The organism is Nitrospirillum viridazoti CBAmc (assembly GCF_000730165.1).
In the GTDB taxonomy this organism is placed as follows: domain Bacteria; phylum Pseudomonadota; class Alphaproteobacteria; order Azospirillales; family Azospirillaceae; genus Nitrospirillum; species Nitrospirillum viridazoti.
This window is the reverse complement of the sequence record NZ_CP022111.1, coordinates 1,375,574-1,489,392: the sequence shown is the minus strand read 5'-3', so window position 1 is coordinate 1,489,392 and position 113,819 is coordinate 1,375,574. Positions and strand designations below refer to the sequence as shown.

The window sequence follows — 113,819 nt, the reverse complement described above, 5'->3', positions numbered from 1 at the left end:
CGTATGGCGGTCTTGCGGAAAGCGGTGCGAAGGCGCTGGCGCGCGCGCTTCAGCAGGGCCTCCGCCGCCACGACGGTGGTGTTCATGGCCGCCGCCACTTCGGCGGCGGACATCGATTGGTCGTAATATAGGGCCAGCGCCACCTGCTGACTAGCCGGAAGTCGTTGCCGTGCTGTGTGCAAAACTGTGGCCAATTCCTTTTCAAGGACGATTTCATCAAAACTTTGACTGTCGTCCATGATGTCTTCGGTCAGTTCCAGCGTGTTTTCCGCTGGTCGCCGCCGGTAGTCGATACAGCGGTTGATGACGATGCGATGGATCCAGGTGGTGAACTTGGCGCTGATGGGCTGCCAGGTCTCGCGATGGTTCCACACCTGCAGGAAGGCGTCCTGCACCACGTCCTCGGCGTCGCTGTCGTTGGGCAGGATGCGGCGGGCCACGGCGTACAGGCGGCGGAAGTATCGGCGGATCAGCAGGCGGTAGGCGTCGACGTTCCCCGTCTTCAACAGGGCCATCAGCGTCTCGTCCGTGGCGTTGCCCAGATCGCCGCCGTCCAGGATGGGCGTCAGCACGGTCAGGGCGCCCGCGTCCCGGCCCCGTGCGTCCAAGGCCCCGGGGTTCAGGACCGCGCCGGCGGGGCCGCCGCGTGAGTAAGAGGAGCTTGTCATCGTCACCGCCATCTCTTCTTTTTGGCCCGTCTTTTTGGCCCGCCCGGGGGCCGCTGCCGCCGTCCCTGGGTTTCCATTGCTCAACACGCTCTGCCCGAAGGCGGTCCCCGCTGCCCTCCAGGCCCCGTCCGATTGCCCCCCGCCCCCGCGCGGACCTTCGGATGGTGTACGTTAAACGGGGCGGAAGCCCGTCGGTTGTTCCCCAAAACGGCATACCCTGGCCGCATATTCCTCAATTCTTGGGCGGCTTCGCCCACAGCCGCCGGTGCAGCGCCAAGCGTTCCTGGATGCGGCGCACGCGGCCGGGCACGTCGCGGCCGCCGGCCGCCCGGCCCAGCGCCAGGATGAAGGCGCCATAGAGCTGGCTCAGCGCCTTGCCGCTGGGGCCGCCCACCTGGTTGGTCATGACCACCTGCAGGCCGGTGTAGATGCGGATCGCATGCACGATGTCGGCATGGAAGCGGTCGAACTGGCCGGCGGTGGCGTGGCGCTCGGCGGAGGTGCACAGCTGCAGCGCACGGTCCTGCAGCGCCTCTACCAGCTTGTGGGGGGGCAGGGTCTGCTTGGCCGATCCGTAGGCGCTGGAGGCGCGCTGGAACGCGGTGTGGTTCATGGCCGCTCTTTTCACTCTCTGGAGGGGAAGGGTGGGGTGCTGGGATTCCCTCCGGCCGGCGCCGGCGGGACCGCCGGCGCGTCAACTGCTGCTGTTGCTTGCGTCGGAATACGCCTTCAGGGTCTTCAGCAGTGTGGCCGCCGTCTGCGCCTGGGCTTCCAACTGGGCGTAGTAGGTGGCCAGCTGGGTGCCGTAGGCCTCCGCCTGGCTGCGGATGTCGTCGGCCTTGCTGGTCAGATCCGTGTCGTAGTCCGTCAGGGTGTCGATCTGGTTCTGTAGGGTGCCGCTGTCGGTGTCCCCCGCGTTGTCTGAAGTGGTGTAGATCAGGTCGGCCAGCCCGCTGCTGGTGCTGACGCTGATCGTCTGGCTCTGGGAGCCCAGGTAGACCAGCGTCATCCCTGCATATGCCGTGCCATCCTTGCCGATGATGCGGGAGCCGCTGATGGTGAACAGGGAGGTGTCGCCCCCGACGCCGGCCGACGCGATGCTGCCGTCGTCGTTCATGGTGATGTCCAGGTTGAAGTTCAGGCTGTCGGTGCTGTCGGGGGAACGCAGCATCGACAGCTCGGTCGAGGAGGTGGAGTAGTTGAAGCCCAGCAGGGTCTCGAGGTCGTCGAGGTTGTCGCTGAGCGCGCTGTCCAGCGTGGTGCTGTCGATGGCCAAGGTGTTGTCGCTGTTGAAGGAAAGCCCCAGGGACGAGATGGAATAGGTGCCGTCGGTCAGGTTCAGGGCGTTCTGCAACGCGGTGGAGATGGACCGCACCTGGCTGTCGGCGAACAGCACGGCGGAACTGGCCGGGCTGCCGTCGGTGGCCGTGGCCTGTTGGGTTGAGATGAAGTTGCGCACGGCGTTGTAGGCCGTGACGAAGGTGGAAATGCCGCTCTTGATGGCGCTGAGATTGGCCGTCAGCTCCATGGTGATGGTGGAGCCGGTGCCCGTGCTGCTGTCGTAGTCGCTGGAATAAAGGTCCAGCGTCACGCCCGAGAGCACGTCGCTGATGACGTTGCTGGTGCGCTGGATGTCGATGCCGTCGACCTCGATCTCCGATCCCTGCGCCGCCGTCAGCTCGTCGGCGTAGCTGCCGTCGCTGTTGGTGACGCCCAGCGAGGTCATGATGCCGCTGCTGTCGTTGGTGAACTCGATGGCCTTGCCGGTGTCGTTGGCCGTCAGCACCAGCTCATAGGCACCATCGGACACCTGGATGATGCTGGCGGAGACGTCGGTGCTGCTGGTCTGCTTGTTGATGGCGGCGGCGATGTCCTTGAGGCTGTCCGTGCTGGCCACGCTGATGGTGGCGGTGGATCCATCGGCCAGGCCCAGGGTGAAGGTGCCGGACAGGTTCAGCGCGCCCGTCTGGCTGGTCTGGGTGCTGCTGCCCAGTTTTTCCGCCGTTGCCAGTTGCTTGATGACGATGGTGTGGGTGCCGGTGGCGGTGCCGTCGTCCACCGACACGCCCAGCATGTCGTCGGCGGAGGTGGTGGAACTGCCGCCTGACAGATAGGCCGTGCGTTCGGAAAACAGGTTGGTGCTGGAACTGTCAACCGGGTTGGACAGGGCCTCCGCCGCGGTCGCCAGGGTGTTCAGCAGCGTCTGGAAATTCTCATAGGCCGAGATCTTGGACTCGTTGTCCGAGATCTCGCTATCGATGGTGTCGGCCCGGGTTTCCTTGGCGGCCACCGCCGCGGCCACCAGGGCCGAATAGTCCAGCCCGGTGACGGACGACGCGGATGAGGACGTGCTGGCCGTCGACGAACTCGACGTGCTGCTGCCGATGGTGGACACCGATGTCATGACTTGCCCCCTGGCCTTCCTATCACCCCTTGGGAAACGGGGGACGCCCGGCGAGGGGCGCCCCCGTTCAGTCCTTACTGCAGCAGCTTCAGCAGTTCGGACGGCAGCTGGTTGGCCTTGGCCAGCGCGTTGATGCCGGCCTGGACCAGGGTGTCCTCGTTGGACAGCTTGGTCTGTTCCGACGCCACGTCGACGTCCATGATGGCGGACTGGGCCGCCTCCTGGTTCTCGATCGAGGTGGAGATCATCTCGCCCTGGTATTCGAAGCGGGAGATCTGGGCGCCCACCTTGGCGCGGGCGGTCGACAGCGCGCTGATCGCCGACTTGATGGTGGTGATGGCCGAGGTGGCGCCGTCGGAGGTCGAGACGCTGGAGCCGGTCAGGCCCAGGGCGCTGCTGTCCACCGTGGTCAGGGTGATGGTGATCGTGTCCGTGGTCGCCGTGCCCACCAGGAAGGTGACGCCCGAGGACCAGGAGCCGGTGCCGTCCAGCAGGCTCTGGCTGTTGAAGCGGGTGCCCGTGGAGATGCTGTCCACTTCGTCCGTCAGCTGCTGGTATTCGGCGTCGATGTAGCCGCGCTCCGTATCCGTCACGGTGCCCGAGACGGATTCGGTGGCCAGCGATTCCATGCGCTGCAGGATGTCGGAGATGCGGGCCATGCCGCCGTCCGCCGCCTGCAGGATGGACTCGCCGTTCGAGGCATTGGTCGATGCCTGGTTCAGCATGGTGACGTCGGACTGGATCTTGGTGCCGACCGCCAGGCCGGCGGCGTCGTCCGACGCCTTGGTAATGCGGGAACCGGACGCGATCTTGGAAACCGAGGACGATTCCGCCTCGGAATTGGTGTTCAGGTAGCGCAGGGCGGAATTCGCCGCTGTGTTGGTGGTGACGACAGGCATCATGGACCTCCATGTGGTTGGCGAGAGGTTCGTGGGGCGGTCGCCTTTTGCGGCCGGGCCGTACTCCCCCTCACACGGTTCAACGGCAGGTCAGATGAAAGCGGGCGCACTTTTTTTCGCTATTTTGCGAAAAGTTTTGAGTCGTCACAGGTAGTTCGCGAGACTCATTTTCTGTGAGGCGGCAATAGCCTGCATCGTCGCCTCTAATGACGTCTGTAGTGTCGTCACCGTTGTTGACACTTCCGCCAGATCGACACTTTTCAAGTCGCTACTTTGTGTGGTGGCGAAGGAATTTATATCGGATAGATGGCTGGATGCCTTCTGTATTCTGGACGATGTGTCGGACAATGTTTGGCTGATGTCGCTCAAGCCGTCGGACGCATCGTTCACCAGGTCCAGGGCGGTGGTGAGCGTGGTGTCGTCCAGCGGGTTGGTGTTGCTGATCATGCTCATGGCCCGCATCAGCTTCTCGATGGACGGGTCGCCGGCGGTGACGCCATAGCTGACGCTTTGCGTGGACGACAGGCGCACGGTCGCCAGGGTGTCGTTGCCGCTGTAATAGCTGGTGTCGGCGCCGCTGGACGATGTCTGGGCGGGGTAGGTGGAACTGTCCACCGACACCGGGGCGTGGTTGGTGTCGCTGCCGCCGAACAGGTATTGGCCGCCATAGGTGTCGTTCAGGATGGACGCCACGTCGGTCAGCCAGCCCGACGCCTCCTCCTGATAGGTCGAGCGGCTGGTCTGGTCGGTGGACATGGCCTCGCTGATCGCGGTCTTCAGGCTGGTGGCGATGCTGGAGATGCTGGTGATGTCGGACGCGATGGCGTCGATCTTGGTGACGGCGTTGTCGGCGTTGGTGATCAGGGTGCTGGAATAGCTGACCTCGCTTTCCAGGTTGACCAGCAGCTTGACGTTGCCCCCGGCGGTGGACAGGCCGGCATAGGTGGTGGACTTGGCGCTGGTCGATTCCTGCACCTCCGCGCTGTTCAGCGCGGATTCGTTCTTCAGCATGTACTGGACCAGGGCGTTGTGCGCGCCGGCGGTCGATATCCGGTTCATCGGTGGGCCCCTCAGTTGACCATCTCGATGGTGGCGGTGAACATTTCCTGCAGCGTCGACATGATCTTGGCGGCCGCCTGGTAGGCCTGCTCCAGGGTCGAGACCATGGCCGTCTCCTCATCCAGGCTGACCCCAGACTGGGAACTCAGCGCCGTGGTGGCGTCGTCCAGGGTGGAACTGGCGGTGTCGGCCTTGGTGCTGGCCGTGGACGCGGCGGTGGCCGCACTGCTGATGATGGTGGAGGCGTAACCCGACAAGGTGGTGGTGGCCTTGGCCAGCCCACCGGCGCTGCTGAAGCTCTGCGTGCCGGTGAAGGCATCCTCCAGCGCCGTGACGGTACTGACGTCGCCCGAGGTGATGGCGCTGTCGCCCACCGCCAGGCTGCTGCTGTCCGACAGGGTGCCGGTGGGCAGCAGCGAGCTGTCGGCGGCCAGGCTGCTGTTCACGGCGATGTCGCTGGCGCCGGTGCCGGTCAGCACGTCGTTCAGCCCGAAATAAAGCGAGGCGCCCTCCTTGCCGGTGCCGACGCTGCTGTCCATCTCGTTCACGGCGATGCCGTCGCTGCTGTCGGCGGCGGCGATGGTCAGGTGGCCGTCGCTGGTGATGCTGGCGGTGAAGTTGCCGCTGGCGTTGATGGTGTCCAGCAGGTCCTGCACCGTGGACACGCCGCTGAGGTCGACGTCCAGCACGGCGGCCGCGTCGTCGCCGCTGTCCACCGCCACCAGGCGCAGCGTGCCGGTGCCTGACAGGCTGTCGCTGGCGCTCACCGTCGCCGTGCCGGTCAGCGAGGTCGCGGCCGGATAGCTGGTGCCCTGGTTGGACACGGTGTTGACCGTGCTGATGAGGGTGCTGGCCAGGTTGTCCAGGCGGGTTTGCTGGTCCACCAGCGTGTCGTCGCGCAGGGTGATCAGGGCGCCGATGGCGCCGGACTTGACGCTGCCGGTGATGTCGGTGCCGTCCACGCTCAGCGCGCTGAAGCCCGTGGGATAGGTCGTGCCGGCGTCGACGCTGGCGGCCGCGGTGTAGCTCAAGGCGTGGGCGGTGCTGCCCACCAGCACCTGGCCGGAGGATGTCGACACCTGCATGGCGCCGGTGTCATCCACCGAATAGCTGACGCCGAGGTAGCTGGACAAGGTCTTCAGCTGGGTGTCGCGCTCATCCTCCAAATCGGCGGTGGACTGGCCGGCGGCCTTGGCGGCGACGATCTGCTTGTTCAGGCTGGCGATGGTGGTGATGGCGGTGTTGGCCGAATCCACGTCGCTGGCGATGTCGCCGTCCGCCTCGGCGCGCAGGCCCTGTACCGTGCTGGACGCCTCGGAAATGGTGCTGGCCATGGTTTCCAGCGCGGTCACGGTGGACGCCTTGTCCGTGTCGGTGCCGTTGCCGGACGCCAGCGTGGACAGATCGCTGGTCACGCTGTCGATAACGTCGGCGATGGAGGTGCTGCCCGACACGGTGCCGTAGGCGCTGTCCACACTGGCCATATAGCTGCTGAGCGTGCTGGCCTGGCTGTTGGCCGAGGTGGAGGACACCACCTGGCGCAGCAGGTACTGGTCCACATCCCGCGTGACGCTGCTGACGCTGACGCCGGACGCCTGGCCGTTGACGGTGACGGCGGTCTGGTTGGCCGTCTTCTTGGTATAGCCGTCGGTGCTGACATTGGCGGTGTTGGCACTGGTGACGGTGATGGCCGTCTGCGTCGCGGTCAGGGCGGATTGGGCGATGGATCCAGCGGTGCGGAGCGACATGGGATGGCGTCCTTTCAGGCGGTGAACTGCACGCAGTGGCGCGCCTGGTAGGCGTCCACGCGCACCTGTCGGCCGCGCCCCGGGTAATAGCCGCGCACGTCCTGCGTCCGTTCGCGCGTCACGTGCAGCAGGCCCTGCAGGCGCGAGCGGCGGCCCTTCAGCTCCGCCGCCATGCCGGCCTGCAGCGCCGCCATTTCCGCCATCAGGCCCTGCAGCTGCGGCGCCCAGTGGCGGCCGGTGGCGGCGCGGCCCTGGCCGCCCTTCTGGGCCGCCACCTGGGACAGGGTCACGCGGGCCACGGCCTCCGCCTCGCGCAGGTGCTTCAGCGCGGTGTACATGGCGCGCCGCCGCTCCAGGCTGGCCTCCGGCTGGCTGGCGGCGGCCTGGAAAGCGGAGAAGGCCTCCACCAGCGCCACGGGGAATTGCGTGCCGCCGGGCGGCGGGGCGGGCAGGGCGGGGGCCATCTGCGGCACCGGTTCCGCGACGGTGATGACGGGCTCGGGCGCCGGCGTGGCGAACAGGCGGGAAAGGAAGCTGGTCATCGCGTACCCCGGCGGTAGGAGGGCAGGTAGGCGTTGTTGAGCGCGCGCGAATAGAGCGTCAGGGCCCGAGCCCGCTGCTGCTGCACCTCGATCAGGGGTCGCAGCTCGGCCAGGGCCCGCTCCAGCCGTTCCTGGTAGCGGATCAGGTCGTCGATCAGGGCCAGCTGGGCGGCGCGGCGGATATGGCCGCCCACCCGCACACCGGGCGTGAGGGCGGAGCGCACGGCCGCGTTCAGCCGCTTGCCCTCGCGCAGCAGGCGGTCCAGGCGTGTGGGGTCGAAGGCGGAAGAGCCGGCGGCGGGGCCGTCCGCCGCCGGCTGGTGGATCGACTGGGCGACGAGGGGGACGTACGGGTTCATGGCGCCTTCCCCTTACCGCTTGGCCTGGAGCAGGGTGTCCATCATGTCCTGGGCGGTGGAGACCACCTTGGCGGCGGCCGAGTAGGCCTGCTGCGCGTAGATCATGCGGCTCAGCTCATCCGACACGTCGACGTTGGAGCTTTCCAGCGACTTGGACTCGATGGTGCCGGCGCCGTCGCTGCCCGCTTCCTTCAGGGAGTAGGTGCCCGACGCTGTGGATTGGGCGTAGGTCTGGCCGGACACGGCCGTGAGGCCGTCGGCGTTGGCGAAGGTGGCCACCGGGATCTTGTAGACCGTCTTGGACTGGCCGTTGTCGAAGTTGGCGACGACGCTGCCGTCGGTGTTGATGTCCACGCTGCTTAGCGTGCCCTTGGCGTAGCCGTCCTGCTTGGGCGTGCCGGTGGTGGTGACGCTGGGGGTGGTCGACCCGCTGGCATACTGGGTGATGGACCCGCTGCCGCCGTTCTCGCCATAGTCCAGGGTGATGGTGCTGTCGGTGGCGCCGCTGCTCCACCCCGTGATGCCCAACTGGATGTCGGTGGTGGGCGAGGCCAGCGAGCCGTCGCTGTTGAACACCAGGCTGACGGGCGTGCCGCTGGTGGTGCCGGTGACCGTGGACCCGTCGGTGGCCGACACGGGGTTGGAGGCGTCCAGCTCCCAGGTGTTGGTGCCGGTCTTGGTCCAGGTCATGGTGACCGTGCTGCTGTTGCCCAGGCTGTCGTACACCTCGGTATCGGTGGTGTAGCTGCTGCCCACCGTGGCGTCGGAGGGCAGGTTCAGGCTGCTGGTCACCTTGGTCGTCGCCTTGGGCGAGCCGGAGATGTCGTCCAGGTTGATCTTTTCCAGGCTGGCCGTGTCGCTGCGGTTGGTGGCCAGGATGTTGCCGCTGTCGTCCGTGGCCCAGCCTTCCAGGTAAAAGCCCTCGGTGTTCACCAGGTAGCCGCTGTTGTTCTCGCTGAAGCTGCCGTCGCGGGTGTAGTAGGCCTGGGTGCTGCTGCCGTCGTTCACCACGAACATGCCGTCGCCATCCAGCGCCAGGTTGGTGGTGACGTCGGTGGAGGTGATGTCGCCCTGGCTGCTGACCGTCTGCGTCGTGCCTGCGATGACCCCGCCATAGTCGGCGGAGCTGGTCTGGCTGTCGGTCAGCAGGGCGGTGAACGAGGTGTCGGTCGCCTTGTAGCCCGTGCTGGACGAGTTGGAGATGTTGCTGGAGATGGAGGTGAACGCCTTGGACTGGGCGTACAGGGCCGAGGTGGCGGTGTTCAGGGCGCTGAAGATGCTCATTGCCGTGTTTCCTTGCGGGCGAGGCGGCGGTGCGGCCGGCAGCTGGGAAAGTCGTTATGGATCAAAGGATTGACGTCACGTCGTCCATGGCGATCTCGTAACTTCCCAGCGTCAGCTTGGCCGTGCCGGTGGAGGTGTCGACGCCCGTGACCTTGCCGACGCCGTAGGCGCTGACGCTGCTGGCGGCGTTGTCGGTGGTGGCGGTGATGGACAGGGTATAGGTGCCCGAGGTGGCGGTGCCGCCATCCGTCTCGGTGCCCTTCCAGGTGATGTAGTTGGTGCCGGCGCTGGTGCTGCCTGTGCCGGAGTAGACGACGTTGCCGCTGCTGTCGCTGACCGTGTAGCTGACGCTGTCGGCGTCGGACGGCAGGGTGTAGCTCCAGATGGCGGAGCCGTCCTGCATCGGCGCCTGGTCGCTGTCGGTCGACACCGTCTGGCCCAGGTAGCTATAGGCCGGATAGCTGCCGGTGAAGCTGCTGAGCGAGCTGCTGATGCCTTCCAGCAGGGTGTTGGACGCCTGCTGCGCCTCCAGGCTGGACATCTGCACCAGCTGGGTCGTGAAGGTGCTGGTGTCCATGGGGCTGGTCGGGTCCTGCGTCTGCAATTCCTTCAGCAGCAGGGTCAGCATGGTGGTGAAGTCGCCCAGCGAGCTGGTGGACGAGGAGGACGACGTGGTGCCCGTCGTGCTGGTGCTGCTGCTGGAACTGGTGCTGCTGACCGTCGTCATGATCCGACCTCTCCGTCCTCCGCCGCTTCCCCGGATCCTGGAATGGGACCTCGGGCCGGAATTGGCTTTCGATCGGTTCAACGCCGGCCTTCACAGAAGCGGGCGCACTTTTTTTGACGGTTCCAAAAAAAAGTTCCGGGTCATGAAGTCGTTGCTCGGCTTATATGCTTCCATCCCGTTTGGTTAATCTCGAATACGAAGACTTTGAGTATTTGAGTAGGCAGAATTTTACTGGTCATGTATTGCCGATCGGCAATTTTTTCCTAGTTGATCGGCAGTCTTCATGGGTAACGTTCGCAAAAATGGCGGAAATCCTGGGATTTTTGAATGGCCCCGTTTTTGGGCCGCCCGGCAGATTTTACCCACCCGAGGACGGGCCCCTCGCGTGCGACTGCTTGCCCGCCGCCGCGCGTGAGGAGTGGGGTCATCGATGATGAGGGGCGCGTACCCATGAACCTGACGCGACCGCGCGACACCGATCTGCTGACCGGGGCCGACCCGTCCCTGGCCGCGGCGGCGTCCCTGCTGGCGGCGGGGCGGGCGGACGCGGCCTGGGTGCTGTGCCGTCCGGCGTTGGCGGCAGGCGCGCGTACACCCGGCTGGCTGGCGCTGGCCGGCCGCGTGCTGCTGGCGCTGGACCGGCCGGCGGAGGCGGAGCCCGTGCTGGCCCTGGCCGCCGCCACCGCGCGTCCGGACGAGGCGGCGGACCTGGGCCTGTTCACCCTGTGGGGCGTGGCGCTGCGCCGCCTGGGCCGCGTGCCCCAGGCGGAGCCTGTGCTACGCATGGCCCTGCGCCTGTCGCCCCGGGACGCGGTGTGCCACAGCAACCTGGCGGCGGTGCTGCGCGCGCTGGACCGCCTGGCGGAGGCGGAGGATGCGGCCAGCGCCGCGCTGGCCCTGGACCCCGGCCTGGTCAACGGCCATGTCAACCTGGCATCCATTCTCATGGCCCAGGGCCGTCCCGGCCTGGCGCTGGCCGCCAGCCGCCGGGCCCTGGCGGCCGAGCCGGCGCAGGCGGAGGCGCTGTACACCCAGGCCGCCGCCTTGCAGGCGCTGGGCGACCTCAAGGGTGCCGCCGAGGCCTGGGCCGCCAGCCTGCGGATCCATCCCACCGATGCCCGCCTGGTGTTCGGCCGGGCCAACCTGGACCTGGCGCGGGGGGAACTGGCCGGCGGCTGGGCAGGCTACGGTGCCCGCCTGGCCGCCGAGCCGCAGCGCTTCCGTGCCGTTCCCGACCTGCCGGCCTGGCGGGGCCAGCGCCTGGACGGCCCGGTGCTGATCTGGCGGGAACAGGGCCTGGGGGATGAGCTGATGTTCGCGACCTGCTACGCCGCTGCGATCACGGCCGCCGGGTCGGCGGTGGTGCGCTGCGATCCCCGCCTGGTGGGCCTGTTCGGCCGGGCCTTTCCCGACGCCCAGGTGGTGGCGGAGGCGCGGGGCGAAGGGGCCCCGCCGGATCCGGAGGAAGGCCGGGCCGTGGCCCAGGCGGCGGCAGGCTCCTTGCCCGGCCTGCTGCGCGGCCACCTGGCCGATTTCATGGGGCCGGATTTCATGGGATCGGATTTCAGGGGGCCGGCGGGCTACCTGCGGGCGCGGGATGATCTGGTGGCCCGCTGGCGGCGGCGCCTGGCGGACCTGGATGGGGATGGGCCGCGCAGCCTGAAGGTGGGCCTGTGCTGGCGCAGCGGCCTGGCGGTCGAAAGCCGCGCCGGGCGGCAGTCGGATCTGGCGGACTGGACGCCCCTGCTGGCCCTGCCGGGGGTTACTGCCATCACGCTGATGTATGGCGACACGGAAGGGGAGCGGGCGGCCCTGGGTGCCTCGGCGCCACGCCATTTTCCGGACTTGGACCAGCGCGATGACCTGGACGGGCTGGCCGCCCTGCTCTCATGCCTCGACCTGGTGGTTACCGCGCCCACCGCCACGGGTGAGCTGGCCGGCGCCCTGGGCGTGCCGGTGTGGCGCCTGGCGGGTGAACTGGACGTCACCTGCCTGGGCACGGGCACGCGGCCCTGGTTTCCCAGCATGCGTGTTTTCCGCACCGGCGCGCGCGACCGCCGGGACACCATCCGTGACATGGCAAACCAGATTGCCAACGGCATGAGGCTTGGTCTCAGGCCGTAACTGACGGCAGCACAAAACACGCCCCGGCCATCGGCTGGGGCGTGTTTTGGCGGCGCGTGCTCAGGACGCGTGGCGCAGGGCGTGCGGTCGGTCGGCGTAGGGGCGCACATGCTCCGCCCGGCGGGACCGGTCGCGGATGATGCGCAGGGCCTCCAGCAGGGTGCGGCGCTGGTGGCTGTCCAGGTCGGCCAGCAGCAGGTCGTTCACCGACTGGCGCAGCGGCTGCAGCCGGCGCAGCACGGCCAAGCCTTCCGGCGTGGCGGACAAGAGCTTCCGGCGGCGGTCGCTGGGGTCATCCTCCTGCCGGATCAGGCCCTTGCGCAGCAGCTCCGTCACCGTGGCGCTGATGTGCGGACGGGACAGGCCGCGGGCAGCGGCGATCTCGGACGAGAAGATGCAGCCCGCACGGCCCAGGTCGGCGCCGGCGTAGGCGTCGGCATGCGGGTCGTTGGCCGGCTGGGTGGGGCCGTCGTTGAAGTTGCGGTCACCCGCCACGTTCATCAGCACGGTCCACTGCGGTGCCGTCAGTCCGGCCTCTTCCAGCAGGGGCTCGCTGTGGCGGACCAGGGCGTTGGCCACGTCGATGACGCACAGTGCGATGGCGTCTTCGGCGCGGAAATGGGCAAGGGCGTCGGGCATGGAATGGAACCCCCACATAACTGTTTTCACGCCCCCACCATGATCCGTCCGACCCACCCCGGCATTGACCAGGATCAATCACGCACCGCCTTATCCGAAGGGAGGGGTTCAAAACAAAACGGGCGGCCGTCCGGGGGCGGCCGCCCGTTCTCAAACTCAACCGTGACACGGGGGGCCCGAAGGTCCCCGCGGGGATCAGAGCGTGCGCAAGTTACCGGCGGCCGACTTGCCCTTGCGGGGGTCGTGCTGCAGGTCGAAGCTGACCTTCTGGCCTTCGTTCAGCGAGCGCAGGCCCGCCTGTTCGACGGCGCTGATGTGCACGAACACGTCGGCGGTGCCATCCTCCGGCTGGATGAAGCCGTAACCCTTGGTGCTGTTGAACCACTTAACGGTGCCGATAGACATGGTGTCTCCTTAGACGGGTAGTTCCCGGTCCAATGTCGCCCGGCCGCGGGTATGCGACGGCGGGCATCAAATCATGACGGGAGCGAACCGGTGGACCGGGCAGGGCTCCGCGACAAATTCGATGCCATAGTCATGGAATCCAACTCGCCCGAGGACAAGCAAGAAAATCTGAACAATACTTAAAGTGATTGGCGAGCTGTACTGATGGATGAGGGGAACCAGTGGCCATATATGACCTTTGGCCTTTCGGAGGAGGGGGGTAGGCCGCCATTCACCCGGCGGGCGGTCGGCGGATATTAAGATGCCATTCGCATCGGGATGCCGAAGACGCGCAGGGCCTCGCGCAGTTCGGGCAGGGCCCGTTCCACCACGGCCTTGCCCTCGGCGATGGCCTCCTCCGCCCGGTCGAATTCCAGGAGGCCGATGTGACCCAGGCGGGGCTTCAGGTGGATGTCCGGCGGCTCGCCCGCCAGGCGGGACCGGGTGATGCGGTCCAGCGCGATGCCCAGCGAGGTCGCCATGACGCCGAACATGCTGGGCCCCTCGTATTTGGGCGGCTGCGGCCGGGTGCGGCGGGATTGCAGGAAGGCGGACAGGAACTCGAAGTTATGCTTCTGCGGCACCTCGCCCCCCAGGTCGGCCGGTGCCTCCATGTCCTCGGTCGCCGGGGCGGCATCGGGCGGGGCGGCGGCGCCCGCTTCGCCATCGTGGCGGCCCCGGGTGCGGCCGATGATGTCGGCGTTCAGGTCGACCGCCACCACCATGGCGGCGCCCATGGCGCGGCAGGCGGCCACGGGCACGGGGTCGACCAGGGCGCCGTCCACCAGCCAGCGGCCGTCGACATGGGACGGCGGGAAGATGCCCGGCATGGCGTAGGAGGCGCGCATCGCCTCCACCACCGAGCCGCGGCGCAGCCACACCTCCTTGCCCGTCGCGAGGTCCGTGGCGACGGTGATGAAGGGGCGGGAGAGGTCGTCGAAGGTGGCATCTCCCAGGTGCTGGTTCAGTTCGGCCAGCAGCTTCTCGCCGCCGATCAGCCCGCCGCCGCTGCGCAGGCGCAGGTCCAGCAGGCCCAGGATGCGCATCTTGGTCAGGTTGCGCGCCCAGTGCTCCAGCGTTTCCAGATGGTTGCCGAGATAGACGCCGCCCACCAGCGCGCCGATGGAACAGCCCGCCACCACGTCGGGGTGAATGCCGTGTTGGGCCAGGGCCTGCAGCACGCCGATATGCGCCCACCCCCGGGCGACGCCACCGCCCAGCGCCAGGCCTAAGGTGGGGCGGGGGTGGTGGCGCTCAGGATGGCGGTCGGGCATGGCGATCTACTTTCTGCAGGCGGGGACGACACTGATCTAGGGGATGGGCCTGGCGGGAACAGCGTACCGGCTTCTGTTAAACGGTGAAAGTGGCACGGGATGGGCCGGCTTGGGGCGAAATGGGGCCGGGCTGGCGCGCGTGCGCCGCTCTGCTATGGTGGCGGCCCCTCGCCACCGCCCGGATAACCAGGCCATGACCAGCGCGCCCCGGCTTCTGTTCCCCGTTCCGCAGCCCATTGTGCCCGTGGCCGGGGACGATGCCGCCTTCCCCGTGCATCGTATCTATTGCATCGGACGCAACTACGCGGCGCACGCCCGCGAAATGGGTTCCGACCCCACGCGGGAGCCGCCGTTCTTCTTCCAGAAGCCGGCCGACGCCGTTCAGGTCGTGATGCCGGGCACGATCGCCGACCATCCCTATCCCACGTTGACCAGCAACTATCATTATGAGGTGGAACTGGTGGCCGCCATCGGCGTGGGCGGGCGAAACATCCCGGTCGACCAGGCGCTTACCCACGTCTTCGGCTATGCCGTGGGCCTGGACATGACCCGGCGCGACCTGCAGCGCGCCATGGGCGACATCAAGAAGCCGTGGGAAATCGGCAAGGCCTTTGACCACAGCGCCCCCATCGGCCCGCTGCACCCTGTGTCCCAGGTGGGGCACCTGGCCGCCGGTGCCATCACCCTGGCGGTGAATGGCGAGGTCAAGCAGTCCTCCACCCTGGATCAGATGACGTGGAAGCTGGCGGAGCAGATCGCCAACCTGTCCCAGGCCTTCGCCCTGCTGCCCGGCGACCTGATCTTCACCGGCACGCCGGAGAATGTGGGCCCGGTGGTGCCGGGCGACGTCATCACCGCCCACGTCGACGGTCTGCCCGACCTGTCGCTGCGCATCACCGACCGGGTGTGAGCACCGGCCGGTTCTGGCTGGCGGGGCCGCCTTCGTGCTAAGCATGGCCCCGTCTTTTCCCCTGCCGGGCGCCCCGAGCCCGCAGTCCGAGGTTCGCCGGTCCCTTGTCCAAGAAGCCTAAGTCCCAGCCGCGCCACACCGCCACCCTGCCGCTCGTGAGGCGCCTGGCCGGCAACTACCTGCGGCCCTATATCGGCATGGTGCTGCTGGCCAGCGTCCTCATCGCCATCAACGCCGGCAGCTCCGCCGTGCTGGCGCAGAAGCTGGTGCCCCTGATCGATGAGGTGCTGAGCGGCAAGAACCCCGGCTATCTGCGCACCTTCGCCGTCATCGTCTTCGCCACCTTCGTGGTGCGCGGCTTCTCGGGCTATTTCTCGGCCGTGCTGATGAACAATGTGGGCCAGCGGCTGGTGGCGGCGTTGCAGAAGCAGCTCTACAACCACCTGATCAAGGCGGATCTGGCCTACCTGCACTCCCTGCCGTCGGGCCAGCTGGTCTCCAGCCTGGTGAACGACGTGAACCAGGTGCGCCAGGGCACGGCGGAGGTGCTGACCAACTACGGCCAGAGCGTGCTGACGCTCATCTTCCTGGTGGGCGTGATGTTCCAGCAGGATTGGCTGCTGGCCGCCATCTCGCTGACCGTTGTGCCCTTCACCACCCTCATGCTCAGCCGCATGACCGGGCGCCTGCGCCGGGTGGCGGGGCGCACGCAGGCGGCCCTGGGCACCTTCGCCAGCATCCTGACCCAGACCTTCCAGGGGGCCCGCCATGTGAAGGCCTATGGCATGGAAGAGTATGAGATGCGGCGCGTGGCCGGCATCGCCGACGATTTGCGCAAGCTGACCAACAAGTCCTTCCGCGTCTCCTCCTCCCTCATCCCCATCAATGAGGTGCTGAGCGGCGTCATCTTCGTCGGCGTCATCATCTATGGCGGGCTGGAGGCGGCGGCGGGGCACAGCACCGCCGGCACGCTGACCAGCTTCACCGGCGCCTTCCTGCTGGCGTTCGAGCCGCTGAAGCGCCTGTCCAAGCTGCAGACCCAGCTGCAGGTCAGCCTGGCCTCGGCGGAGCGGGTGTTCGAACTGCTGGACACGCCGCCGCGCATCGTTGACCGGCCGGGTGCTGCCGAATTGGCGGTCGTCTCCCACGCCATCAGGTTCAATGACGTGCGCTTCGCCTACCAGGACGGCACGGTGGCCCTGGACGGCGTGTCGCTGGAGGTGCCGGCGGGCAAGACCGTGGCCTTGGTGGGGTCCAGCGGCTCGGGCAAGACCACCATCCTGAACCTGATCCCCCGCTTCTACGACGTCACCGGCGGGTCCGTGACCCTGGGCGGCCAGGACATCCGCGACGTCACTTTGGCCTCGCTGCGCAGCGCCATCGGCCTGGTCAGCCAGGAGACGGGGCTGTTCGACGACACCGTGCGCGGCAACATTGCCTATGGCCGCGTCGGCGCCACGCAGGAGGAGATCGAGGCGGCGGCCAAGGCGGCGGCGGCACACGACTTCATCCTGGGCCTGCCCCAGGGCTATGACACCCGGGTGGGCGAGAATGGCGTGAAGCTGTCCGGCGGCCAGCGCCAGCGCATCGCCATCGCCCGCGCCATGCTGAAGAACGCCCCCGTGCTGCTGCTGGACGAGGCGACCTCGGCGCTGGACAGCGAGTCCGAGCGCCTGGTGCAGGATGCCCTGCGCCGCTTGCAGCAGGGCCGCACCACCCTGGTCATCGCCCACCGCCTGTCCACCATCATCGACGCCGACCGCATCTATGTCATCGATGGCGGCCGGGTGGTGGAATCCGGCACGCATGACGAGCTGCTGGCCCTGGACGGCGCCTACGCTCGTTTCCACGCCCTGCAGGCCGGCGGTGGCCCCGGGGCGGTGGCGGAGCTGGGCGCGGCCCCGGTGACGGCGGCCGGCGCCCTGTCGGCGGCGGGCTGAGCCAATGGGCGCGGGGTGATCACGACCATGGTTGCCCTGTTTCTCCTGATCATCGTCGGCACGCTGGGCGCCGTGTTCGGCGGCTTGGTGCTGATGCTGGCGCGCCAGGGAGGTGCCGCCCTTTTTGTTCATCCGCGCCTGCCCGACCCAGGGGCTCCGCCCGATGGATCGGGTCTCCGGGCGATTGCCTATCCCACCGCGGATGGTGTCACGCTAACGGCCTGGCTGGCCCAGCCGGCGGGTGTCACCAAACCGGTGGTCCTGATCCTGGCGGGACCGGGGCAGCGCCGGGCGGACCTATCAGGACTGGCATCGACCTTGGTGGCCGCCGGCTATGGCGTCATGGTGACCTGTCGCCGCCCTCTGTCCCTGACGATGGGGGACTGGGGGGAAACGGCATTGCTGGCCGATGCCCGCGCCGCCTTGGATCATCTGACGGCGCAGGGCGTCTCCGGTTCCCGCCTGGTCATCCTGGGCGTGTCGGCGGCGGCGGCCTTGGCCCTGCAGATGGCCTGGGAACGGCGCCCGGCTGCCGTGGTGCTGGCGGCCCCGCCAACCTCGGGCGCCGATCTGCTGGTCGGCCGTTGGCATCTTTCGGCGCTGGCGGGCATGGCCAGCAACCCGCTGGCCGTGGTGGGCCGCTTGAAGATCGCCCCTCCCGCCTGCCCGCTGCTGGTGCTGCATGGCCAGGCCGACCGCGTGGTGCCGCCGGCCATGGGCCAGGCGGTGTTCAATGCGGCGCCGGAGCCCAAGCAGGCCGCCTGGATCAAGGGCGCCGGCCACGCCGACCTGTGGGACAAGGGCGGCGCCGACGCCCTGCTGGACTTCCTGGCCGGCCGCAAGGGCCCTGCGCCGACCCTGGATCAGGAGGCGCCGTGGCGGGCGCCGGGCCTGCCCGCGCTCAGGCCTTAACCCACATACCGCCGCAGCCGGAAGGCGTGGGAGCCGTCGGCGTAATAATCCTCCTCCACCGAGGTCTGGTGGAAACCCAGGCGGTGGTACAGCGCGCGGGCGGCGTCGTTCTGCGGATGCACCTCCAACGACAGCCATTGGTGGCCGGTGGCGCGGGCGTGGTCCAGGGCGGCCCGCATCATGGCCTTGGCCAGGCCCTGGCCGCGCCGGTCGGGGTGGGTCGCCAGGGAATAGACGCGCACGCCCCGGGTGCCCCGGCGGGACAGCAGCACGGCGCTGGCCGCCAGGCCACCGTCGGGGCCGTCGATCACTAGGATGTGGGCGGACGGCCGCTCCAGCAGGCGGCGGAAGCTGCGCCGGCCCATGCGGTTGAACTCGAAACAGATCTTCTCCAGCGCCAGCAGCGCCTCCAGGTCGGCCGGGGTGGCGGGGCGGGGCGGGGGAGCGGCGGTGGCGGGGGGCGTTGTCATGATGCCGTGAAGGTACGGGGCCGCGCGTCGGGGCGCCAAATCAAAAACCCTTTATCTTCCGGCCCCGGCATTGGCATGGAGATTTAATGCGTGCCGCCCGGACACTGGGGCACCACGGCGGACTTGGGTGCCGTGGGATCTCGTCCCGGAGGATAGCACCATGGCACGCATCATCGTCATCGAACGCGGCCCCGGCGGCCTGTGGGCCGCCCACGACAGCGCCGGCCTCATCGGCGGCGTTTTCACCGAGCGCCGCGCGGCCGTGACCTTCGCCACCTTCCAGCCCGACCACCCCACCGTGCTGCTGCGCGCCGGTGGGGCGGGCCCAGCAGGCGCGAAGGGCCGTGCGGCGGCCGCGCCCTTTCCCAGTACGCGTTTTTGAGGGGGGCCGCCATGCCGGACTGCGCCACAGCCGTCCCTTCCCCTTCGGTTCCCGTGCGCCCCTTGGCGCGGACCGTATCCGACTTGGTCGTGGTGGTGGAGCGGCGGCAGGATTTCCGCTGGCCCGATCCTGACGGCCGGGTCATGACCGCCGGTGCCTATGTCGCCGCCCGGCCGGCCCGCCCGCGCCGCGTCATCAATTTGTGCCGCCACGCCGACTATCTCTCCGCCGGCTATTATGCCTCCCTGCTGGCGGAGGCGCGCGGCGACCGGGTGACGCCGGCCCTGCGCACGCTGGCCGACCTGGTCGGGGCCGGGACGGGCCCCGGGGCGGGTCAGGCCGACTTGGCCGACAGCCTGGCCGACCTGAACCCCCGCCTGGTCCATCTGCCGCCCCCGCCGGCGGGGGTGGCCCGGCACGCCGCCAACATCTATTTCGGCCGCACGCCCGATGTCGGCCTGACCGATGTCGCCGCCCGCCTGTTCCAGCGCCTGGACTGCCCGCTGATGTGCCTGACCCTGGCGTATGGGGAAGGGGCGTGGCGCATTGCCAGCGTGGCGGCCATGGGCACCGACGCTGTGCCCCGGATGCACGACGTCTTTTTCCTGAACGCGCTGGAGGCCCACGCCCGCCGGCGCTGGCAACGGCCCCGGGGGCCGGCGGCGGCGTCCTTCACCCTGGCGGTGCTGCACGACCCGGCTGACCCCCTGCCGCCCAGCAAGGCCAGCACGCTGGCCCACCTGTCCAGGGTGGGGTTGGACCTGGGCGTGCGGGTGGAGGTCATCGGCCGCCGCGACTACCGCCACCTGGCGCAATTCGATGGCCTGTTCATCCGCGAGACGACGGCCGTGCCCCACCACACCTTCCGCTTCGCCCGCAAGGCCGAGGCGCTGGGCATTCCGGTGGTGGACGACGCAACCAGCATCCTGCGCTGCACCAACAAGGTCTTCCTGGCGGAAACGCTGGCCGGCCACGGCGTGGCCACCCCGCGCACCCGCCTGGTGACCCGCGCCACCGTGGCGGAGGTCGGGGCCGCGCTGACCTTCCCCGCCGTGCTGAAGGTGCCGGACGGCGCCTTCAGCCGGGGGGTGGAGCGCGTGATGGACATCGACGCCTTCCACCGTGTGGCGGCGGCCCTGCTGGCGCGGTCACAGATCATCCTGGCGCAGGACTACCTGCCCACCGCCTTCGACTGGCGGGTGGGCCTGCTGGGGGGTGAGGTGCTGTTCGTGGCGCAATATTACATGTGCCCCCGGCATTGGCAGATCGTGCGTCACGCCGCCGACGGCAGCCATGACGAGGGTGCCACCCGCGCCGTGGCTGTGGCCGACACCCCGCCCGCTGTCCTGGCCGCGGCGACGGCCGCCGCCCGTCTGATGGGCAACGGCCTTTACGGCGTGGATCTGAAGCAACTGCCCTCGGGCGAGGTCGTGGTGATCGAGGTGAATGACAATCCCAACCTGGATGTGGGGGCGGAGGATCGCGCCGCCGGCCCCCTGCTGTGGCGCCGCGTCATCGGCCATTTCCTGACGGCCGCCGGCCGCGCGCCCATGCCCGGCAGCACCGCCGTGTCCGCCGCTGATTTGCCGGCCGGCAGCCAGCCCGCCGCCGAACGCGCGGCCCTGGCGCGCGCCGCAGCGGTGCGGGCGGCGGTGGCGTGACCCGCCGGATGTGAGGATGCCAGGGACGGAATGGCTCCATCTGCCGATGGGGCCATTTCGCTTTTTTGGTTGGAAGCGTGCGGGGGTGCGGGTATTCAAGGCGCTTGGTTTAACCGGCCCGTGGTGGGTGTTCCGCCGGGCCGCCTGTTCCCTGCGGCGGACGTCCCCACATGAGGGGGGCCCCGTGCCAGGTTCCAAGGACGTCGTACCCTATGCTGCGCTTTTCACCGCTCAAGTCCGCGTTGATCGCCCTGGTCTGTTTCCTGGGCGTGGTCTTCTCCCTGCCCAGCCTGATATCCAAGGATTACCTGCCCGGCTGGATGGCCGACCGGCACGTCAACCTGGGCCTGGACCTGAAGGGTGGCTCCTACCTGCTGCTGCAGGTGGACAGCGACGCGGTGGCGAAGGAACGGGTGGAGAGCCTGGTCGATGAGGCGCGCACCGCCCTGCGTACCGCCAAAATCCAGACCAGCAGCGTCACCCCCGCCGGCCGGTCCGTGACCATCACCGTCGCCGACGGCGGCGACGTGGACGCGGCGCGCAAGGCCCTGGGCCCCATCGCCACGGCCACCACCGGCGGCGGCGTGCCCGAGGTGGACCTGCGCACCGACGGCCAGGCCATCGTGCTGACCCTGACCGATGCCGGCTTCAAGGACCGCATCGACAAGGCGATGGCGCAGTCCCAGGAGATCGTCCGCCGCCGCATCGATGAGACGGGCGTGAACGAGCCGGTGGTGGCCCGCCAGGGCGGCGACCGCATCCTGGTGCAGCTGCCCGGCGTGGAAGATCCCGGCCGTATCAAGCGCCTGATCGGCCAGACCGCCAAGATGACCTTCCGCCTGGTGGTGACGGACGAGGCGCCGCGCGCCGACGGCGCCGCCCCCCCCGGCACCCAGGTCCTGCCCGTCGTGGACGGCCGGGGCGACCGCAAGATCCTGGTGCGCAAGAAGGTGGAGGTCGACGGCGCCAACCTGACCGACGCCAGCCCCACCACCGACCAGAACGGCCGCTGGGTCGTGGCCTTCCGCTTCGACAGCATCGGCGCCCGCCGTTTCGCCGAGACGACCACGAACAACGTGGGCAAGCCCTTCGCCATCGTGCTGGACGACAAGGTCATCAGCGACCCGGTCATCCAGGAGCCCATCACCGGTGGCCGTGGCCAGATCAGCGGCAGCTACACCGCCCAGACGGCCAACGACCTGGCCGTGCTGCTGCGCGCCGGCGCCCTGCCGGTGCCGCTGACCGTGGTGGAAGAACGGACCATCGGGCCGGAACTGGGCGCCGACAGCATCCATGCCGGCCTGACTGCCGTGGCCGTGGGCTTCGTCCTGGTCGTGGCCTACATGCTGATCAGCTATGGCATCTTCGGCGTGTTCGCCAACATCGCCCTGCTGTGCAACCTGTTCCTGACCCTGGCCCTGCTGGGCATCCTGCAGGCCACGCTGACCCTGCCCGGCATCGCCGGCGCCCTGCTGACCCTGGGCATGGCCGTCGACGCCAACATCCTGATCAACGAGCGCATCCGCGAGGAACTGAGGAAGGGCGCCACGCCCTTGGCGGCGCTGGAGGCCGGCTTCTCCAAGGCCTACGCCACCATCACCGACAGCAACCTGACCACGCTGATCAAGATGGCCATCCTGTTCTCGGTCGGCACCGGGACCATCAAGGGCTTCGCCGTCACCATCAGCCTGGGCATCCTGACCTCGATGTTCACGGCCACCGTGGTGGCGCGCGCCATCACCGCCAGCTGGTTCCGCCGCTTCCGGCCCAAGACGCTGACCGTGGGTACCCGCCTGCGTCCGGCGCCCGACCACACGAACTTCCAGTTCATGCGCGGCCGGCACATGGGCATCGGCCTGTCGGTGTTCCTGTCGGTGGCCTCCGTCGTGCTGTTCTTCAAGCCCGGCCTGAACTACGGCGTGGACTTCGCCGGCGGTGTCGTCATCGAGATCCGCACCGACGGTCCGGCCGACTTCAGCAAGCTGCGTTCCAAAATGGAAACCCTGCACCTGGGGCCCGTCCAGCTGCAGCAGTTCGGCTCCCCCTCCGACGTGCTGATGCGGCTGGAGCAGCAGGCCGGCGGCGACGCCGCCCAGCAGGGTGCCGTGAAGGCGGTGCAGGAGGAACTGAACAAGGACTTCCCCGGCGCCGTCATCCGCCGCCAGGAAGCCGTGGGTGCCTCGGTCAGCGCCGAGCTGTTCCACGACGGCATGCTGGCCCTGGGCCTGGCGGCCATCGCCATGCTGGGCTATATCACCTTCCGTTTCGAATGGCAGTTCGGCATCGGTGCCGTGGTCACCATGCTGCTGGACGTGACGAAGACCGTGGGCTTCTTCGCCATCACCGGCATGCAGTTCAACCTGACCTCCATCGCCGCCATCCTCACCATCATGGGTTACTCGATCAACGACAAGGTCGTGGTCTATGACCGTGTGCGTGAGAACCTGCGCCTCTACCGCAAGATGCCCCTGCGCGAGCTGATCGACCGCAGCATCAATGAGACGCTGAGCCGGACCATCGGCACCTCGCTGGCCATCTTCCTGGTGACCGTGCCCCTGGCCTTGCTGGCGGGCGAGCAGTTGCGCGAGTTCGCCTGGGTGCTGCTGTTCGGTGTGGTGCTGGCGACGTCGTCGTCCATCTTCATCGCCGCCCCTATCCTGCTGTTCCTGGGCGAAAAGAGCCTGCGCCGGCCCGTGCCGGCCGACGGCTCCGCCGCCCCGCCCGCCCCGGCGGAGTAAAGCTGTACTGGCATGCCGGTCGCTCAGGGCGGCGCCCTTGGGCAACCGGCATGCCAGAATAAAAATATAATAAAAACAGATGGTTGCAAAATCGCACCGAACTATTTTGCAACTAATTGGGAATAAGATTCCTGGTGGCCGGCAGAAAATGCCGGTGCATTCCTGCCGATTTAATCGCAGGTTTGTTTGCCTATTCTGGCCGTTTCAATAGAAATCGAGGTTAATCAGGCGTTTGCCGGCTGGTCCCGGGCTTGCGACAGGCCGCCGGTGCGCGCGCCATTGCGCCACCCGTGGGCGCGGCTGGCCGGGGGGCAGCCCAAGGCCGGCTCCGCCCAGGGTTCATGGCCACCGGGGAGAACCCTTCCATGAGTTCCATATCCTCCGTGGGCTCGTCCCAGGCGTCTTACGGCGCCTGGAAGGCCCAGCAGGCGTCATCGGCCTCAAGCACCGATGACACATCATCCGCCGACTCCACCTCTTCCGCCGCCGCGCTGCTTGGCGGTGACGGCACCACCACCAACGGCACCAGCAATCCTTTCAGCTTCCAGCTGAGCGGCGACCTGCTGTCGGCCCTTCAGGGCGTCACGCCCGCGCAGGGGACGACGACGGCCGCGGCCGACAGCAGCACGACCGCTGATGCCAGCAGCACCGACCCGACCATCGATCCGGTCACGGGCCAGCCCATCGACCCGGCCACCGGCCTGCCGATCACGACGGCGTCGGCGGATGGTACTGGGACGGAGGGTACGGGGGCCACGGATGGCACCGACGCGTCCCAGGGCGCATCCCAGGGCGCGCCCAAGGCCCATCACGGCGGCCACCATGGCCACCACGGCGGTGGCGGGATGAAGGCGGATGACAGCCTGTTCGGCGATCCGGCGACGTCCAGCACCACGGCCACCAGCACCACCACGGCCAGCACCGACACCACCGGCACCAGCGCCGATGGCAGCGGCAACGGCACGTCCACCGGCACTACGGCCAGCAGCGATTTCATGAGCCTGCTGAACAGCACGACGCCGGTTGCCGGTTCGTCCACCGCCTTCATGGCCCAGTTGCAGGGTTCCCTGATGGCCGCCTGAGGCGGGCATGGGGCAGCGCCGCCGCCCAAAGGGGTGGGCGTTCCAGTTTGACGATGTCGCGCGGCGGCGCATGAAACCATGCGCGCCGGCGGGTCCCTTTCTCAAGATATGTCCTGGCCGGCCGACGCCGCCCCAAACCCGGACCGTAACCTCAGTCCAGGTTCACCAGCTTGACCTTGCGGTTCTCCATGGCCAGGGCCAGCTTGCCGTGCTTCAGCGCCAGGGCCTGGCGGCCGAACAGGTCGAAACGCCAGCCGGTCATGGCTTGCACCTTGGCGTTGTCATCTGCGGCGATGGCCTCCAGATCGGCAGCATTGGCCACCAGGCGGCTGGCCACGTCCTCGTCATCGCACACCAGCTTCAGCAGCACGCGCAGCAGTTCCACCGTGGGGGCGATGCCGGCGGGCAGTTCGGCGCGCGGCTCCATCCGGGGCAGGGCGCTGTCGGGCAGGCCGCGCGCCTTCTCGATGGCCGCCAGGATTTCGGTGCCGTAACGACCCGCGGCCATGCTGGGGCCCAGGCCACGCGTGCGACCCAGGTCATCCACCGTGCTGGGGGTATGGGCGGCGATTTCCATCAGGGTCTCGTCGCGCACCACGCGGTTGCGCGGGATGTCCTTGCGCTGGGCCTCGCGCTCGCGCCAGGCGCACAGCTCCTTCAGCACGGCGATGAAGCGCGGCTTGTCGGTGCGCGGCTTCAACCGGCGCCAGGACTCGTCCGGATCCTGCCGATAGGTGTCCGGGCTGGTCAGGATGGCCATCTCATCGGCCAGCCATTCCTCGCGGCCCGTCTTGTCCAGGCGGCGGCGGATCTTCTCATACGCCGGGCGCAGGTGGGTCACGTCCGACAGGGCGTAGGTCAGCTGCCGGTCGGTCAGCGGCCGGTTGGACCAGTCGGTGAAGCGGCTGGACTTGTCGATGCGGGCGTTGGTCAGCTTGGTGATCAGCGTCTCATAGCCCACGCTGTCGCCGAAGCCGCAGACCATGGCCGCGACCTGGGTGTCGAACAGGGGCGCGGGCACGGTGCCGGTCAGGTTGAAGAAAATCTCCAGATCCTGGCGGGCGGCGTGGAAGACCTTCAGCACGGCGGGATTGGCCAGCAGGGCGAACAGCGGCGACAGGTCGATGCCGTCGGCCAGCGGGTCGATGGCGGCGGCCTCGTCGGGGCCGGCCACCTGCACCAGGCAAAGCTGCGGGTAGTAGGTCTTCTCCCGCATGAATTCGGTATCGACGGTGACGTACGCGGCGGAGGCCAGGCGGTCACAGAAGGCGGAGAGGTCGGCGGTATTGGTGATCAGCGTCATGGGGTTCTTCACATACTATAGCTAAGCGCGCGTGCATAGGGCCTGCTGTCCCGCCGCCCGGGAATAGGACCGCCGCCCGTCGAGTCGGGCAGGACGGGAATGGAGTTTCCGCCGCCTCGCCTGGGGGCGGCGGGCCATCCCGAAGCATGACAGCCATTCGCATCCTGAAAATCGCAGTTTTGCCATCGATACGGCGTTACCCGCCGGCAAGGGTGGCCGGGGGCCGGGAGGGTTCGCTTGACAGAATGTCGCAGGCTTAATATGCGAGTGATTATCAAAAACATTCGCATAAGAACAAGGGGACCTCTGTGATGCGCGCCCGCCTGCTGCTTTCTGCCTGCCTGTTCACCGCCCTGCTGCCCCTCACGGCCTTCGCCGCCGGCCCCGATGAGGCCGATGCCGCCGCCGAGGGGGCCAAGTCCGGCGGCGCCCTGCCCGAGGTGGTGGTCAGCGCCGACCGCCAGGCGGCGATGGGCTACAACCCCAAGGACGCGGTCAGCGCCACGCGCATGGACATGGCGCTGCGCGATGTGCCGCAGACGGTGAACGTGGTGCCCCTGGCGGTGATGCGGGACCAGGGCGCCCTGTCGCTGCAGGACGTCATGCGCAACATCCCCGGCATCGGCCTGTCCACCGGCGACGGCCAGCGCGACCAGGTTTCCATCCGCGGCTTCTCCGCCATCGCCGACCAGTATGTCGACGGCCTGCGTGACGACGCCCTTTATTTCCGCGACCTGTCCAACCTGCAATCGGTCGAGGTGGTGAAGGGCCCGGCCTCCGTCCTCTACGGCCGCGGTTCCTCCGGCGGCCTGATCAACCGCATCACCAAGAAGCCGGGCATCGATTTGGCGGAAGCGAGCTTCCGCTATGGCGGTTGGGACGACCGGCGGGGGGAGGTGGACCTGGCCCATGTGCTGCCCGATACCGGAATCGCCCTGCGCCTGACCGGCGCCATCGAGGCGGCCGACAGCTATCGCCAACAGCAGTTCCTGGACCGCAAGGCCGTGGCGCCCTCGGTGGAATTCAACCTGGATGAAAAGACCAAGCTGCTGGTCCAGGCCGATTACCTGGAGGACAAGCGCGTCACCGATTTCGGCATCCCGGCCTATCACGGCCTGCCGGTGGACGTGGCGCCCGGCACCTATTACGGCGCCGCCAACGCCCGGGACGCGGACTACAGCCAGTCCCGCGTCCGCTCCACCACCGAGACGCTGACGCATGAGGTGAACGACAGCCTGTCGCTGCGCAACGCCTTTCGCTACTACCGCTACAACCTGGACCGCCGCAACACGCTGGTCGGCTCGGTCAACGAGGTGGCGCGGACGGCGGCCCTCACCCGCTCCATCGTCGGCCGGTATGAGCACGGCTGGTTCAACCAGAGCGAGGCGGTGCAGAAGTTCAGCCTGGCGGGCATCGACAACCAGTTCCTGCTGGGGCTGGAGGTGGGGCACCAGACCAAGGACGCCATCACCTATTCCCAGGGCACGGTGGCTACCGTCGCGCTGTTCAACCCGGTGCTGCCGACCCTTAACCCCGGCACCTTCGGCACCATCACCGCCAACAACCGCGGCCTGTTCGACACCACCGGCTTCTATGCCCAGGACATGGTGACCCTGCTGCCGCAGCTGAAGGCCCTGGTCGGCATGCGATTCGACCGGTTCGAGCAGCGCACGCTGCAGCATCTCGCCAACCTGGCCAACCTCAGCCGCACGGACAGGAACTGGAGCCCGCGCGCCGGCCTGGTGTGGCAGCCCACGGACGACAAGGCCGAGGTCGCCCAGTCCTACTACGTGTCGTGGAGCCGCTCCTTCCAGCCCTCGGGCGAGGCCTTCTCCGTCGCCGCCAACAACGCCGACATCGCGCCGGAAAGCACCCGCAATGTCGAGGTGGGCGCCAAGCTGGACTTCTGGCAGGGCCGGCTCAGCACCACGGCCTCGCTGTTCCGCCTGGAACGCAGCGGCATCAAGACCACCGACCCGGTGACGCAGAAGCTGCTGCCCATCGGCGTGCAGCGCACGGATGGCGTGGAGCTGACCGGGGCGCTGGACCTGTCGGACGGGTGGAAGGCCATCGCCGGCTATGCCTATCTGGATGCCCGCGTCACGGAATCCGTGGCCAAGGACGCCGGCCAGAATGTGCAGGGCAAGCGCGCCACCATCACGCCGCGCCACAGCACCAACCTGTGGCTGACCAAGGCCTTCGGCGACCGCTTCGGTCTGGGCGGCGGCATGAACTATGTCGGCGACCGGTACGCCAACCCGGGCAACACCGTGACCCTGCCGTCCTATGTCACGGTGGACGCCATGGCCTGGTACCGTCAGGGGCCGGTGACCCTGCAGGTCAACGTCTACAACATCACGGATGAGCGCTACATCGTCTCCGCCCACGGCTCCAACGCCAACCTGAACCTGCCGGGCAGCCCCAGGTCGGTCATGGGCAGCGTCAAGATCAGTTATTAAGGGGGACCAAGGCGGCCGGGGGCCGGGCAAATCGGCCCGGCCGTCTTGACAATCCGCCCCCGTCCGGCCCTAGTGTCCGCCGGTCCGTCAGTCCGCGTTTTCGCGGATCGGCGGCGCTATTGCCCAACCCGCACTCGTCAAGGCCCGGCCCCATGCATCCCTATCGTACCCACACCTGCGGCGCCCTGCGTCAGGAAGACGCCGGCCAGACCGTCCGCCTCTCCGGCTGGATCCACCGCAAGCGTGACCACGGCCAACTGCTGTTCGTCGACCTGCGCGACAATTACGGCCTGACCCAGTGCGTGATCGATATCGACAATCCCGGCTTCAAGGTGCTGGAATCCGCCCGCCTGGAATCGGTCATCACCGTGACCGGCCGCGTGGTGGCGCGCACCAATGACACCATCAACGACAAGCTGCCCACCGGCCATATCGAGGTGAAGGCGGATGAGATCGTGGTGCAGAGCCTGGCTGACCAGCTGCCCCTGCAGGTGAACTCCGACCAGGACGCGGGTGAGGACATCCGCCTGCGCTACCGCTTCCTGGACCTGCGGCGTACCAAGATGCACCGCAACATCCACCTGCGCTCCAACGTCATCGCCTCGGCCCGCCGCCGCATGATCGAGGCCGGGTTCACCGAGTTCCAGACCCCCATCCTGACCTCGTCCTCGCCCGAGGGGGCCCGCGACTTCCTGGTCCCGGCGCGCAACCACCCGGGCAAGTTCTACGCCCTGCCGCAGGCGCCGCAGCAGTTCAAGCAGCTGCTGATGGTGGCGGGCTTCGACCGCTATTTCCAGATCGCCCCCTGCTTCCGTGACGAGGACAGCCGCGCCGACCGTAGCCCGGGCGAGTTCTACCAGCTCGACTTCGAGATGAGCTACGTCACCCAGGATGACGTGTTCGCCGCCATCGAGCCCGTCATCCACGGCATCTTCACCGAGTTCCGCGACTTCACCGGTGTGGCCAAGACCGTCAGCCCCTATCCGTTCCCGCGCATCCCCTATGCCGAGAGCATGCTGAAGTACGGCAACGACAAGCCGGACCTGCGCAACCCGCTGGTGATCACCGACGTGTCGGCCGTGTTCCGTCGCGATGACGTGGAGTTCAAGGCCTTCCGCGGCGTGCTGGACAAGGGCGGCGTGGTCCGCTGCGTCAAGGCGCCGGCCGTGGGCGACAAGCCCCGCAGCTTCTTCGACAAGCTGAACGACTGGGCCCGCGGCCTGGGTGCGCCCGGCCTGGGCTACATCCTGTTCGAGAACGGCGCCGGCAAGGGCCCCATCGCCAAGTTCGTGCCCGAGGCCGCCCAGGCGGTGCTGCGCGAGCTGACCGGTGCCGTGGACGGCGACGCCGTGTTCTTCGTCTGCGACCTGGAAGGCCCCGCCGCCAAGCTGGCCGGCCAGGCCCGCACCCGCATCGGCGAGGAACTGGACCTGATCGAGAAGGACGCCTTCCGCTTCTGCTGGATCGTCGACTTCCCGATGTACGAGAAGGATGAGGAGACGGGGAAGATCGACTTCTCCCACAACCCCTTCTCCATGCCCCAGGGCGGCCTGGAGGCCCTGACCAGCATGAACCCGCTGGACATCAAGGCCTTCCAGTACGACATCGTCTGCAACGGCATCGAACTGTCCTCGGGCGCCATCCGCAACCACAAGCCCGAGATCATGTACAAGGCGTTCGAGATCGCCGGCTATTCGGCCGAAGACCTCGAAACCCGCTTCGGCGGCATGCTGTCGGCCTTCAAGCTGGGCGCCCCGCCGCACGGCGGTTCCGCCCCCGGCATCGACCGCATCGTCATGCTGCTGGCCGATGAGCCCAACATCCGCGAGGTCATCGTCTTCCCGCTGAACCAGCGCGCCGAAGACCTGCTGATGCAGGCCCCCAACGCCGTCGACACCGCGCGGCTGAAGGAACTGCACATCAAGCTCGACCTGCCCAAGCCCAAGGTCACCACCGAGGCCAAGGAAGGCTGAGGCGGGGTTCTTCGCTGAGGCGGAGTGTCAAGGCGGGCGGCGTCTGGAAGGGCGCCGCCCGTTTTGTCTTGAACGACCTACTGCCAGTCTTCCAGGTGCAGCCCCGGCACGCGCTGGAATTCCCGGGTGTTGTGCGTGACCAGGGTCAGGCCACGGGCCAGCGCCTGACCCGCGATCAGCACATCATAGGGACCGACGGGCGTGCCGGTGGCGGCCAGCTGCGCCCGGATAAGGCCGGCCTGCCGGGCGTCCTCCCGGTCGAGGTCCAGGACAGGGAAGCGCAGGGCCTCGACACGCGCCAGGTTTTCCGCCGCGCGCTGGCTCTTGGCCGCGCCGAAGTAGAGTTCATGCGCGACGATGGTGGGCAGGCCGAAATCCTCCGGCCTGTGCTGCCGCATCCGATCCAGAAAGACGGGATCGCCCTTCATCACCGCGATGACGGCGTTGGTATCCAGAAGAAACTTCACTCGAAGAAGTCCAGGGCCGGGCGCTCTTGATCGGTCGGCCGGTCTGTGGCGGCCTTGGCGAAGTCCTCATCCACCGGTCCGATGACATCCGCCAGCCACTCCCAGCCGTCGGCGATGGGTTCCAGGATCACGGCGTTGCCATGACGGCGGATGCGCACCTCCTCACCCTCGAACCGGAAGTCCTTGGGCAGGCGCACGGCCTGCGAGCGGCCGGACCAGAAGAGCTTGGCGGTATCCATGGCCATCTCCATTGATATCTATCAAAAATATATACCATGGAAGAATGCCGGGCAAGGGAGGCTAGTCCTTCGGCCCCAGGAATTGCCGGGCGATGCGGAAGCCCAGCCGGTCGGTGTCGGCCAGGTTGGTGTTGCCCAGGATGATGATGGTCAGATCGTCGTCCAGGAAACGCAGCAGCAGGGTGTTCGCACCCATGATGCGGCCGGGGCGCTGGGCGTAGTGGTGGGGACGGCCACGCGCCTGAAGGTCGGAAACCCAGAGGCCGAAGCCGTATTCCTCCAGCGCCGGGGTCAGCAGCTGCGCGCGCTGGGCGGGGGCCAGCAGGTCGCCACCGTACAGCGCGCGGGCGAAGGCGGCCAGGTCGGGGGCGGTGGAATAGAGGCCGCCGGCGGCGTACCAGTTCTGCATATAGACCGGCATGTCGTGGGCCAAGTCCCCGTCGCCGTCCTTGTAATAGGTCGCGGCCAGGTTGGGCAGGATCAGATCCTGGCGCAGCAGGCCGGTCTGCGCCAGGCCCAGCGGGTCCAGGACGTCCCGGCGCAAGGCCTGGTCATAGGGCTGGCCGGTCACCGCCTCGATGACCTTGCCCAGGATGACGTAGTCGGCGTTGTTGTAGTCGAACGCGCTGCCCGGCGCCTTCACCAGGGGGCCGCTGGCGTAGCGGTCCATCAGGTCGGTGCTGTCATGGGGCAGCTGGTAGGCCGGCATGCCGGTGCGCGCGGCGTCGGTGTAGCTGGTCAGCCCCTTGTCGAAATTCTCGATGCCTGAGGTGTGGGTCAGCAACTGGCGCAGGGTCACCCTGTCCGCCGCCGGCCCCTTGTACGCCGGCAGATAGGCGCGGATGACGGTGTCCAGGGACAGCCGGCCCCGGGCCACCAGGCGCATCACCAGGGTGGCGGTGAACAGCTTGGTGATGGAGGCGATGCGATAAAGGCCGTCCCGCCGGCAGGGCACCTGGAAGGACCGCTCGGCCAGGCCATACGCCTCATGCAGCACCACGGCACCCTGGTGCTCCACCAGCACCGTGCCGCTGAAGCCCGTCTCCGCCACCTGGGACGCGACATAGGCCGCCACGCCGCCGCCGGCTGCCGGCGCTCCGGCGGCGGGTGGTGGAGCATCGGCCCATGCCCCGAGGGGCGCACCCACCATGGCCCCGCCCAACACCGCGTTACTCAGGAATCGCCGCCTGTCCATGCCGCCGCCCCCGCGTTATGTCTCAGGTAGGCGCATACCATCGACCGGCCCGGGAGGGAGGGGCCGGACGCGGCTGTGCGCGGGGAGCCAGTTTGGATGGCCGGGGATTACCTAACAGGTCGCCCACCGGTACCAATTTTTGGTAAGATGCCAGCTGGAGGTGCCGATCATGGGCAAGAACACGTCGGTCAGCTTGGGTGAGCATTTCACCCAATTCGTGGAAACACAGGTCGCCCAAGGCCGTTACGGCAGCGCCAGCGAGGTCATGCGGGCAGGCCTTCGTCTGCTGGAAGAGCGTGAGGCCAAACTCGCCGCCCTCCGCGCGGCCCTGGACGAGGGGGAGGCCAGCGGCATCAGCAGCCAGAACGTCCTGGATATCTGGGCTGAGGTGAAGGCTGAGGCGGGCGAAGCCGGGAATGGGTGAGTACGCGCTTTCCGGCAAGGCGCGGAACGATCTGAAGCGCATCGCTCAGCAGTCGTTGACGCAGTGGGGCATGGCGCAGGCGGAGCGCTATGTAGTCGGGCTGCACGAATTGTTCGGGCGGCTGGTCACGTTCCCCGATTTGGGGCGTGATGCCGGGGAGATACGTCCGGGCTATCTGCGGATTGAGAGCGGAAGCCACGTTGTCTTCTATCGCCAGTCTTCCACGCGCATGTGAGGCACAGGGCTTTATCGAAAATTAATTTATCGCCGCCTACCGAACCGGATCGCTCAACTAGAACGTGATATTCAACGATTTTGCCATGCGTAAAAACCCAGGCCGCCGCGCCGATGCAAAGAGGCCGCGGATGTGCAGTCGTTTCCAGCTTATTTGCTACGTCCGCAGAGCTAATGGTGGTCTTTGAATGATTTGACGGCGCGATATAAGGTGCTTTGCTTAGTGTTTGAGGAGACGCGCTATTGGTTATTATGATATTTCTCGAGGCTCGATATTTTGTTGCGCGGGCTGGTTTTGGCCTGTGAGAGAAACTCCTTAAGATTGTAGTGGATTCATGCATAGACTCAGGAGTAAGTTTGTCATAATGGGAATGCATATTTTGAGGAACCTAGATGATCGTTTCACCCTTAATGTCCGTTCTTCACATTAGTGATTTTCATTTTGCGGGAAGAAAAAAAAGGGAGCAAGGGATCGCTGTTGACGCCCTTATCAAGGATCTTAAATCCTTGTGCATAGGGCATAGGAAGCCAGATCTCATTATATTTACGGGTGACTTGGTATATGCAGCCGGTGTAGACGGTCACGATGAGGCATATGATTTTCTAATTGATCCTATTTCGAAGACAACTGGATGTAGTGATGAAAGAATATTCATTGTTCCTGGAAATCATGATGCCGAAAGAGAGGGAATACAGGAATTCTTAGATGAATTTTCTGAAATAAGATCAGCAATTGGCACCAACAATGAAATGGAAATAATAAATGAAATGTATGATGGCGGAAAATTTGAATCATTAACTTCCAGAAAATTCCAAAAGTTCTATGAATTAGAAAAATATCTCAGAGGGCACGAAGGCGCAAAGAGTAGAATATATAGTTCTCCTTTTGCTACAGTTGATTATATACAAGCATTAAATATAGATATTGTCGTTCTAAATTCAGCGGTGTTATCATCTGGAGGTATTAAGGGAATTCCAAGTGATGAGAGGAAATTAATCATTCCGGAGTACGCTCTTATAGAAATATCAAGAAATTTAAATCCGGAATCTTTTAGGATATTTGCTACGCATCATCCTATTTCTATGCTATCTGAGCAATCTGCTAAAATTCTCGAGGCTTATTTAGGGAGAAATGCAAATATACATCTGTTTGGCCATATGCATGATCCGCAGCCGAAGCAGAGCTCCGGACTTACTGGGGACTTATTATCTAGTCAGGCGGGAGCCATATTCACCACGCGCTCCACATATAATGGTTACTCTCTAATAACAATTGATAGATCAACGGGTTTATCTGAAACGATGATTCGCTCCTTTTATAAGGATAGAGGGTGCTTCGATGAGGGGGTGGACATTGTCGAGAGCGGGCGCTGGTACCCTTCCCAGGCCGCCCGTCAGCATTTTAGAAAAATTGCAGCGCCGATAGATGACAAGAAATTTCGAGAGCATCTACGTACGGTGACACTTGAGCAATTGAGAGCCGAGGAGGCCGAGGCTGGTGGTGAGGCGGATCTTCATAACTGGTTCGTCCCACCGCCGCTGTGCCGAACTTTTATTCAAGAAATCACTGGCGACGAGGGGAAGGTTGAAGTGGAAGCCCCAATCAGCTTTTCTGATGTAGTTGGTGGGGACGCCAATTTAATTATATATGGAAGAGCTGAGTACGGTAGAACAACTCTTCTTAGAGAGATACGTTATAGACTATTGGATGATGCGGAGCAGGTTGGCTTCCCCAGATTTCCCGTATTAATTGATTTCAGTGTCATATCATCCAACTCTACCTCGCTTCTGCGAACTATTCGGGCTCGGGCTGAAGGGCGACCTGAAAGCAATGACATTGAATCTCTCCTGAAGCTTGGGCACGCGTGCATTATAATTGACGATGTACAGTTTGGCGATATTCGCCGAATGAAAATCATCAGGGAGTTCGTAGAGCGTTTTCCCAAAGCACGATATATATTCTCTAGCCTTCAGTCGTCTGTTACTCAGTATGGCGCTTTCATTGATCCAGAAATGCCGGTCCGATTTGAGTTCGTTGAAGTACGTGAGTTTCGGCGAAATGACATGCGCCAACTTCTTACAAAATATCAGCAGTGCACCGATGTTGAGGGATGGCTCGATCGGCTGCAGAATGAATTCAGAGAAATTAATTTACCTTTTACCGCCGCAAATGGGTCAATACTCATAGATATATTGGCGGAGAAGCATAACTTCATGCCGATAAATCGCGCTGTACTGATGGAGCAATTCGTCGATTCAACTCTACGAAAGGCTGCTATTGAACAAAGTCGACGGGAAATATTTGATTATACAAATAAAACAGATTTATTAGCTCATGTTGCGGCCTGGATGGCTAAGAATGATGAATATGTTCCTTCTAGAGAAGCAGTTAGATATGAAATGAAATCTTATATAGATCGACGTGGGCTTAATGCCTCATTAGACGATCTTATGCATGAGTTTTTACAATCTAGAATATTTGTGAATAAGGCCGATGGAAGAATAAGTTTTAGGTATAAGGGTGTTCTTGAATATTTTATCGCTTTAAAAATGATCTCTGATAATAATTTTAAAGAGTGGATACTCGAAGATGATAGGTATCTGCGCTACGTTAACGAGATACAATATTACGCAGGAAAGCATAGGAATGACGCAGAATTGGTTAATCTGGTCCGTTCTCGTTATGACGATATATTGAGGGAGGCTACAGCAGATTTAGGTGAAATTGATTTATCAAGTCTTGAAAATATAAATGTGCCACCTTCAGATGGCTTTGATTCATTTGATGAAACTATATCTGGTGTGTTCAGTTCCCCTCTTTCTCAAGATGAGAAAGATGCTGAATTAGAGGCCGACTTTCCTAAGGATGCCGAAGAAAGGCAGGAAGTCTTTCGTCCGTTAATTAAAGATATAAGTGATAAGATGCTTTTATCTCTAGTGTTGTATTCTGGACTCGTAAAAAATATGGAACTAATTTCCGACTCTGAGAAGAGGGCTCATCTAAGGAACATATGGAAGGGATGGTCTACCTTGTTAGTCGCGGCGCTTCGTGTATCGCCTCGACTTGCTAAGGAGCGCCGAATGAGAGTGAACGGCGCATTATATGAAATGCAAGCACCTCACGGAATGAAAGACGGGGACCTACTTCGCATGATGATGTTAAAGTTGCCGCATGTTCATATTAGGGCTCTTTCAAATGTTCTTGGTACTGAAAAATTAGAAAGGCAACTTATTGAGCCGACATTGGATGAAATGTCTGACCCGCTAATTTTCTCGTTATTACGGGGTGGATTAATTACGGAGCTTCGATTGTCTGGTACTCCAAGAGTAATAGATGATCTATTCCATAAATTTAGGGACAGTAAATATCTTTCGTGGTCGCTGATTGTCCACGTCGGGGAACTGCGCCGTTTGGGCCGTATAAGAGATGATCACTTTAGAGAATTAGATGAGCCTCTAGCGGTCGCCTATTCAAATTTGAAAGGCGGGTCTCCCAAAGAGCGCGCAGATGAGAAGCGGCGCCAACTGGCTAGGCTTTCGAAAGATAGACTAATTTTAACTTTAAAGCGTGATCGCGAAGTATAACATACAACATTAATAGCTGTGTTCAGCAAATTTCAAATCTCCAAAAAAAGAACTGGGATCGGTTGGTTAGGCAAAAACCCAACTGATTCCAGTTCTATTCGGCGGTAGGGCGAGTGCCCTAAACTAATGCGGCCAGAAGAGGGGCTCTCTAAACTATAATAGTCTTGAATGCCTCGTCGCTAAATGGAATGCATTCACCACCGATACGCCACGTTCGCCTTCACATCCCGCCCCGGGCCGTACCAGCACCAGATGCTGCTGTAGCAGGACGAGATATACCGGCGGTCCAGCAGGTTGGTGGCGTCGATGTTCAGGGTCAGGCCGTCCAGCTGCGGGGCCAGGTGCTTGAAGTCGTAGCTGCCCATCAGGTCGAACAGGGTGGCGCCGGGGATGGTCAGGCTGCCGCTGCCGGCCACGCCGTTGTAGCCGCGGCCGATGTAGCGCACGCCGCCGCCGAAGCCCAGGCCGGCCAGAGGGCCGTCCTGCAGGACGTAGTTGGCGTAGCCGTTGGCCGTGGTCTGCGGCACGGCGTAGGGGCGGGTGCCCTCCAGGCCCGAATTGTCCTTGGTCACCTGGTTGTCGATGTAGGTGTAGCTGGCGTGCACGGTCAGCCCGGTGATGGGGTGGGCGGAGCCCTCGAGCTCCACGCCGCGCGACCGCACCTCACCCGCCGCGATGGAGGCGGTGGGGAAGCTGGGGTCGGTGGTGGCGACGTTGGTCTCGCGCAGTTCATACAGGCTGGCGGTCAGCAGGGCGTTCCACACCTTGGGCTGGTACTTCACGCCCACCTCGACCTGCTTGCCCTCCGTCGGGGCCAGCACGTTGCCGTTCCGGTCCACCGTGGTCTGCGGCAGGAAGGAGGTGGCGTAGGAGACGTAGGGCGCCACCCCGTTGTCGAACAGGTAGAGCAGGCCGGCGCGGCCGGTGAACTTGCTCTCATCCTTCGACGTCGTGCCGTTGCTGAGATGGTCCAGCTGGCTGATGTCCAGCCAGTCGTTGCGGCCGCTCAGCACCAGGCGGAACCCGCCATACGAGATCTGATCCTGGGCATAGACGCCGGTCTGGCTCATGTGCAGGCGCACGTCGAAGCTGGTGGCCGGCAGGGTCAGGGCGGAGCCGTAGACCGGGTTGAAGATGTCTATGTCGGCGACGCTGCCGCCGAAGCCCGAGGCCTCCGTCTGCACCGTGTTCTGGAAATCGACGCCGAAGATCAGGTTGTGGGTCAGGGCGCCGGTGCGCACCACGCCGGTCACATTGTTGTCCAGCGTGACGTTGTTCAGCTCCTCCCGCGCCACGGCCAGGGCGCGGGCCAGCTTGGTCTCGTTGGCGTCGGTGAAGTAGCCGGCGTTGTAGACGCTGTTGTACAGCGTCGTCAGGTGCATGTAGCGGGTGTTCTGGTGCACCGCCCAGTCGTCGTCGAACTTGTGGGTGAACAGCGAGGTGACCATGTTTTCGGTGCGGTTGAACCGCTCGAAATCCGGCTCGCCATCATAGAAGTCGCGCGCGACCTGGCCATTGGGGTTGGGCAGCAGCGAGCCCTGGACGGGCACGGAGCCATAGGCGCCGCTCCGGGGGTCCTGCTGGTGCACGTACAGCACGGTCCAGCTGGTCTTGTCGTCGGGGCGGTAGGTGATGCTGGGGCTGATGCCGAAGCGTTCGGATTCGGTGTGGCTGATCTGGGTGTCGGAGCGGTCGTTGACCCCCACCAGGCGATAGCTCAGCACGCCGTTGGGGTCGAGCGTGCCGCCGATGTCCGCCGTCTCGCGCACGGTGCCAAAGCTGCCGGCGGTCACGCTGACCTCACCGAAGGTCTGGCCGGTGGGCAGCTTGCTGGTCAGGGCGGCGATGCCGCCGGGGTTGGCGTTGCCGTAGAGCACGGAGGCCGGGCCCTTCACCACCTCGATCCGCTCCAGGAACGACAGGTCGATCTGCGGCGTGGCGTAGCCGTTGACCGAGCTGATGAGGTGCAGGCCGTCCAGGTACTGGTCGGCGTTGAAGCCGCGCACGGTCATCAGGTCATAGCGGCCGGCGGTGTTGCCGCGCGTGTCGGTGGCAACACCGGCCGTGTAGTTCAGGGCATCGTTCAGGTTCTCCGCCACGCGCAGGTTCAGCTCATCCCGGCTGATGACGCTGACCGACTGCGGCGTTTCCACCAGCGGGGCCGCGGTCTTCAGGGCGCTGGCGGCATCGGTGGCGGAACGTTGGCCGATGATCACCACCTCGCTGGACGGGCTGGCGTCGGCCGCCGCGTCGTCCGCCGCCCAGGCGCCGCCGGCGCTCAGGGCGACCATGGAGACGGCCGAGGCCAAGGCCAGGGGATACACAGAGAGGAACTGCCGCAGGTTGGACATGGAAAGTCTCCAGCAACTAATAATTATTATCATTTCTAACGGGATGGTTATGCGGCGGGAATTGTGAATGCAAGTGACTTTCATTCGTGCATGGCAGCCTTCCGCCGTATGCCGGGCCCGCCTATCGCCCGCATGGGCGTGACAGTGGGCGGGGCCAGGGCTTGGGCGGGGGGCGCGAACGCGGTGGGGATCGTTTTGTTACAACGAATTAACCAAATGCCCCGCCTCAGCCGGGCGGTTTTGGGCTATGTAGGAACCAGGCCCATTCCCGGACGCCGCAGTCGCGCGGCCGGCAGCCCAAGAAGGAAGACGGCACCCATGATGCGCTTCACCCGCACGTTCACGGCCGCGGCCACGGCCCTGGCCCTGACCACGGCCCTCTGCTCCAGCCTGCCCGCGCTGGCAGGGGGGATGGGGGCGGCCGACACGCCCATCGTGCCGGGGGCGGAGGTGCCGGGGGGGAAGGTGTCGGTGCCGCCGCTGGCCATCACCGAGCGCACGCTGGCCAATGGCCTGAAGGTCATCGCCCTGCCGGATACCACCACGCCCACCGTGTCGGTGCAGGTGTGGTACAGCGTCGGCTCCAAGGACGATCCCAAGGGGCGCAGCGGCTTCGCCCACCTCTTCGAGCACATGATGTTCAAGAGCACGCGCGACATGGCGGCGGAGCAGTTCGACCGCCTGACGGAGGACGTGGGCGGCTACAACAACGCCTCCACCAACGCCGACTACACCGACTACTTCGAGACCGTGCCCGCCAACCACCTGGAGCGCATCCTGTGGGCGGAGGCGGAGCGCATGGGCTCCCTCGTCGTGGATGAGGAGAACTTCAAGTCCGAGCGCGACGTGGTGAAGGAGGAATTGCGGCAGCGCGTGCTGGCCCAGCCCTACGGCAAGCTGTTCTACCTCATGTTCCCGCAGGTCAGTTTCAAGGTGCATCCCTACGGCCGCCCCGGCATCGGCAGCATCGAGGATCTGGACGCCGCTACCCTGCAGGACGTGCAGGCCTTCCACGCCACCTATTACCGGCCGGACAACGCCACCCTGGTGGTGGTGGGCAACTTCAAGCCCGAGGAACTGAACGCCTGGGTGGACAAGTATTTCGGCCCCCTGACCCATCCGGCCACGCCCATCCCGCGGGTGACGGCGGTGGAGCCGGCGCGCACCGCCCCGCAGACCCTGACGGTGACGGAGGCCAACGCCCCCCTGCCGGCCGTGCTGCTGAGCTATCCCTTCCCCAAGGCGACGGACAAGGATCTGCCGGCCCTGCTGGTGCTGGACAGCATCCTGGGCCATGGCGACAGCAGCCGCCTGAACCAGTCCCTGGTCTATGAGAAGCAGGTGGCCAGCCAGGTGTTCACCTTCCAGGAGGTGAACCAGCAGCCGGGCGCCTACGCCATCGGCGCCATCCTGGCCGGCGGCGCCACGGCCGAGGCGGGGGAGAAGGCCCTGCTGGAGGAGCTGGACAAGGTGTCCAAGGACGGCGTGACGGAGGCCGAGCTGGCCGCCGCCCGCAACCAGCTGGTGACCGATGAACTGGAGGAGCGGGAGACGGCCAACGGCCGCGCCAGCCTGCTGGCCCGCGCCGCCGTCATCTTCGGCGATCCCAAGCGTGCCGACACCCTGCTGGCCGACGTGCAGGCGGTGACGGCCGACGATGTGAAGCGGGTGGCGGCCACCTGGCTGAAGCCCGAAACCAAGATTTCCGTGCGCTATGTTCCGGCGGATGGTCCGGAGAAGGGCACCGACACGGTGGCGACCTCCACCGCCATCGACGCCGCCCCGCTGGTGGTGCCGGCCGACCTGAAGGTGGTGCAGCCGGCTCCGGCCGACCAGCGCCAGGCCCCGCCCACCGCCGGCCCCGCCGTGGACGCGGCCCTGCCGCAGCCGGTGGAAAAGCGCCTGGCCAACGGCCTGCGCGTCATCGTGGCGCCCACCCACGGCGTGCCGCTGATCCAGGCCAGCCTGCGCATCGGCGGCGGCGGGGCGGTGGACCCAGGAGCCCTGCCGGGCACGGCGGCCATGACGGCCAACGTGCTGACCAAGGGCACGGCCAAGCGCTCCGCCCCTGAGATCGCGCGCGATGTCGAGGCGCTGGGCGGCACCCTGAACGCCGCCGCCGGCTGGGACGGGTCGGAACTGTCGCTGCTGGTGAAGGGCGACGTGTTGGCCCCGGCCATGGAGATCTTCGCCGACGTGGCCCGCAACCCGGCCTTTCAGAAGGAAGAGCTGGAGCGGGAGCGGCACCAGGCGCTGGACGGCCTGTCCGTCACCCTGAAGGACCCGGCCGGCCTGGCCAAGCTGGTGGGGCCGCGCGTGCTTTACGCCGACGCCGCCTACGGCCACCCGCTGACCGGCACGCCCAAATCGCTGGCGGCGCTGAAGCCCGCCGACCTCTCCGCCTACCACCACACCTGGTGGCGGCCGGATAACGCCACCCTGGTGCTGGCCGGCCCGCTGACGGCGGAGCAGGGCTTCGGCATCGCGGAAAAGCTGTTCGGTGATTGGGCCAAGCCGGCGACGCCCTTGCCGGCGCTGCCATCCTCGCCCGCGCAACCCGCCGGGCGCGCCGTGGTGGTGGACCTGCCCAAGGCCGGCCAGGCGGCGGTGCTGGTGGTGCGGCCGGGCCTGGCGCGGTCGGACAAGGACTACTACCCGGCCAGCGTGGCCAACGCCGTGCTGGGCGTGGGTTATTCCTCGCGCCTGAACGAGGAAATCCGCATCAAGCGGGGCCTGAGCTATGGCGCCGGCTCGGCCCTGGATTTCCGCCGCGTGCCGGGGCCCTTCGTCGCCAGCACCCAGACCAAGAACCCCTCCGCCCCCGAGGTCGCCGGCCTGATCATGACGGAGATGGGCAAGCTGGGCACCCAGGCGCCGGCGGAGACGGAACTGGCTGGCCGCAAGGCCGTGCTGATCGGCAATTTCGGCCGCACGGTGGAAACCACCCACGGCGTGGCCAGTCTGGTGGGCAGCCTGGCCCTGCAGGGCGTCGACCTGGGCGAAATCGGCCGCTACATCAGCAGCGTCCAGGCCGTAACCCCCGCCCAGGTGCAGGCCGCCGCCGCCCGCACCCTGTCGCCGGCCCAAAGCAGCCTGGTGGTGGTGGGCGACAGCGCCCAGTTCCTGCCCGCCCTGAAGCAGAAATATCCCAAGGTGCAGGTCATCCCCGCCGCCCAGCTGAACCTGGACAGCGGCAGCCTGAAGGCGGCGGCGTCCAAGAAGGAGGTGGGCAAGAAGGATGCGGGCAAGGCCGACGCCAAGGCCGGACAGCCGTAAGCCGGGGGCCGTAAGCCGAGGAGAAGGCCATGCATGAGGAGATGCGGCGGCTGACCGCCGCCTTCGCCGGCGACTGGGCGGGCACGGACGCCGTGCAGCCCAGCCCCTATGGCCCCGGTGGCCCTGGTAAGGCGCGCATGACCGTGCGTCCCGCCCTCAATGGCCACCACCTGGTGCTGGACTATGTCTTCGACCGGGGGGAGGCCGGGGCCTTCACTGCCCACGGCGTCCTGACCTGGGACCCCGACGTGGCCGTGCATCTGCTGTTCTGGTTCGACGACATGGGTTATGTGCCGGCCACCCCGGCACCCGGCCTGTGGGGTCCGGTGGAGGGGGCGGAGGAACCGGGTGCGGAAGGCTACACCTTCATCCGCACTTCCCCGCGCGGCCGTGCCCGCCACCGCTATTGGTGGCCGGTGCCCGACCATATGGAAACCGCCATCGACCGCTCCACCGACGGCGGCCTGACCTGGACGCCCTTCCTGAAGGGCACCTACCGGCGGCAGGGGTAAGGACGCGCGTCATTTGACGCATTCATCCCCGGTGCCTACATTGTGAAGACAGAATTAAGGAACCGCGCCATGGCCACGCTGCTGGAAAAAGCGTTCGAACGAGCGGCGAAGTTGCCGGCTGCTGAGCAGGACCAGATTGCCACGCTCATGCTCGATGAGATGGAGGATGAGCTGGAATGGCAGGCGAAATTCAGCCGGGACGCCGTGAAGCTGGATGAGATCGCAAGGGATGTGCGGGCGCAGATCCTGCACGGCGAAACATTGCCCCTCATACCGGACGAATTGCCGGAATAATGCAGTCGCGGGCGACCAAGGGCTTCTGGCGGCTATACCGTCAGTTGCCGCGAAACATCCGGAAGTCGGCCAAGCGTGCATACGTCATGTGGAAAATGGATCCGCAATACGCGGCGCTCCATTTCAAGCGGCTGAACACCAAAGAGCCGATGTATTCAATACGTGTGGGTCTGCACTACCGTGCGCTTGGCCTTTTTGAAGGCGATACGATCTATTGGTTCTGGATCGGCACGCACGCCGATTATGATACATTGATACGCTAGCAAGGGCCCGGATGGGCCCGCCCGCAGGGTAGGGCGGCGTCAAGCCGCTTTAGAAGCCGCTTTGGTCTGGTACATCAGCACGTCGGCGCGGTGCAGCACCTCGTCCTCGCGGTCGTCGGCGCCGTAGGCCTGGCAGCCGAAGCTGGCCTTCAGCGGCAGGCTGTGGGTCTGCCAGTCCAACGCCATCTGGTGCAGGGTGGCGGACAGGGCCTCGGCGCGCTGCATGCCCTGGTCGGGCGCCACGCGGGTCAGCAGCACGGCGAATTCGTCACCGCCCAGGCGGGCCACGATGTCCTGGGCGCGCACATGGTCGGCCAGGGTGCGGGCCACCATGCGCAGGTAGGCGTCGCCGGCCTGGTGGCTGTGCACGTCGTTGATGCGCTTGAAGCCGTCCAGGTCGACCATCACCAGCACGCCGCCCCGGCCGCCGCGCCGCGCCCCCGCCAGCTCGCGCCGGAAGGCGACCTGGAAGCCGCGCCGGTTCAGCAGGCCGGTCAGCTCATCCGTGGTGCTCAGCGTTTCCAGGTAGTCGATGCGGTCGCGCTGTTCGGTGATGATGCGTTCCGCGTCCGCCAGGCGCATGGCCAGTTCCTGCACCAGCAGCTGGTTCAGGCTGGCCGCCGCCTCGGGACCGCGCAGGCCCACCGGCATCTGGCCCCGGGGCAGGGTCAGGTTGATGGCGGGCATCAGGGGCAGGGCGGTGTCCGGCGGGGTCATGGGCGCTACTCCGTTTGGGGCGTCGGTGATGACGCGAACTGGAGATCGCAAGGGCCATGCCGCTACCTAGTGCATTGAAATGAAACGGTTTGCATTTTGCAGGGGTAGGCCGTGCCCCGCCTGCGGCAGTTTTTGCCGGCCCCCTTTCGGTAGATCCAACCGGCAATGTCTGCCCCCTATTCCAAAGGGTGGCGGACCGGAGGACGACGACAGGGGCCGGCGGGGCCGTATCATCCAAAGGTTTCCCAGGCGTCCGGTTGGCGGGCGGCCGGCGGGTGCGCCCTGTGACGACAAGAAGCTTGGCGTCGGCCCCCGGTACACGGCATGCTGAGGGTTCGGGCTTGGCCCGGGTTGAGGTAGCGAGAGTGACGATAAGAATGCGCGCACGTCTGGTGAGCATGGGTTTGGCGTCCCTGGCCGTTCTGGCCCTGCCGGTGGCGATGGCCGTCGGCGCCACGCCCCCATCGTCGGCAGCCCCCGCCCCTGCGGCGCCGTCTGCCGCCCCGCCCACGGTCGCCCCCACCTCCAACGGTGGCCCCATGGCCGGCACGGTCATGGCGGTGGGCGCGCAGATGTCCCCCCATCGCGCCGCCTATCGCCTGACCCTGGCCTCCTCGCGTGAGGGCAGCCGCGTCACCGGCGTGGTCGGCGCCATGAACTTCGCCTGGAATGACGTCTGCCGCGGCTGGACCACGGAACAGCGCTTCCAGATCCGCTTCCTTTATTCCGAGGCGGACGACCAGGAGATGACCACCAGCTATACGACGTGGGAGGCCAAGGACGGCAGCGTCTACCGCTTCAACGTCCGCAAGCAGGTCACCGGCCAGCCGGATGAGGAAATGAAGGGGGTGGCGACCCTGAACGGCGAGGATGGGGGCGTCGCCCATTTCGAGAAGCCCAAGCCCCAGGACATTGAACTGGCGCCCGGCACCGTCTTCCCCACCGCCCACACCCTGCTGCTGATCAACCAGGCCCGCCACGGCGACACGCCGGTCTATGTCCGTCCCGTGTTCGACGGGTCGGAGGCGGAGGAGGCGGGCCCCGTCTCCGCCGTCATCGGCAAGGCCAAGCCCCTGGCCAAGGACGCCATCGTCGTGGCCGCCCTGCATAAGGACAAGGCCTGGCCCGTGCACCTGGCCTTCTTCGCCAACGACGACCAGCAAGCGCTGCCCGACTACGACACCGCCATGATGCTGATGGACAACGGCATCGTGCAGTCCATGCTGATCGACTACGGCGACTTCAAGGTGCGGGCCGAACTGGTGGCGCTGGAGCCCCTGCCCAAGCCCGCCTGCTGAGGCGCAGTGGCGTACCAGCGGTGGCGTATCAGAAGCGCAGGAACAGGCTTTTCAGCCATACCGGGCTGGTCTTGGCCGCCTGGCGCCAGTCGGCGATGTCCTCCTCCGCCTCCCCGGCGGCGTAGCCCCAGGGGTTGAACACCTTCAGCCGGCCGGTACGGTAGGCGGCGACGTTGGGCGTGACCACCGTCAGGCCGTGCACCAGGGCGGTGGCGGCCAGCAGGGCGTCACGATTGTTGGGCAGGGCGACGCCGGCGCGCCGCAGGGCCACGGCCGCGTCCACGGGCAGGATGCGCCCCTCGAACGCCACCATCACCCGGTCGTCCAGCCAGGCGCGCAGCGCCGCGCCGGCGGCCTTGTCCGTCCGCTCCGCCTTGCCGACCGACTCCGCCAGCTCCATCAGGCTGAGGGCCGACAGGAACAGCTGCTGGCGGGGGATGTCGGCGGCCCAGGCGCGCACGCCTTCGTCGGCCCTTTCAGTCTTGGCGCCACGTAGTTCCAGGATGACGGGGGTGTCCAGCAGGAACATCAGGCGATGTCCAGGCGGGCCGGGGCCAGGGGCACGTCCTCGGGCATGGCCAGCAGGTCGACGATGCTCTGCCCGTCGCCGGTAAGCCGCAGGAAAGTCTCGAAATTCAGCAGCACATGGGTGGGGGTGCCGCGGTCGGTGATGAACACCGGCTCGCTCAGCGCCGCACGCTTGGCGCCGCCCACGTCCTGGTTGAAATCCCGGCTGCTCATTGTGGCCATGTTGCTACATTTCCCCTGCCCAGAATGTTGCTACATTCCTACATCTTTTATCCTTTGACAACGCCGGAAAGCGCACCCTAACCCTGGTATCGCTAACATGCGCAAAAGCTAAGAACAGGGTGGAATCGCGTCATGGCTTCCGATCTTTTTTCCGCCGACACGGTGCAAAACATCGTCGATACGGCGACCCACATGCTGTCGCCGCACGGCCCCAACGGGACCCTGACGCCGACGGATTTCAGCGTCCATTTCTTCCTGCAGATCACCGCCATCATCCTGGCCTGCCGCGTCGTCGGCTGGCTGGGGCAGAAGCTGCTGGCCCAACCCCAGGTGGTTGGTGAGATGATCGCCGGCGTGGTGCTGGGTCCGTCCCTGCTGGGCCTGCTGTTCCCCGGCCTCGCCGCCGAGCTGTTCCCCAAGGAGACCAAGAGCGTGCTGTACGTCGGCGCCCAGTTCGGCGTCGGCCTCTACATGTTCCTGGTGGGTACGACCTTCCGGGGCGACCATTTCCGCACCAACGGCAAGAGCGCCTTCGCCGTCTCCTTCTCCGGCATCGCGGCCCCCTTCCTGATCGCCGTGCTGATCACGCCTATGCTGCTCAAGGTGCCGGGCCTGTTCGCCGAGGGCCTGCCGCAGAGCCAGGCCACCCTGTTCATGGGCGCCTGCATCGCCCTGACCGCCTTCCCCATGCTGGCCCGTATCATCAATGAGCGCGGCCTCAGCAACTCCGCCCTGGGCACCCTGTCCCTGACGGCCGGCGCCTTCGACGACGCCGCCTCCTGGTGCGTGCTGGCCATCGTGCTGGCCATCTTCGGCGCCGGCCCTGGCGTCGCCGTGCTGGCCATCGGCGGCGGTGTGGCCTACGCCCTGCTGGTCATCCTGTTCGGCCGCCGCCTGCTGGCACCCCTGGGCCGCGCGGTGGAACGGCGGGGGGAGATGACGCACACCGTGCTGGCCATCACCCTGATGGTGTTCTGCCTGTCCGCCTTCATCATGGACGCGGTGGGCATCCACGCCATCTTCGGCGGCTTCATCGTCGGCACCGCCATGCCCCGCGGCAAGTTCGTGGAAGAGCTGAAGAAGAAGGTGGAGCCGCTGACCGTGGTCCTGCTGCTGCCCATGTTCTTCACCTACTCCGGCCTCAATACCCGCATGGACATGGTGAATTCCGCCTCGCTGCTGCTGATCGCCCTGGGCGTGCTGGTGGCCTCCATCGCCGCCAAGGGCGTCGCCTGCTACGCCGCCGCCCGGCTGTGCGGCGAGGACAACCGCACAGCGCTGGGCATCGGCGCCCTGATGAACTCACGCGGGCTGATGGAACTGATCATCATCAACATCGGTCTGCAAAAGGGCATCATCGGCCCCACGCTGTTCTCTATGTTGGTGCTGATGGCCATCGTCACGACTATGATGGCCTCCCCGCTGTTCGAACTGGTCTATGGCCGCAAGGCCCGGCTGAGTGGCGAGCTGGGGGCCGTGCCGGAGCAAGCCCTGAGCTGAGTGGACGACCGAGCAGAGTTGATGACAGTCGAGCGAACCATCCTGATCGTCGGTGGCGGCACGGCCGGTTGGCTGGCCGCCGCCTACCTCGCCAAATACTTGGGCGTGCGTGAAGGGGGGCCGATCGGCATCACGCTGCTGGAGGCGCCGGACATCGGCATCGTCGGGGTGGGGGAGGGGACCTTTCCCACCATCCGCGGCACCCTGCGGTTCCTGGGCCTGAACGAGGCCCAGTTCATGCGCGATACCTCCGCCACCTTCAAGCAGGGCATCCGCTTCGCCCGCTGGGTGGACGGGGGCGAGGACGACAGCTTCTTCCATCCCTTCGAGGCGCCTTTCCCTACGGATGGCGCCGGCCTTGTGCCCTACTGGCTGCTGCAGGACGGTGACCGCCGCCCGCCCTTCGCCCAGGCCATGACCTTCCAGCAGCAGGTGACCGACGCCCGGCGGGCGCCCAAGCGCGGGCCGGAGGGTGATTTCGAGGCACCGCTGAACTACGCCTATCACTTCGACGCGGCCAAGGCCGCCCAGGCCCTGGCCGCCCGCGCGCGGGAGCTGGGCGTCCGGCACCTGCGGGGCACGGTGACGGATGTGGCGCTGGCGGCCGACGGCGCCATCGCCCACCTGGTCACGCGGGAATACGGGGCGATCGCCGCCGATTTCTACGTGGATTGCAGCGGCTTCCGGGCGGAGCTGATCGGCCGCGCCCTGGGCGTGCCGCAGAAATCGGTGAAGTCCATCCTGTTCACCGACCGCGCCCTGTCCTGCAAGGTGCCCTATGAGGCGGCCGACACCCCCCTGGAAAGCTGCACCGTGGCCACGGCGCACGCGGCGGGCTGGACCTGGGAGATCGGGCTGGAGGGTGCCCGCGGCGTGGGCTGCGTCTATTCCAGCGACCACATGTCGGACGACGAGGCCGAGGAGGTTCTGCGCGCCTATGTCGCCCCTCACCTAGACTCCGGTGTCGAGCCGCCGCCCCTGCGCAAGACCGCCTTTGACGCCGGCTATCGCGAGACGCCCTGGGTCAGGAACTGCGTCGCGATCGGCCTGGCGGGCGGGTTCCTGGAACCGCTGGAGTCCACCAGCGTGGTGCTGATCGAGGTGGCGGTGGGCATGCTGGCGGAGCTGTTCCCCCATGACGGCAGATGGGACGCGCCGGCCGCCCGCTTCAACGAGCTGATGACCCGGCGCTTCGAGAACATCGTCAACTTCCTGAAGCTGCATTACTGCCTGAGCAAGCGGGAAGAGCCGTTCTGGCGCGACAACCGGGACCCCGCCACCATCCCGCCGGCCTTGCGCGACCTGCTGGCGCAGTGGCGCACCCGGCCGCCCAGCCGCTTCGACTTCGCGCTGGATCTGGAGGCTTTCGCCTTCTTCAACTACCAGTACATCCTGTATGGCATGGGGTTCGAGACCGACCTGTCGGCGGCCCGCGCCGCCTTTCCCCAGGCGGAGGCGGCGCAGAAGACCTTCGCCCGCATCCGGGCCTATGGCGACCACGCCACAAAGGACCTGCCCGCCCACCGGGCGCTGATCCGGCGCATGAGCCAGATCAGCGCGCTCGGGAAGGTAGGGACCTGAGGTCCCGCGCCGGACTGTTACGCCGACAGGGCCTCCGGCGCGGTTTCGGCCAGCATGCTGCCTGTCTCGCGCGCGCGGATGTGCCAGCTGAACGCCTCTTCCAGGACATGCGGGGTCTGGCCGCCCCGGGCCACAGCCCGGCGCACATAGTCGGCCATCTGCCCGCAATAGCTGGGATGCAGGCAGTTCTCCATGATTACCCGCGCCCGCTCCCGCGGGGCCAGGCCGCGCAGGTCGGCCAGGCCGCGTTCCGTGACGATCACATCCACGTCATGCTCGGTATGGTCGACGTGGGTGACCATGGGCACGATGCTGGAGATGCGGCCGTCCTTGGCCAGCGACTTGGTGACGAAGACCGACAGCTGGGCATTGCGGGCGAAGTCGCCCGACCCGCCGATGCCGTTCATCATGTGCGTGCCGTTGACGTGGGTGGAGTTCACGTTGCCGTAGATGTCGCACTCGATGGCGGTGTTGATGGCGATCAGGCCCAGGCGGCGCACCACCTCGGGATGGTTGCTGACCTCCTGCGGGCGCAGGACGATGCGGTCACGGTAGCTGGCGATGTTGGGCATGACGCGGGCCATGACCGGTGCCGTCAGCACGATGCTGGAGGCCGAGGCGAAGGCCAGCTTGCCCGCGTCGAACAGGTCGAAGGCGCTGTCCTGCAGCACCTCGCTGTACAGCTCCAGGTCGGTGAAGGGGCTGTCCTTCAGGCCGGCCAGCACGGCGTTGGCGATGGCGCCGATGCCGGCCTGCAGCGGGGGCAGGTGCCGGGGCAGGCGGCCGGCCAGCACCTCCTGCTCCAGGAAGGTGATCAGGTGGCGCGAGATGGCGGCGGTGTCGGCGTCGGCCGGCTGCAGGGTGGTGGCGCTGTCCGGCTGGTTGGTGACCACGATGGCGGCGATCTTGGCCGGATCCACCAGGATGGCCGGCGTGCCCACGCGGTCCGACGCCCGGGTCAGACCGATGGGCTCACGCGCCGGGCGCCGCTTGGGGATGTAGATGTCGTGCAGGCCCTCCAGATCCGCCGGCTGGGCCAGGTTGATCTCCACGATCACCTTGTCGGCCAGGATGGCGAAGCTGGCGGAATTGCCCACGCTGGTGGTGGGGACGATGGCGCCCGTCTCGGTGATGGCGGTGGCCTCGATGATGGCGCAGTCGAGATGCCCCAAAGCGCCGGACCGCAACTGCTCCACCATTTCCGACAGGTGCTGGTCGATGAACATGACCTCGCCCCGGTTGATGGCGGCGCGCAGGCGGGCGTCGGCCTGGAAGGGCAGGCGGCGCTTCAGCATGCCGGCGTCGGCCAGCATGCCGTCCAGGTCATTGCCCAGCGAGGCGCCGGTCAGCAGGTTGATGTGCAGCGGGTCGGTTCGGCCGCGATTGATCAGGGCCAGGGGGACGGCCTTGGCATCGCCGGCGCGGGTGAAGCCGCTCATGCCCACCGTCATGCCGTCCTGGATCAGGGCCGCCGCCTGTTCCGCGCTCATGACGCGGTCGTGCAAGCTGCTCAGACGAATTCGCTCTCTAACCATGTTCTTGTCCGTTGTTCGTCACCGGCCGCCTGGGTGGCCAAGGACCCTTGGTCATTGCGGTCCCTGCGGCGTGCGGGCACCGAATATTTGGGGCTCTGCGCCGCTGCCCCTCCAATAGTTTCTCAAGGGCGCAACGATCACGGATTCTGATCGTGGGCCCGGGTCTCTGCCATATCGAATAGATATCGAAGATGCCATCTCGATATATTAGACGCACCGCAGCAGCCGGGCGCATAGTTCATCTCACCAACGACCGCGCCGACTGAAGGCGATGTACCTGACAGGACGCGGCCCGGTTGATTGATGGAGATGCTTGAATGTTCGCCCCGCTGAAGAATTCGTCCCGGAAGGTTGCCGTTGCCGCCGCCGGCCTGTCCTTCCTGGCGCTGTCCGCGCCGCTGAGCGCGTGTGCCGCGGGCACCGAGGTGGTGGTGACCCCGGCGGTCAGCCAGGCTTGCCAGGCCATGGGCCTGCACCCGGCCAACTCCGACTTCGCCGCCTGCACCAACGTGCTGACCCATGTGAAGGGCGCGCATGCCCAGGTGTCGGCCCAGGTCGGCCGCGAGCAGCAGGCCTGTGCCGCCGCCGGCGCCACCCCCGGTTCCGCCGACTTCAATGCCTGTGTCGACAATCTGGACGCGGCGTTGACGGCGCAGGCCCTGTCGGCCAACTGACAGGGTCGTAACGGGGCGGGGGAGGACCAAATGGTCCAGGGGCGGCTGATCCGGTTCCGCCCCCCTCCGCCCCCTTCGTGACGGTGCCCGCCGGCCCCCCTCCCATCGGGTTGCCGGGCACCTCACGCTCAGGGAAAGGACGCGGCAAGGGGAGCACCCTCGGGCCGCGTCCTTTTCTTTTTCCACACTTCCAACGAGGTTCTTTCCGTCATGGCCGAATTGGATGTCGCCGGCATCTTCATGGCCCCCATTGTCGGCTATGTCGCCGCCACCCTGGTGCTTTTCCTGCTGCTGCGCGGCCTGCTGGCCCACCTGGGCTTCTGGCGCGCCGTCTGGCACCCCGCCCTGGTCGAGGCGGCCTTGTTTTCCATCCTGCTCGCCGGTCTGGTGCTGCTGTGAACGCCCGCCTCTTGATCCTGGCGCGCGCCCTGGGACGCGGGGCTTCCACCCTGGCCCTGGTGGCGCTGGCCATCCTGCTGATCGGCGCCCTCTGGCAGCGCTACATGCTGGCGCCCTGGACGCGCGACGGCCGCGTGCGGGCGGAGGTGGTGGACGTGGCGCCGGAGGTGGCCGGCACCATCGTCGACATCCCGGTGCACGACAACCAGCTGATCCACAAGGGCGACGTGCTGTTCGTCATCGATCCGGTGCGGTTCCGCATCGCCCAGGCCCAGGCCCGCGCCGCCGTCGCCGCCGCGCGCGATGACCGGGCCCTGAAGCTCAGCGATGCGCAGCGCCGCCAGGGCTTGGCCGGCGTGGTGTCCGAGGCCGAGCAGGATCGGTTCCGCAGCACCGCCAGCGTGGCCAATGCCCAGCTGGACGCGGCGACGGCGGCGCTGGACCTGGCCAACCTGAACCTGGAACGCTCCATCATCCGCGCGCCGGTCAACGGCTACGTCACCAACCTGCGCCTGCGCGTGGGCGACTACGCCACGGTGGGCCAGCCCCGGGTGGCGGTCATCGACACCGACAGCTTCTGGGTCTCAGGCTATTTCGAGGAAACCAAGCTGGCCCGCATCCATGAGGGCGACCCGGCCCGCATGAAGCTCATGGGCTACGCCGCGCCCCTGACCGGCCATGTCGAGACCATCGCCCGTGGCATCAACGACCGCAACAGCGCGCCCAACGCCTATGGCCTGCAGGACGTGAACCCGGTCTTCACCTGGGTGCGGCTGGGGCAGCGCATCCCCGTGCGCATCGGCATCGACACCGTGCCGCCCGGCGTGGTTCTCGCCGCCGGCATGACCTGCACCGTGTCGGTGGGGGATGAGGCGGCACGTCCGCAGGGCGTCGTGGGCCGGGTGCTGGCCCGTCTGGAATCGAGGATCTGAGCCATGATCCGCCGTAAGGCCCTGGCCGCCCTGATGCTGGGCGGCATGGTGTCCGCCTGTTCCGTGGTCGGCCCAGACTACAAGCCCGTGCCGCTGGACGATTTGCCCAAGGGTTGGACCGAACAGCTGCCGCCGGCGGCCGGCGTGGACGCCATGCGCGCCTGGTGGGACAGCTTCGGTGATCCCACGCTCAGCCGCCTGGTCCAGGTGGCCATCACGGATAACGAAGATTTGAAGATCGCGCGCCAGCGCCTGGTGCAGGCCCGGGCAGCGCGGGTCATCGCCAAGTCCGCGGATCTGCCGGACGTGCGGCTGGGTATCGATCCGGCCCTGCAACGATCCAGTGAAAGTGTGGATTGGCCGGCCGGCATCGGCAGCTATCACACCTGGCAGGCGGAACTGGACGCGACCTGGGAGATAGACGTGTTCGGGGGTACCCGCCGGGCGGTGGAGGCGGCCGACGCCGACATCGCCGCGACCGAGGAAGGCCGCCGCGCCGTCCTGGTCAGCCTGCTGGCGGAGGTGGCGACCGATTACGCCCGCCTGCGCGCCGCCCAGCTGCGCCTGACCATCGCCCGGAACAACATCGACGTTGCCACCAAGGCCCTGGACCTGGCGCAGCGCGCCTATCAGCGCGGCCTGGGCACGGTGCTGGACATCGCGCAGGCCAAGGCGCAACTGGAGACGGTGCAGGCCGCCACCCCGCCGCTGGAAGCTACAGTGGCGCGCATGAGCCACGCCATCGCCATTCTGCTGGGCCGCTACCCGGGGGAACTGGAGGCGGAATTGAGCCAGCCGGCGCCCCTGCTGTCCGTCCCCGACAGCCTGCCAGTGTCCGTGCCGTCCGAGGTGGTGGCCAACCGGCCGGATATCCGCCAGGCCGACCGGCGCTATGCGGCGGCCACCGCCCGCATCGGCGTGGCCACCGCCGCCAGCCTGCCCCACTTCGCCATTCCGCTGACCCTGCTGCCCCAGGCGGCCGACCTGGGCAAGCTGTTCAGCCTGGCCAGCCTCACCTATTCCCTGGGGGCCCAGGTGACGGGCCCCGTCTACAACGGCGGCCGTGACGACGCCCGCATCACCATGGCCAAGGCGGAGGCCGAGGCCGCGCGTATCAATTATGAGCGCACGGTGAAGGAGGCACTGCGCGATGTTGAGGACGCGCTGGTGAACTACCAGACGGAAACCCGGCGGCAGCAGACCCTGGCCGCCGCCCGCGACGACGCGGGCCAAGCCCTGGATCACGCCACCCGCCTGTACAGTGCCGGCCTCACCGACTTCCTGAAGGTGCTGGACAGCGAGCGCCAGGCCTACCAGGCGGAGGACCGGGAGGCGGAAAGCCGCCTGGCCCGGGTGGAGCACGTCATCACGCTCTACAAGGCGCTGGGTGGCGGCTGGCAGGGCGTGGACCTGGATAAGGCCGATTAGATCTCCGCCGCCTTTTCAGCCAAGGCGATGAAGGCCCGCACCGCGGGTGCGGGATCCTGGGGGCGGTGGGCCAAGGCCAGGGTGTACTGGATGTCGGCATCGGCCAGGGGGCGGTAGACCACGCCCTCCACGGCCAGCCAGGCGATGGACCCGGGCAGGAGCGACAGGCCCAGGCCGGCGGCCACCAGCCGGACGGTCAGCGATATCTGCGGCACCGACTGCACCACCTGCGGGGTGAAGCCGTGTCGGCCGCACAGGTCGTCGATCAGGCTGCGCAGCTCCGCCGCCCCGGCACGATGGTGCAGCACCATGGGCTCCGCCGCCAACGCCGCCACCGGGATGGCGTCCAGTGCCGCCAGCGGATGGCCGGCCGGCAACGCCGCCACCAGGCTATCCGGCCGCAGGGGCAGCACCGTCACCCCGGGTGGCAGGCTGAGCGGCGGCAGGCGGACGAAACCGACATCCAGGGTGCCGGCGGCGATGGCGGCCAGCTGCGGCCCTACCGCCATTTCCACCAGGTGCAACTCCACGGCCGGATGGCTGCGCCGGAAATCACGCAGCACCGCCGGCATCAGGGCGCCGACGCCGGCGGAGCCGACGAAACCCACCTCCAGCTTGCCGACTTCGCCCCGGCCGGCCAGGCGGCCGATGGCCTCCGTCCGTGCCGCCTGTTCCAGGGTCTTGCGCGCCTCCGCCAGCACCAGGGCGCCAGCGTCGGTCAGGCTGATGCGGCCGCGCGCGCGGTTCAGCAGGGGCGTGCCGATCTGCCGTTCCAGGGATTGGATCTGCTGGGTCAGGGCCGGCTGCACGATGTGCAGCCGCTCGGCCGCCCGGCCGAAGTGCAGCTCTTCGGCCAGCAGGACGAAGGAGCGCAAGAGTTTCAGTTCCAGCATGGCCGTGCCTCAGGGCGTGGGGGTGGTGCGGATGGCGGCGGCCCGCCGCGCCTGGGTGACCAGCGCCCGCACGGCGGCCGTCCCCTCGTTGGCGCGGTAGACCAGCATGATGGGGGCCGTGTCATAGCCGCCCTGCAGGTCCAGCAGCCGCACGCCTTCCAGGCGCATGTTGCGCATGCTGTCGGGCGCCAGCGCCACACCCAGGCCCGCCTCCACCAGGTTCAGCAAAGGCGGGAAGGCCGGCACCTCCTGGACGATGCGGGGGCTGAACCCCGCCTCGCGGCAGGCGGCGATCATGATGTCGTAAATGTTGGGGCCGGCCGTGCGCGGAATGATCAGGAAATCCTCGTCCGCCAGTTCCGCCAGGTCCAGGGTGGCGGCCCCGGCCAGGCGGTGGCCCATGGGCAGGGCCGCCAACAGCCTTTCCTCGACCACGGCATAGGTGGTCAGGCCCGGTATTTCCGCCGTCCGGCCCCGCACCAGGGCCACGTCCAGGGCGCCGTCGCGCACGGCGTCGGTCAGCTGGCCGAAGTCGTTCAGCTCCAGCGTCAGCTGTACCCCCGGATGCTGGGCGCGATAGTCGCGGATCAGCCGGGCGATCCAGGGATGGGCCGTGACCGACATGCTGAGGCCCATGCGCAGGCGGCCCTTGTCGCCCCGCGCGACCTGCCGGGCGTTGGCCAAAGCCTGGTCCATGTGCGCCAGGATGGCCTTCGCGTCCTGCAGGAAGGAGGCGCCGACGGCCGTCAGCTCCACGCCGCGTGACAGGCGATGGAACAGGGGGCTGCCGATCTCCCTCTCCAGCTGCTGGATCTGCTGGCTGAGCGGCGGCTGGCGGATGCCCAGCTTTTCCGCGGCGCGGGTGAAGTGCAGTTCCTCGGCGACGGCGGTGAAATAGCGCAGGTGGCGGATGTCCAAGGCGGCGCGTCCTGTCGGTTTTGGATATGGAAAAGCATCCAGTCATATATTGGACCGTAGGCGGGGGTATGGAGCATCATCTAAATCGATGAACTGGCTGGCGTTCCGCTCATGGGAACGGCCGGCGCCCTTCCTTTGGCGTTTCCACCCGTGCCGCTCGCCTTCCCAATACGGTCTATCGCCACCCTGGTTCCCAGCCGGGGGGCGTTGGGCCATGCCGTGCGCACGACGATGGCGGCCCTGCTGGCCCTCCATCTCGCCTATGCCCTGCAGCTGGAAAGCCCGCAGACGGCGGCGGTGACGGTGCTGATCGTCAGCCATCCCATGAGCGGCGCCGTCATCGCCAAGAGCGTGTGGCGCATCGCCGGCACCCTGGTGGGGGCGGCGGCGGCCTTGGCCCTGATGGCGGGCTTCGGCCAGTCGCCGGAAGCCTTCCTGCTGCTCTACAGCCTATGGCTGGCGGGCTGCGTGGCGCTGGCCACCCGTCTGCGCCGCTTCCGGTCCTACGCCGCCGTGCTGGCGGGCTACACCCTGGCCCTGGTGGCGCTGGGGGCTGTGGACGATCCCTTGCGCACCTTCGACATCGCGGCCGCCCGCGTCGCCGCCATCGTCGTGGGAGTGCTTGCCAAGATGACGGTGTCGGGCATCGTCTGGCCGGTGACGGCGGCCCAGCGGCTGGACAGCCGGGTGGGCCGGGTCACCGCCGCCGTGACCGGCGCGCTGGCCCGGGACCTGACCGGCGCCGTCGCGCCCGGCCCGTACCGCGACCTGTTGGCGGAGCTGCAGGGATTGGACGACCTGGCGACCTACGCCGCCGTCGAGTCGGTCGCTTTCCGCCGCCAGGCCGACGGCGCCCGGATCGCAGCGGCCGCCCTGTTCGGGCTGCTGGCCCGGGTGGACGCCGCCCGGCGGGCGCTGGCCGTGCTGCCGGCCGCCGGGCCGCTGCTGGCTTGCCTGACGCCGTTGGGCGCGGGCGACGGGCCGGCCTTCCGCGTGGCCGCCGCCGCGGCGCGCCGCCGCCTGCGCGCCGCGTTGCGCCTGGCCCGCCGGGCGGCCAATCCGGCGTCCATCGCGGCGGCGCACCAACTGGGGGAAATGCTGGACCTCATGGTGCAGGTGGCGGTGGCGCGCGACCCAACGCGACGCCTGTCCTTCACCCTGCCGGAGCCGGCGGACGGCCCCCTGGGCAGCGCGATCATCGCCGCCCTGCGCACCCTGATCTCCGTCGGTCTGGCGGCGGGCTTCTGGGTCGCCACCGAATGGCCGGCCGGCACCATCATGGTCAGCTGGACCAGCGCCTTCGGTGCCCTGCTGGCCAGCCGCGCCAACCCCGAACAGGTCAGTGTCCAGGTCTTCCGCGCCGCCGTCTGGGCCGGGCTGTTGGCCCTGCCCATCACCTTCCTGGCGCTGCCGGCCTTGTCGGAGTTCTGGGGCCTGTCCCTGGTGCTGGCGCCGGTCATCCTGGTGGCCGCCTTGATGTCCCAACGGCCTGGGCGCGGTGACTTCGGCGCCTTCATGCCCCTGCTGTTCCTGACCCTGGTCGCGCCCACCAACCCCATGAGCTACGACCTCCAGGGCTTCCTCAACGCCTTCGCCGCCATCGTGCTGGCCGCCGTGTGGATATTGCTGACCTACCGGCTGATCCTGCCGGTGGACGGGCGGGGGGAGGTGCGGCGCCTGCTGGGCAGCTTCACCGCCAGCGTGCGGACGCTGGCCGGCGGCGCGGCCCCCCCGGCGGACATCGCGGCGTGGGAATATCGCCATCATCACCGGCTGGCGCGGCTGGCGGCATGGGGCGGGCGGGGGGACGACCGTGCCTTGGCCACGGCGCGCGCCCGCATGGACGTGGGCCGCGCCCTGATCGCCATGCGGGCCCTGCTGCCCGCCCTGGCGCCCCAGGATCGCCGCCGGGGCGATGCCGTCATGCGGGCACTGGGGCGGTTGGTCGAGGAGCCGGCGCGCCTGGCCGCCTTCGCCCGGCGCGCCGGGCGGCGGCTGGAGGTCGCGGCCGCCGATGCGGACGGTACGCGTCGCCACGGCCTGTTGGATCTGGCCGCCTGGTGCCGGCAGCTGGCCGGCTGAGACCCAGGGTGGGCGTTCCGGTCGGCCGATTCACGGATTCACCGGCGCTGTGAATGACAGCGCTGCCGATTCTCCCTGGTTTAACCAAATTTCCGGATTACCTGTTGAAGGGGCAGGGGCGCCATGGGGGTACCCACAACGCCTAGAACAGGGGAATGGCGCCGCCATGGCGACGCGACACCGAACAGCGGGGGCGTAACCCGCGAGTGCGCCGGATGACGGTTGTACCCGCCCGGCTTGTCCCTTAGTGTAGCCGCCACATCGCCACGGACCGCCTCATGGCCACGGTTGCCGCCGCAAAAAAATGTGTCCTCATCGTCGAGGACAACGAGCTGAACATGAAGCTCTTCAACGACCTGCTGGAGGCGCACGGCTATCGCACGGTGCAGACCCGCGATGGCGGCATGGCCGTGGAACTGGCGCGGACACACCGTCCGGATCTTATACTTATGGACATACAGCTTCCGGAGCTTTCCGGTCTGGACGTGACGCGTTGGTTGAAGGAGGATCAAGAGCTTGGGTCGATCCCCGTCATCGCCGTCACGGCCTTCGCCATGAAGGGTGACGAGGAGCGTATCCGGGAAGGCGGTTGTGATGACTACATCGCCAAACCCATCTCGGTTGCCACTTTCATCCGGACAGTTCGGCGCTTTCTGGATTAGGGTGCGCAATAGTACCTTGGAATAAGCCGCGTCTTCCCCCGACGCGGCCGGAATAAGTGGTGTCATGTCGGCTCGCGTCCTGGTCGTTGATGATGTCCTGCCCAACGTCAAGCTGCTTGCGGCGAAGCTGACGCGCGAGTACTTCGACGTCATCACCGCCAGCAGCGGGCCCGAGGCGCTGGAGAAGATCAAGGCGCAGGCGCCCGACATCGTCCTGCTGGACGTCATGATGCCCGGCATGGATGGCTTCGAGGTGTGCGAGCGCATCCGCAGCGACCCCGCCATCATGCACATCCCCGTCGTCATGGTGACGGCCCTGTCCGACATCGCCGACCGCGTGCGGGGGCTGGAGGCCGGCGCCGACGACTTCCTGACCAAGCCGGTGAACGATGTGGCGCTGTTCGCCCGCGTGCGCTCGCTCGTCCGTCTCAAGATGATGATGGATGAATGGCGCCTGCGCGAGAGCACGTCCGGCCAGCTGGGCATGCTGGTCTCCACCGACAGCATGCACAACCAGTCGGCGGAGGGCGCCAACGTCCTGGTGGTGGAGGACAGCTCCATCGACCTGGACAAGATCACCGAGACGCTGGGTCGCGACCGGGGTCGCGTGGTGGCTGCCGACACCTGCGCCACCGGGCTGGAGCAGGCGCTGGCCGGCGACTTCGACTTCATCGTCATCAGCCTGACGCTGATGCGCGAGGATGGCCTGCGCCTCTGTTCCCAGCTGCGCTCGCAGGAGAAGACGCGCCAGGTGCCCGTGCTGCTGGTGGCGGACGAGACCGACATTGACCGCGTGGCCAAGGGCCTGGAGCTGGGCGCCAACGACTATCTGATCAAGCCCATCGACCGGAATGAGCTGATGGCCCGCGCCCGGACCCAGATCCGGCGCAAGCGCTACCAGGACCGGCTGCGCGCCAATTATGAGCAGAGCCTGTCGCTGGCCCTGACCGACAGCCTGACCGGCCTGTTCAACCGCCGTTACCTCAGCGCGCACCTGCCGCGCCTGCTGGACCGGGGCGGGGACAACCACAAGCCGGTGGCGGCCCTGCTGTTCGATATCGACCATTTCAAGGTGGTGAACGACACCTACGGCCACGGCGTGGGTGACGAGGTGCTGAAGGAAGTGGCGCTGCGCGCCAGCCGCAACCTGCGCAACTTCGACCTGGTGGCCCGGCTGGGCGGCGAGGAATTCGTCGTGGTCATGCCCGACACGGACCTGGCCGCCGGCGTGCTGGTGGCCGAGCGCCTGCGCCGCCGCATCGGCGAGACACCGTTCAACGTCACCACCGAGGGTGGGGAGATCACGGTCACCATCTCCGTTGGCGTGGCCGTGGCCGCCGGCGCCCAGGGGCCGGACGGCCGCATGGAGACGGGCGACAGCCTGCTGCGCCGGGCCGACATGGCCCTCTATGAGGCCAAGCGCGCCGGCCGCAACCGCGTCGTGACGGACAGTAGCCTGGACGCCGCACCGCTGAGCCACGCGGACGCGCCGGACCTCAGCCTGCCGGGTTGAGTTTTTCCCTCAAGCGCCGGGCGCCGCCATCCGGCGGCTGGGCTATCCTCGCATTCCAGTCCGCTTCGCTTCCCGGAATGCTGCGGGGGCCGGCAGTCGCCGGCCTTTTCCATTGTGGAGTATGAGAAGGGGAGTCAGCCCCGGTACAGGCGCTTGCGCACGCTGTCCGACAGGCGCTGCCAGCGGCGGGCCAGCTGGATGGCTAAGGGCTGGCCCTCGTGCCGGCCGGCGGGCCGGGCGCCGATGCGTGAGTCCATGTCGGTGCGCTGGCGCACGGGAATGGGGCGGACCAGGTAGGGGGCGATGCCATTGTCCCAATAGCGGTCCATGGTCTGGTCCACCGGCATGAAGATGCGCCGGCCGTAGTCCAGCATGCGCCGGGCCCCGTCCAGGCGGATGAGATAGGCGCCGAAGCCCAGGACGTGGGTGCCCAGGCGCACCAACTCACCATCGCGCAGGGTCTGGACCGTGCGGCCCCGGAACTTGGGCGTCTTGGGCTCACGCACGCGGGGGCGCAAGGATTCCAGCCGCACCCCCTGCCATTCCGGCGCCGGGTCGGCCAGCAGATCCTCCACGATGCGGGGCAGGGCCGGGCTCAGCTCCACGTCGTCCTCCATGATTAGGGCGGCGGGGATGTTCTCCCGCACCATGCGCTCATAGAGGCGGTAGTGGCTGAGGTAACAGCCGATCTCTGTGTCCAGCATCTCCACGCCATAGACGCGCAGCGCCCGGGCGCGGTCATAGACGGCGCGGTCGGCCTCGCTGAGCGCGCGGCCGTTCACCGCCGGCACGAACTCCACCGCGAGCCCCAGGCGCGCGCATTGCTCGGTCATATGCGCACGCCGCACCCCGTCATGCTCAAGGTTGATGACGAAGATGGGGCAAGGGGGGATCGGACAGGAGGAGGCGGCCATGGGGAGGGTCCCAGGGTTCTGGGCGCCCAAGGGAAGGCCGGACGCCAGGCATGCCAATAGGAAAGGGCCGCTCCAGGAGCGGCCCTTCGCCTGACCAGTGTCCTCATGCTCCGGTCGCTCGCCGCCAGCCTTGCGGGCGGGGCGTGGTTCCAGAGCGGCGCGCCCGATACGGGCGCGCGGGACTTACTTGATCTTGGCTTCCTTGAACAGCACGTGCTTGCGCGCCACCGGATCGTACTTCCGGAACTCCAGCTTCTCGGTCGTCTTACGCGGGTTCTTCTTCTTCACGTAGAAGAAGCCGGTTTCAGCGGAGCTGATCAGACGGATCAGCACGGTATTCTGCTTGGCCATGACCTTTAATCCCACCTACGACAACCCCGTTCGGTCGCCAACTCGGCGGGTCGGGGGCGGTCAAAAACAATTCCGTACCGCAGCCCTCAGGGGCACGGCGTCGCGGCACTTTAGTCAGCGGGCCCTGAGAGTCAAGGCCAAAGAGCCATACGCCCCGGGAAGGGCCGTTGGGACAGGGGATGCGCGCCGTGCATAAGGCCGCTCCAGCCAAAGGCTGCTGGAGCCCTGCACCTGGTGCCGCGAGGGCGCCATCCCCTGAGCGGCATTGGGGATTCCGCCAGCGCCACAAGCCATATATCGTTTATCAATAAAGTTCTTGCCGCGCGTCGATATATGTTTTATCGATAAACAACAATAACGGAGTTGACCCCCATGAACCCACGTCCCGACATCCTGTCCACCACCCGCCTCGTGCTCCGGGGCCTGACTGGACTCAATATTCTGCTCGGCGCCGGAATCGCGGTGCTGCTGAGCACCAGTTTCGCCGCCGCGCCCTGGCTGCAAAAAGCTTTGGGCGCCCAGCCCGAGCAGATGACCGGCATGCGCCTCGTCATGCTCGTCGGCTTGGCCGGCATCCCGCTGGCGCATCGGATGCTGACCCGGTTGTCCACCATGGTCGAGACGGTGCGCGACGGCGATCCCTTCATTCCCGAGAACGCGGCGCGCCTGCAGGACATCGCCTGGGCGCTGCTCTGGATCGAGGTTCTGAAATTGGCTGTCGGCGCCGTTTCGGCGGCAACGCCCTTCGCGATCGATCCGGGTTTTTCCCTGGATGGATGGCTCGCTGTCCTGCTGCTCTTCGTCCTGGCTCGCGTCTTCGCCCTCGGCACCACCCTGCGCGCGGATCTCGAAGGGACGGTCTGAGCCATGGCTATCCTGGTGAAGCTCGACGACCTGCTGCATGCAAGGCGCATGACCCTCAGCCAGTTGGCCGAACAGGTCGACATCACATTGGCCAATCTCTCGATCTTGAAGACCGGCAAGGCCAAGGCCATCCGGTTCTCGACATTGGAGGCGATCTGCCAAGCGCTTGACTGCCAGCCGGGCGACCTGTTGGCCCACGAGAAGGAGTAACGCTGATGACTAGCGAAATTTCCCTGGCCCGCCTCTATGCGCTGCGGGTGTTCTATCTGGTGATGGCCGTTGGGGTCGGCATCGTCGACTGGCCCGAGGTCATTCATCACGCCAATGGGCCGATCCTGGGACTGCAGACGGCGCGCAGCCTGCTGGCCGGAATCGGGCTGCTCTCCCTTCTCGGGCTGTACTCCCCGCTCAAGATGCTTCCCCTGCTGATCTTCGAAGTGACCTGGAAGATCATCTTCCTGGCTTTCTACGCTCTGCCGCTGTGGCTGGCGGGCGACGTCGACCCGGCCAGCCTTGCCAATATTCAGGCCGTGCTGGTGGTGGTCGTCTTCATTCCGACGATTCCCTGGCGCTATGTGTTCCGGACCTACCTCGCCTGCCCGGGTGAGCGCTGGGCTTAGCTAAAGCCGAGTCGGCTAGGGCGTGCCGCTGATAACCGCCGTGGCCGCCGGCTGGTCGGCCAGCAGGGTCTGGCCCGCCAGCTCCGCCCGGCGCAGCAGGGGCGGGCTGGCCAGCAGGGTCTCCGCCACCGTCAGGTCCACCGGCGCCGGACGGTTGCGCTCTGCCGGGCAGGCTGCGGGCGTGCTGGCGGGCCGGGGCTGGGCGCGCAAAGGTGCCAGGATGGCGGCGGCGTCGGTCAGGCCGGCGGTGCACAGGGCGGGCGCCAGGCCGTGGTGATCGAACATGCGGCCGGCCGGCGTCAGGATGCGCGACCAGGTGATGAACAGCTCCCCCCCGTTGGGCAAGGGGGCCACGGTCTGCACCACGCCCTTGCCGAAACTGGTGGTGCCCACGTCCAGGGCCCGGCCGCTGTCAACCAGGGCGCCCAGCACGATCTCGGCGGAGGATGCGGTCTGCCCGTCGGCCAGCACCACCAGGGGGGCGCCGTCCAGGATGTCGCCCGGCGTGGCGTCGTAATGCTGCACGCTGTCCGGATGGCGGCCCACGGTGTTCAGGAGGGGGCCGCTGGTGATGAACAGGTCGGCCACGGCCACCGCCTGGTCCAGCAGGCCGCCGGTGTTGCCGCGCAGGTCCAGCACCCAACCGGTGGGCCGGCCCAGACCATCGGCGTCGCGCAGATGGCGGATGGCGGCGGCCAGGGCGTCGGCGGTGCCGGCGTTGAAGCGGCTGACGTGCAGCACGCCCACGGCGCCCGCCCGCTCTGCCGTCACGGTGGGCAGGATGATGCGCTGGCGGCTGATCAGCACCGTCACCATGCCGCCGGCCCGGGCCACCCGCACCGGCACGCCGGTTCCCTCCGGCCCGCTCAGACGGGTCATGATCGCCTCCACCGTCATGGCGGGGCCGCCCCCGCCGGCGGCGTCGACGGGCATGCCGCCCACGGCGGTGATGACGTCGCCCACCAACAGGCCGGCGGCGGAGGCCGGGCTGCCCGGGGCCACGGCGATGATACGGAAGCCGCGCGGCGTTTCCTCCAGCGTCACGCCGATGCCGACATAGCCTTCGCGGCGCGACCGTTCCGTCCGCGCCGCCGCCGGCACGGAATAGCGGCTGTAGGGGTCGAGATCGGCGGTGCCGCCCTCCAGCATGGCGCGGAACAGGGTTTCCCGCGTCTGGTCGCCGGGGCCGGCATCGGCGCTTTGCGCCACCGTCCAGTCGGTGGTGAGGGCGGCCAGATGGGCCCAGGACGCCGCGTCGGGACCGGGGGGCAGGGCGAAGGTGCGCGGCGCCCGCCGGCCCACCGCCAGGGTCACGGCTGCGCCCCCCGGCTGCACCGTCACCGTCAGGTCGGGCACGACCACGCCGGCATGGACCAGGCCGTCCACCACCAGGCGGCGCATGTCCACCGGTTCCAGGTACAGCTCGTCGATCTTGCCGTAGGCGCTTTGGTAGAATTGTTCGGCGGTGACGTTGCCGCGATCTCCCGGGCCGCCGACGCAAGCCGCCAGGGCCAGGGCGCCGGCCAAGGCCGCCACCGTCCGGGCCAGGGCGGCGCCCCGGCGGATGCGGTCAGGCCTGACATGGGCGGGCCTGATATGGGTGGGCTGGGCGCTGTGTGCCCGGCATGTGGCCTGGGCCACGGCGCCTCCCGGTTTGTTGTTCCCCTAGCCGCGGATGCCCATGGCCCACTGCACGCCAATCACGGCCCCCTTGAACAAGGGCAGCAAGGCCAGCGACAGGCCTATGGTCAACGGACCCCACAGGGCCGCGTGGACCCATAGGTCGGGGTGGAAATTCTGTTCGACCGCCAAGGCGGCGCCGACCACGATATGGCCGACGACGAAGATGGTAAAGTAGGGCGGCGCATCGTCGGCGCGGAATTTACCCAATTCCAGGCCGCAGTTGGTGCAGACCGGCGCCACCTTGGTATAGCCCTCGAACAGGGTGTGGGCGCCGCAGTTGGGGCAGCAGCGGCGGATGCCGCGCATCATGGCCGTGCCGGCCATGCCCTTGGGCGGTGCGATGATTTCCTCGTGCGTGTCCGTCATGGTGTCCTCCATCTCGGCGACGCTGGCCTCGCGGACTGCCCTCGGATGCGGGTCAACAGGGGGACGGGGTCGGTCGTCATGGCCTAGATGATGGGTATGGCCCGAGCCATGGTCCAGACGCGTTTCACAGGGTACAGCCCTGCTATCTACACTTGTTGTGATTTGCGCGAATTGTGCGCCGGGGACATCAGGCTTTGAGCTGCAGCAGATCCCAGCGGGTGCCGTAGAGGTCCTGGAACACCACCACGGTGCCATAGGCTTCAACCCGGGGTTCCTCGCAGAAGGTGACGCCGGCCGCCTTCATGCGATGGTAGTCGCGCCAGAAATCGTCGGTGCGCAGGAACAGGAAGACGCGGCCGCCGGCCTGGTTGCCGATGGCGGCCTCCTGCTCCGGCCCCGCCGCCTTGGCCAGCAGCAGGCGGGCTTCACCAGAGCCGGGCGGCGCCATCACCACCCAGCGCTTGCCCCCGCCCAGGTCCGTGTCCTCCACGGCGTCGAAGCCCAGAATGTCGCGGTACCAGGCCTTGGCCTCGTCATAATCGCGCACGACCAGGGCGACGCCGCCGATGAATTGAGGCATTCACTTAATCCTTGAGCGGTGGCCGTTTGACGCGGGCCTTGGTGGCGGTCTTCCGGGTCAGGCGGGCGCGGCCACCCTTGCCGTCAGCCCCTTTGCGGGCGGATTGGCCGCCGGCCAGCCAGGGGGCGTCGTCGGTGTCCTCGCCCAGCAGGGCGAAGACCATGCTGCCGGAGATGCGGTCGGCCTCGACCAGGCGCACCTTGACGATCGTGCCCAGGCGGTAGATGCGGCCCCAGCGGCGGCCCACCAGCTGGTGGTTGGCCTCGTCATGGTCGTAGAAATCATCCGGCAGGGTGGAGATGGGCACCAGCCCATCGGCGCCCGTCTCGTCCAGGGTGACGAACAGGCCGAAGCGGGTGACGCCGCCGATGCGGCCGGTGAAGGTGCCGCCCACCCTGTCCGACAGATAGGCCGCGACATAGCGGTCCAGGGCGTCGCGCTCCGCCGTGGCGGCGCGGCGCTCGGTGACCGAGATGTGCTCCCCCACCTGCGCCAGACGGCCCGCTTCCTCCTCATCCAGCCCGCCCGGCCCCAGGCCGTAGGCCTTCACCAGGGCGCGGTGCACCACCAGGTCGGCATAGCGCCGGATGGGGGAGGTGAAGTGGGCGTAGCGCGGCAGGGCCAGGCCGAAATGGCCGATATTCTCCGGCTGGTACAGCGCCTGGCTTTGGCTGCGCAGGATGACGGTGTTCACCAGGTCCGCTTCCGGCGTCTCGGCCGCCTTGTTCAGGATGCGGGTGAACAGGATGGGCTTCATCACCTGGCCCTTGGCCAGGGTATAGCCCAGGGAGCCCAGGAACTGGCGCAGCGCCTCCAGCTTGTCGCGCGCGGGCTCGGCGTGCACGCGGTATATGCAGGGGCTGTGCTTGGCTTCCAGGGCCTCCGCCGCCGCCACGTTGGCGGCGATCATGAACTCCTCCACCAGGCGGTGGCTGTCCAGGCGGGGGCGCACGCCGATGCTCTGAATGGTCCCGGCCTCGTCCAGCTTCACCAGCCGCTCCGGCAGGTCCAGCTCCAGCGTGCCGCGTGCGTCGCGGGCTTTCTGCAGCACGGCGAAGGCGCCGTAGAGCGGGGTGATCACCCGCTCCATCAGCGGGCCGATCAGCTCATCCGGTTCGCCATCGCGGGCCTTCTGCACCTGGGTGTAGGTCAGGCGCGCGACGGAGCGCATGAGGCCGCGCACGAAGCGGTGGCGCTTCAGGCGCCCTTGCGCGTCGATCCACATATGGACCGCCAGGCAGGCCCGGTTGACCTCCGGCTTCAGGGAGCACAGCTCGTTCGACAGCGCCTCGGGCAGCATGGGCACGACGCGGTCGGGGAAATAGACGCTGTTGCCCCGGTCGAAGGCGTTGCGGTCCAGCGCCAGGCCGGGACGGACGTAGAAGCTGACGTCGGCGATGGCCACCAGCAGGTGCCAGCCACCGGGATTGTTGGGGTCGGCGTCGGGTTCCGCGAACACTGCGTCATCGAAGTCGCGCGCGTCTTCGCCATCGATGGTCACCAGGGGGAAATCGCGCAGGTCGGTGCGCCCCTCCACCGTCGGCTCGGGCGCAGCCTCCGCCTCCTCGATCGCCGCCTTGGCGAACTGGGTGGGAATGGCGTGCTGGGCGATGGCGATGAGGCTGACGGCGCGCGGCTCCTCGATGCTGCCCAGCCGCTCCACCACCCGCACCTGCTTCAGGCCCAGGCGGGACGCGGGCAGCAGCTCGGCCACCACCAGCTCGCCCGGCTGCGCCCCTTCCGCATTGGCGTCGGCCACGGCGAATTCCGCCTTGGCGCGACGGTCCACGGGTTTCAGGCGGCCGCCGTCGCGGGCGCGGTCATAGATGCCGACGATGCGGGTGGCCGTGCCGCTGTCCAGCTTGCGCATGGTGCGGCCTTCGTAGATGTCTTCTTCCCCACCAGGCTGGGGTTGCCGCGACAGGCGGGCCAGCACGCGGTCGCCCACCGCCAGTGCTGGATGGCCGCGCTTCTCGGCGGCCATGTAGATGCGCGGTGGTGGCGCCTCATGCGCCCAGCTGGTGGGCCGGGCCAGCACCTCGCCATCCGGCGTCACTTCGCTGACGATCAGCACCGCCACCTCGGGCAGGGCCGCCGGCACGGCGACGCGCCGGCCCTCGCCCTTCTCGATGCTGCCCTCGCCCTCCAGCTCCTTCAGCAGCTCCTTCAGGACGATGCGGCCGTCGCCGGTGATGTTGAAGGCGCGCGCGATCTCCCGCTTGCCCACGGGCACGGGGCTGGACTGGATATAGTCCATGATCTCTTCCCGGGTGGGGAAGGGGGCGTCGGCCGCGCGGCGGGCCGGCACCGGCCTGGGCAAAGCCCGCCGGGGGCCCTCCGGACGCTTCGGCATGATCAATCCTTGAACCGGGGGTGGCGGGCTCAGTCGCCCGCCGCCGTCTTCTTCACTGCGGGTTTCTTCGCGGCCGTGGTGGTCTTCTTCGGCGCGGCGGCCTTCTTCTCAGCCGTCGCCTTGGCGGTCGCCGCCTTCGCCGGGGCCTTCTTGGCCGCCGCCTTCTTCGGCTTCTCCTCGCCCTCGGCCGCGGCCGGCTTCTTGCCGCTGTCCTTGGCCGCCTTGGCCGCCAGCAGCTCCACCGCCTGTTCCAGGGTGATGGTGTCGGCGTTGATGGCCTTGGGGATGCTGGCGAACAGCTTCAGGTGCTTGACGTAGGGGCCGAAGCGGCCGCTGCCCAGGGTGATGGGCTTGCCGTCCTTGGGATGGTTGCCCAGCTCACGGCCCGCCACCGTCTTGCGCGCGGCCACGCCGGCCAGCAGCACCACGGCCCGGTTCAGGCCTATGGTCAGCACGTCGTCATCCGGCGTCAGGTTCTTATAGGCGTCGCCATGCTTGAGATAGGGGCCGAAGCGGCCGATGCCGGCCGTGATCTCCTGCCCCGTCTCGGGATGCGGGCCCAGGCTGCGCGGCAGGGCCAGCAGGCGCAGGGCGATGTCCAAGTCCACGTCCTGCGGGTTCATGGCGCGCGGCAGCGACACGCGCTTGGGCTTGGGCTCGTCCGGCGCGCCCGTCTGGACATAGACGCCGTAGGGGCCCCGCTTCATGGACACGGGGTAGCCCGTCTCCGGATCGTTGCCCAGCTCGCGGTCGGCGTTGCCCTCCTCGCCACCCTCGACGCTCAGGGGGCGGGTGTACTTGCAGCCCGGGTAATTGGAACAGCCGATAAAGGCGCCGTTCTTGCCCAGCTTTAGCGACAGCCGGCCCTCGCCGCAGACCGGGCAGACGCGCGGGTCGCGCCCGCCCTCGGTGGGGGTGGGGAAGAAGTGCGGGCCCAGCGCCTCGTCCAGGGCATCCAGCACCTGGGTGATGGTCAGGTCCTTGGTTCCCTCCACCGCGGCGGAGAAGGCCTGCCAGAACTCGCGCAGCACCGTCTTCCAGTCGATGCGGCCGCCGGAGATGTCGTCCAGCTTGGTTTCCAGGTCGGCGGTGAAGCCGTACTCGACATACCGGTTGAAGAAGTTCTCCAGGAAGGTCGTGACCAGGCGGCCCCGGTCCTCCGGTTCGAACCGGCGCTTTTCCAGGCGGACGTAGTTCCGGTCCTGCAGCACCTGCAGGATGCTGGCGTAGGTGGACGGCCGGCCGATGCCCAGCTCCTCCATCTTCTTCACCAGGCTGGCTTCGGTGTAGCGCGGCGGCGGCTGGGTGAAGTGCTGGTCGGACTTGACCTCGCCCTTGGCCAGGTCGTCGCCATCCTTCATGGCCGGCAGGCGGGTGTCCTTGTCCTCGTCATCGCCCGCGTCGTCGCGGTCCTCCTGATAGACCTTCAGGAAGCCGTCGAAGGTGACGATGGAGCCGGTGGCGCGGAACTGAGCCTCGGCCTTGGGCGAGGCGATGTCGACCGACACCTGGTCCAGCTCGGCGCTGGCCATCTGGCAGGCGATGGTGCGCTTCCACACCAGCTCGTACAGGCGCTGCTCATCCTTGTCCAGGAAGCGGCCCATCTGATCCGGCCGGCGGAACATGTCGGTGGGGCGGATGGCCTCGTGCGCTTCCTGCGCGTTCTTGGCACTGGACTTGTACACGCGCGGGGCGTTGGGCACATACTCGTTGCCGAAGGCGGAGGAGATCAGGCGGCGGGCGCCGTCGATGGCCTCGTTCGACAGTTGCACGCCGTCGGTACGCATATAGGTGATCAGGCCCACCGTCTCGCCGCCGATGTCCACGCCCTCATACAGCTTCTGGGCGATGCGCATGGTCTTGGTGGCGCCGAAGCCCAGCTTGCGGCTGGCCTCCTGCTGCAGGGTGGAGGTGGTGAAGGGCGGGAAGGGGTTGCGGCGCACCTGGCGCCGTTCCACCGATCGCACCATGAAGGACAGCGGGCGGATGGTGGCCAGCGCCGCGTCGGCGTCGCCCTTGTTGCCCAGGGTGAACTTGTCCAGCTTCTTGCCATTCAGGCCCACCAGGCGGGCGGTGAAGGGCGCGCCGGCCGGCGTGCGGAACTCCGCCTCGATGGTCCAGTATTCCTGCGGGCGGAAGGCCTCGATCTCCGACTCACGCTCGCAGATCAGGCGCAGGGCCACGGATTGCACGCGGCCGGCGGAGCGGGAGCCTGGCAGCTTGCGCCACAGCACCGGCGACAGGGTGAAGCCCACCAGGTAGTCCAGGGCGCGGCGCGCCAGATAGGCATCGACCAGTTCCTGATGCACCTCGCGCGGATGGGCGATGGCGTCCAGGACGGCGCTCTTGGTGATCTCGTTGAAGGTGACGCGCTTCACGTCCACCTTGCCGGTGATGCGCTTCTCGTCCAGCAGCTGCTTGACGTGCCAGGCGATGGCCTCCCCCTCGCGATCCGGGTCGGTGGCGAGGTAGATGCGCGTGGCGCCCTTGGCGGCGCGGGTGATCTCGTCGATATGGCGTTTGGAGCGGTCGCCCAGCTCCCACTCCATGGAGAAATCCTCTTCCGGCTTCACCGAACCGTCGCGGGCCGGCAGGTCGCGGACATGGCCGTAGCTGGCGAGAACGGTGAAATCATCGCCCAGGTACTTGTTGATGGTCTTCGCCTTGGCCGGCGATTCGACGATGAGGACGTTGCTGCCCGACAAGGGGACCCCGCACTGCAATAGGTGGCGATGTTTTCCGAAAACCTTGATCCCGGGACGGCGCTGTCCAGCTTCACGCCAGGCTCACGCGGCCGCCGGGGTGGCGATGCAGACGGCCCGCCAGCTCCAGTTCCAGCAGGATGGTCAGCACCACCGCCGCAGACAATTGGCAGTCCCGGACAATTTCGTCAATGTGTACCGGGGTCGGGCTTAAGCACAGGGTGACCCGGGGACGGGCCGCCTCCACCTCCTTTTCCCCGGGATCGGCCGGGGGCGGGACCGGCCCGCCGCCCGCAGGCGGGGCATTGAACGTGGCCAAACCCTGGGGCCCCAGATAGGCCAGGATGTCGTCCGCCGTCTCCACCAGGACCGCGCCGTCCTTCAGCAGGCGGTTGCAGCCCTGGGCGCGCGGGTCCAGGGGCGACCCCGGCACGGCGAACAGGTCGCGCCCCTGTTCCAGCGCCAGCCGGGCGGTGATCAATGATCCGGACTTCAGCGCCGCCTCCACCACCAGCACGCCGCGCGACAGGCCGGAGATCAGGCGGTTGCGTCGGGGAAAATGACGGGCCTGCGGCTCCGTCCCCGGTGGCGATTCGGCGACCAGGGCGCCCTGGTCGCCGATGCGCCGGTGCAGCTCCGCGTTCTCCGGCGGGTAGATGACATCCACGCCACCGGCCAGCGCCGCGACGGTGCCGCGGTGCAGGGCCGCTTCATGCGCCGCCGTGTCGATGCCGCGCGCCAGGCCGGAGACGACGGTGATGCCGGCCTCCGCCAGGTCACGGGAAATCATGGCCGCCAGCTTGCGCCCGGTGAGGGAGGCGTTGCGGGCCCCCACCACGGCGACGGCCGGGCGGCTGAGGCGGGCGGGGTCGCCCAGCACGGTGATGACGGGCGGCGCGTCCTCGATGGCGGCCAGCTGGGCGGGATAGTCGGGCTCACACCAGCACAGCAGGCGGGCGCCCATGCGGTCCAGGACCGCCAGCTCCCGTTCGGCGGCGGCGCGCGGCGCGATGCTCAGCGGCCGGTCGCGCCCGCCGCGTCGGGCCAGGTCGGGCAGGGCCTCCAGGGCCGCGGCAGGGCTGCCGAAGCGCTCCATCAGCCTGTGAAAGGTGACGGGCCCCACCGACTCCGTGCGCGTCAGGCGCAGCCAGTCCAGGCGCTCGGCGGGGGAAAGGACGCGCGTACTTCTCAATTGGGCTGTTCCGGAATCTTGAAGCCCAGATAGGTGCCGGCGCTGATGCCCAGCACGCCCAGGCTATAGGGGTCCAGGTCCGGCATCTTGTGGTGGACCACGGTCTCGATCAGGAACAGCATGCCGATCACCACCGTCCACACCGCCGTCTGGAAGCGGTGCAGGCTGATGCCGTTGGCGTCGGTCAGGATGTCATGGACGTAATCCCGCGACGCCAGCTGGCGGGCCAGGGTGTCGCGGGTGGCGGTCAGCGTGGGCAGGTCGGCCGGCGGCGTGGCCGGGTCCGCCATCTGCGCCAGCACGGCCTGGTAGGCAGCCAGGATGGGGTTGGTCTTGTTCTGCTCCACCATCGCCGCCCCCATGGCGGTGCCGGTGCCCAGGCCCATCAGGCACAGGGCCTGGCCGGTCAGGGTGTCCAGCTCCCCGGTCACCAGGAACAGGTAAAGGTAGGCCGCCAGCACGATGACGAACCACCAGGCCATCTGGCTTTGCGCCAGGCTGAAGGCACGGCGCAAGGGCTTGCCCGTGGCGCTGGTGACGCCGGCGAAGGTGGAGGGCGTGTTGTCGCGCAGCATGTCGGTGGACATGGTCAGCCACAGCAGCGTGGCCGTGACCGCCACCAGCATCAGCACGCTGCCCACCGCCAGGGTCTTCTGGCTTTGCGGAAGGGATTTCCAGGCCATCGCCAGGCTGGGTTCCCCGGTGGTCATCGGCCCAACTGCCGTCATGCCACTGGCGGTGGCTGTGGGGGTGGCGGTCGTAAGGGTGATGCCGCTGGTGGGGGGCATGCCTGGGGTCGGTGTGGTGGTGACGGGCGTCTCGGTGACCGTCGTCGTCGTCGCCGTCTGCGCGTCGGCCGTGGCCGCCATCATGTGGAAGCCGGCGCCCAGCAGCGCCAGCAACGCCGTCACCAGAAATATCCTGCGCACCATGCCCTCCCCAACCGCAAGGCCCCGCCTGAGAGCGGTAAATCTATCGCGACACACCTATTGAGGGAACGACCAAACAGCACGGCGCAGTAAAGTGGTGACGAGTATAAGCCCCCGGACAGCCATCGCCGGTGCGCCGCTGATATATGAAGGAAGACTTTGTAGTCTACCTTCGTATCTGCTAAACCCAGGGCATGAACGATCCCTTGGACAGGCCCGACGCGGGCGACCCCGATGCCTCGGCCGTCATGGCAACGGCGGTGGAACTGCGCGTGGTCATGGGCCTGCTGCGGCGCAAGTTGCGTGAGCAGGCCAACGTCGGCGACCTGACGCCCTCGCAAATCGCCGTGCTGCGCCGGCTTGACGGCGGGCCGGCCACGGTGACGGCCCTGGCCAAGGCGGAGGGGGTGCGCTCCCAGTCCATGGGCGCCACCGTCGCGGCGCTGGAGGCGGCGGGCCTGGTGATGGGCAGCCCCGATCCCGCCGATGGGCGCCAGACCTTGTGGGATCTGACCCCGGCCTGCCGCGAGCGGTTGCGGGTAGGCCGCGCCTTGCATGAGGACTGGCTGTTCCGTGCCATGCGCTCCCGCCTGACGCCGGATGAGCGGGCGGAGCTGGGCCGCGCGGTGGACCTTTTGAAGCGTCTGGTGGCGGATGCCCCGGACGGGGGCTTGTCATGACGGCTTCCGCCAACCCGGCCTCGACCGGCACCTTTCGTGCCCTGGCCAACCGCAATTTCCGCCTGTGGTCCGCCGGCGGCATCGTGTCCAATGTGGGCACCTGGATGCAGCGCACGGCGCAGGACTGGCTGGTGCTGACGGAACTGGCGCACGTCAACGGCGCCTCCGCCGTCGGCATCGTCATGGCCCTGCAGTTCGGCCCCCTGGCCCTGCTGCTGCCTTTCAGCGGCTTCGCCGCCGACTTTTTCGACCGGCGGCGCCTGCTGTTCTGCACCCAGGCCGCCTCCGCCCTGCTGGCGCTGGGCCTGGGCCTGCTGACCGTGCTGGCCCTGGTGCAGCTGTGGCACGTCTACATCTTCGCCTTCCTGCTGGGCTGTGTCGCCGCCTTCGACGCGCCCGCCCGCCAGACCTTCATCGGTGAACTGGTGGGGGAGGCGGACCTGGCCAACGCCGTGGCGCTCAACTCCACCTCCTTCAACGCGGCGCGCATGATCGGGCCGGCGGTGGCCGGCGTGCTGATCGCGGCGGTGGGCACGGGCTGGGTGTTCCTGATCAACGCCGCCTCCTTCATCGCCGTCATCGGGTCCCTCTGCCTGCTGCGGGCGGCCGATTTCCATCCCCGCACGCGGGCGGTGCGCAGCCGGGGCAGCTTCGTCGGCGGCTTCCGCTATGTCTGGGGCCGGGCGGACTTGCGGGCCTTGCTGCTGATGCTGTTCCTCATCGGCACCTTCGGCCTGAACTTCCCCATCTTCATCTCCACCATGTCGGTGCACGCTTTCCAGGCCGGCGCGGGGGAGTACGGGGTGCTCAGCTCCACCATGGCCATCGGCTCGGTCGCCGGCGCGCTGCTGGCGGCCAGACGCGCGACGCCCACCGTTTCCCTGCTGGTGGGTGCTGCGCTGCTGTTCGGCGTGGGATGCGCCCTGGCGGCGGTCATGCCCACCACCTGGGCGTTTGGCATCCTGCTGGTGGTGGTCGGCGTGGCGGCGCAGACCTTCACCACCTCCACCAACAGCTTGGTGCAATTGTCGACCGACAGCGCCATGCGCGGCCGGGTGGTGGCCCTGCTGCTGGCCATCGCGGTCGGGGGCACACCGTTGGGCGCCCCCGTCGTCGGCTGGGTGGCGGACGTGGCCGGTCCGCGCTGGTCCCTGGGCGTGGGGGCGGCCTCCGGCTTCCTGGCGGCGCTGGTGGGGGTGCGCTATCTGCTCAAGCACACCGGCTGGCGGCCTTGGCGCGAGATCAAAACCGCAGAGTGAACACCGTCCCACCGCCCTCCACCGGCGATGCCGCGATGGTGCCGCCGTGGGCCAGCATGATCTGGCGGGCGAGCGGTAGGCCGATGCCGCTGCCCTCGCGCTTGGTGGTGTAGAAGGGCACGAAGATCTTGTCGGCCACCTCGGGCGGGATGCCGGGGCCGTTGTCGCGCACCAGCAGGTTCAGTTGGCCGGTCACGTCCAGGTGAGCCGCCAGGGTGATGGCTGGGGCGCGGGTTGCCGTGCCGCCGGCCTTCCACTCGTCAAGCGCCTCCACCGCGTTCTTCACCAGATTGATCAGCACCTGGTCGATCAGGTCGGGGTCGGCGCTGATCTCCAGCGAGGGCGGCAGCACCACCACCTCCAGCGCCACGCCATGCTCCGCCATCGCCGGGCCCATCAACCGCTCCACCCGGCCGAACAGCTCGCGCACCTTCAGCCGCTCCACCTTCGGCCGGGGCATCTGGGTGAAGCGGCGGTACCGCTCGACGAAGCGCAGCAGGCCGCCGGCGCGCCGGGTGACCGTGTCCATGGCCTCGCCCGCGTCGGCTGCATCCAGCAGCACGGCGGGGGGCAGGCCGGGGATGGTCTCCAGCTGGGTGCGCAGATCGGCCAGCAGCGACTGCGCCGTGCCCGCCAGGGAGGAGACGGGCGTCAGCGAGTTCATCATCTCATGCGTCAGCACCCGTACCAGGTCCGACCAGGCCTTGACCTCCGTCGCCTCCAGCTCCCCGCCGATGTTCTGCAGGCTGATCAGCAGGCGCGGCCCCTCGGCCAGGGTCAGCTGGGTGGCGCGCACCGTCAGGTGCAGGGGCGTGATGCCCCCCGCCACCTTCAGCAGGGCGCTTTTCCCCGGTTCCAGCACGCGCAGCGCCGAATCCAGGGTGCCGCCGTCCACCAGGCGGCGGTTCAGGTCGTCATGGCCGATCAGGCGCCGGGCCACGTTGTTCAGCAGGTTGACGCGGCCATCGGGATGCACCTCCGCCAGGGCCACGGGCACATGCTCCACCAGCACGTTCAGGTAGTCGGCCTTGCGCTCGGCATCGGCGCGGGCGTCGCGGAACCTGTCGAACACCCCGGCGAAGGCCTGGCCCAGTTCCTGGAAGCTGGGACCCATGGCGCGATAGCTGAAGCTCTGGGTGAAGTCGGAATGGCTGAGCGCGTTCAGGAAGCGCGCCAGCTCGCGGTTGGTGGTGTTCACCACCCGCACCACGCCGCCGATCTGGAAGGCGATCAGGAACAGCACCAGCGCCTCGGTGGCGTGGTAGTCGGTGGCCTGCAGCAGCAGGCCCAGGGCCACGCAGCTGAGGCACAGCAGGGTCACCCGCAGGGTCAGCGCCGTGCTGAACGACGACTTAAAGACCATGCTTCTCCATCCGGCGGTAGAGGGAGGTGCGGGTGATGCCCAGCTCATTGGCGGCGTGGCTGATGTTGCCCTGGTGCTTGTCCAGCGCCCGGCGGATCACCTGCGCCTCCACCGTCTCCAGGTCCAGCGTGCCCAGGGTAAAGCCGTCATCGCCCACCGCCGCCAGAGCCGAGGGTGGCGGTGCCGCCGGCCGGGGGGCGCCGCCGGGGGCGGACGGCAGGGAGAAATCCTCCGCCTCCAGCACGTCGCCGGCGCCCAGGATCATGGCGCGCTCCACCGCGTGGCGCAGGGCGCGGACGTTGCCCGGCCAGTGATAGGCCTTCAGCCGCGCCAGCGCGTCGTTGGACAGGCGGCGCGGCGGGATGGCGTATTTCCGGGCGTACAGTCCCATGAAATGGGTGACCAGGGCCGGGATGTCGTCCGAGCGGTCGCGCAAGGGCGGCAGGCGCAGCTCCACGGTGTTGATGCGGTACAGCAGATCCTGGCGGAAGGTGTCCGGGCTTTCCAGCTGTTCCACCGGCATGTTGGTGGCGGAAATCAGGCGCACGTCGATGGGGATGGGCCGGTTGCCGCCCACGGGGATGACCACGCGTTGTTCCAGCACCGACAGCAGCTTGCTCTGCTGGTACAGGGGCAGATTGCCGATCTCATCCAGGAACAGGGTGCCGCCGTTGGCCGCCACCAGCCGGCCGACGCGGTCCTCCTTGGCGTCGGTGAAGGCGCCCTTCTTGTGGCCGAACAGCTCGCTCTCGAACAAATTCTCGGCGATGGCGCCCAGGTCCACGGCCACGAACACCTGGTCCGCGCGGCGGGACCGGCGGTGGATCTCTCTCGCGATGACCTCCTTGCCGGTGCCGTTTTCGCCCAGGATCAGGACATTGGCGTCGGTGGGGGCGGCGCGGTCCACCAGGGTCAGTACCCGGGCCATGGCCGGGCTGCTGCCAATGAGCGTTTGCCCCGGCTGGTCCAGTGCTGCCGCCAGCTCCTTGTTGCGGGCGCCCAGCTGCGCCGCTTCGCGCCGGGAGGCGGTCAGGGTCATGGCGCTCATCAGGGTCGCCACCAGCCGCTCATTGGACCAGGGCTTCAGCACGAAGTCGCAGGCACCCTGCTTCATCGCCTCCACCGCCGTGCCCACGTCGCCATAGGCGGTCATCAGGATGACGGACAGGGTGGGGTCGATCTCCAGCACGCGTTTCAGCCACTGGAAGCCTTCGCGCCCCGTGTTGGCGCCGATGGCGAAGTTCATGTCCAGGAGAACGGCGTCGAACACCTCATCCTTCAACAGCTGCGGGATGCGATCCGGCTGGCTCTCGGTATGGACCAGGATGCCTTCCCGCTTCAGCAGCAGGCGGGCGGCCACCAGGATGTCCTGGTCGTCGTCCACCATCAGGATACGGCCGCTTTTCTGTGTCACGATGCAAAGTCCCCCACAATACTGTCCGAAATCGTACACCGCCCAGGGTCAGAGCGCATGTCCGTTCTGCGGTGGTTCTCTCTGGCGCCCCTGCAATGGCTCCCCTCCAATGGCCGCAACGACGATGACCCAAAGGGAGCGACATCATGGCCGGCAAGCAACACACCTATCGTGTCACCGTCACCTGGACCGGGAACAAGGGGCAGGGCACCGCCAACTATCGCGCCTACACCCGCGACCATGAGATCCAGGCGGCGGGCAAGCCGGTCATCCCCGGCTCCTCCGACCCCGCCTTCCTGGGCGATGCCACCCGCTACAATCCGGAGGAGATGCTGGTCTCCTCCCTCTCCACCTGCCACAAACTGTGGTACCTGCACCTGGCGGCCGAGGCCGGGCTGGTCGTCACCGCCTACCAGGACCAGGCGGAGGGCACGATGGTGGAGACGGCGGACGGCAACGGGCACTTCACCCAGGTCACCCTGCGCCCCACGGTGACCATCGCCGCCGACGGCGACCCGGCGCTGGCCCAGGCGCTGCACGACAAGGCGCACCATTTCTGCTTCATCGCCAACTCCGTCAACTTCCCGGTGGTGACCGAGGGAACGGTGGTGATGGAATAGAGGGCCTACACGGTAATAGTTCTGTAATGGGCCATGTCACAACTTGTGACATGTGAATTGTGTACTATGGCGTGTATTTGACTTATCCTCTACGACCATGAGGGCGCTTATCCGCAAAGAAGCGTCCTCACATGGATGAGGAGGCCGCGCGCCATGCGCCTAAAGGATGATGAGTGGACCATCGCCCATCTGCACCAGCATTTGCAGGCGGCGGTGGATTTGGAATTCTGGACCATCCCCTATTACATGTCGGCGCTGTATTCGGTCGTCGATCGGACGGCACAGGCCGTTCAACTGGTGCAAAGCGTGGTGAACCAGGAGATGTTGCACGTCCAGTTGGCGTGCAACATCGCTAATGCCTACGGCCTCTCGCCGCGCTTCGCCGCCCCCGTCTACCGGGGCCACGACATTCCACACCTGGACTTCGCCCTGGACAAGCCGGATCCCCGGCCGGACTTCGCGCCCTATAGCGCGGAGATCGGCCCGCTGGATATCCCGCGCATCAACGGCATGTGCCTGATCGAATATCCGGAGTGGGACACGGGCGGTAAAGCGATCCTGCGCGACACCATCACCGAATACGGCAGCATCGGTGAGTTCTACGACGCCTTGCAGTATGGGGCGGGCCTGCTGCGCCGTCACATCCAGGGCGGCGTGCGTCAGGTCGACCACTTCTCCGCCTTCTACAATAACATGCCGTCCCTGACCGTCACCGACAGCGATGGCGACGGCTACAACCAGGTGGTGCTGCTGATCAACACCATCCGGGAGCAGGGGGAGGGGGCGAGCGGCGCCAGCGCGGCGCTGCCGGCGGCCTATCAGAACACCGCCGACGACAGCGACCCCAGCTGGCCCCATTTCCAGAAGTTCCAGACCATCCGGCAGACGGTGGCGAAGCCGCTGACCTATCCGGTGACGCTGGCGGTGGATTACAGCGACCACCAGCGGGCCTTGGCCGCCACCCTGGTGGAGACGTTCGGCCGCTTCCGCACGGCGCTGGAGCAGTTGTTCGCCGGGGGCAATCCCGGCGGTTTTGTCCCGCTGATGATCTCGGTCGGTGCCGGCATCCAGAACTGCTGGAAGAACGGCGTCACGCCGCGCTTCGGCTGACGCCCACCGCCGCATCCCCGTCACTTCCGGACAATTGAGGTTGTGCCCCATGTCGACCCGGACCGTTTTCCGCGTTCACCCGACCATCAACTTCGCCCGCTTCGGCACCAGCCAGGATTTCTACTATTCGCCGGAGACCAGCGCCGGCCTCCCCCTGGACGGTACCGACACCACCGGCGGCTTGCCCTTGCAGGCGGCCGCGGACGGGACGGAGTCCTTCGTGCGCAGCGGCGACCTGCGCGACGCCGACGGCAACCTGAAGCGCCAGGCCGCGCGCTTCCGCCTCTACGCATACGATCTGGCGGGGCCGGACGCCTATCCCAACGGTGGCGGGGTGGAAATCCTGCCCGGCACCACGCTGGCTGATGGCCGCACCGTGGCGCAGGTGGTCTGGACCGTGCACTTGGCCAACAAGAAGGCCAACAACTATTGCGTTGTCAGCTCCGAAGGCTTGAACGCCTTCGCTGACGGCCAGGTGCCGCAGCTGCGCAATCCCCAGGTCTACGGCACGCCCGACAGCGAGACGCGGCTGAAGTCTCTGGTGATCGACCCCGGCCCCCGCGCCCTGGTGGCCGGCGGCACGCCCAGCGCGGTGGTGAATTTCGATGTCACCACCCCGGCCAGCTATTCCGACCGCAAGGGCGGCATCGCCGAGAACGCGGACTATCCCAAGAGCTTCCCGTCCGGCCTGCTGTATGAGCCCATGGGCGCCATCGACACCCTGGGCGAATTGCGCACCGACGCGCAGGGGCGCCTGCTGGTGCTGTCGGCCTTCGGCCGCACCGCCGGTAAGTATGACGAATACAGCCAAGTCGTCCAGATGACCGGCGACACCAACAACCCCAGCTGGTTCGATGATGCCGCCGACGGCCCGGTGTCGGCCACGCTGGTGTTCACCGACGGCACGGTGGCGGAGGCGTTCGGCGGCTGGGTCGTCTGCTGCGATCCGTCCTACGCCCCGCAGATCCGCAACGTCGTCTCCGTCTGGGATGACGTGTTCGACGCCTGGGTGCGCACCTTGGACCTGATGCCGTCGCTTTACGCCAACGGTGTCTACAACGGTGACTACGTGCCCAATTTCGAGACGGACATCCACCCGGTGTTCCGCGCCGCCGCTTTGCAGCGCTGGACCGTGAACCTGCCGCCTATCGCCCAGCGGGCGCACGCGGCGGTGGACGCCATCGCCGCCGCCGACGACCCCGACCAGACCATCATGGCGGGCCTGACCTTCATCCGTAACCCCAACTTGGCAGGGGAGACGTCGGTGGGCGTGCCGCTGATGCCCCTGTCGCTGGGCGACGCGGGCAAGGCCTTCCTGACGGTCACGCCCACCCAGTACTTCTTCCTGGAACAGTGGAGCAAGCATCGCTTCAACACCGCCGCAGCACCCGCCCTGGGCCCTGGCGAGCTGCTGGACCAGGCCTCGCTCAGCAACTGCCTGGGCGGGCGCTATGTACCGGGGATCGAGGTCAGCTACACCATCCGCCAGAAGGATATTTACCAGCAGGACTGGGCCAGCACCGGCGCCGGACCCTTCCGCATCAAGCATAAGCCGCTGGATTACAGCCAGGCCGTCGCGGCCCATCCCTTCCTGAAGGGCGGGTGGATACCGCTGCGCCACCAGGATGATGGGTTGGAGCCGGGCGACCTCTGCAAGTTCATGGCCATTCCCTGGCAGACCGACTACAACTCCTGCTCCATCCACCAGACCAGCATCAACGGCACCAATACCGCCACCGGCAGCCCGACCACGCTCTACTGGTCGTGGCCGGCGCAGCGGCCGGACGCCGTCTATGTGGCGGATGAGGTGGTGGCCAAGGTGCTGCCGCCGCAGAAATGGTCCATCCGGGGCCAGGGTAGCTTCGCCCTCAATCCCCGGACGGCCAGCACCTTCCAGGACCCGTTGGAGGCTGTGCAGCAGTGGGACCAGATCGGCATCGTGCTGCAGGGCACGGTGATCGACGGCAACGATGTGTCGCCGAATCATTATCTGGAGGTCGCCAGCCAGTTGCAGGACGCTGGCGATCCGGATGAGCCGGTGCTGGCCTGGCCGTTCAATGCCAACCCGGCCAAGGCGGTGCTGGACGGTCCCCTGGGCGGGACTGCCGGTGGGGCCAGACGGGCGCCGGCCGGCCGGCGGCGGCGCGGCCGCTGACGGCAGGGTGCTGCCGGTGCGGACGCGGTACGACGCCATCATCCTGGGGGGCGGGCCCGCTGGCCTGGCCACGGCCCTGTCCCTCAAGAACCACTGCCCGGACATCGCCGTCCTGGTCGCGGAGGCGGGCGTGGCGGGGCGGCAGCGCATCGGCGAAAGCGCGCCGCCTGACCTGTTGCTGCCCCTGGGGCAACTGGGGCTGACGGCGCGCTTCCGGGCCGATGGTCATGCGCCGTGTCCGGGCAGCGCGTCCCTGTGGGGTGGCGACCGGGTTGGCCATAACGACTTCCTCTACAACCCCATGGGGCCCGCGTGGCGGCTGGACCGCCGCCGGTTTGACGCCATGCTGGTGGCTGCGGCGGAAACCGCCGGCGTGACGGTGGTCTTCGACACCGCGTTCCGGCGGGTGGAGGTCATGCCGGATTTGGGCCATCGGTTGATGCTGGACGTGGCGGGCACCACCCGAGCCGTGGAAACCCGCCAGGTGGTGGACGCGACGGGGCCGGAGGCGCGCTTCGCCCGCGCGCTGGGTGTGGAACGCCGGGTGGACGACACCCTGTACGCCCTGGCCGCCTTTCTGCCCCTGCCCGGAATGCTGACCTGGCAAACCCTGCTGGAGGCGACGCCCGACGGCTGGTGGTACGCGGCCCGTCTGCCCGATGAGCGGGTGGTGGTCATGATGGTGACCGACCAGGCGGGTCTCCGCCGGTTGCGCGACGACGGGACACTGCCGTCCTGGCGGCGCGGATTGGCGGCCACCGCCCTGATCGGGCCGCGGCTGGCGGCGGCCGGGGTGGATCCGGGTGCCGGTGATGCGGAACCGGCGCTGCTGCCCATCCAGTCCAGCCTGCTGGCGCAGGTGGATGGGCCGGGCTGGCTGGCCGTGGGGGATGCCGCCGCCAGCTATGACCCGGTAGCGGCGCAGGGGGTCTACAAGGCGCTGGTGGATGGCGTTGCCGCTGGCCGGGATGTGGCCCGGGGCTGGGGCGCCGCCCTGCCGCCGCCGCCCCGGCCCCGGGCGGCGCTGGTGGCGGAACGCTATGCCGACTATTGCCTGAACCGCGCCTACCTCTACGGCCTGGAAACCCGATGGCCCGACGCCTTGTTCTGGCGGGAGCGGCAGCGGCGCGCCGACCTGGCGCGGCCGGGCGGATCTTCGGATGGCGCCCAGGGCGGTGCACCTACCCGCGTCGTGACCGATCGATGATAAGGAGAGGCCTCATGTCTTTTTTGTCCGGAACCCCGCGTCACCTGTTGGCCGGCGCGCTGATCGCGATGGGATTGGCGCCGGTGGCCCAGGCGGCCGGATCCACGCCCGATTACAGCGCCTACACCACGACCGTCCTGATCCCCTTCATCCCGTCCATCACCCAAATGGTCACCAACCCCGACGGGACCAAGCAGCTGGAGAAGTTCGTCAACGCGCCGTCCTTTCACGTGAGGATCGGGACCAAGGCCGACGCCAAGGTCCACACGATGGACATGGACACGGGCTCCACCGGCGTGATGCTGCCGATTGGCGAAATCGTCGGCTATACGCGCGACCAGGTCGTGAAGATGGAGAAGGGGTGGGAATTCCTGTCCAGCGACAACCTTCTGTCGGTCGGTTACTGGGTTCCGCAGGATCTGGTGTTCGTGGACAAGGACAAGAACCCGGTGGCGATGGCGCACCTGCGCGTGCTGGCGGTGGAAAAGCAGATCAAGTGCAGCTCATATGACGAGCAGAAGGCGCTGCCCGACTGCGAGGGTGAGCCCAGGCCGCCTTATCCGCACTACATGGGCGTGGGGTTCGGCCGGCGTTATGACGGCCAGCCGCAGGGCTTCCCGGACCGCAACGCGCTGCTCAGCATCGTCAGCATCAAGGGCAAGCCGGTGCAGCCCGGCACCATGCGCGCCGGCTACATCATCACGGCGGACGGCATGCAGTTGGGCCTGACCCAGGACAACACCGCGGGCTTCACCTTCAGCCAGTTGAACCCCTATCAGGGATCGACGCTGCCGCGAGATTGGGCCCAGGTGACGGCCTGCGTTTCCGTCAAGGGACAGGAATGCGATGCCGGTAACGCCCTGATCGATACCGGCATCGCGCAGATGTACCTGAACCTGCCGCAGGCCAAGGCGGAAACGTTGGGCAAGGGGGATGCCGTCAATATCCGGATCCCGGCGACCGGCATGCCCATCGCGACATACGCTTTCACGGTCAACCCCCAGGACCCGTTGCAGCCTTCCGCCGTCTACGTGCATCAGCGGCCGGCCTTCGCCAACACCGGCCGGCATTTCCTGCGCAGCTATCAGGTGGCGTTCGATGCCGACGGCGGTTATTTCGGTGTCCGGCCGAACCAGCCGCCATCGCGGCCTCGGCCATGAGGGTATGGTCGCGAAGGTCTTCTTTGGATTTCTACAAGAGTGCCGGTATCGCGACCACATGTCCTTTGACATCAGCCGCTGGCATTGAGGGCGGGCGGGGGCCGGGCTACCATGCCGGGCCTCCGATCCATCGCGCCGGTTTCTATCCCTTGTCCCGCTCCGCCCGCCTGCTCGACCTCATCCAAGCGTTGCGCCGCCATCGCCGGCCGGTGACGGCCGCCGACCTGGCGGCGGAGCTGGGCGTGTCCATCCGCACCGTCTACCGCGACATCGCCACCTTGGCGGCCCAGGGCGTGCCGGTGGAGGGGGAGGCCGGCCTGGGCTACGTCCTGCGCCCCGGCTTCATGCTGCCGCCCCTGATGTTCGGGGATGATGAGATCGAGGCCCTGGTGCTGGGCCTGCGCTGGGTGGCGCAGCGGGGCGACGGCCCCCTGGGCCTGGCGGCGCAGAACGCCACCGCCAAGATCACGGCCGTGCTGCCCGCCGACCTGAAGGCACTGGCGGAGGACAGCGGCCTTGTGCCGGTGTCGCTGAAGCCCAGCGTGACGGAGCCGCGCGACCTGACGGAAATCCGCCGTGCCATCCGGATGGAGCGCAAGCTGCGCATCGCCTACACCGACGGGCAGGGGCGGGCCAGCGACCGCACCATCTGGCCCTTCGCCCTGGCCTTTATGGAACGCATCCGCATGGTGGCCGCGTGGTGTGAGACGCGGCAGGCCTTCCGCCATTTCCGTACCGACCGCATCGTCGAGGTGACGGTGGAGGCCGACCGCTATCCCCGCCGCCGCCACGCCCTGCTGGCCGACTGGAAGGCGGAGATGGACGCGCCGGAGGAGACGTAGGCCCTGGGTCCCTTACGGGGCGGGTTTGGCGCTGTCGTAGGTCAGCAGCACGTCGGTATGGCCATCGGCCAGGCGGTGGAACAAGGTGCCGGTCACGGCCACCCGGCGGCCCAGCGGGGGCTTGACGCCTTGGGGCAGCTTCAGCTGAAGGGCGTCAATGGACTCCACGTCCTCATCCGTTTCCGCCGTGCCGCCCGCTACGCAGATCATCTGCGGCAAGGTCAGCACGTAATAGTCCTCTTTGGTGACGCCCTTGGCGCCGCTGCGGGTGCCGTGCTGCAGGGTGATCTCCCCCGTCAGGATCACGGGCTCCGGCTGGTAGGGCTGGCAATCATGGGCCCAGGCGGGGGCCCAGGCGGGGATGGCGGTGCCGGCGGCCACGCCGGCCAGCAATAGGATCCGGAAAAGCATGCTGTTTCCTTAGGCGCGTATCGAGCGGGTGCGCGAAAGGCAGGGACCCTACCGCCTGCCGAATGGTTTGGCGAGGGTGGCGATGCTGCTGACAGGATCTGTCAGGGGGCGGTGCTAGGATGCAGATCTATCCGTCGATGGAGCGCCGCCATGACCCCCGAAACCGCCCCCGCTTCCCGCTGCCTGCCGCCTGCCATGCCCCTGGTCACCGGGCCCCTGGTCACCGGGCCCCTGGCCACCGGTATGCCGGGCTGGGTGTGGGTGGCCTCCGTCGGTGCCATCGGCCGGGGCCGGGCAGCGGGCGACATGCGCCTGCCGGTGCGCCATGACGGGGTGCTGCGCCGCGTGGCGGCGGGGCAGCGTGTGGCTTGCTTCGCCCCCGACACCCTGGGCGGCTCCTGTTTCCTGGCGGTGGGCCACGTCCTGCCCGGCGGGATGTATATCGAGCATGACGCCGCCGGCCGGGCATGGGCCTGCCTGCCGGTAGCCTATCTGCCGTCGCGGCCGGTGCCGCTGGCCGCCGTGCTGGACGGGGCGCTGGCGGCCATGGGCTGGGGGTTCAGCCTGCCCGTGGGGCTGACGCGGCTGGACGGCGCCGATCTGGACGCCATCGCGGCGGCCCTGGTTGTCGGGGCAGGCGATGATCCAGTCATGGCCTTTCCGCCGATCCGTATTGCGTCCCTGGAAGATGCTGATTGATACAGGTCAGAGATAAGCTGCCCGATCTCCAATAAAACTCCTCTCATTGAAAAACAAGTGCGGCGTCAAGGCGGTGGAACATTCGCCGGCCACACTGTTCAAGGAGGGGTAAGTGATGAAGTTTTTGTCCGTCACGGTGGCCGCCGCTGCGCTCTTGGCCGGGATTTACGGTATGGCCCCGGCGGCTCATGCCTCCGACGCTGGTGATTTTCTGATCCGCGGTCGCGCCCTTGTGGTGGCGCCGGACGTCGGCAGCTCCCTGTCGCTGGGGGGCGCCGGCATTCCCGGCCACACCGACATCAGCACGGCCATCGTGCCGGAAGTAGACTTCAGCTACTTCTTCACCGACAGCATCGCTGCGGAACTGATCGCCGGCACCACGCCGCACAATGTGAAGGCGTCGGGCACGCCGCTGGGCAAGGTGGATCTGGGCAATGTCTGGCTGCTGCCGCCGACCTTGACCTTCCAGTACCACTTCATGCCGCATGAGAAGATCAGCCCCTATATTGGCGTCGGTGTGAACTACACGCTGTTCTACGGCGTCGACAAGGGCGATGCCCTGGGTCTGAAGTACGACAACACCTTCGGCTACGCCTTCCAGGCCGGCGTCGATTACAAGCTGGACGACCACTGGTCCCTGAACCTGGACCTGAAGAAGCTGATGCTCAACACCACGGCCACGGTGAACGCCGGCCTGGGCACGCCCATCAAGGCGGACGTTGACATCAACCCCTGGCTGGTCGGCTTTGGCGTGGGCTACCGCTTCTGACGCGCGTACCATCTATCCGTTGTTGAAAGGCTGGGCCGTCCCACCAGGCGTGGGGCGGCCCAGCCGTTTTTGACGCGGATCGTTAGCGGTAAAACGAGTTGAGCGGTAAGGTGACCCAATCCTTCAGGTTAGTAATGAATGGTAAGTAAATGACATGCTAAGCGTTTGATTCTAAAATATTAACCAGAACATTTGTAGTCTGCGCCTTTAAGGAAACATTAAGGATACGGCCCCAAATTTTTGCATGTCCGGCCGAGAAACCTCGGCCACGCGCAATAATGACAAGATCGGGGTCGATCATGATGAATGGGTTGTTTTCACAGGGTGCGGGCTCTGATCTGAAGTTCATTCTGGAAGCCGTCAACCGTTCCCAGGCCATCATTGAGTTTAAACTCGATGGCACCATCCTGACGGCCAACGAGAACTTCCAGAAGACCATGGGCTACACCCTGGCGGAGATCCAGGGCCGGCATCACAGCATGTTCGTGGACGCGACCCACAGGAACAGTGACGAGTATCGGAACTTCTGGGCCAGCCTGGCCCGCGGTGAATTCCAGACCGCCGAGTACAAGCGCATAGCCAAGGGCGGTCGGGAGGTCTGGCTGCAGGCGACCTACACCCCGGTGTTCGGCGTTACCGGCAAGCCGGTGAAGGTCGTCAAACTGGCGACCGACATCACCGAGCGCCGGTCGCGGCACGACGACCTGTGCAGTCAGTTGAAGGCCATCCACAAGAGCCAGGCCGTCATCGAGTTCAAGATGGACGGCACCATCCTGACGGCCAACGAGAATTTCCTGAACGCCCTGGGCTACAGTCTGGCGGAGATCCAGGGCCATCATCACAGCATGTTCGTGGACCCGGCCTACAGGTCCAGTGACGAGTACCGGCGCTTCTGGGCGGCGCTGGAGCGCGGCGAGTTCCAATCAGCCGAATACAAGCGCCTGGGCAAGGGCGGCCGCCCGGTGTGGATCCAGGCGACCTACAATCCCATCTTCGACATCAGCGGCAAGCCCTACAAGGTGCTCAAGTTCGCCACCGACATCACCGAGCAGGTTGAGGCGCGCGACCGCCGCGCCGCCACGCAGAAGGTGATCTCCCAGGACCTGAACGGCCTGGCCGGCGCCATGACCGTGACCGATGAGCAGGTCAACCATGCCTCCAACGCCGCCTTGATCGCCTCGGGCAATGTGCAGGCCATCGCCGGCGGCGCCACCGAGCTGGTGGCCTCGATCGAGGAGATCAGCCGCCAGATGGCGGAGGCCTCCAAGATTTCCGAGGACGCGGTGCATCAGACGAACCTGACCAACGCCTCCGTCTCCGGCCTGCTGAGCGCCGCCCAGCGCATCGGCGAGGTGGTGAAGCTGATCAGCGACATCGCCAGCCAGACCAATCTGCTGGCCCTGAACGCCACCATCGAGGCGGCGCGGGCGGGCGAGGCGGGCAAAGGCTTCGCCGTCGTCGCGTCCGAGGTCAAGGCCCTGGCCAACCAGACGGCCAAGGCCACGGGTGAGATCGCCGAGCAGATCAGCACGGTGCAGCTGGCCACCACGGAATCGGCCAGCGCCATCCAGGGTATCGGCGGCATCATCAACCGCATCAGCGCCATCTCCGGCGCCATGGCGGCGGCGGTGGAGGAACAGAACGCGGTGGCCCGCGACATCTCGTGCAACATGCAGACCGCCGCCGACGGCGTCTCCAGCATCAGCGACAGCCTGACCAAGATCGCCGACGCCACCACCGGCGCCAGCACCTTGACCCGCCGGATCAACGAGGCCTCGCTGGCCATGGTCGCCTAAGGACCCTCACCTCGTTGATCCGGAACTTGAAGGGCGTCCCCACGGGGGCGCCCTTTTTTCGCGCGGCCCTTTTTTGCACGTCACCAGGGGGCGGGCGCCGCAAGGCCCCCCATCGAAATGCAGGGTTCTAATCGGGCGTCCAAGCGGTTATCTAAGCGGTCCGTTACAAGACCATTTCATGACCCGAGACGAGGAGGACCGCGATGCGGGCCGAGATCGAGGCGGTCGTCGAGGCTGTGCGACAGTCCTTGACGCTGCTAAGGAGGCATCTTTGACTGGGAGAATGCCCTCCGCCGCTATGACGAACTGAACGCCCTGTCGGAAGACCCCAAGCTGTGGGACGATTCCGACCGCGCGCAGAAGATCATGCGGGAAAAGACCCAGCTTGAGACGGCCATCGAAGGCTATCGCGCGCTGGAGCGCGACCTGAACGACGGCATCGAGCTGATCGAGATGGGTGAGCTGGAAGGCGACCAGGAGATCGTCACCGACGCCGAGCAGGGCCTGGTCGCCCTGCAGAAGCGCGCGGCGGCCCTGGAGCTGGAAAGCCTGCTGTCGGGCGAAGCCGACGCCAACGACTGCTATCTGGAAGTGAACGCCGGCGCCGGCGGCACCGAGGCCCAGGACTGGGCCCTGATGCTGCTGCGCATGTACAGCCGCTGGGCCGAACAGCATAAGTTCAAGGTCGAACTGCTGGACGAGACCAACGGGGAAGAGGCCGGCATCAAGTCGTCCACCATCCAGATCAAGGGGCACAACGCCTATGGCTGGCTGAAGACGGAATCGGGCGTGCACCGGCTGGGGCGCATCAGCCCCTTCGACAGCCAGGCCCGCCGGCACACCAGCTTCTCCAGCGTCTCCGTCACCCCCGTCATCGACGACAAGATCGTGGTGGAGATCAACGAGAAGGACGTGCGGGTGGACACCTACCGCGCCTCGGGCGCCGGCGGCCAGCACGTGAACAAGACGGACTCGGCCGTGCGCCTGACCCACATGCCCACCGGCATCGTGGTCGCCTGCCAGCAGGAACGCAGCCAGCACAAGAACCGGTCCAAGGCCTGGGACATGCTGCGCGCCCGCATCTATGAGATGGAGCTGCGCAAGCGTGAGGAGGCCGCCGCCAACCTGGAAGCGCAGAAGACGGAGATCGGCTGGGGCCACCAGATCCGCTCCTACGTCCTGCAGCCCTACCAGATGGTGAAGGACCTGCGCACCGGGGTCGAAACCAGCCAGAGCGGGGCCGTTCTGGATGGCGACATCGACGAGTTCCTGCAAGCCGCCCTGGCCCACCGCATCAAGGGGCAGGGCGATGAGGCGGAGGCGTAAGCCGCCATCTGCCAGTGTCATTTTGAGTGCGTAATGAAGGGGCCGGTGGAACGATCCGCCGGCCCTTATCATTTTCAAAGGAGTCCTTTTCAGAACCGCGCGACCAGGCGGTGGATGGTCTTGCCCGACGAGGCGCTGGTCGCCTCCTCATCCAACAGCAGGGTCGCACCCGCCAGCGTCTCCCGCACCAGGCGGCTGTCGAAGGCGGCATAGAGGCGTCCGGCGCCGTCGCGCGCATCGGCGCCCCGGGTCACCCGCCAGCTGAGATAAAGGGCGCCGCCCGGACGTACAAGGCTGGCCAACCGGCGGACGGCGGGCACGACCAGGCCGGCGTCCAGGTGCATGATCACCGTTTCGCACAGCACGTTGGCATAGCCGTGCGCGGGCAGCCCGGCCAGGTCGGGCAGGCGGGCGGCGCGGAAGTCCAGCCCGGGGTAGCGGGCCCGCGCCTGCGCCAGCAAACCTTCCGACGCGTCATAGCCCACCGCCGGAAAACCGTTCTCCGCCAGCCACGCCACCTCCCGCCCGCTGCCGCAGCCGATGTCGACCGTGGGCTGGCCGGGCGCAAAGTGCCGACGGATCAGGTTGTGTAGGTCCGACGGTGGTGGTTGGCTGTGCCAGTCCTCGGCATAAGCTCCGGCGGCGGTGTCGTAGGCGGCAAGCGTCCGCTGATCCATCCCATTCCCTCCCAGGCGTCCGATGCAGCGGCACGCCGCAGCGGACGGAGAGCGCTTACGCCGGTTGCGGCGGCGCGTCCAGGATCTTGTTGGCGCCACCCCCGCCGGCCACCCAGCCGGCGGTTCAAGGGCGGGGTTTGCGGTATAGCACGTGGCGGCGCAGGGGGAGGCCCTCGGCCAGGCGGGGATGATCGAAATCCTCCGCTGGGTCATGGGTCATGCCCAGCCGTTCCATGACGGCGCGGGACCGGCGATTGGCCGGCACGGTCAGGGCCACCACCTGCGGCAGGTCGAAGCGGGTGAAGGCCGCATCAATCACCGCCCGCGCCGCCTCGGTTGCGTAGCCCCGACCCCAATGCGCGCTGGCCAGCCGCCAGCCGATCTCCACCGCCGGGGTGAAGGCGGCCTCGAACCCCACGGTGCCCAGCCCGACGAAGCCGATGAAGGACGCCACCCCCGGCACCTCCACCGCCCAATAGCCGAAGCCATGTTGGATGAAGTGGGCCTCCACCCGGTCGACCAGGGCGTCGCTGCCGGTGCGGTCCAGGGGGGTGAGGAATTCCATCACCCGGGTATCGTCGGCCAGGGCGGCGAAGGCGTCGCGATCGGTCGGCAACCAGGGGCGCAGCAGCAGGCGTCCGGTCTTGAGTGTCGGGATCTCAGGCATGGCATCCATCTTGGGTGGGGCCTCCGGGCATACGATACAAAATGCCGCGGTGGAACCGGATGAGGTCACCATTTTACCGACATAAATCAGGCGCAGGCGAAGACGTCTTTCGTCTTTTGGTGGAGGGGGAAACCGTGCGCGCTCTGATATTGACCATACTGTTGGGTGTCGGCTTGTCGACGATCGCACAGGCGCGGGCGGCGCCGTCCGACGATTGGGGGGATGTTCCGGTTCCCGCCAGTGCCACCGTGCGCTTGGGGCGGGACGCCAGGGGAAATGAGACGCGGGAAATCACCTATGCCGGCGGTGTCGTCGCCCGCCAATGGCGGGATGGCAGCGGTAAGCCGCAGACGATGGTGGAGGATCGCAGCGGCCACGGTGCCGTGCTGTGCCTGCGGGAAATCTATATCGGCTTGCGCGAGGATCTGGACATCTGCCGCCAGGACGGGGATGACGCGCTGCGCCGCGTCATGGATGAGGGACTGGACCGGATCGACGATTTCGTGGTCGCCAACAGCTTGACGCCCATCACCAAGGACGCGTTGAGGGCGACGGAGGAGACGCGGCTGAAAAAGCAGCGGGACGCCGCCGCCTTGCGGGGACCGGAGGCCCAGGCCAAGATATGTGGTGGTGGCGACGCCCAACGCATGCTGGGCGGTCTGCGGTCCGCGTCACTCGACAAGTTGCGGGCGGAACTGGCGGCGGCGCTGTCGGTGCCCAGGCCGCCAGTCTCCAACCCCTGCTTGTAGGGGCACGAAGGCGTCGAAGGCCAAAACACGAAGGGGCGGCTCCGGATCGGGATGCCGCCCCCACGCATGCCGTGAACTGCCAAAGCTCTCGTCGGATCGGGCGCCACGTTTGGTTGGGCTGCCCTTTCCCCTATTACGCGGCACCGTGCCCTGACCCGGCGCCCGGTGCCATTAATTCATGTGATAATATAACGCATACCGGATATGGCCGGGACGGCGGGCTGTTTGGCATGGCCGTTCCAAATCCGGGGCGCCTGAAATCGGTCTCAGGCGGCCGTGCGCTTCACCCAATCCTGCACCAGCGCCTCCAGCACCGGCAGGTTGACCGAGCCCGAGGTCAGCACCGTGTCGTGGAAGGCGCGAATGTCGAACTTGGTGCCCAGCTTGGCCTTGGCGACCTCGCGCAGTTCCAGGATCTTGTTCATGCCGATCTTATAGGCCAGCGCCTGGCCCGGCCAGACGAAGTAGCGCTCGATCTCGGTGATGTTGTCGTGCTCGGGGTTGGCCGTGTTGTCGTTCATGTAGGCGATGGCCTGTTCCCGCGTCCACCGCTTCAGGTGGATGCCGGTGTCCAGCACCAGGCGGGCGGCGCGGAACAGCTCCGAGGCGATGCGGCCGGCGTCCGAGTAGGGGTCCTGGTAATAGCCGTACTCCTTGGGGAAGCGCTCGGCATACAGGGCCCAGCCCTCACCATAGGCGCTGTTCCAGATGAAGCGGCGGAAGGTGGGCAGGTTGGCCATCTCCTGCGCGATGGCGATCTGCATGTGATGGCCGGGAATGCCCTCGTGATAGGCCAGGCTCTCCAGCATGGGGATGGGGTTGACCGACATGTCGTACAGGTTGGTGTAGAACACGCCGGGCCGCGATCCGTCGGGGGAGGCAGGCTCATAGAAGGCGCTGGCCGTGGCCTTCTCGCGGAAGGGTTCCACCGCCTTGACCACGATGGGGGCCTTGGGTTTGGTCAGGAAGAACCGGTCCAGGTCCGACCGCATCCTGTCGATGATGTCGGTGGCGCGCTTCAGCAGGGTGGCGCGACCCTCCGGCGTGGCCGGATCGAAGAAGCGCTTGTCGGTGCGCAGGTAGTCGAAGAAGGCGCGCAGCTCGCCCTTGAAGCCCACCTTGGCCATGATGGCGCGCATCTCGTCCTGCAGCGCCGCCACCTCCTTCAGGCCCTGGACATGCACGGCCGCCGGGTCCAGGGGCAGGGTGGTCATCAGTTGCACTTGTGAGCGGTAGAAGCGTTCGCCATCCGGCAGGGCCCAGACGCCGTTGCTGGTGGTGGCCTTGGTCTCCAGCGCCGACACGGTGCTGATCAGCTTCTGGAAAGAGGCCTGGACCTGGCCGGTCAGGGCCTTTTCCGCGGCGGCGATCAGGCGGGCCTGCTCGGCATCCGCCAGCTTCAGGGCCGTCACCTTCTCCGTGAAGTCGGCCAGCAGGGGGCTGCTCTCCATGGCGCCGTTCGTGAACGGCTTGCCGGTGATGACGTTGCGCGCCGCCTCCAGGATGGATTTGAAGGCGAAGGCCGGCGGCAGGACACCCATGTCCGCCTGCTTGCCGATGCGGGTGATGTAGGCGTCCATCAGCGGGGCGATCCCCACCAGGCGGGCCACGTAGTCCTCTGCGTCCTGCGCACTGCCCACGGCGTGGTAGGTGATCAGGAAGCTGGCGATGTCAGTGTGGGGGCCGGTCAGCTGGCTGATGACATAGCTGTGGTTGCGCCAGGGGTACTGGCTGATGGTCTGCTGCAGCTCATTCTCGAACAGCCGGGCGCTGACCTGGGCGCCGGGCGACAGCTCCGCTACCTTAAAGCCCTTCAGGGTCTTCAGCCGCTGTTCGGCCAGGTGGAAGCTTTCCAGCAGATGGGCGTCGTCGGGGATGGTCCATTTGTCATGCGGGCCCGGCAGGCCCAGCACGGTGCGCTGTTGCGGGTCGCGGGCCAGATCCTCGTTCCAGCAATCCTCGAAGAAGGCGTTCAGCGCCTTCTCCGTCTCCGACGGCTCCGCGGCGGCAGCGGGCTGGGCGATCATCCCGGGGACGGCCGTCAGGGCCACCAGGGCGGTACCGGCCATCAGGCCGCGACGCAGCAGGGTACGGCGGGTTATGGTCTCACGGGAGGAGGAAGCGGTCATGGGGTCTTGCATACCGTGGTGGGGCTGTCGGGCAGCGGGACAAGGCGGAAACCGCCGGGGCGGTCGAATGGCGCGGATGGTAGCAAGGGCGATGGGCGGCGCCCAAGGATAGTTTGTGACTGAATGATAAGGGGGCTTACAGGCCTAGCCGTCCAGTCCCACCACCCCGCCCAGGATGGTCTCCAGGGGCGCCAGCGGCTCATACCAGTCGGGTGGGAAGTCGGCCTTGATGCGGCTGGCGTCGTTGAAGGGGCGCTTGATGTCGCCCTTGAAATAGCGGCGCACCAGCGCGCGCCAGTGTTCTGCCGGATCGTCGCCGACGGCGGCGGCGATGACGCCGAACCAGCGGCGGCCGGCGGCGACGTGGCCGATCTCCTCATCATGGATGATCTGCAGCACGGCGGCGCTGTCCTCGTCCCCTACCTTCTTCAGGTTGGCGATCATCATGGGCGTCACGTCCAGGCCGCGCGCCTCCAGCACCATGGGCACCAGGGCCAGGCGGGCGGCCAGGTCGTGGGCCGTGATCTCACTGGCCTGCCACAGCCCATCGTGCGCCGGCAGGTCGCCGTACGCCGCCCCCAGCGTGGCCAGGCGGGCGGCCAGCAGGGCGTGGTGCTTGGCCTCCTCATCCGCCACTGTCACCCAGTCGTCCTTGAAGGCGCGCGGGGCCGGCGTGCCGTCGGGGAAGGTGGTGAACCGGGCGACGATGTCCCAGGCGAGGTCGATGGCGTTCAGCTCGATATGGGCCAGGGCGTGCAGCAGGGCCACGCGGCCCGCCACGCTGCCGGCCTTGCGCCGCTTGGGCATGTCGCGGGGCAGCTTCAGTTCCGGCCGTCCGGGTCGCGCCGGCCGGTCCGGTGGGATGGGGCCGGGCAGGTCGGGCAGTGATCCGCCGCGCCAGGCCGCCGCGTAGGCCCGCGTCAGGCGCACCTTCTCCTGGGGTGCCGCCGTGGTCAGCACATGGATGGCGGCCGCTGCGAGGCTGGAGGGCAACGGTTGCTCGGCTGAACCGTCTTGGAATGGTTCTAAAGTATCGGCCGAATCAGGGTCTGGAACATGGTAGGGTGCCATGGCGTTTTTGGACGCCATCCGGTGGGGGGAAGTCAAGGGGTCCGCGCCCCCCGTCGGGATTTGACAGGGCCCCGGGCGGCATTTAAGCCGTCGAGCCCCGGACATGGGGGCAATGCGGGGAGTAAATCGTCATGAGGCGGGCGGGGATCGCGCTGGCGGCGGCATTGTTGCCGGCGGCTGCTTGGGGGGCGGGGGATGCGGACCAGCTGCCCACCATCATCGTCACCGACCGCGTGCCGCCCGACGCCGCCACCGAGCGCATCTACGGCACCTTGCAGTTGGACGGCACCTGGCTGGACGCGGCACCCGAGCGGCGGCTGGATGAGGCGCTGCGCAGCGTGCCCGGCTTCTCCCTGTTCCGCCGCACCGGTAGCACCAGCGCCCACCCCACGTCACAGGGCATTTCCCTGCGCGCCCTGGGCCCCAACGGCGCCGGGCGCACCCTGGTGCTGGTCGACGACATCCCGGTCAACGACCCCTTCGGCGGCTGGGTGTACTGGAGCCGCCTGCCCACCGCCGCCATCGCCAGCGTGGCGGTGACCGAGGGCAGCGGCGCCGGCCCCTGGGGGAACCAGGCCCTGGACGGCGTCATCCGCATCACCACCAAGCCGCTGCAAGGGGGTGAGGTTCGCGCCGGCAGCAATGGCCTGGCGGAGGGAACGGCCGGCGCCTCTGCCGGTGGCGTCTCGGTCGTGGCGCACGCCAGCCGCAGCGACGGCAGCTATCTCGTGCGATCCGATCAGCGCGGCCCCATCGACACCCAGGCCGGCTGGGATGACGCCTGGGTGGATGTGAAGGCGCAGGGCGATGCCGGGCCGCTGGCACTGGCCGGCACCCTTTCCGCCTTCCATGAGCATCGCGCCAACGGCACGCCCCTGCAGGAGAACGGCACCGACGCGCTGGAGGGCAGCCTGCGCCTGGCGGATGAGGATGGCCCCCTGGGCCTGCCCTGGCACGGCACGCTGTACCTGCGCCGCTATGTCTTCAAGAACATGTTTTCCTCCGTCAACGCCACCCGCACGGCTGAAACGCCGGCCCTGGACCAGTACCGCGTACCGGCCACGGCCGCCGGGGGATCGTTGTCCACCATTGTGGAGGAGGGGGGCGGCCGCCGCACCGTGCTGGGCGCCGACCTGCGCTGGGCCGAGGGGGCGACGCATGAGCGCTTCCAGCCCGTGGCCGGGGTGTTCCAGCGCGATCGCGACGCCGGCGGCGACCAACTGGTGGGCGGCGTCTATGCCGAGCAGACGTGGCCGTTGACGCCGGTTGTCGACCTGCACGGCGGCGTGCGCCTGGATGGCTGGAGCACGGGCGATGGCCACCGGGTGGAGCGCTCTATCCAGACCGGCGCCGTGACCCGCAACGACCAGTACGACGATCGGGGTGGGGTCCTGCCCACGGCGCGGCTGGGCGCCGATTGGCGCCCCCTGTCTGATTGGACCCTGCGCGCCGCGGCCTACACCGGTTTCCGCCTGCCCACCATCAATGAGCTGTATCGCCCCTATCGCGTGGGCAACGACATCATCGAGGCCAACGCCCAGCTGAAGCCGGAACGCATGGTGGGCGCAGAGGCGGGGGTGACCTGGGCGCCGGCGCACGGTCCCACGGTCAGCCTGACCGCCTATCACGACGGCGTGACCGACGCCGTGGACAATGTGCTGATCACTACCAAGCCAGGGACGGTGCCGGGCTTCGGCGTGGTGGTGCCGGCTGGTGGCACCTTCGCCCAGCGCCGCAACCTGGATCGGGTGCGGGCGGAAGGGGCGGAGATGCGGGCGACCTGGACCTTGGATGCCACGCTGGACGCCACCTTGGGCTATCTGTGGAGCCGGTCGACCGTGCTGCGCGCCGACGGTTTCGCGGCCCTGGTGGGCAAGCGCCTGGCGCAAAGCCCGCTGCACACCGGCACGGCGGACCTGACCTGGAGGCCGTCGTCCGCCTTCACCACGGCGCTGCGGGTCAAGGCCAGCGGCCAGCAATATGAGGATGGACTGAACAGCCGCTCGCTGGCGCCCACGGTCACGGTGGACCTGTCGGGCACCTGGCGGATATCGGATTATCTGGCGGTTTTCGCCACGGCGGAGAACCTGTTCGACCGCACGGTGGAATCAGGACGCCGCATCGATGGCCTGGTGGCGATTGCCCCGGGGCGGATCATATCCGGCGGGGTGCGTGTTGCCTGGTAGTGCGCGTCAACTGAAAGGACTGTCGGGGCGCGGCGGAATACTTAGCGCGGGGTGACGGCGCTGGAGGGCTGCTGGTTCACGTAGAACTCGGCCGGGAAGGCGGGTTTATAGTAGTGGCCGGCCTTGACCAGGGCGCGTTCGTGTTCCGAACGCATATAGCTGATCACCGGCAGGGACCAGGCGATGCTCAACAGCAGCACCCACAGGCTCAAAGTGACCAGGCGATCTTTATTGAACACGGCGGTCATGATCCCTACTCCTAAACTTCCCCAACCATCGTCCTTTATTGTGGAAGGATTAAGGCGGGAAGCAGCGCGTTGCGGCTCATGACGTTATTTTTACGCCCGGGAAGATGAACAGGTTGCTAACGACTGGGGCGGCGCGTTTGAATTTTTTGCACAGGCTGATGGTTAAGCCATCGCACCGGCGCAGGCCTCACCCGCTGATGGGATCGCCAATGGTGTAGAAATGGCCGCCGGCCACGTGGTGCAGGCTGCGCCAGGCGGGATCGGCCGCCTCGTACATCCAGTGCCCGTCTTTGAAGACGCGGGCGTCGGCCCAGGCGGCCACCACCTCGCCGATGAACAGGTCATAGGTTTGCTGGTTGTGCGGCTCGGGGATGACGCGGCAGGACAGCCAGGCGGCGCAGCCGGCGACCAGGGGCGGGACATGGCCGTCCATGCGGAACAGTTCCACCCCGTGGCGGGCCAGCTTGTCGGGTGCGTCTGCCAGGCTTTCGCCGCCGACGCCGCGGGTCAGGCTCGCTTGCGCCCGCGTCGGCACCTGCAGGGCGAAGGCGCCGCTGCCTTCCACTAACGCGCGGGTGGCGGTGGCCTTGTCCAGCACCAGGGTGACCTTGGGCGGGTCGAAGTCCAGCGGGCAGGCCCAGGCGGCGGCCATGACGTTGTCCGTCCCGCCATGGTGGGCCGACACCAGGACGGTGGGGCCGTGGTTCAGCAGGCGATAGGCTTTGGCGAGGTCGACGGGTTGGATAGGGGCGATTTCCAAGGATCTGCCTCTCTGGCGGTGGGCTGCGCACGGCAGAGGTAACCCATCCGATGGCCGACGTCATCGTTGATGGGCGCGCCGCTGCGCGCTTAACGGGAATCTGCGCAAAGGCGGGCGGAAGAATAAGGGAAGAAGGAAATAAGCGGCCCCTACCGTACGGTTGTGTGGCCGGCGACGGGGCCTCTGCCGCCGGATAGGTATGGATAACATGCCGACACAGGGTGGGGTTCACGAAGCCCTATTCCCGGCAGGATATGGAAGGAAAATAATTATGTGGAAATCGGTATTCGCCGCGGTTTGCGCCGCGGCCTCGTTCCTTGTTCCGGCCGCATGCTGGGCGGCCGACAGTGACATCGTCGTCAACACGCCGACGGCGGCGGCATCCTGCCTGCTGTCCGTCGACGGCACCGTAACCTCCACGCCCAAGCTGCCAGCCACCGCCGTGACCATCGACTACCTGCCGCCGGGCGGTGGCGCGTCGGTGCGGCTGGGGACCAACCTGCCGCTCAAGGACGGCGCTTATCATTGGGCAGGCGCCGTTCCGGGCTACATGTCCATCGCCTCGGGTGGGCAGGTGAGGGTCACCACCAACCGCCAGGTCTCGGCGACGGGTGCGGTGACGCCCAGCTGCGGCAGCTGATCCATTCGTATCGTACAGTACGGGATCGGGGTGCCGGCCGCGCCGTTTGGCGACGCCGGCATCTCCCGTTTTTAAAAATGTCACCGGCACAAGAAACGGATTGGCCGGGCGGGCCCCTCGCTCTAACGTTGCCGCCCGCGCCGGCACCTACAGGGCGAAGGCGCCGCTGCCCTCCACTAACGCGCGGGTGGCGGTGGCCTTGTCCAGCACCAGGGTGACCTTGGGCGGGTCGAAATCCAGCGGGCAGGCCCAGGCGGCGGCCATGACGTTGTCCGTCCCGCCATGGTGGGCCGAGACCAGCACGGTGGGGCCGTGGTTCAGCAGGCGGTAGGCTTTGGCGAGGTCGACGGGTTGGATGAAGGCGGCGTCCACGGGGCTGGCTTTCTAGCAACGGGGAATTGCGGCAGAGGCAGCCCATCCGGCGCCAGCCGTCACGGACAACGCTCACGAGTGGGTGAGGCTCACCCTGGGGGCGTTTCCTGGCGCCACGGAAAATCCCGCCGTAGGGGCTCGAACCGCGCCTGCGGCCCCAGGTCGATACCCCAATATCCAATGAGGCGCCGCAGCGCCGCCCCGTCCCCATCCGCCTCCAAGACTGTCCGGCCGTCCTGGAGGATCTGGCCCCTGTATCCGCAATCGCCGCCGAAACACTCGGTGTGTAGCAGCAGGAAACGGCCGGCGGGATGGCGCGCCGACAAGGCCTCGACCAGGGGGACCGCCCGGTCCATGGCTTCATCATCCAGATGTGGATCGAACCGCGCCGCGATCGCCACGATTGGCCGATCGATACGGATGATGTCGAGCCCGGGCCAAAGGCGGGCAAACTGCTCGGGCAAGCCTTCGGCGGGGTCGGCGAATAGGCCGGTGAAGATGAACATGCGTAACGCCTTGTGGCTGAACGGGCAGCAGTCTCAGGCAACCGTTGAAAAATGTCACCGGCACAAGAAACGGATTGGCCGGGCGGGCCCCTCGCTCTAACGTTGCCGCCCGCGCCGGCGGTGGCCGGCGCCATGCCGTTCACGGGTTGCCGCCATGTCCCCCATCCTGGGCCTGTACCTGACCGCCGTCCTCATCTGGGGATCGACCTGGTATGTGATCGAGTTCCAGCTGGGGGCCGTGGATCCGGCGGTGTCGGTGGCCTATCGCTTCGGCCTGGCGGCCGTGCTGCTCATGGGCTGGCTGGTGGCGCGGGGGCAGAAGGTGATCCCGCCCCGGCACGCCTGGCGGCAGGTTGCCCTGGTCGGCGCCTTCACTTTTTCCACCAACTACCTGCTGGTCTATCTGGCGACTGAGCGGCTGCCGTCCGGCCTGGTGGCGGTGGCGGGCTCGGCCCTCAGCCTCATGAACGTGCTGAACGCCCGCATCTTCCTGCGCCAGCCCATCCGCCCCCTGGTGCTGCTGGGCGGGCTGGTCGGCATGAGCGGGGTCGTGCTGCTGTTCCTGCCGGAACTGCGGATGGACGGCCTGACGGGCAAGGCGGCGGTGGGCCTGGCCCTGGTCATGCTCAGCAACGTCAGCTCATCGCTGGGCAGTATCTGGGTGCAGCGCGGCGCCAAGCTGGGCGTCCCCCTGCTGCCGGCCACAGCGTGGAGCATGGCCTTCGGCGCCGTCCTCATGGTGGGGGTGGCCCTGGCCCGGGGCGCCGTCTTCAGCTTTCCGGCCAGCCTCAGTTACGCCGCGTCCTTGGGCTACCTGGCCCTGTTCGGCTCGGTCATCGCTTTCCTGGCCTACTTCTCCCTGATCGGCCGCATCGGGGCGGACCGCGCCGGCTACGTCGCCGTGATGATCCCTATCCTGGCGCTGATCATCTCCACCGTTTTCGAGGGCTATCACTGGTCGGCGGCGGCCTTCATCGGCCTGGCGCTCGCGGTGGCGGGCAACCTGCTGGTGCTGGGGCCCAAGACCTGGCGCAAGCCGGAGGCGGACACCGCCCCGGCGACTGCCAGCTAACCCTCAAACTCCACCCGCACCAGGCCGGGCAGCTTGTGGCGCAGGGCGGGCGTGAGGCGGAACAGCGTGTCCATCAGGCGGGGCAGGCCGCGCGGCATGCGGTAGTCCAGCGTCTCCACCACCGCCACCTGGGGCGACCAGCTGCGCAGGGTAGGATCCACGGCGTCGGCGTCGATGCCCCAGGGCATGGGCGGGATGCGGTAATGCGGCGTGCGGTGCAGGCCGCGCAGGGTCAGACGCGACAGCCAGGCGGGCACGGTGTCGAACACCAGGTGTCCGCCGGGGAAGCGCCGGGCCAGGGCGGCCACCAGCCGGCGCACGTCGGCCTCGGGCAGGTACATGAACAGCCCCTGGGCGACGATATGCACGGGGCCATCGCCTGTCACCGCGTCCATCCAGGCGGGGTTGCGCGCGTCGGCCGCCAGGTGGCGCACGCGGGGGCCAGGCGGCAGGAAATGGTCGCGCAGGGCGATGCCCTCCGGCAAATCCACCGTCAGCCAGCTCAGGCGCCCATTGTCCACGCGGTGGCGCTGCGTCTCCAGCCCTTCGCCCAAGGATACGATGGTGCCGTCCGGATGCCGTTCCAGCCAGCGGCGCAGGATGGCATCGATGGCGGCGGCGCGCATGGCGTGGGAGCCGTCGGCCCGGCCGAAGTGGCGTTCATAATCATAGGCCAGGGCCAGGTAGATGCGCACCGCCTCCGGGTCGTGGAAACGGGCATTGGGCCGCATGGCCTCCGCCGCCCGATTGTGCAGGGTCCACAACATGGTTTCCGGCACGCCCGTCAGGCCCGGATGGGTCCGGCCTGGATGGGTCCGGCCCGGATCGGTCAGGCCGGGGGGCCGTTTGGGTGGCGGGCTGTCAGGGCTCATGAAACAGGGTTTCCGGCTATGGTGTGCAGCCAGTCGGCCAAGTCGTCGCAGGGATGGGCCCACAGGCGATACAGGCGGGCGCGAACGAGCGATCAGCGGGGCTTTTCCGCGACGAACACCAGTGACCATGGCCCGATGATGGCGTGCTGGGGGTCGTGGAGGTGATACATGGCCGGCCGGAAGCCGATTTCGGCCAATTTGACGAACATCTGCAAACCGGGAATTGTCCAAACCAGCACGCCTTCGTCGGGCCGAACTGGGTCACCGTGGAATATTTTCTCTTTCAGATACGTGACATGCCCGCCCGCCGCGAAGGCCCGTACGTCGTCGAGTGCTTCGCCCACATGATAAGGTAAAGTGAAGATGTGCCTCCCACCCGGTTTCAGCACTCGAAAAACCTCCCGGTGAGCGGCATAGGGGTCGGGAATATGCTCAAAGACATCGCTGGACATGACAATGTCGAAGGCGCTGGATGGCAGGGATAAATGCTGAAGGTCCTCATGGCGCACGGCACCGACATGAGGGCCGCTGGGAATATCCGGGCCGAAATATTCCGAACAGACGTAACCGGGCAGGCGGCTCAGGAGATCATGCACGGCGCGCCGGGACTCTGTATTATACACGGTGAAGAGTTCCGGAAAATCAAGGGGCCCGCTTTCGCTTTGCCCTGTCAGGGCGCGAAAGACCTTCATCATCTGGCGCTGGCGGCAGAATGAGCCACACGCCGTACAGAACCCCGACTCCCGCTGATCATCCTCACGGAAACCGACAATATCCCCACGCGTCCCGCATACATTGCATATGGCGTTCAGGCGCCCGTCGATTGTTTCGTGATACCCGCTGTCGCGTGGCGAAAAGGGGAAAACCTGCTGGCCCGCCAAGCTGGCGCGCGGGATCTCCATATTCGGCATCTTCACTCACAGTTCCTATTGAGGAAAAGCTGCTGGGCACGGGCGCTTCTTCCTGTAACCAGCGGCGTCTGAAGCCGGGGGGCTATGGCGCCACCTGCCTGACAAATATGCTACGGCAAGGCCGGATGAGTGGAAAGACGGATGGTTGAGATAGGCCTCATCGCCACCATTACGAGGTGGTTATTCCCGATCTTAACGCGAATGTTCGGCTACAGGCGCTGAAGCGCCCAGCAGCACCCCCACCATGGCGCAGGCGGCCGGCATAGGCAGCAGGCCCAGGCGGGTATGGCGCAGGGCGATGAAGGCCGCTACCGCCAGCACGGCGGCGGGGATGTCCAGCCCGGTCGCCTCAGGCAGGCTGGGGAGGACATGGACGGCGGGCCGAAGGGGCTGGATGGTGCGGGCCCGCTGACTAAGCCCCGCGCCGCTGGCGTCAAGGGCGGGGCTTCAGAACACGCCCTTGCCGTCGGGGTCGCTGGCCGGCACCGGCTGGCTGACGGACCAGTGCTCCACCACCTTGTCGTCCAGCACACGGAAGATGTCGACCACCGCTGTGCCCTGGGCGTCCGGGCCGGGGATGGCGTGCACATGCAGCACGACCAGATTCCCCTGGGCGATGCTGCGAACCACCTCCACCTTGGCGTCGGGATGATGCTGGAAGAAGGTGGCGTAGGCGTCCTGCAGGGCGCGGCGTCCATCGGCCAGGCCGGGAGTATGCTCCCGGCAGTCCAGGGCGACGTAGCGGTCGGCGGCGGACAGGTCGTGCCTGTTGAAGAAGGCGTCGTAGAAGGCCAGAACCGTCTGGCGGTTGGCCTCGCCTTCCGCCGCGCTGTCGGGGATGCGGGTGCTGGTGGCGCCGGCCGCCTGGTTGGCCGGGGGTGGGGCGGCCTGGGACGACGCCAGGCCGGAACCGGCCAGCGCGACGCCCAGGGCCAGGGCACGGAGTGTCAGGCGCATCTCTTCCTCATCGGGGACTGGGCGACGGGGGAAGGCGGGCGGGCAGGGCGAATACCCCATCACGCCCCCATCCCCGCGTCGCCCCTTTACCTGCACGGGCATTGTGGCGACTCTGGGGTGGTGGCGTGGAAGGGTTGGGGCCATGACGCTTATACGGATGGATACTCCGGTCCCGGGCGCGCCATGACAGCATCGTATAAAATATTTGACATACAATATCCCATCATCGACCCTGGGGGAAATGATGGGCAGCAGGGGGCGATGATGAACCGTACCGCGGTGGCGCTGGTATTCACTCTGGCGGCGGTGTCCCCCGCCACTTCTCCCGCCGGGGCCAAGCCCGGCATCCCGATCGCCAAGCCCGCCGGCGGCGTGGACGCCGTCATCGCCGACTATGAGGCGCTGGCCCGTCAGACGGACGGTACCGACGGGCCCGGCTGGCCGGACGTCAGCAAGGCCGCCGCCGACCGCCGCGCCCAAGGCTATGCCGCGTTGAAGGCCCGCCTGGACGGGCTGCCGCCCTCGGCTCCCGATGGCGAGGAGGCGTTGACCCGCCGCCTGCTGGACTGGCGTCTGGGCGTGCTGGTGGAAGCTGCCAGGTTCGATGAGGACCGCATCCCCTTCGACAATGGCGACGGCTTCTTCAACACCGCCAACTACGCTGCCGCCACCACCGTCATCCGGACGGAAGCGGACGCCCAGGCCTGGATCGCGCGCCTCAGGGCCTTGCCCGTCTATTATGACCAGCAGATCGCCAACATGCGGCGTGGGCTGGAAACCGGCTTTGTCCAGCCGCGCCCCACCGCCACCTCCGTCCTCAACATCCTCAAGATCGCGGCCGACCAGCCGGCGGAGGCCAGCCCCCTGCTGGGGCCGCTGAAGGTCCTGCCCGCCACCATCCCGGCCGATCGCCAAGCGGCCCTGCGCGCCGACGCCCTGGCGGCGGTGACCCAGGCGGTGAAGCCGGCGCAGGCGAAGCTGGTGGCCTTCTTCGAGCAGGACTACGTTCCCCATGCGCGCGACACGCTGGGCGCCAGCAGCCTGCCGGGCGGGCGGGAGTACTACGCCTACGCCGTGCGCCGCTCCACCACCACCGACCTGACGCCCGACGCCGTGTTCGCGCTGGGGGAGCGTGAGGTGGCGCGCATCCGGGGGGAGATGGAGGCCGCGATGCGGGCCACCGGCTTCACCGGCACATTGCCTGAGTTCATCGCCAAGCTGCGCACGGACAAGCAATTTTACGCCCCGGACTTGGCGACCTACGTGGAAAAGGCCAGCGAGATTGGCAAGCGCATCGATGGCCTGCTGCCCCTATGGTTCGGCAAGCTGCCGCGCCTGACCTGGACCATCCGGCAAAAGCCGCCGGAGCAGGAGGGCTCGTCCAGCGGCTATGACCTGGGCGACCCGGTGAAGGGCGTGCCCGGTCGCGTGGTGGTGGGGTCCAAATCCTTCGGCGACCCGCTGTTCGGCCTGCCGTCCTGGATCCTGCATGAGGGCGTGCCCGGCCACCACCTGCAGATCGCCCTGGGCCAGGAACGCACGGACCTGCCGGCCTTCCGCCGCAAGGACGAACCCACCGCCTTCATCGAGGGCTGGGCGCTGTATTCCGAGCAATTGGGCGAGGACATGGGCGTCTATCGCACGGACTACGAACGTTTCGGTCGGCTGTCCTTCGACATGTGGCGCGCCTGCCGCCTGATGATGGACGTGGGCATCCATTGGAAGGGGTGGAGTGCGGAGCAGGCCGCCAGCTGCCTGCGCGACAACACGGCCCTGCCGGAACGCGTGGTGCTGGGGGAGACGCAGCGCTACATCGCCTGGCCGGCCCAGGCCCTGGCCTACAAGGTGGGCGAGCTGAAGTTCCTGGCGGAGCGGCGGCGGGCGGAGCAGGCGCTGGGCGCCCGCTTCGACATCCGCGCCTTCCATGACGCCGTGCTGGACGACGGCCCCATGCCCATGGACATCCTGCACGATCAGATGGGGCGCTGGCTGGCCCGGCAGGGGGCCAAGCCCTGACCCGCCGCCTGGCGGCTTGGGGGACAGTCTAGGCTTTCCGGCCAGCCCGCAGGGCGTTATACGCGAAGCCGGCGGCCAGGGCGGCGGCCATCACCGCCTGGGCCGCCACGGTTTGCGCCGTGGGGAACAGGCCCACAATCTCCACACTGGGCACATGGGCCAGGGGGATGACGTCCAGCCAGCCGGCCTCCTGCAGGGCCTTCACGCCCTTGCCGGCCAGCACCACGGCCAGCACGGCCATCAGGCCGGAACTCCAGGCGAAGAAGGCGCCGATGGGCAGGCGGCGGCTGTAGCGCAGCAGTCCCCAGGCGATGCCGGACAGCAGCAGCACGGCCGCCCCGGCGCCGGCCAGCACCGCCATGTGCGCCCCCTCCGCCCACAGCGCCATGTAGAACAGGATGGTCTCGAACACCTCGCGATAGACCACGACGAAGGTCAGCAGGAACAGGAACCAGGCCGACTGCCGCGACAGGGCGTGGGACAGCTTCTCCTTGATGTACAGCTGCCAGGCGCCGGCCTGGGACTTGCCGTGCATCCACACGCCCACCGACAGCAGCACCACGGCGGCGAACACCGAGCCCAGGCCCTCCGTCAGTTCCCGGCTGGCGCCGCTGATGGACACCAGGTAGGTCGCTGCGGCCCACGTCGCCAGGCCGGCCGCCAGGGCGGTGGTCCAGCCCAGGTGGACATGGCGTAGCACGTCCGCGCGCCCGGCCTTGCGCAGGAAGGCGATCATCGCCACCACGATCAGCAAGGCTTCCAGCCCTTCGCGTAGCAGGATGGTGAAGGCGCCGACGAAGGTGGAAGCGTCGCTGGCGGCGGCTGGGGACAGCGCATGCTCCGCCTCGGTCAGCAGGCCGGTGATGGCTTGGGCCTGGGCGCGCACCTCGTCTGCCGGCCGGCCCTGGCCGATGACGCCGCGGAAGGCGCCCATGGCGCTTTCCACGCGGGTCATCAGGCCGCCGTCGCGCGCCTTCAGGATGGGCTCCACCGGCTCGAACCCGTCGAGGTAGGCGGCCAGGGCCAGGTCGCCCGCCGCCTTGGCGTCGCCGGCCTCATAGGCCTTCACGGCCAAGCCCAGCTTGGCGCGCGCGATGGCCAGGCTGTCGTTGGCCTTGGGCATGACCGCGTCGGGATGGGCGCGCAGGTAGGCCAGCAGCGCCTGGGCGTCGTGGGCGCCCACCTTCTCTTCCAAAGCGGCCTGCGAGGTCTGGGTGAGGGCCTCCAGATTGGGAAACAGGGCGTGCAGGTCCGGCCGCGCGCGCCACAGCGCCTCGCCCGCCTGGATGTCGCCGGGCGTGAAGGCGAAGCCGCCGGCGATGAAGGCCAGGGCCCAGCGGTCGTCGGCCGGCAGGTGGGCGAAGCTGACCATGGGCGTGCCGTCCAGCCCCTGCTCGATCACCTGTTCCAGGGCGAAGACGCTGCGCTGCCGTGCGCGCTCCGCGTCGCTGAAGGCCACGGGCCTGGGGTCCAGCGTGACGCCCACCGGGCCGTCACCATGGCCCTTGGCGCCGTGGCAGGCGGCGCAATTCTCCGCGTAAAGGGCCCGGCCCCGCGCCAGGTCCGGCGGGGTGGTCGGCGCCAGCGGCACGGGGTAGGCAGCCAGCAGATCCCGGCCCAGGGCGCGGGCCAGGCCCGCCACCTCGACCGGGGACGCCTTGGCGGCGATGGCGGCCTTCAGCGCGTCGGCCTGGGCCTGCAACTGGGGCAGGACGGGGGTGGGCGGCAGCTCGGCCATCCGCTCCCGCGCGCTGGCCGCGAACTCCGCCTGCTCGGCATATTCGCTCTCGCTGGTCACCCGGCCGTCGGCCACGGCGCCGGCATAATCCACCGCCACATAGTCCAGCAGCCGCCAGATGGTTTGTGCTGGGGCCGGTTCCGCCGCCTGGGCAGGCAGTGCGGTAGCCAGGCCCAGCAGCATGAAGGCGACGGCGAGGAGGTGATGCGCTCTGACCATGATGCGGCCCGGCTGAGAAGTGCGAGTCATTCTCAGTAACTCCGTCGCCGGCCTCTTTGCAAGCATGGGCCGGCGCGTGTCTGCTTTGCGGGCGCGGCGTGACCGGATGCATCGTAGATGCAGCAATGGCAAGGAATTTACTGCAAAGGGTCCAATTTATGAAGATAATACTCAGTTATCTTTTTCTGATTCTGCTGAATTTTTATGGATTGAAGCAATCTGATAACGCCCATCGACGGCTTTGTACCTGATAACTTCGCTTGGCGCCAAGCATCCGGCCAATCTTTCACACAGGCGTTCTAAGTTATTGTCAGATTTATCTTCAAGTATTGAAGATATTCTGTGTCCAGATGAGGTTAATATATATACATGTAACATTAGATTCTGGTCATTCATATTTATTAGGTTTTTGTAGGCTAAATTACTGGGGGGTGGGCCTGCATAAGGGGTGCCAATCGCTGAATTTCCAAAAGGAATAAACAACAATCTCCCTGTTTCGCTAGGTTGTTCGGTAAATCTTACCGAATGACCCGTAGGTCCCGGATTTGACAAGAGGCCGGCTGAGGCTAGATCTTCAATTTCAGAGAGTGGAAGATCTCCAGAAAAATCTTTAATGATAAATTTATCAATCCGATATTGGCAGATGCGCTCGAAGAGAGAAGCAGTTTTCCCATCAATTTCGTCTAAGATTCGCAATTCTTTTGCTGCGAATGTGCCGGGTTTGCGAATTTCCTGGGCTAAGATACGGCCCCATTTTTCGCGAATTTGGTCTTCTGTGGAGTCTTCTGCATATCGTTCTATGCGGTCTAAGAATGCTGAGCTGAGACTCTCGCCACCCTCAAGCGCTTCTTCAGCAGTTGGCGGCAAACGTTTGAGGTCATCCAAGGACGCTTCGACGAGAGTGGCCATTTTCTCATGGCGTCTGAAGACGGAATGAAGATGTTTCTCAACAACAGCTGCGGCGAAATCTGGATCAGATTTTATTTTCTCAATCAAAGTACTTGTTATAATTTTCGTTAATTGCACCCTATTAGCGGCCTCTGCGCGAAGCTCCGCCGTTTTGGCCTCGATAGGTGCGCTGATTCTGTCAAATGCGCTGCCAAGGAGTCGATCAACCGCTGCTAGAGTTCTGAGTTTGGCCGCAGCTTTAATTCCAGATGGAGTGATTTCGGCGGAAATAGTAAGCTCTTTGTCTAGATGGTCCTTTTCCAACTTCGCCCTCCCAACCGATTAGCTTCCCGTGGCCAAATTGCCCGTTTGGCGATTATCTGGAAAGATTTTACATCTTATAGTAGTCTTTGGCAAGGGCAGGTTATATTCAGTGCATCTAAGCAAGACTCGGATTTAAAACAAGAAACGCTCGTCAAGCAATTGAATCGCTTAACGAGCGTTCTATCAATGGCGACCCCAGCTGGATTCGAACCAGCGACCTACCGCTTAGAAGGCGGTTGCTCTATCCAACTGAGCTATGGGGCCCGGAGGCGGCCCCGGGCCCGAGGGCCGGGGCGCCCGATATCAGGAAAGGATCAGAAGCGGCCGACGCGGGGACGGTCGGTGCGGAAGTTGTCGGCGTAGTTCTTCGGCCGGACGATGCGGTCGTTGTGGGTGATGACCTCGTAGGCCCACCCCTTGCGGGTCGCGTAGGCGATGGCCTCTTCGGCGCTGTCGAACGTCAGCTTCACCTGGTTCAGGGTGTCGCCCGAGCTGGTCCAGCCCATCAGCGGCTCCGGCCGGCGGGCGGTGGCCAGTTCATATTCCAGGATCCACGCATGGGTCTTGGCCCGGCCGGACTGCATGGCCGTCTTGGCCGGCTGATAGATACGAACCTGCATCTCTGGAACGTCCCCGGTTGAACGAAACACCTGTTGCCTGCCGTCGCCATGCCAGCGCCGGTCCGGGCGATGGTCGGGGCGCCCGGATTCGAACCGGGGGCCTACGGTTCCCAAAACCGTCGCGCTACCAGACTGCGCTACGCCCCGAAACCATCGCGAGCTAGGGTTTACGCGGTTCGCGGGGCCATGGTCAATCAGGAAAGCGGCCCGGCGCGCGGCAACCCTGGCCCGCCCCGCGTCTCAGTTCATCAGCTGAAATCCTCGCCGCCCAACGCACGAAAGAGTGGTGCGGCGCCCGGCAAAAAGCGCCGCGGCGGCGGCTGGGGTCGGCCCCCAGGCCCGGGGCCATGGCCTTGTCTGGGGCCCGGCGGGGCGCAGGCGGCGCCAATTTCGGGCCGACAACCAGGAAATCCCGACCGCCCTGGGCTGCTTCACCCGGCAATTTTGACCGGGCGGCGGGAAATTCCGACCGCCCCAATTGTTCGCATTCCTGCGGCTGTTGGCCGTCCGGGACCGGAAAACCTCTTTATTTACAGATGCGTAAATATCGCTGCGGGCGGTTGGCACGGTTTCTGCGGTTAGCCGGCCGAACCTAACCGTCCATCAGAGGAGGTTGATGGCGTCCATACCAGCGTAGCGCCCCCGGGCAACCCCGGACCAATCCGTCCAGCCATCCCGGCAGGAACGGGTTGCCGCCCGGAGACGGGGACTTAGGCCCCCCCGGCAGCGGGCGGGTGGCGCTCTTCGATGGCATGGGACCAGCAGCTTGCTCTCGCCAGAAGGATCAGACCGGCCCAAACGGCCGCCCTCCGGCAGCTCAAAAGGAGATAGATGATGTCCTCTCAAGTCGCCCTCTCTTCGGCAATGCGTTCCAACCTGCTGTTGCTGCAGAACACCAACAGCTCGATCGACAAGCTCCAGTCGCAACTGTCCACGGGCAACAAGGTCAACAGCGCGCTGGACGGCCCCACGGCCTTCTTCGCGGCGCAGGGGCTGAACCAGCGTGCCAGCGACCTGTCCACCCTGAAGGACGCGATGGGCCAGGCCATCAGCACCATCAAGGCGGGCAACCAGGGCATCACCTCCATCCAAAAGCTGATCGACCAGGCCAAGGGCCTGACGACCTCGGCCTATTCCAACCTGGGCAACGACCCCAGCGCGATCGCCACCCGCAAGTCGCTGGCCGCCCAGTTCAATGACATCAAGGACCAGATCGACAAGCTGGCCGCCGACAGCGGCTACGGCGGGAAGAACCTGCTGGCCGGCAGCGGCCAGACCTTCGACGCCACCTCCTCGTCGCGATCCACGGTGAACTCCATCACCGGCCTGTCCAACAGCCGCGTGACCAACGTCACCACCTCGGACACCTATTCCATCCGCGTGGCCGGCACGGGCGACATCTCCGGCAACGCCGGCGACATCGCCTCGGCGGAAGACGCCCGCGGCCTGTTCGGCCTGAAGGTGTCCGGCAAGCTCAGCAGCACGGCCGGCAACTTCTCCGACGTGTCGATCGAAATCCGTGGCGCCGTGGGACAGACCCGCACGGCCGTGGTCACCGAAGGCGGCGAGTCCCGGTCCATCACCTTCTTCGACAACACCCAGAGCGCCACCAACAGCCTGGTGAGCGCCGGTACCTCGGGCACGCAACAGATTTCGCAGGTGAACATCACCGGCAACATTGATGAAGGTGATACCTTCAACGTCACCATCAATGGCCGGACGTTCAGCTACACCGCCTCGGCCGGTGACGTGTCCAATCCGTCGCCGACGACGCGCCAGGCCACCATCGCCACCAACCTGCAGAATCTGATCACCAACTCCATCTCCATCCCGGGCAGCTCGATCTCAGGCTTCACCGTCAGTTCCTCGACGCCCGGCACCTTCCAGATCACCGCGGCCAGCAGCTATGGCACGTCCAACAGCTTCACGTTGGGCAGCTCGACCGTCAACGCCCTGACCAAGGACATCTCCGTGTCCTTCTCCTCGGGCTCGGTCGTGTCCTTCACCGTCGACCGTTCCACGTTGGAAGGATTGGGCACGGCGGGCAACGGTACCTCCACCGTCGAGAAGGATGTGGATCTGTCCGTCACGGCCACCGACCTGAACGGCGTGTCCATCACCCGGTCGGGCGCCAATGATCGTGGCAGCGGCAAGCTGACGGATGGCGAAAACGCCATGTCCTTCACCACCGGCACGGTGCGCATCAACGTCGACTCGACGAAGATCATGCAGGCGGCCTCGGCCAACCGGTCCGCCAACATGACGACGTCGCAGCAGACGCCGGCCAACACCCAGAACGACCTGTCGGTGCAGTTCAACGAGACCAACACCAACTCGCTGAGCGTCAAATCCACCAACGTCACCACCGACGGCCAGGGCTTGCGCCTCGACTACGCCCAGAACGATTTCCTGGACCGGTCGGACATCGATGCCGCGGTGGCCCAGCTGACCTACGCCACCACCCAGCTGCGGTCTGCCGGCCAGACGCTCAGCACCAACCTGAACGTCATCCAGACCCGGTCCGACTTCACCGACGCCTTCAACAACGTCCTGTCGGACGGCGCTGACAGCCTGGTGCAGGTCGACCAGAACCAGGCCGGCGCGGAGTTGCTGACCCTGCAGACCCGCCAGTCGCTGGGTGTCACCACCCTGTCGCTGGCGAACCAGAGCCAGCAGGCCATCCTGAAGCTGTTCTAATCGGCGACGGCGGGGGCGGGCGGCGGCGTGGCAAAAGGCCACCCGATACCCCTCCCGCCGCCCCGGTCCCGGACAGCGGCGGGCACAAGGAAAAGGGCGGTCCCCAGCGGGCCGCCCTTTTTCATTTTGCGCTCAAACCTGAGGAATCGCTTGGGTCATTCCACTCCCAAAACGACCAGGCGCGCCGGCTTCTTGAAATTCATGGTGATCATCAGGGTGGCCCGTCCCTTGATGACGTACAGGGCCTTGTCGGCCACAACGGGCAGCGGAACGTTGCGGGACATGCAATAGCCCACCAGGGCCGCCTGCAGCTCTTGTTCCGGAATGGTGACGTCGTTGGCGGCACCGTTCAGGGTCACGGACAGGCGGGCGCTGACGCCGCGGTTGATCGTGTATTCCAGGCTGGTGACATCCCCGTCGGGGAAGGCATCGTTCAGCTTGCGCCGCCGTTCGGTGATGGCGCTGACCACCTCGCGGTCGGTGAAGACGATGCAGCGTAGTTCCTTCATGCGCTCGCGTTCCGGCAGGCTGGGACGCGGGAACTCTACGCCAGGTCTCCGCGCCGCGGCCAGTTGCAAATATCCCAGGCCCATCGCGTTCCGCCATTCGGAAGGATAGGCCCGGGCTGGGCTGCGGCAAATTGGCCGATCACCGCGATGGCGGGAATTTTTTTCAAGACCGCCCGCCGGGTTTGAACGGCCGCGCCGTGTAACCCGGTCCGTATGGGCCGCGATCCCCGCCCGCAACCCGGCCGCCCACACCTTGGCCCAGTTCCGTCCTTTCCCGCCGGTCCACCGGCCAAATGTCCTTTAATTCGTCTGAACAGGCAGGATTTTTCAGCAAATGAAGCGCCTTCTCGCGCCGGTGGCCGCCGCGCCCCTGTGCCTCGCCGCCCTGACCGACCTTCACGCGGCGACCACGATCTCCGATACCCGGTCCAGCGGGGTGGCGACGTCCACAACGGGTGATCTCACCATCACCGGCACGGTCAGCCCCTCCAGCGGGACGGCGGTGACGCTGGACAGCAGCAACACCGTCAGCAGTTCCGGCACCATCTCCATCACCGGCGGCGACGACACGACGGGCATCCTGGTGAAGGCGGGGAACACCGGCAGCGTCTCGGTCAGCGGCACCCTGACGCTAACCGACAGCAGCGTCAGCTCCACCATCCCGCTGACCTCGGCCGAGCGGCGCTATGGCATCTGGGTCTCGGGCGACGGTGTGTTCACCGGCGCCATCAACACCTCGGCCACCATCACGGTCCGTGGCAACGACAGCGCCGGCATCCTGGTCGCGTCCCAGATGGATGGCGATTTGACGATGAGCGGCACCGTTTCCGTGACCGGCAACAATTCCTACGGCATCCGGACCACGGCCACGACCGGCAACATCGCCATTTCCGGCACGGTCAGCGCGCTGGGCACGGGCTCGGTCGGTGTGGCGTTGGATGGTGTCACGCAAGGCGAGGTGAGCGTCTCGGGCAGCATCACGTCCACCGGCTACCTCTCGACCACGCGTCCCACGACCACGGCCGGCTTTGCGGCGCTGACCGCCAATGACGAGCTGCAGGGCGGCGCCGCCTTCCGGATCGCCTCGACCTCGACGGGTGGCCTGAACCTGGAATCGACCTCCTCCATCACCTCCTACGGGTCGGCCCCGGCGGTGGTGATCGGCAGCGCCAACAGCGAGGTCGAACTGGGGGTGGTCCCGGGCGATACCCATGGCCTGCTGCTGGCCGGCGGCATCGTCGCCAACGGCGTCTATGACGGGTTCAGCACGACCGGCGTCCAGATCGGCGGTTTGGGCGGAACGGTGCTGGTGGATGGTGGCATCAACCTGACGGGTACCGTGACCACCGTGTCCTACAAGGCGGACTCCACCGGCCTGTCGGTCGGGTCGGGCGCCACCATTCCCGACAACATCACGGTGTCGGGCACCATCAGCACCACGGTTTCCTCGCAGTCCTCGAAGGCGACCGCCATTTCCATTGCCAGCGGCGCCAACGTCAACGGCCTGATTATCAGCGGCACCGTCGCGGCCTATGCCACCGGCTTTGCCGGCGCCACCACCGCCGTGGGCAGCAACGCCGTGGCCATTTACGACGGGTCCGGCACCGTCACGCAGATCACCAACAGCGGCACCATCTCGGCCACCGTCACGCTATCCACGGACAACACCGGCATCACCGGCACGGCCACGGCGCTGGACCTGCGGGCCAACACCGTCGGCGTCACCATCACCAGCAGCGGCACCATCACCGGCGACATCCTGCTGGGCTCGGGCGATGCAACCGTCGACCTGACGGGGGGCAAGGTCACGGGCGCCTTGTCCTTCGGCAGCGGCACCAACACGCTGACCATCGACGGCGGCGCCGTCTATACCGGCGCCCTGACCAGCGACGGCACCCTGGCC

Annotated in this window: 102 protein-coding genes and 2 tRNA genes (2 of these 104 running past the window's edge); 49 read left to right on the top strand and 55 right to left on the bottom strand. The window is 67.0% G+C overall.

Annotated elements, in window-relative coordinates; all coding sequences use genetic code 11:
- From Y958_RS19795 to Y958_RS19750, 10 genes are all read right to left on the bottom strand, one after another.
- Window positions 1-668, bottom strand: the 5' portion of a protein-coding gene (locus tag Y958_RS19795; protein WP_186291359.1) for a sigma-70 family RNA polymerase sigma factor. The gene continues 28 nt to the left of window position 1, outside the view; only the first 668 of its 696 coding nucleotides appear in the window; it begins with the start codon at window positions 666-668; its stop codon lies off the left edge, out of view.
- A 232-nt stretch (window positions 669-900) separates the two neighbouring features.
- Window positions 901-1,281, bottom strand: a complete 381-nt coding sequence (locus tag Y958_RS19790) for a flagellar export chaperone FliS (protein WP_004273370.1) — start codon at window positions 1,279-1,281, stop codon at window positions 901-903.
- Window positions 1,282-1,362: 81 nt separating this feature from the next.
- Window positions 1,363-3,072: a flagellar filament capping protein FliD gene (gene fliD, locus Y958_RS19785; RefSeq protein ID WP_088873629.1), complete on the bottom strand. Its 1,710-nt coding sequence runs from the start codon at window positions 3,070-3,072 to the stop codon at window positions 1,363-1,365.
- Window positions 3,073-3,146: 74 nt separating this feature from the next.
- Entirely contained in the window at window positions 3,147-3,974 is an 828-nt protein-coding gene (locus Y958_RS19780) for a flagellin (protein WP_004273368.1), read from the bottom strand.
- Window positions 3,975-4,115: 141 nt separating this feature from the next.
- The gene (locus Y958_RS19775; protein ID WP_088873628.1) at window positions 4,116-5,030 is read right to left on the bottom strand and encodes a flagellin; all 915 of its coding nucleotides are present in this window, start codon (window positions 5,028-5,030) and stop codon (window positions 4,116-4,118) included.
- 11 nt (window positions 5,031-5,041) lie between these two features.
- Window positions 5,042-6,778 (bottom strand): flagellar hook-associated protein FlgK, encoded by a 1,737-nt coding sequence (gene flgK, locus Y958_RS19770; protein ID WP_088873627.1) that lies wholly within the window; start codon window positions 6,776-6,778, stop codon window positions 5,042-5,044.
- Between the two features lie 14 nt (window positions 6,779-6,792).
- Window positions 6,793-7,320: a hypothetical protein gene (locus tag Y958_RS19765; protein ID WP_088873626.1), complete on the bottom strand. Its 528-nt coding sequence runs from the start codon at window positions 7,318-7,320 to the stop codon at window positions 6,793-6,795.
- Window positions 7,317-7,679: a hypothetical protein gene (locus Y958_RS19760; RefSeq protein WP_088873625.1), complete on the bottom strand. Its 363-nt coding sequence runs from the start codon at window positions 7,677-7,679 to the stop codon at window positions 7,317-7,319. The genes Y958_RS19765 and Y958_RS19760 overlap by 4 nt, the downstream gene beginning before the upstream one ends.
- A gap of 12 nt (window positions 7,680-7,691) precedes the next feature.
- The gene (gene flgE, locus Y958_RS19755; RefSeq protein WP_088873624.1) at window positions 7,692-8,963 is read right to left on the bottom strand and encodes a flagellar hook protein FlgE; all 1,272 of its coding nucleotides are present in this window, start codon (window positions 8,961-8,963) and stop codon (window positions 7,692-7,694) included.
- Between the two features lie 61 nt (window positions 8,964-9,024).
- Window positions 9,025-9,690: a flagellar hook assembly protein FlgD gene (locus tag Y958_RS19750; protein ID WP_040845118.1), complete on the bottom strand. Its 666-nt coding sequence runs from the start codon at window positions 9,688-9,690 to the stop codon at window positions 9,025-9,027.
- A gap of 450 nt (window positions 9,691-10,140) precedes the next feature.
- Here Y958_RS19750 and Y958_RS32850 point away from each other — a divergent pair, with 450 nt between their 5' ends.
- A complete protein-coding gene (locus tag Y958_RS32850; protein WP_088873623.1) occupies window positions 10,141-11,814 on the top strand; it encodes a tetratricopeptide repeat protein in 1,674 nt (557 codons plus the stop codon).
- Window positions 11,815-11,874: 60 nt separating this feature from the next.
- Here Y958_RS32850 and Y958_RS19740 read toward each other — a convergent pair whose 3' ends face one another.
- From Y958_RS19740 to Y958_RS19730, 3 genes are all read right to left on the bottom strand, one after another.
- On the bottom strand, window positions 11,875-12,453 hold the full coding sequence (locus Y958_RS19740; RefSeq protein WP_157999595.1) for a MarR family winged helix-turn-helix transcriptional regulator: 579 nt from the start codon (window positions 12,451-12,453) through the stop codon (window positions 11,875-11,877).
- Window positions 12,454-12,648: 195 nt separating this feature from the next.
- Complete coding sequence (locus Y958_RS19735) at window positions 12,649-12,858, bottom strand: cold-shock protein (protein WP_040849967.1); 210 nt, start codon at window positions 12,856-12,858, stop codon at window positions 12,649-12,651.
- Between the two features lie 296 nt (window positions 12,859-13,154).
- Entirely contained in the window at window positions 13,155-14,171 is a 1,017-nt protein-coding gene (locus Y958_RS19730; protein WP_088873622.1) for a patatin-like phospholipase family protein, read from the bottom strand.
- 193 nt (window positions 14,172-14,364) lie between these two features.
- On the opposite strand from Y958_RS19730, the gene Y958_RS19725 reads away from it, so the two are divergent.
- The 3 genes from Y958_RS19725 (at window position 14,365) to Y958_RS32040 (ending at window position 17,933) form a co-directional block, all read left to right on the top strand.
- Window positions 14,365-15,081 (top strand): fumarylacetoacetate hydrolase family protein, encoded by a 717-nt coding sequence (locus Y958_RS19725; protein WP_088874108.1) that lies wholly within the window; start codon window positions 14,365-14,367, stop codon window positions 15,079-15,081.
- 104 nt (window positions 15,082-15,185) lie between these two features.
- On the top strand, window positions 15,186-17,021 hold the full coding sequence (locus tag Y958_RS19720; RefSeq protein WP_244909473.1) for an ABC transporter ATP-binding protein: 1,836 nt from the start codon (window positions 15,186-15,188) through the stop codon (window positions 17,019-17,021).
- A gap of 27 nt (window positions 17,022-17,048) precedes the next feature.
- Window positions 17,049-17,933 carry an alpha/beta hydrolase gene (locus Y958_RS32040; protein WP_186291358.1) on the top strand — a complete coding sequence of 295 codons (885 nt, stop codon included), beginning with the start codon at window positions 17,049-17,051 and terminating at the stop codon, window positions 17,931-17,933.
- Here the strand turns inward: Y958_RS32040 and Y958_RS19710 are convergent.
- Complete coding sequence (locus Y958_RS19710) at window positions 17,930-18,403, bottom strand: GNAT family N-acetyltransferase (RefSeq protein WP_088873620.1); 474 nt, start codon at window positions 18,401-18,403, stop codon at window positions 17,930-17,932. The genes Y958_RS32040 and Y958_RS19710 overlap by 4 nt on opposite strands.
- Before the next feature lie 160 nt (window positions 18,404-18,563).
- Between Y958_RS19710 and Y958_RS19705 the strand changes: the two genes are divergently transcribed.
- From Y958_RS19705 to Y958_RS32035, 4 genes are all read left to right on the top strand, one after another.
- Window positions 18,564-18,785 (top strand): hypothetical protein, encoded by a 222-nt coding sequence (locus Y958_RS19705; protein WP_088873619.1) that lies wholly within the window; start codon window positions 18,564-18,566, stop codon window positions 18,783-18,785.
- 62 nt (window positions 18,786-18,847) lie between these two features.
- On the top strand, window positions 18,848-20,446 hold the full coding sequence (locus tag Y958_RS19700) for a RimK family protein (protein WP_186291357.1): 1,599 nt from the start codon (window positions 18,848-18,850) through the stop codon (window positions 20,444-20,446).
- Between the two features lie 212 nt (window positions 20,447-20,658).
- Window positions 20,659-23,184 carry a protein translocase subunit SecD gene (gene secD / locus Y958_RS19695; RefSeq protein ID WP_088873617.1) on the top strand — a complete coding sequence of 842 codons (2,526 nt, stop codon included), beginning with the start codon at window positions 20,659-20,661 and terminating at the stop codon, window positions 23,182-23,184.
- Between the two features lie 365 nt (window positions 23,185-23,549).
- Window positions 23,550-24,266: a hypothetical protein gene (locus Y958_RS32035; protein ID WP_186291356.1), complete on the top strand. Its 717-nt coding sequence runs from the start codon at window positions 23,550-23,552 to the stop codon at window positions 24,264-24,266.
- 151 nt (window positions 24,267-24,417) lie between these two features.
- Here the strand turns inward: Y958_RS32035 and rnd are convergent, their stop codons facing one another.
- The gene (gene rnd, locus Y958_RS19690) at window positions 24,418-25,569 is read right to left on the bottom strand and encodes a ribonuclease D (RefSeq protein WP_088873616.1); all 1,152 of its coding nucleotides are present in this window, start codon (window positions 25,567-25,569) and stop codon (window positions 24,418-24,420) included.
- Window positions 25,570-25,880: 311 nt separating this feature from the next.
- Between rnd and Y958_RS19685 the strand changes: the two genes are divergently transcribed.
- Window positions 25,881-28,028 (top strand): TonB-dependent receptor, encoded by a 2,148-nt coding sequence (locus Y958_RS19685; protein WP_088873615.1) that lies wholly within the window; start codon window positions 25,881-25,883, stop codon window positions 28,026-28,028.
- A gap of 152 nt (window positions 28,029-28,180) precedes the next feature.
- Window positions 28,181-30,001: an aspartate--tRNA ligase gene (gene aspS / locus Y958_RS19680; RefSeq protein WP_088873614.1), complete on the top strand. Its 1,821-nt coding sequence runs from the start codon at window positions 28,181-28,183 to the stop codon at window positions 29,999-30,001.
- 77 nt (window positions 30,002-30,078) lie between these two features.
- Here the strand turns inward: aspS and Y958_RS19675 are convergent, their stop codons facing one another.
- From Y958_RS19675 to Y958_RS19665, 3 genes are all read right to left on the bottom strand, one after another.
- A complete protein-coding gene (locus Y958_RS19675; RefSeq protein ID WP_088873613.1) occupies window positions 30,079-30,468 on the bottom strand; it encodes a type II toxin-antitoxin system VapC family toxin in 390 nt (129 codons plus the stop codon).
- Window positions 30,465-30,707, bottom strand: coding sequence for an antitoxin (locus tag Y958_RS19670; RefSeq protein ID WP_088874106.1), 243 nt, complete (start codon window positions 30,705-30,707; stop codon window positions 30,465-30,467). The genes Y958_RS19675 and Y958_RS19670 overlap by 4 nt, the downstream gene beginning before the upstream one ends.
- A 61-nt stretch (window positions 30,708-30,768) precedes the next feature.
- Window positions 30,769-31,902: a serine hydrolase domain-containing protein gene (locus Y958_RS19665; RefSeq protein ID WP_088873612.1), complete on the bottom strand. Its 1,134-nt coding sequence runs from the start codon at window positions 31,900-31,902 to the stop codon at window positions 30,769-30,771.
- Between the two features lie 169 nt (window positions 31,903-32,071).
- Between Y958_RS19665 and Y958_RS19660 the strand changes: the two genes are divergently transcribed.
- From Y958_RS19660 to Y958_RS19650, 3 genes are all read left to right on the top strand, one after another.
- Window positions 32,072-32,326 (top strand): type II toxin-antitoxin system ParD family antitoxin, encoded by a 255-nt coding sequence (locus tag Y958_RS19660; protein ID WP_211098627.1) that lies wholly within the window; start codon window positions 32,072-32,074, stop codon window positions 32,324-32,326.
- Window positions 32,319-32,561 carry a type II toxin-antitoxin system RelE/ParE family toxin gene (locus Y958_RS19655; RefSeq protein WP_088873611.1) on the top strand — a complete coding sequence of 81 codons (243 nt, stop codon included), beginning with the start codon at window positions 32,319-32,321 and terminating at the stop codon, window positions 32,559-32,561. The genes Y958_RS19660 and Y958_RS19655 overlap by 8 nt, the downstream gene beginning before the upstream one ends.
- A gap of 392 nt (window positions 32,562-32,953) precedes the next feature.
- Complete coding sequence (locus tag Y958_RS19650; protein WP_088874104.1) at window positions 32,954-36,145, top strand: metallophosphoesterase; 3,192 nt, start codon at window positions 32,954-32,956, stop codon at window positions 36,143-36,145.
- A 194-nt stretch (window positions 36,146-36,339) separates the two neighbouring features.
- Here Y958_RS19650 and Y958_RS19645 read toward each other — a convergent pair whose 3' ends face one another.
- Window positions 36,340-38,496 carry a TonB-dependent siderophore receptor gene (locus tag Y958_RS19645; RefSeq protein WP_186291355.1) on the bottom strand — a complete coding sequence of 719 codons (2,157 nt, stop codon included), beginning with the start codon at window positions 38,494-38,496 and terminating at the stop codon, window positions 36,340-36,342.
- A 318-nt stretch (window positions 38,497-38,814) separates the two neighbouring features.
- On the opposite strand from Y958_RS19645, the gene Y958_RS19640 reads away from it, so the two are divergent.
- The 4 genes from Y958_RS19640 to Y958_RS19625 all read left to right on the top strand — a co-directional run bounded on the left by Y958_RS19640 (window position 38,815) and on the right by Y958_RS19625 (window position 42,841).
- Window positions 38,815-41,772, top strand: coding sequence for a M16 family metallopeptidase (locus Y958_RS19640; RefSeq protein WP_088873609.1), 2,958 nt, complete (start codon window positions 38,815-38,817; stop codon window positions 41,770-41,772).
- A gap of 29 nt (window positions 41,773-41,801) precedes the next feature.
- Window positions 41,802-42,284, top strand: coding sequence for a DUF1579 family protein (locus Y958_RS19635; RefSeq protein WP_088873608.1), 483 nt, complete (start codon window positions 41,802-41,804; stop codon window positions 42,282-42,284).
- A 69-nt stretch (window positions 42,285-42,353) separates the two neighbouring features.
- A complete protein-coding gene (locus Y958_RS19630) occupies window positions 42,354-42,578 on the top strand; it encodes a hypothetical protein (protein ID WP_088873607.1) in 225 nt (74 codons plus the stop codon).
- Entirely contained in the window at window positions 42,578-42,841 is a 264-nt protein-coding gene (locus tag Y958_RS19625) for a ParE family toxin-like protein (protein ID WP_088873606.1), read from the top strand. Before Y958_RS19630 ends, Y958_RS19625 begins: the two co-directional genes overlap by 1 nt.
- Before the next feature lie 39 nt (window positions 42,842-42,880).
- On the opposite strand, the gene Y958_RS19620 is transcribed toward Y958_RS19625, so the two are convergent.
- On the bottom strand, window positions 42,881-43,558 hold the full coding sequence (locus Y958_RS19620; protein ID WP_244909472.1) for a GGDEF domain-containing protein: 678 nt from the start codon (window positions 43,556-43,558) through the stop codon (window positions 42,881-42,883).
- Between the two features lie 377 nt (window positions 43,559-43,935).
- Between Y958_RS19620 and Y958_RS19615 the strand changes: the two genes are divergently transcribed.
- Entirely contained in the window at window positions 43,936-44,856 is a 921-nt protein-coding gene (locus Y958_RS19615; protein ID WP_088873605.1) for a cell envelope integrity EipB family protein, read from the top strand.
- A 28-nt stretch (window positions 44,857-44,884) separates the two neighbouring features.
- On the opposite strand, the gene Y958_RS19610 is transcribed toward Y958_RS19615, so the two are convergent.
- Window positions 44,885-45,385 (bottom strand): type II toxin-antitoxin system VapC family toxin, encoded by a 501-nt coding sequence (locus tag Y958_RS19610; protein WP_088873604.1) that lies wholly within the window; start codon window positions 45,383-45,385, stop codon window positions 44,885-44,887.
- Window positions 45,385-45,606, bottom strand: coding sequence for a type II toxin-antitoxin system Phd/YefM family antitoxin (locus Y958_RS19605; protein WP_088873603.1), 222 nt, complete (start codon window positions 45,604-45,606; stop codon window positions 45,385-45,387). The genes Y958_RS19610 and Y958_RS19605 overlap by 1 nt, the downstream gene beginning before the upstream one ends.
- A gap of 132 nt (window positions 45,607-45,738) precedes the next feature.
- Between Y958_RS19605 and Y958_RS19600 the strand changes: the two genes are divergently transcribed.
- Both Y958_RS19600 and Y958_RS19595 read left to right on the top strand, forming a co-directional pair.
- On the top strand, window positions 45,739-47,106 hold the full coding sequence (locus Y958_RS19600; RefSeq protein ID WP_088873602.1) for a cation:proton antiporter: 1,368 nt from the start codon (window positions 45,739-45,741) through the stop codon (window positions 47,104-47,106).
- 21 nt (window positions 47,107-47,127) lie between these two features.
- Window positions 47,128-48,687: a tryptophan halogenase family protein gene (locus Y958_RS19595; protein WP_088873601.1), complete on the top strand. Its 1,560-nt coding sequence runs from the start codon at window positions 47,128-47,130 to the stop codon at window positions 48,685-48,687.
- 17 nt (window positions 48,688-48,704) lie between these two features.
- Here Y958_RS19595 and scpC read toward each other — a convergent pair whose 3' ends face one another.
- Complete coding sequence (scpC, locus tag Y958_RS19590) at window positions 48,705-50,222, bottom strand: succinyl-CoA:acetate CoA-transferase ScpC (protein ID WP_088873600.1); 1,518 nt, start codon at window positions 50,220-50,222, stop codon at window positions 48,705-48,707.
- Between the two features lie 317 nt (window positions 50,223-50,539).
- Here scpC and Y958_RS19585 point away from each other — a divergent pair, with 317 nt between their 5' ends.
- From Y958_RS19585 to Y958_RS19570, 4 genes are all read left to right on the top strand, one after another.
- On the top strand, window positions 50,540-50,896 hold the full coding sequence (locus tag Y958_RS19585; RefSeq protein WP_088873599.1) for a hypothetical protein: 357 nt from the start codon (window positions 50,540-50,542) through the stop codon (window positions 50,894-50,896).
- Window positions 50,897-51,106: 210 nt separating this feature from the next.
- Entirely contained in the window at window positions 51,107-51,295 is a 189-nt protein-coding gene (locus Y958_RS19580) for a DUF1656 domain-containing protein (RefSeq protein WP_088873598.1), read from the top strand.
- Window positions 51,292-52,227, top strand: coding sequence for an efflux RND transporter periplasmic adaptor subunit (locus Y958_RS19575; protein ID WP_425600680.1), 936 nt, complete (start codon window positions 51,292-51,294; stop codon window positions 52,225-52,227). Before Y958_RS19580 ends, Y958_RS19575 begins: the two co-directional genes overlap by 4 nt.
- Window positions 52,228-52,230: 3 nt before the next feature.
- Window positions 52,231-53,655 (top strand): efflux transporter outer membrane subunit, encoded by a 1,425-nt coding sequence (locus Y958_RS19570; protein ID WP_088873597.1) that lies wholly within the window; start codon window positions 52,231-52,233, stop codon window positions 53,653-53,655.
- On the opposite strand, the gene Y958_RS19565 is transcribed toward Y958_RS19570, so the two are convergent.
- Both Y958_RS19565 and Y958_RS19560 read right to left on the bottom strand, forming a co-directional pair.
- Window positions 53,652-54,548, bottom strand: coding sequence for a LysR family transcriptional regulator (locus Y958_RS19565; RefSeq protein ID WP_088873596.1), 897 nt, complete (start codon window positions 54,546-54,548; stop codon window positions 53,652-53,654). The two genes, Y958_RS19570 and Y958_RS19565, sit on opposite strands and share 4 nt — an antisense overlap.
- A gap of 9 nt (window positions 54,549-54,557) precedes the next feature.
- A complete protein-coding gene (locus Y958_RS19560) occupies window positions 54,558-55,466 on the bottom strand; it encodes a LysR family transcriptional regulator (protein ID WP_088873595.1) in 909 nt (302 codons plus the stop codon).
- 219 nt (window positions 55,467-55,685) lie between these two features.
- On the opposite strand from Y958_RS19560, the gene Y958_RS19555 reads away from it, so the two are divergent.
- From Y958_RS19555 to Y958_RS19545, 3 genes are all read left to right on the top strand, one after another.
- Window positions 55,686-57,548, top strand: coding sequence for an FUSC family protein (locus Y958_RS19555; protein WP_186291354.1), 1,863 nt, complete (start codon window positions 55,686-55,688; stop codon window positions 57,546-57,548).
- A 278-nt stretch (window positions 57,549-57,826) separates the two neighbouring features.
- Window positions 57,827-58,210: a response regulator gene (locus Y958_RS19550; protein ID WP_040845322.1), complete on the top strand. Its 384-nt coding sequence runs from the start codon at window positions 57,827-57,829 to the stop codon at window positions 58,208-58,210.
- Between the two features lie 64 nt (window positions 58,211-58,274).
- Window positions 58,275-59,723: a PleD family two-component system response regulator gene (locus Y958_RS19545; RefSeq protein WP_040845324.1), complete on the top strand. Its 1,449-nt coding sequence runs from the start codon at window positions 58,275-58,277 to the stop codon at window positions 59,721-59,723.
- A 134-nt stretch (window positions 59,724-59,857) separates the two neighbouring features.
- Here Y958_RS19545 and Y958_RS19540 read toward each other — a convergent pair whose 3' ends face one another.
- Together Y958_RS19540 and rpmG are read right to left on the bottom strand one after the other, a co-directional pair.
- Window positions 59,858-60,637 carry a glycosyltransferase family 25 protein gene (locus Y958_RS19540; protein ID WP_088873593.1) on the bottom strand — a complete coding sequence of 260 codons (780 nt, stop codon included), beginning with the start codon at window positions 60,635-60,637 and terminating at the stop codon, window positions 59,858-59,860.
- A gap of 183 nt (window positions 60,638-60,820) precedes the next feature.
- Window positions 60,821-60,988 (bottom strand): 50S ribosomal protein L33, encoded by a 168-nt coding sequence (gene rpmG, locus Y958_RS19535; protein WP_040845325.1) that lies wholly within the window; start codon window positions 60,986-60,988, stop codon window positions 60,821-60,823.
- Between the two features lie 372 nt (window positions 60,989-61,360).
- On the opposite strand from rpmG, the gene Y958_RS19530 reads away from it, so the two are divergent.
- From Y958_RS19530 to Y958_RS19520, 3 genes are read left to right on the top strand one after another with little or no spacing between them, the layout of a single operon-like run.
- Window positions 61,361-61,852: a DUF2975 domain-containing protein gene (locus Y958_RS19530; protein ID WP_088873592.1), complete on the top strand. Its 492-nt coding sequence runs from the start codon at window positions 61,361-61,363 to the stop codon at window positions 61,850-61,852.
- A gap of 3 nt (window positions 61,853-61,855) precedes the next feature.
- Window positions 61,856-62,062, top strand: a complete 207-nt coding sequence (locus tag Y958_RS19525) for a helix-turn-helix domain-containing protein (RefSeq protein ID WP_004272535.1) — start codon at window positions 61,856-61,858, stop codon at window positions 62,060-62,062.
- Window positions 62,063-62,067: 5 nt separating this feature from the next.
- Window positions 62,068-62,472, top strand: a complete 405-nt coding sequence (locus Y958_RS19520; RefSeq protein ID WP_088873591.1) for a hypothetical protein — start codon at window positions 62,068-62,070, stop codon at window positions 62,470-62,472.
- A gap of 15 nt (window positions 62,473-62,487) precedes the next feature.
- On the opposite strand, the gene Y958_RS19515 is transcribed toward Y958_RS19520, so the two are convergent.
- From Y958_RS19515 to Y958_RS19485, 7 genes are all read right to left on the bottom strand, one after another.
- Window positions 62,488-64,113, bottom strand: coding sequence for a S41 family peptidase (locus tag Y958_RS19515; RefSeq protein ID WP_088873590.1), 1,626 nt, complete (start codon window positions 64,111-64,113; stop codon window positions 62,488-62,490).
- 24 nt (window positions 64,114-64,137) lie between these two features.
- Complete coding sequence (locus Y958_RS19510; RefSeq protein WP_244909470.1) at window positions 64,138-64,521, bottom strand: DUF983 domain-containing protein; 384 nt, start codon at window positions 64,519-64,521, stop codon at window positions 64,138-64,140.
- 187 nt (window positions 64,522-64,708) lie between these two features.
- Complete coding sequence (locus Y958_RS19505) at window positions 64,709-65,101, bottom strand: VOC family protein (RefSeq protein WP_088873589.1); 393 nt, start codon at window positions 65,099-65,101, stop codon at window positions 64,709-64,711.
- Between the two features lie 4 nt (window positions 65,102-65,105).
- The gene (gene rnr / locus Y958_RS19500) at window positions 65,106-67,454 is read right to left on the bottom strand and encodes a ribonuclease R (protein WP_244909469.1); all 2,349 of its coding nucleotides are present in this window, start codon (window positions 67,452-67,454) and stop codon (window positions 65,106-65,108) included.
- 29 nt (window positions 67,455-67,483) lie between these two features.
- Entirely contained in the window at window positions 67,484-70,159 is a 2,676-nt protein-coding gene (gene topA / locus Y958_RS19495; RefSeq protein WP_088873587.1) for a type I DNA topoisomerase, read from the bottom strand.
- A gap of 70 nt (window positions 70,160-70,229) precedes the next feature.
- Entirely contained in the window at window positions 70,230-71,348 is a 1,119-nt protein-coding gene (gene dprA / locus Y958_RS19490) for a DNA-processing protein DprA (protein WP_244909468.1), read from the bottom strand.
- Window positions 71,345-72,259, bottom strand: coding sequence for a hypothetical protein (locus Y958_RS19485; protein WP_145727674.1), 915 nt, complete (start codon window positions 72,257-72,259; stop codon window positions 71,345-71,347). Before Y958_RS19485 ends, dprA begins: the two co-directional genes overlap by 4 nt.
- A gap of 212 nt (window positions 72,260-72,471) precedes the next feature.
- Here Y958_RS19485 and Y958_RS19480 point away from each other — a divergent pair, with 212 nt between their 5' ends.
- Complete coding sequence (locus Y958_RS19480; RefSeq protein ID WP_088873585.1) at window positions 72,472-72,957, top strand: MarR family winged helix-turn-helix transcriptional regulator; 486 nt, start codon at window positions 72,472-72,474, stop codon at window positions 72,955-72,957.
- Window positions 72,954-74,216 (top strand): MFS transporter, encoded by a 1,263-nt coding sequence (locus tag Y958_RS19475; RefSeq protein WP_088873584.1) that lies wholly within the window; start codon window positions 72,954-72,956, stop codon window positions 74,214-74,216. The genes Y958_RS19480 and Y958_RS19475 overlap by 4 nt, the downstream gene beginning before the upstream one ends.
- On the opposite strand, the gene Y958_RS32030 is transcribed toward Y958_RS19475, so the two are convergent.
- Together Y958_RS32030 and Y958_RS19465 are read right to left on the bottom strand one after the other, a co-directional pair.
- Complete coding sequence (locus tag Y958_RS32030; protein WP_186291353.1) at window positions 74,200-75,579, bottom strand: sensor histidine kinase; 1,380 nt, start codon at window positions 75,577-75,579, stop codon at window positions 74,200-74,202. The two genes, Y958_RS19475 and Y958_RS32030, sit on opposite strands and share 17 nt — an antisense overlap.
- The gene (locus tag Y958_RS19465) at window positions 75,569-76,993 is read right to left on the bottom strand and encodes a sigma-54-dependent transcriptional regulator (protein ID WP_088873582.1); all 1,425 of its coding nucleotides are present in this window, start codon (window positions 76,991-76,993) and stop codon (window positions 75,569-75,571) included. Before Y958_RS19465 ends, Y958_RS32030 begins: the two co-directional genes overlap by 11 nt.
- A 146-nt stretch (window positions 76,994-77,139) precedes the next feature.
- Between Y958_RS19465 and Y958_RS19460 the strand changes: the two genes are divergently transcribed.
- The 6 genes from Y958_RS19460 to Y958_RS19435 all read left to right on the top strand — a co-directional run bounded on the left by Y958_RS19460 (window position 77,140) and on the right by Y958_RS19435 (window position 84,087).
- Window positions 77,140-77,613 carry an OsmC family protein gene (locus Y958_RS19460; protein WP_088873581.1) on the top strand — a complete coding sequence of 158 codons (474 nt, stop codon included), beginning with the start codon at window positions 77,140-77,142 and terminating at the stop codon, window positions 77,611-77,613.
- A gap of 153 nt (window positions 77,614-77,766) precedes the next feature.
- Window positions 77,767-78,723, top strand: coding sequence for a ferritin-like domain-containing protein (locus Y958_RS19455; protein WP_088873580.1), 957 nt, complete (start codon window positions 77,767-77,769; stop codon window positions 78,721-78,723).
- Between the two features lie 49 nt (window positions 78,724-78,772).
- Entirely contained in the window at window positions 78,773-80,878 is a 2,106-nt protein-coding gene (locus Y958_RS19450) for a LodA/GoxA family CTQ-dependent oxidase (protein ID WP_186291352.1), read from the top strand.
- Window positions 80,832-82,085: an FAD-dependent monooxygenase gene (locus Y958_RS19445; RefSeq protein ID WP_088873579.1), complete on the top strand. Its 1,254-nt coding sequence runs from the start codon at window positions 80,832-80,834 to the stop codon at window positions 82,083-82,085. The genes Y958_RS19450 and Y958_RS19445 overlap by 47 nt, the downstream gene beginning before the upstream one ends.
- Window positions 82,086-82,099: 14 nt before the next feature.
- A complete protein-coding gene (locus tag Y958_RS19440) occupies window positions 82,100-83,245 on the top strand; it encodes a hypothetical protein (protein ID WP_088873578.1) in 1,146 nt (381 codons plus the stop codon).
- Window positions 83,246-83,394: 149 nt separating this feature from the next.
- Window positions 83,395-84,087, top strand: a complete 693-nt coding sequence (locus Y958_RS19435) for a helix-turn-helix transcriptional regulator (RefSeq protein ID WP_088873577.1) — start codon at window positions 83,395-83,397, stop codon at window positions 84,085-84,087.
- 12 nt (window positions 84,088-84,099) lie between these two features.
- Here Y958_RS19435 and Y958_RS19430 read toward each other — a convergent pair whose 3' ends face one another.
- The gene (locus Y958_RS19430) at window positions 84,100-84,498 is read right to left on the bottom strand and encodes a hypothetical protein (protein ID WP_088873576.1); all 399 of its coding nucleotides are present in this window, start codon (window positions 84,496-84,498) and stop codon (window positions 84,100-84,102) included.
- 150 nt (window positions 84,499-84,648) lie between these two features.
- On the opposite strand from Y958_RS19430, the gene Y958_RS19425 reads away from it, so the two are divergent.
- From Y958_RS19425 to prfB, 4 genes are all read left to right on the top strand, one after another.
- Window positions 84,649-85,197, top strand: a complete 549-nt coding sequence (locus Y958_RS19425; RefSeq protein ID WP_088873575.1) for an EVE domain-containing protein — start codon at window positions 84,649-84,651, stop codon at window positions 85,195-85,197.
- 115 nt (window positions 85,198-85,312) lie between these two features.
- The gene (locus Y958_RS19420; RefSeq protein WP_004272966.1) at window positions 85,313-85,966 is read left to right on the top strand and encodes an OmpW/AlkL family protein; all 654 of its coding nucleotides are present in this window, start codon (window positions 85,313-85,315) and stop codon (window positions 85,964-85,966) included.
- 299 nt (window positions 85,967-86,265) lie between these two features.
- The gene (locus tag Y958_RS19415; protein ID WP_244909467.1) at window positions 86,266-87,762 is read left to right on the top strand and encodes a methyl-accepting chemotaxis protein; all 1,497 of its coding nucleotides are present in this window, start codon (window positions 86,266-86,268) and stop codon (window positions 87,760-87,762) included.
- Between the two features lie 203 nt (window positions 87,763-87,965).
- A protein-coding gene (gene prfB, locus Y958_RS19410; protein WP_145960799.1) for a peptide chain release factor 2 occupies window positions 87,966-89,088 on the top strand; the annotation gives its coding sequence in 2 pieces (ribosomal slippage) (window positions 87,966-88,034 and window positions 88,036-89,088; 1,122 coding nt in all).
- An 89-nt stretch (window positions 89,089-89,177) separates the two neighbouring features.
- Here the strand turns inward: prfB and Y958_RS19405 are convergent.
- Together Y958_RS19405 and Y958_RS19400 are read right to left on the bottom strand one after the other, a co-directional pair.
- Window positions 89,178-89,765 (bottom strand): class I SAM-dependent methyltransferase, encoded by a 588-nt coding sequence (locus tag Y958_RS19405; protein WP_088873573.1) that lies wholly within the window; start codon window positions 89,763-89,765, stop codon window positions 89,178-89,180.
- Between the two features lie 124 nt (window positions 89,766-89,889).
- The gene (locus Y958_RS19400) at window positions 89,890-90,432 is read right to left on the bottom strand and encodes a GNAT family N-acetyltransferase (protein WP_211098626.1); all 543 of its coding nucleotides are present in this window, start codon (window positions 90,430-90,432) and stop codon (window positions 89,890-89,892) included.
- A 173-nt stretch (window positions 90,433-90,605) separates the two neighbouring features.
- Here Y958_RS19400 and Y958_RS19395 point away from each other — a divergent pair, with 173 nt between their 5' ends.
- Window positions 90,606-91,181, top strand: a complete 576-nt coding sequence (locus Y958_RS19395) for a hypothetical protein (RefSeq protein ID WP_145727672.1) — start codon at window positions 90,606-90,608, stop codon at window positions 91,179-91,181.
- Window positions 91,182-91,447: 266 nt separating this feature from the next.
- Here Y958_RS19395 and Y958_RS19390 read toward each other — a convergent pair whose 3' ends face one another.
- Window positions 91,448-93,310 (bottom strand): DUF885 domain-containing protein, encoded by a 1,863-nt coding sequence (locus Y958_RS19390; RefSeq protein ID WP_244909466.1) that lies wholly within the window; start codon window positions 93,308-93,310, stop codon window positions 91,448-91,450.
- 144 nt (window positions 93,311-93,454) lie between these two features.
- Window positions 93,455-94,303 (bottom strand): ferritin-like domain-containing protein, encoded by an 849-nt coding sequence (locus Y958_RS19385; RefSeq protein ID WP_244909465.1) that lies wholly within the window; start codon window positions 94,301-94,303, stop codon window positions 93,455-93,457.
- Between the two features lie 209 nt (window positions 94,304-94,512).
- On the opposite strand from Y958_RS19385, the gene Y958_RS19380 reads away from it, so the two are divergent.
- Window positions 94,513-96,567: a TonB-dependent receptor plug domain-containing protein gene (locus tag Y958_RS19380; protein WP_088873569.1), complete on the top strand. Its 2,055-nt coding sequence runs from the start codon at window positions 94,513-94,515 to the stop codon at window positions 96,565-96,567.
- Between the two features lie 41 nt (window positions 96,568-96,608).
- Here Y958_RS19380 and Y958_RS19375 read toward each other — a convergent pair whose 3' ends face one another.
- Together Y958_RS19375 and Y958_RS19370 are read right to left on the bottom strand one after the other, a co-directional pair.
- The gene (locus Y958_RS19375) at window positions 96,609-96,815 is read right to left on the bottom strand and encodes a hypothetical protein (RefSeq protein WP_088873568.1); all 207 of its coding nucleotides are present in this window, start codon (window positions 96,813-96,815) and stop codon (window positions 96,609-96,611) included.
- Between the two features lie 187 nt (window positions 96,816-97,002).
- Entirely contained in the window at window positions 97,003-97,575 is a 573-nt protein-coding gene (locus Y958_RS19370; RefSeq protein ID WP_211098625.1) for a flavin reductase family protein, read from the bottom strand.
- Between the two features lie 271 nt (window positions 97,576-97,846).
- Between Y958_RS19370 and Y958_RS19365 the strand changes: the two genes are divergently transcribed.
- Window positions 97,847-98,215, top strand: coding sequence for a hypothetical protein (locus Y958_RS19365; protein ID WP_088873567.1), 369 nt, complete (start codon window positions 97,847-97,849; stop codon window positions 98,213-98,215).
- Window positions 98,216-98,362: 147 nt separating this feature from the next.
- Here Y958_RS19365 and Y958_RS19360 read toward each other — a convergent pair whose 3' ends face one another.
- On the bottom strand, window positions 98,363-98,587 hold the full coding sequence (locus Y958_RS19360; RefSeq protein ID WP_211098624.1) for a flavin reductase family protein: 225 nt from the start codon (window positions 98,585-98,587) through the stop codon (window positions 98,363-98,365).
- A gap of 89 nt (window positions 98,588-98,676) precedes the next feature.
- Window positions 98,677-99,093, bottom strand: a complete 417-nt coding sequence (locus Y958_RS19355; protein ID WP_088873566.1) for a hypothetical protein — start codon at window positions 99,091-99,093, stop codon at window positions 98,677-98,679.
- Window positions 99,094-99,247: 154 nt separating this feature from the next.
- Between Y958_RS19355 and Y958_RS19350 the strand changes: the two genes are divergently transcribed.
- Complete coding sequence (locus tag Y958_RS19350) at window positions 99,248-100,165, top strand: DMT family transporter (RefSeq protein WP_088873565.1); 918 nt, start codon at window positions 99,248-99,250, stop codon at window positions 100,163-100,165.
- Here Y958_RS19350 and Y958_RS19345 read toward each other — a convergent pair.
- The 4 genes from Y958_RS19345 to Y958_RS19335 form a co-directional block, all read right to left on the bottom strand.
- Window positions 100,162-101,037 carry a class I SAM-dependent methyltransferase gene (locus Y958_RS19345; protein ID WP_088873564.1) on the bottom strand — a complete coding sequence of 292 codons (876 nt, stop codon included), beginning with the start codon at window positions 101,035-101,037 and terminating at the stop codon, window positions 100,162-100,164. The genes Y958_RS19350 and Y958_RS19345 overlap by 4 nt on opposite strands.
- Window positions 101,038-101,129: 92 nt before the next feature.
- Window positions 101,130-101,948, bottom strand: coding sequence for a class I SAM-dependent methyltransferase (locus tag Y958_RS19340; RefSeq protein WP_088873563.1), 819 nt, complete (start codon window positions 101,946-101,948; stop codon window positions 101,130-101,132).
- 192 nt (window positions 101,949-102,140) lie between these two features.
- Entirely contained in the window at window positions 102,141-102,269 is a 129-nt protein-coding gene (locus Y958_RS32845) for a hypothetical protein (protein ID WP_276328586.1), read from the bottom strand.
- Window positions 102,270-102,395: 126 nt separating this feature from the next.
- Window positions 102,396-102,905 carry a nuclear transport factor 2 family protein gene (locus Y958_RS19335; protein WP_088873562.1) on the bottom strand — a complete coding sequence of 170 codons (510 nt, stop codon included), beginning with the start codon at window positions 102,903-102,905 and terminating at the stop codon, window positions 102,396-102,398.
- Window positions 102,906-103,166: 261 nt separating this feature from the next.
- On the opposite strand from Y958_RS19335, the gene Y958_RS19330 reads away from it, so the two are divergent.
- Complete coding sequence (locus tag Y958_RS19330; protein ID WP_186291351.1) at window positions 103,167-104,921, top strand: DUF885 domain-containing protein; 1,755 nt, start codon at window positions 103,167-103,169, stop codon at window positions 104,919-104,921.
- Between the two features lie 28 nt (window positions 104,922-104,949).
- Here the strand turns inward: Y958_RS19330 and Y958_RS19325 are convergent, their stop codons facing one another.
- From Y958_RS19325 to Y958_RS19305, 5 genes are all read right to left on the bottom strand, one after another.
- Window positions 104,950-106,908, bottom strand: coding sequence for an FTR1 family protein (locus Y958_RS19325; RefSeq protein ID WP_244909464.1), 1,959 nt, complete (start codon window positions 106,906-106,908; stop codon window positions 104,950-104,952).
- Window positions 106,909-107,049: 141 nt separating this feature from the next.
- Window positions 107,050-108,090 carry a DUF2806 domain-containing protein gene (locus tag Y958_RS19320; RefSeq protein WP_145727670.1) on the bottom strand — a complete coding sequence of 347 codons (1,041 nt, stop codon included), beginning with the start codon at window positions 108,088-108,090 and terminating at the stop codon, window positions 107,050-107,052.
- Window positions 108,091-108,277: 187 nt separating this feature from the next.
- Window positions 108,278-108,354 (bottom strand) — tRNA-Arg (locus Y958_RS19315).
- A gap of 50 nt (window positions 108,355-108,404) precedes the next feature.
- Window positions 108,405-108,710, bottom strand: coding sequence for an ETC complex I subunit (locus tag Y958_RS19310; protein ID WP_088873558.1), 306 nt, complete (start codon window positions 108,708-108,710; stop codon window positions 108,405-108,407).
- Window positions 108,711-108,780: 70 nt separating this feature from the next.
- A tRNA-Pro gene (locus Y958_RS19305) sits at window positions 108,781-108,857 on the bottom strand.
- Between the two features lie 687 nt (window positions 108,858-109,544).
- On the opposite strand from Y958_RS19305, the gene Y958_RS19300 reads away from it, so the two are divergent.
- Complete coding sequence (locus Y958_RS19300) at window positions 109,545-111,407, top strand: flagellin N-terminal helical domain-containing protein (protein ID WP_088874096.1); 1,863 nt, start codon at window positions 109,545-109,547, stop codon at window positions 111,405-111,407.
- A gap of 155 nt (window positions 111,408-111,562) precedes the next feature.
- Here the strand turns inward: Y958_RS19300 and Y958_RS19295 are convergent, their stop codons facing one another.
- Window positions 111,563-111,916 carry a hypothetical protein gene (locus tag Y958_RS19295; protein ID WP_050897849.1) on the bottom strand — a complete coding sequence of 118 codons (354 nt, stop codon included), beginning with the start codon at window positions 111,914-111,916 and terminating at the stop codon, window positions 111,563-111,565.
- 334 nt (window positions 111,917-112,250) lie between these two features.
- On the opposite strand from Y958_RS19295, the gene Y958_RS19290 reads away from it, so the two are divergent.
- Window positions 112,251-113,819: the 5' portion of an autotransporter outer membrane beta-barrel domain-containing protein gene (locus tag Y958_RS19290; RefSeq protein WP_088873556.1), read on the top strand. 1,428 nt of this gene lie beyond the right edge of the window; 1,569 of the gene's 2,997 nt are visible here — the first part of the coding sequence; the start codon lies at window positions 112,251-112,253; the stop codon falls past the right edge of the window.

Bases quoted from the DNA above. Each gene is read 5' to 3' on its own strand.
- Y958_RS19665 (WP_088873612.1), bottom strand. From the start codon at position 31,902: ATGGACAGGCGGCGATTCCTGAGTAACGCGGTGTTGGGCGGGGCCATG.
- Y958_RS19455 (WP_088873580.1), top strand. From the start codon at position 77,767: ATGCGCCTAAAGGATGATGAGTGGACCATCGCCCATCTGCACCAGCAT.
- Y958_RS19615 (WP_088873605.1), top strand. From the start codon at position 43,936: ATGCGCGCACGTCTGGTGAGCATGGGTTTGGCGTCCCTGGCCGTTCTG.
- Y958_RS19670 (WP_088874106.1), bottom strand. From the start codon at position 30,707: ATGGATACCGCCAAGCTCTTCTGGTCCGGCCGCTCGCAGGCCGTGCGC.
- Y958_RS19375 (WP_088873568.1), bottom strand. From the start codon at position 96,815: ATGACCGCCGTGTTCAATAAAGATCGCCTGGTCACTTTGAGCCTGTGG.
- Y958_RS19460 (WP_088873581.1), top strand. From the start codon at position 77,140: ATGGCCGGCAAGCAACACACCTATCGTGTCACCGTCACCTGGACCGGG.
- Y958_RS19710 (WP_088873620.1), bottom strand. From the start codon at position 18,403: ATGACAACGCCCCCCGCCACCGCCGCTCCCCCGCCCCGCCCCGCCACC.
- Y958_RS19450 (WP_186291352.1), top strand. From the start codon at position 78,773: ATGTCGACCCGGACCGTTTTCCGCGTTCACCCGACCATCAACTTCGCC.
- Y958_RS19480 (WP_088873585.1), top strand. From the start codon at position 72,472: ATGAACGATCCCTTGGACAGGCCCGACGCGGGCGACCCCGATGCCTCG.
- Y958_RS19335 (WP_088873562.1), bottom strand. From the start codon at position 102,905: ATGCGCCTGACACTCCGTGCCCTGGCCCTGGGCGTCGCGCTGGCCGGT.
- Y958_RS19530 (WP_088873592.1), top strand. From the start codon at position 61,361: ATGAACCCACGTCCCGACATCCTGTCCACCACCCGCCTCGTGCTCCGG.
- Y958_RS19585 (WP_088873599.1), top strand. From the start codon at position 50,540: ATGTTCGCCCCGCTGAAGAATTCGTCCCGGAAGGTTGCCGTTGCCGCC.
- Y958_RS19510 (WP_244909470.1), bottom strand. From the start codon at position 64,521: ATGACGGACACGCACGAGGAAATCATCGCACCGCCCAAGGGCATGGCC.
- Y958_RS19740 (WP_157999595.1), bottom strand. From the start codon at position 12,453: ATGCCCGACGCCCTTGCCCATTTCCGCGCCGAAGACGCCATCGCACTG.
- Y958_RS19300 (WP_088874096.1), top strand. From the start codon at position 109,545: ATGTCCTCTCAAGTCGCCCTCTCTTCGGCAATGCGTTCCAACCTGCTG.
- Y958_RS32035 (WP_186291356.1), top strand. From the start codon at position 23,550: ATGAGTTCCATATCCTCCGTGGGCTCGTCCCAGGCGTCTTACGGCGCC.
- Y958_RS19475 (WP_088873584.1), top strand. From the start codon at position 72,954: ATGACGGCTTCCGCCAACCCGGCCTCGACCGGCACCTTTCGTGCCCTG.
- Y958_RS19645 (WP_186291355.1), bottom strand. From the start codon at position 38,496: ATGTCCAACCTGCGGCAGTTCCTCTCTGTGTATCCCCTGGCCTTGGCC.
- Y958_RS19540 (WP_088873593.1), bottom strand. From the start codon at position 60,637: ATGGCCGCCTCCTCCTGTCCGATCCCCCCTTGCCCCATCTTCGTCATC.
- Y958_RS19570 (WP_088873597.1), top strand. From the start codon at position 52,231: ATGATCCGCCGTAAGGCCCTGGCCGCCCTGATGCTGGGCGGCATGGTG.
- secD (WP_088873617.1), top strand. From the start codon at position 20,659: ATGCTGCGCTTTTCACCGCTCAAGTCCGCGTTGATCGCCCTGGTCTGT.
- Y958_RS19760 (WP_088873625.1), bottom strand. From the start codon at position 7,679: ATGAACCCGTACGTCCCCCTCGTCGCCCAGTCGATCCACCAGCCGGCG.
- Y958_RS19780 (WP_004273368.1), bottom strand. From the start codon at position 3,974: ATGATGCCTGTCGTCACCACCAACACAGCGGCGAATTCCGCCCTGCGC.
- flgK (WP_088873627.1), bottom strand. From the start codon at position 6,778: ATGTCGCTCCGCACCGCTGGATCCATCGCCCAATCCGCCCTGACCGCG.
- Y958_RS19595 (WP_088873601.1), top strand. From the start codon at position 47,128: ATGACAGTCGAGCGAACCATCCTGATCGTCGGTGGCGGCACGGCCGGT.
- Y958_RS19725 (WP_088874108.1), top strand. From the start codon at position 14,365: ATGACCAGCGCGCCCCGGCTTCTGTTCCCCGTTCCGCAGCCCATTGTG.
- Y958_RS19310 (WP_088873558.1), bottom strand. From the start codon at position 108,710: ATGCAGGTTCGTATCTATCAGCCGGCCAAGACGGCCATGCAGTCCGGC.
- Y958_RS19390 (WP_244909466.1), bottom strand. From the start codon at position 93,310: ATGACCGCTTCCTCCTCCCGTGAGACCATAACCCGCCGTACCCTGCTG.
- Y958_RS19630 (WP_088873607.1), top strand. From the start codon at position 42,354: ATGGCCACGCTGCTGGAAAAAGCGTTCGAACGAGCGGCGAAGTTGCCG.
- Y958_RS19705 (WP_088873619.1), top strand. From the start codon at position 18,564: ATGGCACGCATCATCGTCATCGAACGCGGCCCCGGCGGCCTGTGGGCC.
- Y958_RS19405 (WP_088873573.1), bottom strand. From the start codon at position 89,765: ATGGATCAGCGGACGCTTGCCGCCTACGACACCGCCGCCGGAGCTTAT.
- Y958_RS19380 (WP_088873569.1), top strand. From the start codon at position 94,513: ATGAGGCGGGCGGGGATCGCGCTGGCGGCGGCATTGTTGCCGGCGGCT.
- Y958_RS19620 (WP_244909472.1), bottom strand. From the start codon at position 43,558: ATGACCCCGCCGGACACCGCCCTGCCCCTGATGCCCGCCATCAACCTG.
- Y958_RS19730 (WP_088873622.1), bottom strand. From the start codon at position 14,171: ATGCCCGACCGCCATCCTGAGCGCCACCACCCCCGCCCCACCTTAGGC.
- Y958_RS19330 (WP_186291351.1), top strand. From the start codon at position 103,167: ATGATGAACCGTACCGCGGTGGCGCTGGTATTCACTCTGGCGGCGGTG.
- Y958_RS19750 (WP_040845118.1), bottom strand. From the start codon at position 9,690: ATGACGACGGTCAGCAGCACCAGTTCCAGCAGCAGCACCAGCACGACG.
- Y958_RS19420 (WP_004272966.1), top strand. From the start codon at position 85,313: ATGAAGTTTTTGTCCGTCACGGTGGCCGCCGCTGCGCTCTTGGCCGGG.
- Y958_RS19765 (WP_088873626.1), bottom strand. From the start codon at position 7,320: ATGACCAGCTTCCTTTCCCGCCTGTTCGCCACGCCGGCGCCCGAGCCC.
- aspS (WP_088873614.1), top strand. From the start codon at position 28,181: ATGCATCCCTATCGTACCCACACCTGCGGCGCCCTGCGTCAGGAAGAC.
- rpmG (WP_040845325.1), bottom strand. From the start codon at position 60,988: ATGGCCAAGCAGAATACCGTGCTGATCCGTCTGATCAGCTCCGCTGAA.
- flgE (WP_088873624.1), bottom strand. From the start codon at position 8,963: ATGAGCATCTTCAGCGCCCTGAACACCGCCACCTCGGCCCTGTACGCC.
- Y958_RS19775 (WP_088873628.1), bottom strand. From the start codon at position 5,030: ATGAACCGGATATCGACCGCCGGCGCGCACAACGCCCTGGTCCAGTAC.
- rnd (WP_088873616.1), bottom strand. From the start codon at position 25,569: ATGACGCTGATCACCAATACCGCCGACCTCTCCGCCTTCTGTGACCGC.
- Y958_RS19350 (WP_088873565.1), top strand. From the start codon at position 99,248: ATGTCCCCCATCCTGGGCCTGTACCTGACCGCCGTCCTCATCTGGGGA.
- Y958_RS19365 (WP_088873567.1), top strand. From the start codon at position 97,847: ATGTGGAAATCGGTATTCGCCGCGGTTTGCGCCGCGGCCTCGTTCCTT.
- Y958_RS19430 (WP_088873576.1), bottom strand. From the start codon at position 84,498: ATGCTTTTCCGGATCCTATTGCTGGCCGGCGTGGCCGCCGGCACCGCC.
- Y958_RS19790 (WP_004273370.1), bottom strand. From the start codon at position 1,281: ATGAACCACACCGCGTTCCAGCGCGCCTCCAGCGCCTACGGATCGGCC.
- Y958_RS19345 (WP_088873564.1), bottom strand. From the start codon at position 101,037: ATGAGCCCTGACAGCCCGCCACCCAAACGGCCCCCCGGCCTGACCGAT.
- Y958_RS19650 (WP_088874104.1), top strand. From the start codon at position 32,954: ATGATCGTTTCACCCTTAATGTCCGTTCTTCACATTAGTGATTTTCAT.
- Y958_RS19565 (WP_088873596.1), bottom strand. From the start codon at position 54,548: ATGCTGGAACTGAAACTCTTGCGCTCCTTCGTCCTGCTGGCCGAAGAG.
- scpC (WP_088873600.1), bottom strand. From the start codon at position 50,222: ATGGTTAGAGAGCGAATTCGTCTGAGCAGCTTGCACGACCGCGTCATG.
- Y958_RS19340 (WP_088873563.1), bottom strand. From the start codon at position 101,948: ATGCCGAATATGGAGATCCCGCGCGCCAGCTTGGCGGGCCAGCAGGTT.
- Y958_RS19520 (WP_088873591.1), top strand. From the start codon at position 62,068: ATGACTAGCGAAATTTCCCTGGCCCGCCTCTATGCGCTGCGGGTGTTC.
- Y958_RS19295 (WP_050897849.1), bottom strand. From the start codon at position 111,916: ATGAAGGAACTACGCTGCATCGTCTTCACCGACCGCGAGGTGGTCAGC.
- Y958_RS19600 (WP_088873602.1), top strand. From the start codon at position 45,739: ATGGCTTCCGATCTTTTTTCCGCCGACACGGTGCAAAACATCGTCGAT.
- Y958_RS19605 (WP_088873603.1), bottom strand. From the start codon at position 45,606: ATGGCCACAATGAGCAGCCGGGATTTCAACCAGGACGTGGGCGGCGCC.
- Y958_RS19625 (WP_088873606.1), top strand. From the start codon at position 42,578: ATGCAGTCGCGGGCGACCAAGGGCTTCTGGCGGCTATACCGTCAGTTG.
- Y958_RS19425 (WP_088873575.1), top strand. From the start codon at position 84,649: ATGACCCCCGAAACCGCCCCCGCTTCCCGCTGCCTGCCGCCTGCCATG.
- Y958_RS19415 (WP_244909467.1), top strand. From the start codon at position 86,266: ATGATGAATGGGTTGTTTTCACAGGGTGCGGGCTCTGATCTGAAGTTC.
- fliD (WP_088873629.1), bottom strand. From the start codon at position 3,072: ATGACATCGGTGTCCACCATCGGCAGCAGCACGTCGAGTTCGTCGACG.
- Y958_RS19355 (WP_088873566.1), bottom strand. From the start codon at position 99,093: ATGTTCATCTTCACCGGCCTATTCGCCGACCCCGCCGAAGGCTTGCCC.
- rnr (WP_244909469.1), bottom strand. From the start codon at position 67,454: ATGCCGAAGCGTCCGGAGGGCCCCCGGCGGGCTTTGCCCAGGCCGGTG.
- Y958_RS19525 (WP_004272535.1), top strand. From the start codon at position 61,856: ATGGCTATCCTGGTGAAGCTCGACGACCTGCTGCATGCAAGGCGCATG.
- Y958_RS32040 (WP_186291358.1), top strand. From the start codon at position 17,049: ATGGTTGCCCTGTTTCTCCTGATCATCGTCGGCACGCTGGGCGCCGTG.
- Y958_RS19735 (WP_040849967.1), bottom strand. From the start codon at position 12,858: ATGTCTATCGGCACCGTTAAGTGGTTCAACAGCACCAAGGGTTACGGC.
- Y958_RS32850 (WP_088873623.1), top strand. From the start codon at position 10,141: ATGAACCTGACGCGACCGCGCGACACCGATCTGCTGACCGGGGCCGAC.
- Y958_RS19400 (WP_211098626.1), bottom strand. From the start codon at position 90,432: ATGCCTGAGATCCCGACACTCAAGACCGGACGCCTGCTGCTGCGCCCC.
- Y958_RS19505 (WP_088873589.1), bottom strand. From the start codon at position 65,101: ATGCCTCAATTCATCGGCGGCGTCGCCCTGGTCGTGCGCGATTATGAC.
- Y958_RS19545 (WP_040845324.1), top strand. From the start codon at position 58,275: ATGTCGGCTCGCGTCCTGGTCGTTGATGATGTCCTGCCCAACGTCAAG.
- Y958_RS19640 (WP_088873609.1), top strand. From the start codon at position 38,815: ATGATGCGCTTCACCCGCACGTTCACGGCCGCGGCCACGGCCCTGGCC.
- Y958_RS19685 (WP_088873615.1), top strand. From the start codon at position 25,881: ATGCGCGCCCGCCTGCTGCTTTCTGCCTGCCTGTTCACCGCCCTGCTG.
- Y958_RS19660 (WP_211098627.1), top strand. From the start codon at position 32,072: ATGGGCAAGAACACGTCGGTCAGCTTGGGTGAGCATTTCACCCAATTC.
- Y958_RS19610 (WP_088873604.1), bottom strand. From the start codon at position 45,385: ATGTTCCTGCTGGACACCCCCGTCATCCTGGAACTACGTGGCGCCAAG.
- Y958_RS19550 (WP_040845322.1), top strand. From the start codon at position 57,827: ATGGCCACGGTTGCCGCCGCAAAAAAATGTGTCCTCATCGTCGAGGAC.
- Y958_RS19325 (WP_244909464.1), bottom strand. From the start codon at position 106,908: ATGACTCGCACTTCTCAGCCGGGCCGCATCATGGTCAGAGCGCATCAC.
- Y958_RS19440 (WP_088873578.1), top strand. From the start codon at position 82,100: ATGTCTTTTTTGTCCGGAACCCCGCGTCACCTGTTGGCCGGCGCGCTG.
- Y958_RS19580 (WP_088873598.1), top strand. From the start codon at position 51,107: ATGGCCGAATTGGATGTCGCCGGCATCTTCATGGCCCCCATTGTCGGC.
- Y958_RS32030 (WP_186291353.1), bottom strand. From the start codon at position 75,579: ATGGTCTTTAAGTCGTCGTTCAGCACGGCGCTGACCCTGCGGGTGACC.
- Y958_RS19655 (WP_088873611.1), top strand. From the start codon at position 32,319: ATGGGTGAGTACGCGCTTTCCGGCAAGGCGCGGAACGATCTGAAGCGC.
- Y958_RS19635 (WP_088873608.1), top strand. From the start codon at position 41,802: ATGCATGAGGAGATGCGGCGGCTGACCGCCGCCTTCGCCGGCGACTGG.